112 protein-coding genes and 1 tRNA gene (2 of these 113 cut by a window edge) are annotated in these 114,185 nt (G+C 60.1%); 69 read left to right on the top strand and 44 right to left on the bottom strand.

Annotated features, from left to right (window positions below; genetic code table 11):
- Positions 1 to 303, top strand: partial view of a phosphoribosylglycinamide formyltransferase gene (gene purN / locus QD357_RS17765; RefSeq protein WP_107107655.1) — the 3' portion only. 375 nt of this gene lie to the left of the window's left edge; 303 of the gene's 678 nt are visible here — the last part of the coding sequence; the start codon falls outside the window, past its left edge; it ends in the stop codon at positions 301 to 303.
- A gap of 11 nt (positions 304 to 314) precedes the next feature.
- Here purN and QD357_RS17760 read toward each other — a convergent pair whose 3' ends face one another.
- From QD357_RS17760 to QD357_RS17750, 3 genes are all read right to left on the bottom strand, one after another.
- Positions 315 to 1,484: an alpha-D-ribose 1-methylphosphonate 5-triphosphate diphosphatase gene (locus QD357_RS17760; RefSeq protein ID WP_107107654.1), complete on the bottom strand. Its 1,170-nt coding sequence runs from the start codon at positions 1,482 to 1,484 to the stop codon at positions 315 to 317.
- 148 nt (positions 1,485 to 1,632) lie between these two features.
- A complete protein-coding gene (locus QD357_RS17755; RefSeq protein ID WP_107107653.1) occupies positions 1,633 to 2,226 on the bottom strand; it encodes an NUDIX domain-containing protein in 594 nt (197 codons plus the stop codon).
- The gene (locus tag QD357_RS17750) at positions 2,223 to 4,364 is read right to left on the bottom strand and encodes a molybdopterin-dependent oxidoreductase (protein ID WP_107107652.1); all 2,142 of its coding nucleotides are present in this window, start codon (positions 4,362 to 4,364) and stop codon (positions 2,223 to 2,225) included. The genes QD357_RS17755 and QD357_RS17750 overlap by 4 nt, the downstream gene beginning before the upstream one ends.
- A 63-nt stretch (positions 4,365 to 4,427) precedes the next feature.
- On the opposite strand from QD357_RS17750, the gene QD357_RS17745 reads away from it, so the two are divergent.
- Complete coding sequence (locus QD357_RS17745; protein WP_107107651.1) at positions 4,428 to 5,279, top strand: 23S rRNA (adenine(2030)-N(6))-methyltransferase RlmJ; 852 nt, start codon at positions 4,428 to 4,430, stop codon at positions 5,277 to 5,279.
- A gap of 31 nt (positions 5,280 to 5,310) precedes the next feature.
- Positions 5,311 to 5,910: a glutathione S-transferase gene (locus tag QD357_RS17740; RefSeq protein ID WP_107107650.1), complete on the top strand. Its 600-nt coding sequence runs from the start codon at positions 5,311 to 5,313 to the stop codon at positions 5,908 to 5,910.
- Positions 5,911 to 6,010: 100 nt separating this feature from the next.
- Here the strand turns inward: QD357_RS17740 and QD357_RS17735 are convergent, their stop codons facing one another.
- The gene (locus QD357_RS17735; protein ID WP_107107649.1) at positions 6,011 to 6,913 is read right to left on the bottom strand and encodes a LysR family transcriptional regulator; all 903 of its coding nucleotides are present in this window, start codon (positions 6,911 to 6,913) and stop codon (positions 6,011 to 6,013) included.
- Between the two features lie 123 nt (positions 6,914 to 7,036).
- On the opposite strand from QD357_RS17735, the gene QD357_RS17730 reads away from it, so the two are divergent.
- Positions 7,037 to 7,879 (top strand): SDR family NAD(P)-dependent oxidoreductase, encoded by an 843-nt coding sequence (locus QD357_RS17730; protein WP_414124644.1) that lies wholly within the window; start codon positions 7,037 to 7,039, stop codon positions 7,877 to 7,879.
- A gap of 72 nt (positions 7,880 to 7,951) precedes the next feature.
- Here QD357_RS17730 and QD357_RS17725 read toward each other — a convergent pair whose 3' ends face one another.
- On the bottom strand, positions 7,952 to 8,584 hold the full coding sequence (locus QD357_RS17725; protein ID WP_107107647.1) for an outer membrane protein: 633 nt from the start codon (positions 8,582 to 8,584) through the stop codon (positions 7,952 to 7,954).
- Positions 8,585 to 8,945: 361 nt separating this feature from the next.
- Between QD357_RS17725 and QD357_RS17720 the strand changes: the two genes are divergently transcribed.
- From QD357_RS17720 to QD357_RS17700, 5 genes are all read left to right on the top strand, one after another.
- Positions 8,946 to 9,713: an SDR family oxidoreductase gene (locus QD357_RS17720; RefSeq protein ID WP_107107646.1), complete on the top strand. Its 768-nt coding sequence runs from the start codon at positions 8,946 to 8,948 to the stop codon at positions 9,711 to 9,713.
- The gene (gene uvrC / locus QD357_RS17715; RefSeq protein WP_107107645.1) at positions 9,710 to 11,752 is read left to right on the top strand and encodes an excinuclease ABC subunit UvrC; all 2,043 of its coding nucleotides are present in this window, start codon (positions 9,710 to 9,712) and stop codon (positions 11,750 to 11,752) included. The genes QD357_RS17720 and uvrC overlap by 4 nt, the downstream gene beginning before the upstream one ends.
- 210 nt (positions 11,753 to 11,962) lie before the next feature.
- Entirely contained in the window at positions 11,963 to 12,550 is a 588-nt protein-coding gene (pgsA, locus tag QD357_RS17710; RefSeq protein WP_107107644.1) for a CDP-diacylglycerol--glycerol-3-phosphate 3-phosphatidyltransferase, read from the top strand.
- Positions 12,550 to 12,804: a molybdopterin converting factor subunit 1 gene (gene moaD / locus QD357_RS17705; protein ID WP_107108107.1), complete on the top strand. Its 255-nt coding sequence runs from the start codon at positions 12,550 to 12,552 to the stop codon at positions 12,802 to 12,804. The genes pgsA and moaD overlap by 1 nt, the downstream gene beginning before the upstream one ends.
- A 143-nt stretch (positions 12,805 to 12,947) precedes the next feature.
- Complete coding sequence (locus tag QD357_RS17700; RefSeq protein WP_107107643.1) at positions 12,948 to 13,415, top strand: molybdenum cofactor biosynthesis protein MoaE; 468 nt, start codon at positions 12,948 to 12,950, stop codon at positions 13,413 to 13,415.
- Between the two features lie 3 nt (positions 13,416 to 13,418).
- Here the strand turns inward: QD357_RS17700 and QD357_RS17695 are convergent, their stop codons facing one another.
- Positions 13,419 to 14,315, bottom strand: a complete 897-nt coding sequence (locus QD357_RS17695) for a branched-chain amino acid ABC transporter permease (protein ID WP_107107642.1) — start codon at positions 14,313 to 14,315, stop codon at positions 13,419 to 13,421.
- A gap of 64 nt (positions 14,316 to 14,379) precedes the next feature.
- On the opposite strand from QD357_RS17695, the gene QD357_RS17690 reads away from it, so the two are divergent.
- Both QD357_RS17690 and QD357_RS17685 read left to right on the top strand, forming a co-directional pair.
- A complete protein-coding gene (locus QD357_RS17690) occupies positions 14,380 to 14,931 on the top strand; it encodes a CGNR zinc finger domain-containing protein (RefSeq protein WP_414124643.1) in 552 nt (183 codons plus the stop codon).
- The gene (locus QD357_RS17685; RefSeq protein WP_107107640.1) at positions 14,928 to 15,437 is read left to right on the top strand and encodes a hypothetical protein; all 510 of its coding nucleotides are present in this window, start codon (positions 14,928 to 14,930) and stop codon (positions 15,435 to 15,437) included. Before QD357_RS17690 ends, QD357_RS17685 begins: the two co-directional genes overlap by 4 nt.
- Positions 15,438 to 15,511: 74 nt before the next feature.
- Here QD357_RS17685 and ndk read toward each other — a convergent pair whose 3' ends face one another.
- Positions 15,512 to 15,934 carry a nucleoside-diphosphate kinase gene (ndk, locus tag QD357_RS17680; RefSeq protein ID WP_107107639.1) on the bottom strand — a complete coding sequence of 141 codons (423 nt, stop codon included), beginning with the start codon at positions 15,932 to 15,934 and terminating at the stop codon, positions 15,512 to 15,514.
- A 229-nt stretch (positions 15,935 to 16,163) separates the two neighbouring features.
- Here ndk and QD357_RS17675 point away from each other — a divergent pair, with 229 nt between their 5' ends.
- From QD357_RS17675 to QD357_RS17650, 6 genes are all read left to right on the top strand, one after another.
- On the top strand, positions 16,164 to 16,676 hold the full coding sequence (locus tag QD357_RS17675) for a DinB family protein (protein ID WP_107107638.1): 513 nt from the start codon (positions 16,164 to 16,166) through the stop codon (positions 16,674 to 16,676).
- A gap of 163 nt (positions 16,677 to 16,839) precedes the next feature.
- Positions 16,840 to 17,346 carry a hypothetical protein gene (locus QD357_RS17670; protein ID WP_107107637.1) on the top strand — a complete coding sequence of 169 codons (507 nt, stop codon included), beginning with the start codon at positions 16,840 to 16,842 and terminating at the stop codon, positions 17,344 to 17,346.
- Positions 17,347 to 17,393: 47 nt separating this feature from the next.
- Positions 17,394 to 19,283: an ABC-F family ATP-binding cassette domain-containing protein gene (locus tag QD357_RS17665; protein ID WP_414124642.1), complete on the top strand. Its 1,890-nt coding sequence runs from the start codon at positions 17,394 to 17,396 to the stop codon at positions 19,281 to 19,283.
- 209 nt (positions 19,284 to 19,492) lie between these two features.
- Complete coding sequence (locus QD357_RS17660) at positions 19,493 to 20,383, top strand: polysaccharide deacetylase family protein (protein ID WP_107107635.1); 891 nt, start codon at positions 19,493 to 19,495, stop codon at positions 20,381 to 20,383.
- A gap of 122 nt (positions 20,384 to 20,505) precedes the next feature.
- A complete protein-coding gene (locus QD357_RS17655; protein WP_107107634.1) occupies positions 20,506 to 22,566 on the top strand; it encodes a prolyl oligopeptidase family serine peptidase in 2,061 nt (686 codons plus the stop codon).
- Positions 22,567 to 22,680: 114 nt separating this feature from the next.
- Positions 22,681 to 23,604, top strand: a complete 924-nt coding sequence (locus QD357_RS17650) for a Gfo/Idh/MocA family protein (protein WP_107107633.1) — start codon at positions 22,681 to 22,683, stop codon at positions 23,602 to 23,604.
- A gap of 166 nt (positions 23,605 to 23,770) precedes the next feature.
- On the opposite strand, the gene QD357_RS17645 is transcribed toward QD357_RS17650, so the two are convergent.
- Together QD357_RS17645 and QD357_RS17640 are read right to left on the bottom strand one after the other, a co-directional pair.
- Entirely contained in the window at positions 23,771 to 24,220 is a 450-nt protein-coding gene (locus QD357_RS17645) for a DNA polymerase III subunit chi (protein ID WP_107107632.1), read from the bottom strand.
- A 32-nt stretch (positions 24,221 to 24,252) separates the two neighbouring features.
- Positions 24,253 to 25,743, bottom strand: a complete 1,491-nt coding sequence (locus tag QD357_RS17640) for a leucyl aminopeptidase (RefSeq protein ID WP_107107631.1) — start codon at positions 25,741 to 25,743, stop codon at positions 24,253 to 24,255.
- A 209-nt stretch (positions 25,744 to 25,952) separates the two neighbouring features.
- Between QD357_RS17640 and QD357_RS17635 the strand changes: the two genes are divergently transcribed.
- The 7 genes from QD357_RS17635 (at position 25,953) to rsmA (ending at position 34,483) form a co-directional block, all read left to right on the top strand.
- Entirely contained in the window at positions 25,953 to 26,735 is a 783-nt protein-coding gene (locus QD357_RS17635; protein ID WP_107107630.1) for a phosphatase PAP2 family protein, read from the top strand.
- 103 nt (positions 26,736 to 26,838) lie between these two features.
- Positions 26,839 to 28,014 carry an LptF/LptG family permease gene (locus QD357_RS17630; RefSeq protein ID WP_107107629.1) on the top strand — a complete coding sequence of 392 codons (1,176 nt, stop codon included), beginning with the start codon at positions 26,839 to 26,841 and terminating at the stop codon, positions 28,012 to 28,014.
- Positions 28,011 to 29,096 (top strand): LPS export ABC transporter permease LptG, encoded by a 1,086-nt coding sequence (lptG, locus tag QD357_RS17625; protein WP_107107628.1) that lies wholly within the window; start codon positions 28,011 to 28,013, stop codon positions 29,094 to 29,096. The genes QD357_RS17630 and lptG overlap by 4 nt, the downstream gene beginning before the upstream one ends.
- Positions 29,097 to 31,472, top strand: coding sequence for an LPS-assembly protein LptD (locus QD357_RS17620; RefSeq protein ID WP_107107627.1), 2,376 nt, complete (start codon positions 29,097 to 29,099; stop codon positions 31,470 to 31,472).
- A 259-nt stretch (positions 31,473 to 31,731) separates the two neighbouring features.
- Positions 31,732 to 32,622, top strand: a complete 891-nt coding sequence (locus QD357_RS17615) for a peptidylprolyl isomerase (protein WP_245407463.1) — start codon at positions 31,732 to 31,734, stop codon at positions 32,620 to 32,622.
- An 8-nt stretch (positions 32,623 to 32,630) separates the two neighbouring features.
- Positions 32,631 to 33,656, top strand: a complete 1,026-nt coding sequence (gene pdxA, locus QD357_RS17610) for a 4-hydroxythreonine-4-phosphate dehydrogenase PdxA (protein ID WP_107107625.1) — start codon at positions 32,631 to 32,633, stop codon at positions 33,654 to 33,656.
- Positions 33,656 to 34,483: a 16S rRNA (adenine(1518)-N(6)/adenine(1519)-N(6))-dimethyltransferase RsmA gene (gene rsmA, locus QD357_RS17605; RefSeq protein WP_107107624.1), complete on the top strand. Its 828-nt coding sequence runs from the start codon at positions 33,656 to 33,658 to the stop codon at positions 34,481 to 34,483. Before pdxA ends, rsmA begins: the two co-directional genes overlap by 1 nt.
- A gap of 7 nt (positions 34,484 to 34,490) precedes the next feature.
- Here rsmA and gmk read toward each other — a convergent pair whose 3' ends face one another.
- The 7 genes from gmk to fabD form a co-directional block, all read right to left on the bottom strand.
- Positions 34,491 to 35,153 carry a guanylate kinase gene (gene gmk / locus QD357_RS17600; protein ID WP_107107623.1) on the bottom strand — a complete coding sequence of 221 codons (663 nt, stop codon included), beginning with the start codon at positions 35,151 to 35,153 and terminating at the stop codon, positions 34,491 to 34,493.
- Between the two features lie 3 nt (positions 35,154 to 35,156).
- Complete coding sequence (locus tag QD357_RS17595) at positions 35,157 to 36,044, bottom strand: YicC/YloC family endoribonuclease (RefSeq protein ID WP_107107622.1); 888 nt, start codon at positions 36,042 to 36,044, stop codon at positions 35,157 to 35,159.
- A 104-nt stretch (positions 36,045 to 36,148) separates the two neighbouring features.
- On the bottom strand, positions 36,149 to 37,372 hold the full coding sequence (mltG, locus tag QD357_RS17590; protein WP_107108106.1) for an endolytic transglycosylase MltG: 1,224 nt from the start codon (positions 37,370 to 37,372) through the stop codon (positions 36,149 to 36,151).
- Positions 37,373 to 37,589: 217 nt separating this feature from the next.
- Positions 37,590 to 38,852 (bottom strand): beta-ketoacyl-ACP synthase II, encoded by a 1,263-nt coding sequence (fabF, locus tag QD357_RS17585; RefSeq protein WP_107107621.1) that lies wholly within the window; start codon positions 38,850 to 38,852, stop codon positions 37,590 to 37,592.
- Between the two features lie 114 nt (positions 38,853 to 38,966).
- Positions 38,967 to 39,203, bottom strand: a complete 237-nt coding sequence (locus tag QD357_RS17580) for an acyl carrier protein (RefSeq protein WP_003547058.1) — start codon at positions 39,201 to 39,203, stop codon at positions 38,967 to 38,969.
- Between the two features lie 294 nt (positions 39,204 to 39,497).
- Entirely contained in the window at positions 39,498 to 40,235 is a 738-nt protein-coding gene (gene fabG / locus QD357_RS17575) for a 3-oxoacyl-[acyl-carrier-protein] reductase (RefSeq protein WP_107107620.1), read from the bottom strand.
- 29 nt (positions 40,236 to 40,264) lie between these two features.
- Positions 40,265 to 41,209 (bottom strand): ACP S-malonyltransferase, encoded by a 945-nt coding sequence (gene fabD / locus QD357_RS17570; protein ID WP_107107619.1) that lies wholly within the window; start codon positions 41,207 to 41,209, stop codon positions 40,265 to 40,267.
- A 196-nt stretch (positions 41,210 to 41,405) separates the two neighbouring features.
- Between fabD and QD357_RS17565 the strand changes: the two genes are divergently transcribed.
- From QD357_RS17565 to rplI, 9 genes are all read left to right on the top strand, one after another.
- Positions 41,406 to 42,449: an aldo/keto reductase gene (locus QD357_RS17565; RefSeq protein WP_107107618.1), complete on the top strand. Its 1,044-nt coding sequence runs from the start codon at positions 41,406 to 41,408 to the stop codon at positions 42,447 to 42,449.
- A gap of 223 nt (positions 42,450 to 42,672) precedes the next feature.
- The gene (locus QD357_RS17560; protein WP_107107617.1) at positions 42,673 to 43,062 is read left to right on the top strand and encodes a hypothetical protein; all 390 of its coding nucleotides are present in this window, start codon (positions 42,673 to 42,675) and stop codon (positions 43,060 to 43,062) included.
- Positions 43,063 to 43,146: 84 nt separating this feature from the next.
- Entirely contained in the window at positions 43,147 to 43,995 is an 849-nt protein-coding gene (locus QD357_RS17555; RefSeq protein ID WP_414124641.1) for a helix-turn-helix domain-containing protein, read from the top strand.
- A gap of 150 nt (positions 43,996 to 44,145) precedes the next feature.
- Positions 44,146 to 44,592, top strand: coding sequence for an SRPBCC family protein (locus QD357_RS17550; protein ID WP_107107615.1), 447 nt, complete (start codon positions 44,146 to 44,148; stop codon positions 44,590 to 44,592).
- A gap of 115 nt (positions 44,593 to 44,707) precedes the next feature.
- Positions 44,708 to 45,766, top strand: coding sequence for an adenylate/guanylate cyclase domain-containing protein (locus QD357_RS17545; protein ID WP_414124640.1), 1,059 nt, complete (start codon positions 44,708 to 44,710; stop codon positions 45,764 to 45,766).
- A gap of 308 nt (positions 45,767 to 46,074) precedes the next feature.
- Positions 46,075 to 46,521 carry a 30S ribosomal protein S6 gene (gene rpsF / locus QD357_RS17540; RefSeq protein ID WP_028753379.1) on the top strand — a complete coding sequence of 149 codons (447 nt, stop codon included), beginning with the start codon at positions 46,075 to 46,077 and terminating at the stop codon, positions 46,519 to 46,521.
- A 12-nt stretch (positions 46,522 to 46,533) separates the two neighbouring features.
- Positions 46,534 to 46,782 carry a 30S ribosomal protein S18 gene (rpsR, locus tag QD357_RS17535; protein ID WP_004122103.1) on the top strand — a complete coding sequence of 83 codons (249 nt, stop codon included), beginning with the start codon at positions 46,534 to 46,536 and terminating at the stop codon, positions 46,780 to 46,782.
- 164 nt (positions 46,783 to 46,946) lie between these two features.
- On the top strand, positions 46,947 to 47,927 hold the full coding sequence (locus tag QD357_RS17530; protein ID WP_107107613.1) for a DUF2232 domain-containing protein: 981 nt from the start codon (positions 46,947 to 46,949) through the stop codon (positions 47,925 to 47,927).
- Between the two features lie 20 nt (positions 47,928 to 47,947).
- Positions 47,948 to 48,526 (top strand): 50S ribosomal protein L9, encoded by a 579-nt coding sequence (gene rplI / locus QD357_RS17525; protein ID WP_107107612.1) that lies wholly within the window; start codon positions 47,948 to 47,950, stop codon positions 48,524 to 48,526.
- Positions 48,527 to 48,628: 102 nt separating this feature from the next.
- Here the strand turns inward: rplI and QD357_RS17520 are convergent, their stop codons facing one another.
- The 3 genes from QD357_RS17520 to QD357_RS17510 are packed head-to-tail and all read right to left on the bottom strand — an operon-like array spanning position 48,629 to position 51,809.
- Complete coding sequence (locus QD357_RS17520; RefSeq protein WP_107107611.1) at positions 48,629 to 49,693, bottom strand: HlyD family secretion protein; 1,065 nt, start codon at positions 49,691 to 49,693, stop codon at positions 48,629 to 48,631.
- 17 nt (positions 49,694 to 49,710) lie between these two features.
- Positions 49,711 to 51,357: an MFS transporter gene (locus QD357_RS17515; RefSeq protein WP_107107610.1), complete on the bottom strand. Its 1,647-nt coding sequence runs from the start codon at positions 51,355 to 51,357 to the stop codon at positions 49,711 to 49,713.
- 8 nt (positions 51,358 to 51,365) lie between these two features.
- A complete protein-coding gene (locus QD357_RS17510) occupies positions 51,366 to 51,809 on the bottom strand; it encodes a MarR family winged helix-turn-helix transcriptional regulator (protein WP_107107609.1) in 444 nt (147 codons plus the stop codon).
- A 345-nt stretch (positions 51,810 to 52,154) separates the two neighbouring features.
- Between QD357_RS17510 and QD357_RS17505 the strand changes: the two genes are divergently transcribed.
- Together QD357_RS17505 and alr are read left to right on the top strand one after the other, a co-directional pair.
- Entirely contained in the window at positions 52,155 to 53,651 is a 1,497-nt protein-coding gene (locus QD357_RS17505) for a replicative DNA helicase (protein ID WP_028753385.1), read from the top strand.
- 111 nt (positions 53,652 to 53,762) lie between these two features.
- Positions 53,763 to 54,926 carry an alanine racemase gene (gene alr, locus QD357_RS17500; protein WP_107107608.1) on the top strand — a complete coding sequence of 388 codons (1,164 nt, stop codon included), beginning with the start codon at positions 53,763 to 53,765 and terminating at the stop codon, positions 54,924 to 54,926.
- A gap of 4 nt (positions 54,927 to 54,930) precedes the next feature.
- Here the strand turns inward: alr and QD357_RS17495 are convergent, their stop codons facing one another.
- Positions 54,931 to 55,566, bottom strand: coding sequence for a LysE family translocator (locus QD357_RS17495; RefSeq protein ID WP_107107607.1), 636 nt, complete (start codon positions 55,564 to 55,566; stop codon positions 54,931 to 54,933).
- Between the two features lie 255 nt (positions 55,567 to 55,821).
- On the opposite strand from QD357_RS17495, the gene radA reads away from it, so the two are divergent.
- From radA to rarD, 11 genes are all read left to right on the top strand, one after another.
- Positions 55,822 to 57,225: a DNA repair protein RadA gene (gene radA, locus QD357_RS17490; RefSeq protein WP_414124639.1), complete on the top strand. Its 1,404-nt coding sequence runs from the start codon at positions 55,822 to 55,824 to the stop codon at positions 57,223 to 57,225.
- 94 nt (positions 57,226 to 57,319) lie between these two features.
- On the top strand, positions 57,320 to 57,931 hold the full coding sequence (locus QD357_RS17485) for a CvpA family protein (RefSeq protein ID WP_107107605.1): 612 nt from the start codon (positions 57,320 to 57,322) through the stop codon (positions 57,929 to 57,931).
- Positions 57,932 to 58,095: 164 nt separating this feature from the next.
- Positions 58,096 to 59,580 (top strand): amidophosphoribosyltransferase, encoded by a 1,485-nt coding sequence (gene purF / locus QD357_RS17480; protein ID WP_107107604.1) that lies wholly within the window; start codon positions 58,096 to 58,098, stop codon positions 59,578 to 59,580.
- 51 nt (positions 59,581 to 59,631) lie between these two features.
- Positions 59,632 to 60,372, top strand: coding sequence for an SDR family NAD(P)-dependent oxidoreductase (locus tag QD357_RS17475; protein WP_107107603.1), 741 nt, complete (start codon positions 59,632 to 59,634; stop codon positions 60,370 to 60,372).
- A 361-nt stretch (positions 60,373 to 60,733) separates the two neighbouring features.
- Positions 60,734 to 62,125, top strand: coding sequence for a cysteine--tRNA ligase (cysS, locus tag QD357_RS17470; RefSeq protein WP_107107602.1), 1,392 nt, complete (start codon positions 60,734 to 60,736; stop codon positions 62,123 to 62,125).
- Positions 62,122 to 62,601 (top strand): GFA family protein, encoded by a 480-nt coding sequence (locus QD357_RS17465; RefSeq protein WP_107107601.1) that lies wholly within the window; start codon positions 62,122 to 62,124, stop codon positions 62,599 to 62,601. Before cysS ends, QD357_RS17465 begins: the two co-directional genes overlap by 4 nt.
- Positions 62,598 to 63,089: a GFA family protein gene (locus QD357_RS17460; protein ID WP_107107600.1), complete on the top strand. Its 492-nt coding sequence runs from the start codon at positions 62,598 to 62,600 to the stop codon at positions 63,087 to 63,089. The genes QD357_RS17465 and QD357_RS17460 overlap by 4 nt, the downstream gene beginning before the upstream one ends.
- Positions 63,082 to 63,558, top strand: a complete 477-nt coding sequence (locus tag QD357_RS17455) for a GFA family protein (protein WP_107107599.1) — start codon at positions 63,082 to 63,084, stop codon at positions 63,556 to 63,558. The genes QD357_RS17460 and QD357_RS17455 overlap by 8 nt, the downstream gene beginning before the upstream one ends.
- Entirely contained in the window at positions 63,555 to 64,514 is a 960-nt protein-coding gene (gene pip, locus QD357_RS17450) for a prolyl aminopeptidase (RefSeq protein ID WP_107107598.1), read from the top strand. The genes QD357_RS17455 and pip overlap by 4 nt, the downstream gene beginning before the upstream one ends.
- Positions 64,515 to 64,605: 91 nt before the next feature.
- Positions 64,606 to 66,222, top strand: a complete 1,617-nt coding sequence (gene cimA / locus QD357_RS17445; protein ID WP_414124638.1) for a citramalate synthase — start codon at positions 64,606 to 64,608, stop codon at positions 66,220 to 66,222.
- 110 nt (positions 66,223 to 66,332) lie between these two features.
- Entirely contained in the window at positions 66,333 to 67,244 is a 912-nt protein-coding gene (rarD, locus tag QD357_RS17440) for an EamA family transporter RarD (RefSeq protein ID WP_107107596.1), read from the top strand.
- A gap of 28 nt (positions 67,245 to 67,272) precedes the next feature.
- On the opposite strand, the gene QD357_RS17435 is transcribed toward rarD, so the two are convergent.
- Positions 67,273 to 67,896: a TIGR00730 family Rossman fold protein gene (locus QD357_RS17435; RefSeq protein WP_414124637.1), complete on the bottom strand. Its 624-nt coding sequence runs from the start codon at positions 67,894 to 67,896 to the stop codon at positions 67,273 to 67,275.
- A 155-nt stretch (positions 67,897 to 68,051) separates the two neighbouring features.
- Between QD357_RS17435 and QD357_RS17430 the strand changes: the two genes are divergently transcribed.
- From QD357_RS17430 to QD357_RS17405, 6 genes are all read left to right on the top strand, one after another.
- On the top strand, positions 68,052 to 70,115 hold the full coding sequence (locus tag QD357_RS17430; protein ID WP_107107595.1) for a LysM peptidoglycan-binding domain-containing protein: 2,064 nt from the start codon (positions 68,052 to 68,054) through the stop codon (positions 70,113 to 70,115).
- A gap of 184 nt (positions 70,116 to 70,299) precedes the next feature.
- On the top strand, positions 70,300 to 72,186 hold the full coding sequence (locus tag QD357_RS17425) for an ABCB family ABC transporter ATP-binding protein/permease (protein WP_107107594.1): 1,887 nt from the start codon (positions 70,300 to 70,302) through the stop codon (positions 72,184 to 72,186).
- A 94-nt stretch (positions 72,187 to 72,280) separates the two neighbouring features.
- Positions 72,281 to 72,979, top strand: coding sequence for an acid phosphatase (locus QD357_RS17420; protein WP_107107593.1), 699 nt, complete (start codon positions 72,281 to 72,283; stop codon positions 72,977 to 72,979).
- 311 nt (positions 72,980 to 73,290) lie between these two features.
- Positions 73,291 to 73,989, top strand: coding sequence for a phosphatidylserine decarboxylase (locus QD357_RS17415; protein ID WP_414124636.1), 699 nt, complete (start codon positions 73,291 to 73,293; stop codon positions 73,987 to 73,989).
- A 20-nt stretch (positions 73,990 to 74,009) separates the two neighbouring features.
- Positions 74,010 to 74,870 carry a CDP-diacylglycerol--serine O-phosphatidyltransferase gene (gene pssA / locus QD357_RS17410; RefSeq protein ID WP_028753405.1) on the top strand — a complete coding sequence of 287 codons (861 nt, stop codon included), beginning with the start codon at positions 74,010 to 74,012 and terminating at the stop codon, positions 74,868 to 74,870.
- Between the two features lie 318 nt (positions 74,871 to 75,188).
- Positions 75,189 to 75,329 (top strand): hypothetical protein, encoded by a 141-nt coding sequence (locus tag QD357_RS17405; protein WP_172831040.1) that lies wholly within the window; start codon positions 75,189 to 75,191, stop codon positions 75,327 to 75,329.
- Positions 75,330 to 75,404: 75 nt separating this feature from the next.
- On the opposite strand, the gene QD357_RS17400 is transcribed toward QD357_RS17405, so the two are convergent.
- Positions 75,405 to 76,169 carry an SOS response-associated peptidase gene (locus tag QD357_RS17400; RefSeq protein ID WP_107107591.1) on the bottom strand — a complete coding sequence of 255 codons (765 nt, stop codon included), beginning with the start codon at positions 76,167 to 76,169 and terminating at the stop codon, positions 75,405 to 75,407.
- 43 nt (positions 76,170 to 76,212) lie between these two features.
- Positions 76,213 to 76,533, bottom strand: a complete 321-nt coding sequence (locus QD357_RS17395) for a YnfA family protein (protein ID WP_107107590.1) — start codon at positions 76,531 to 76,533, stop codon at positions 76,213 to 76,215.
- A 162-nt stretch (positions 76,534 to 76,695) separates the two neighbouring features.
- Here QD357_RS17395 and QD357_RS17390 point away from each other — a divergent pair, with 162 nt between their 5' ends.
- The 7 genes from QD357_RS17390 (at position 76,696) to QD357_RS17360 (ending at position 80,857) form a co-directional block, all read left to right on the top strand.
- Positions 76,696 to 77,118 (top strand): NUDIX hydrolase, encoded by a 423-nt coding sequence (locus QD357_RS17390; RefSeq protein WP_107107589.1) that lies wholly within the window; start codon positions 76,696 to 76,698, stop codon positions 77,116 to 77,118.
- 99 nt (positions 77,119 to 77,217) lie between these two features.
- On the top strand, positions 77,218 to 77,655 hold the full coding sequence (locus QD357_RS17385) for a TIGR02301 family protein (RefSeq protein ID WP_107107588.1): 438 nt from the start codon (positions 77,218 to 77,220) through the stop codon (positions 77,653 to 77,655).
- A gap of 104 nt (positions 77,656 to 77,759) precedes the next feature.
- Positions 77,760 to 78,017 carry a hypothetical protein gene (locus QD357_RS17380; protein WP_028753410.1) on the top strand — a complete coding sequence of 86 codons (258 nt, stop codon included), beginning with the start codon at positions 77,760 to 77,762 and terminating at the stop codon, positions 78,015 to 78,017.
- A gap of 15 nt (positions 78,018 to 78,032) precedes the next feature.
- The gene (locus tag QD357_RS17375; protein WP_107107587.1) at positions 78,033 to 78,800 is read left to right on the top strand and encodes a hypothetical protein; all 768 of its coding nucleotides are present in this window, start codon (positions 78,033 to 78,035) and stop codon (positions 78,798 to 78,800) included.
- Between the two features lie 73 nt (positions 78,801 to 78,873).
- Positions 78,874 to 79,713: a YgfZ/GcvT domain-containing protein gene (locus QD357_RS17370; protein WP_107107586.1), complete on the top strand. Its 840-nt coding sequence runs from the start codon at positions 78,874 to 78,876 to the stop codon at positions 79,711 to 79,713.
- Entirely contained in the window at positions 79,710 to 80,327 is a 618-nt protein-coding gene (locus QD357_RS17365; RefSeq protein WP_107107585.1) for a YfbR-like 5'-deoxynucleotidase, read from the top strand. The genes QD357_RS17370 and QD357_RS17365 overlap by 4 nt, the downstream gene beginning before the upstream one ends.
- Complete coding sequence (locus tag QD357_RS17360; protein WP_107107584.1) at positions 80,324 to 80,857, top strand: tyrosine phosphatase family protein; 534 nt, start codon at positions 80,324 to 80,326, stop codon at positions 80,855 to 80,857. Before QD357_RS17365 ends, QD357_RS17360 begins: the two co-directional genes overlap by 4 nt.
- Before the next feature lie 58 nt (positions 80,858 to 80,915).
- Here the strand turns inward: QD357_RS17360 and QD357_RS17355 are convergent, their stop codons facing one another.
- The 3 genes from QD357_RS17355 to QD357_RS17345 all read right to left on the bottom strand — a co-directional run bounded on the left by QD357_RS17355 (position 80,916) and on the right by QD357_RS17345 (position 82,576).
- Positions 80,916 to 81,365 (bottom strand): hypothetical protein, encoded by a 450-nt coding sequence (locus QD357_RS17355; protein ID WP_107107583.1) that lies wholly within the window; start codon positions 81,363 to 81,365, stop codon positions 80,916 to 80,918.
- Positions 81,366 to 81,595: 230 nt separating this feature from the next.
- Entirely contained in the window at positions 81,596 to 82,102 is a 507-nt protein-coding gene (locus tag QD357_RS17350) for a superoxide dismutase family protein (RefSeq protein ID WP_107107582.1), read from the bottom strand.
- A gap of 144 nt (positions 82,103 to 82,246) precedes the next feature.
- A complete protein-coding gene (locus QD357_RS17345; protein WP_107107581.1) occupies positions 82,247 to 82,576 on the bottom strand; it encodes a hypothetical protein in 330 nt (109 codons plus the stop codon).
- Between the two features lie 301 nt (positions 82,577 to 82,877).
- On the opposite strand from QD357_RS17345, the gene QD357_RS17340 reads away from it, so the two are divergent.
- The 5 genes from QD357_RS17340 to QD357_RS17320 all read left to right on the top strand — a co-directional run bounded on the left by QD357_RS17340 (position 82,878) and on the right by QD357_RS17320 (position 91,337).
- Complete coding sequence (locus QD357_RS17340; protein ID WP_414124635.1) at positions 82,878 to 85,631, top strand: DUF2339 domain-containing protein; 2,754 nt, start codon at positions 82,878 to 82,880, stop codon at positions 85,629 to 85,631.
- 73 nt (positions 85,632 to 85,704) lie between these two features.
- Positions 85,705 to 86,358 (top strand): HD domain-containing protein, encoded by a 654-nt coding sequence (locus QD357_RS17335; protein ID WP_181316027.1) that lies wholly within the window; start codon positions 85,705 to 85,707, stop codon positions 86,356 to 86,358.
- 9 nt (positions 86,359 to 86,367) lie between these two features.
- A complete protein-coding gene (locus QD357_RS17330) occupies positions 86,368 to 87,216 on the top strand; it encodes an MOSC domain-containing protein (RefSeq protein ID WP_107107579.1) in 849 nt (282 codons plus the stop codon).
- Between the two features lie 122 nt (positions 87,217 to 87,338).
- On the top strand, positions 87,339 to 90,584 hold the full coding sequence (locus QD357_RS17325) for an adenylate/guanylate cyclase domain-containing protein (protein ID WP_414124634.1): 3,246 nt from the start codon (positions 87,339 to 87,341) through the stop codon (positions 90,582 to 90,584).
- Between the two features lie 72 nt (positions 90,585 to 90,656).
- Positions 90,657 to 91,337 (top strand): peroxiredoxin-like family protein, encoded by a 681-nt coding sequence (locus QD357_RS17320; protein ID WP_107108103.1) that lies wholly within the window; start codon positions 90,657 to 90,659, stop codon positions 91,335 to 91,337.
- A 70-nt stretch (positions 91,338 to 91,407) separates the two neighbouring features.
- Here the strand turns inward: QD357_RS17320 and recO are convergent, their stop codons facing one another.
- From recO to rpoZ, 11 genes are all read right to left on the bottom strand, one after another.
- Positions 91,408 to 92,187 carry a DNA repair protein RecO gene (gene recO, locus QD357_RS17315; RefSeq protein ID WP_414124633.1) on the bottom strand — a complete coding sequence of 260 codons (780 nt, stop codon included), beginning with the start codon at positions 92,185 to 92,187 and terminating at the stop codon, positions 91,408 to 91,410.
- 128 nt (positions 92,188 to 92,315) lie between these two features.
- The gene (locus tag QD357_RS17310) at positions 92,316 to 92,831 is read right to left on the bottom strand and encodes a response regulator (RefSeq protein ID WP_245407443.1); all 516 of its coding nucleotides are present in this window, start codon (positions 92,829 to 92,831) and stop codon (positions 92,316 to 92,318) included.
- A 200-nt stretch (positions 92,832 to 93,031) separates the two neighbouring features.
- Positions 93,032 to 93,784, bottom strand: coding sequence for a Crp/Fnr family transcriptional regulator (locus tag QD357_RS17305; RefSeq protein ID WP_107107575.1), 753 nt, complete (start codon positions 93,782 to 93,784; stop codon positions 93,032 to 93,034).
- 82 nt (positions 93,785 to 93,866) lie between these two features.
- Complete coding sequence (era, locus tag QD357_RS17300) at positions 93,867 to 94,808, bottom strand: GTPase Era (protein WP_414124661.1); 942 nt, start codon at positions 94,806 to 94,808, stop codon at positions 93,867 to 93,869.
- Between the two features lie 28 nt (positions 94,809 to 94,836).
- A complete protein-coding gene (gene rnc / locus QD357_RS17295) occupies positions 94,837 to 95,556 on the bottom strand; it encodes a ribonuclease III (RefSeq protein ID WP_107107574.1) in 720 nt (239 codons plus the stop codon).
- Positions 95,553 to 96,299: a signal peptidase I gene (lepB, locus tag QD357_RS17290; protein WP_107107573.1), complete on the bottom strand. Its 747-nt coding sequence runs from the start codon at positions 96,297 to 96,299 to the stop codon at positions 95,553 to 95,555. The genes rnc and lepB overlap by 4 nt, the downstream gene beginning before the upstream one ends.
- Before the next feature lie 115 nt (positions 96,300 to 96,414).
- A complete protein-coding gene (acpS, locus tag QD357_RS17285) occupies positions 96,415 to 96,819 on the bottom strand; it encodes a holo-ACP synthase (protein WP_107107572.1) in 405 nt (134 codons plus the stop codon).
- A 40-nt stretch (positions 96,820 to 96,859) separates the two neighbouring features.
- Positions 96,860 to 97,444 carry a DUF2062 domain-containing protein gene (locus QD357_RS17280; protein ID WP_107107571.1) on the bottom strand — a complete coding sequence of 195 codons (585 nt, stop codon included), beginning with the start codon at positions 97,442 to 97,444 and terminating at the stop codon, positions 96,860 to 96,862.
- A gap of 231 nt (positions 97,445 to 97,675) precedes the next feature.
- Positions 97,676 to 97,825 (bottom strand): DUF3563 family protein, encoded by a 150-nt coding sequence (locus tag QD357_RS17275; protein ID WP_107107570.1) that lies wholly within the window; start codon positions 97,823 to 97,825, stop codon positions 97,676 to 97,678.
- 188 nt (positions 97,826 to 98,013) lie between these two features.
- Entirely contained in the window at positions 98,014 to 100,239 is a 2,226-nt protein-coding gene (locus tag QD357_RS17270) for a RelA/SpoT family protein (RefSeq protein WP_107107569.1), read from the bottom strand.
- A gap of 99 nt (positions 100,240 to 100,338) precedes the next feature.
- Positions 100,339 to 100,743: a DNA-directed RNA polymerase subunit omega gene (gene rpoZ / locus QD357_RS17265; protein ID WP_028753431.1), complete on the bottom strand. Its 405-nt coding sequence runs from the start codon at positions 100,741 to 100,743 to the stop codon at positions 100,339 to 100,341.
- A gap of 311 nt (positions 100,744 to 101,054) precedes the next feature.
- Here rpoZ and QD357_RS17260 point away from each other — a divergent pair, with 311 nt between their 5' ends.
- Positions 101,055 to 101,636: an NYN domain-containing protein gene (locus QD357_RS17260; protein ID WP_028753432.1), complete on the top strand. Its 582-nt coding sequence runs from the start codon at positions 101,055 to 101,057 to the stop codon at positions 101,634 to 101,636.
- 63 nt (positions 101,637 to 101,699) lie between these two features.
- Here QD357_RS17260 and smpB read toward each other — a convergent pair whose 3' ends face one another.
- Both smpB and dapA read right to left on the bottom strand, forming a co-directional pair.
- Positions 101,700 to 102,179: an SsrA-binding protein SmpB gene (gene smpB / locus QD357_RS17255; protein ID WP_107107568.1), complete on the bottom strand. Its 480-nt coding sequence runs from the start codon at positions 102,177 to 102,179 to the stop codon at positions 101,700 to 101,702.
- Positions 102,180 to 102,316: 137 nt separating this feature from the next.
- On the bottom strand, positions 102,317 to 103,201 hold the full coding sequence (dapA, locus tag QD357_RS17250) for a 4-hydroxy-tetrahydrodipicolinate synthase (protein WP_107107567.1): 885 nt from the start codon (positions 103,199 to 103,201) through the stop codon (positions 102,317 to 102,319).
- A gap of 218 nt (positions 103,202 to 103,419) precedes the next feature.
- Between dapA and QD357_RS17245 the strand changes: the two genes are divergently transcribed.
- Both QD357_RS17245 and QD357_RS17240 read left to right on the top strand, forming a co-directional pair.
- Complete coding sequence (locus tag QD357_RS17245; RefSeq protein WP_107107566.1) at positions 103,420 to 105,474, top strand: lytic transglycosylase domain-containing protein; 2,055 nt, start codon at positions 103,420 to 103,422, stop codon at positions 105,472 to 105,474.
- Between the two features lie 84 nt (positions 105,475 to 105,558).
- On the top strand, positions 105,559 to 106,449 hold the full coding sequence (locus QD357_RS17240; protein ID WP_107107565.1) for an alpha/beta fold hydrolase: 891 nt from the start codon (positions 105,559 to 105,561) through the stop codon (positions 106,447 to 106,449).
- A 131-nt stretch (positions 106,450 to 106,580) separates the two neighbouring features.
- Here QD357_RS17240 and QD357_RS17235 read toward each other — a convergent pair whose 3' ends face one another.
- The 5 genes from QD357_RS17235 to QD357_RS17215 form a co-directional block, all read right to left on the bottom strand.
- Positions 106,581 to 107,675 (bottom strand): porin, encoded by a 1,095-nt coding sequence (locus QD357_RS17235; protein ID WP_107107564.1) that lies wholly within the window; start codon positions 107,673 to 107,675, stop codon positions 106,581 to 106,583.
- A gap of 474 nt (positions 107,676 to 108,149) precedes the next feature.
- Positions 108,150 to 109,211 (bottom strand): porin, encoded by a 1,062-nt coding sequence (locus QD357_RS17230; RefSeq protein WP_107107563.1) that lies wholly within the window; start codon positions 109,209 to 109,211, stop codon positions 108,150 to 108,152.
- A gap of 917 nt (positions 109,212 to 110,128) precedes the next feature.
- Positions 110,129 to 110,219, bottom strand: a tRNA-Ser gene (locus QD357_RS17225).
- 128 nt (positions 110,220 to 110,347) lie between these two features.
- Positions 110,348 to 111,565, bottom strand: coding sequence for an NAD(P)/FAD-dependent oxidoreductase (locus QD357_RS17220; protein ID WP_183937663.1), 1,218 nt, complete (start codon positions 111,563 to 111,565; stop codon positions 110,348 to 110,350).
- Positions 111,566 to 111,712: 147 nt separating this feature from the next.
- A complete protein-coding gene (locus QD357_RS17215; protein ID WP_414124632.1) occupies positions 111,713 to 112,831 on the bottom strand; it encodes a Gfo/Idh/MocA family protein in 1,119 nt (372 codons plus the stop codon).
- A gap of 231 nt (positions 112,832 to 113,062) precedes the next feature.
- On the opposite strand from QD357_RS17215, the gene QD357_RS17210 reads away from it, so the two are divergent.
- Both QD357_RS17210 and QD357_RS17205 read left to right on the top strand, forming a co-directional pair.
- Positions 113,063 to 113,938 (top strand): MurR/RpiR family transcriptional regulator, encoded by an 876-nt coding sequence (locus tag QD357_RS17210; RefSeq protein ID WP_183937659.1) that lies wholly within the window; start codon positions 113,063 to 113,065, stop codon positions 113,936 to 113,938.
- 188 nt (positions 113,939 to 114,126) lie between these two features.
- Positions 114,127 to 114,185: the beginning of a bifunctional 5-dehydro-2-deoxygluconokinase/5-dehydro-2-deoxyphosphogluconate aldolase gene (locus QD357_RS17205; protein ID WP_183937657.1), read on the top strand. The gene runs 1,879 nt beyond the window's last position; the window shows 59 of its 1,938 coding nt (coding positions 1-59); its start codon is at positions 114,127 to 114,129; its stop codon lies off the right edge, out of view.

Raw genomic sequence — 114,185 nt, 5'->3', positions numbered from 1 at the left:
CACCAGCGTGCCATCGATGCAGGCCAGCGGATCGCCGGCTGCACCGTGCATTTCGTCACCGAAGGCATGGACGAAGGCCCAGCGATCGGCCAGGCTGCCGTGCCGGTGCTGACCGACGATACGGCCGAAACGCTTGCCGCCCGCGTGCTGACGATCGAGCATCAGCTCTATCCGCAGTCGCTCCGATTGCTGGCGCAAGGCAAGGTGCGCATGGAGGGTGGCAAGGCAATTGCTGCCGCCAAGACACCCGTCGCCCGCGGGGCCCAGATCATGTCACTACTCGGTGATATCAGCCAGATCTAACCGCGTTTCCTTTACGCAGCCATCGCCATCAAGGGATGAAGCGTGCCGTCGCTGTAGACGACGCGTCCGTTGCGGAAGGTTGCGCGGATGCGGTGAACGGCGCCATGCTCGACGGCCACCAGATCGGCCTTCTGGCCGACGGCGATCTCGCCGCGATCCGTGAGACCCGCAGCACGCGCGGCACCAGCGGTCGCCATGGCCACGGCTGCCGGGAGACCGCCACTGGCTACGTCAGCGATCTTGAAGATCGCCGGCACGAAGGCGGCCGGGTGATAATCGGCGGCGATGATGCCAAGCAGGCTGGCGCCGGCGGCTTCGAGCGCGCTCAAATTTCCGGACATGGACTGGCCGCGCAAGGCATTCGGCGCGCCCATCAGCGTCCAGAGGCCGCGACGGCGGGCCTCTTCGGCAGCCGGCAGCGTCACCGGGAACTCGCTGATCGTGACACCGAGATCGAACATTTCGGCTACTTTTTCCGCGCTGTCATCGTCATGAGAGGCGAGCGACAGCTTGTGCTTCAAGGACAGGCCGACGATATCGCGGAGCTTGTGTTCGATATCCGGGTCCTGCCGCATCGCGATGCGTCGCGCCAGCACTTCCTCGGCAGCTTCGCGGGTGATGCCGCGACGCTCGGACATGCTGAGGATATAACTTTCGATATCGTTGTATTGCCCCTGCCCCGGCGTATGGTCCGTCAGCGACACCATATCGACGAAACCATCTTCCAGCAGCCGCTCCAGCGTCGGTGCCGCGCCGATGTTGGTGATCTCGTAGCGCGCGTGAACGCGGTGGTCGATCAGCAGATGGTCGCGCAGGCTGTTGATGCCCTTGATCACCGCCGAGGTGGTTTCCAGCGAGCGCACGTGGCCATAGACACTTTCGGTGGCGAAGGAAACGGCGGCATAGGCGGTGGTGACACCGGCTGCGGCGAGCTTCTTGTCGAGTTCATGAATACCGAAATCGATCGGCATCGTCGCATTCGGCCGCGGCGCGATTTCGCGCTCGATCATGTCGCCGTGCAGATCGACGAAGCCCGGCATCATCAGCCGTCCGCCGCCATCGAATGTCGGAGCCTCCACCAACTCGGGCCGGATCTCGGCGATCACGCCATCCTCAATACGAACAGAGCCTTGATCGACGACTTCATCGGGAAGAACAAGCGTGAAATTGCTGAGCCACATCGGCTTTCTCCTCAAATAGCGTCAATCGTTTTGGAGGTATGGTAGTCCGGACCTATTCCGGCAAGCGCTCCTCGGTAGTCGCGATTCGTGACATCATAATGAAAGCTACGGCATTGATTTTGGCAGCGCTTGCGCGCTTCCGAACGGCCTATTTCAGGCTTGCCCTGTTCAAGATCGCCCACTGCAACAGCATGATCGTCTTGGCGTCGTAGATCTCGCCGGCTTCGATCATCGCCATGGTTTCGGTGAGCGGTACTTCGAGAACCTCGATATCCTCATGTTCATGGGCAAGCCCGCCGCCGTCACCGATGCGGTCCGCCGTATCGACCACAGCGGCAAAGAAATGGATGATCTCGGTGACAGCGCCCGGCGAGGTGAATGCCTTGAACAGAAAACGGACCTCACGAACACGGAAGCCGGTTTCCTCCATTGCCTCGCGGCGGATCGCCTCTTCCGGGTGATCGCCATCGAGCAAGCCGGCCGGTACTTCGATCATCCAGGCGGGAAAGCCGGTGAGATGGGCAGGCAGACGGAACTGCCGCACAAGGATGACCTTTTCGCGCTTGGGGTCGTAGAGCAGGATGCAGGCGGCCGGCGTGCGGTGATAGATTTCCCGCTTCACCCGATGCGTCTCGCCCGCCGAATCCGTGTAGTCGATGTCGAAGGTGCTGAGCCGCGTCCATTGGTCGGAAAGCGTCTTCTCGCTGACGATCTCGACCTTCGCCTTGTCGAACTTGTTCATGCTCTATCCCTGCGCAACCAAACCTTGTTATCGTGGACGGCAGCGCCGCCATAGGGGGCGACGGGATCGGCGCCGGTCAGAACATTGATCCCTTCGCCATCGACATGCGCCTTGTTCGGCCACAGACCTTCGGCGATCAGCACGCCGGGCTTCACTTCGGTCGTGATGCGCGCATGAATGCGGATATCGCCTCTGAGATTGCCGAGCTGAACGAGGTCGCCATGGGCGATGTCCAACGCCGCCGCATCCGCCGGATTGATCATCACTTCCGGGCGGCCTTCCTTCTGGCGGGAGGTCTTCGTTTCCGCAAAGCTCGAATTCAAGAAATTGCGCGAGGGCGATGTGGCAAGCCGGAACGGATGATCGGAATCGGCAACTTCGATGACGTCGACCTGATCCGGAAATTGCGGCAGCTCGACATGCGGCCCAAGCAGGCCGACGGCCTCCGGCGGCCGGTTCGGGGCCGGCTGGTTGCTCCAGTCGGGACGGAAGCGGAACTTGCCGTCGGGATGGGCAAAACCGTTGAGGAAATGCGCGTCCTCGAAAGCTGGCTGCCGATCGAACCATTTATACTCGAGAAAATGATCGTAATCCGGCAGGGCGCTTCGCTCCAGAATACGATCGATCATCTCGCGGGCCGAAAATCCGAAGCCGGGACGATCGGCGACGCCGAGGCGCTTGGCCAGTTCCTCGATGACGAAGAGATTGCTGCGGACCGTCGATGGCGGCTCGACCAGCTTGGGGCCAAGCAGGATGTGGTTCTGCCCGCCGGCGCGGTAGATGTCGTTATGCTCGACGAACATGGTGGCGGGGATGACGATATCGGCCATTTCAGCGGTATCGGTCATGAACTGTTCGTGCACGGCGACGAAGAGATCGTTACGGGCAAAGCCGCGCTTCACCAGCCGCTGTTCCGGCGCGATGTTTACCGGATTGGTGTTCTGGATCAGCATGGCCGTCACAGGCCCACGATGGCGCAAAGCGACGGCGTCGCCGGTCAGCGCCCGGCCGATCTGCGACTGGTCGATCATGCGGATATCAGCGTCCAGCATCGAGCGGCCTGTCAGCTCGCTCGAATCCATGCGGAAGATATCGCTGTTAGAATGGAAAGCGCCGCCGCCTTCATATTGCCAGGAGCCGAGCACGGTGGCGATGGAAGCTGCCGCGTGCATCGCCACCGCACCGTTGCGCTGACGGGTGAAGCCGTAGCCGAGACGGAAATAGGTCTTCTTTGTCGTCCCGACGAGTTTGGCGAAGGCTTCGATCTCATCGACGGACAGGCCGGTGATTACAGCCGCCCATTCCGGCGTCTTGGCCTTGAGATGCGCTTCAAGACCGGCCGGGTCATCGGCATATTTCGCCATATAGGCGCGATCGGCATAACCGTCGCGGAAGGCGATATGCATGACGGCGCAGGCGAGCGCGGCATCCGTACCCGGCTTGACGATCAGCGCCATATCGGCCTGCTTCATCGTCGGATTGTCGTAGATATCGATGACGACGATCTTGGCGCCGCGCTCTTTGCGCGACTTCACCGCATGGGTCATCACGTTGACCTGGGTCGCGACCGCGTTGGTGCCCCATATGACCACGCAATCGGTACGGCCCATCTCGCGCGGATCGGGACCGCGCAGCGTACCCGTCGCCATGGTGAAGCCCGTCCAGGCGGGGTTCGTGCAGATCGAGGAAAAGAAGCCGGAATAGCGCTTGGCATGGCGCAGGCGATTGATGGAATCGCGCTGAACCCAGCCCATGGTGCCGGCGTAGTAATAGGGCCAGACCGACTCGCTACCATCTTTTGCCTCAGCCTTGACGAAAGCATTGGCGATTTCATCCAGCGCGTCGTCCCAGGAGATTTCCTGCCAGCGGCCCTCTCCCTTGGCGCCGGCGCGGCGCAGCGGCTTCATCAGGCGATCCGGATGGTAAAGCCGCTCGGCGTAGCGGGCGACCTTGGCGCAGATGACGCCCGACGTGTAGGAATGGTCACCCGCGCCGCGCACGCGGCCGATCCGGCCATCCTCCGTCAGATCGATCTCCAGCGCGCAGGTGGAGGGACAGTCATGCGGACAGGCTGTGTGTCCGATCCGCGATTTGGCGTGAATAGGGGTCGCAATGTTCATAGCGTTTGTATATTTCATGCCTTGTCCGGCCAAAAGGCATAATCTGGCCCATCGCAACAATTCATGCGGACTTCACCGACAATGAACTATCGGCATATCTATCACGCGGGCAATTTCGCCGATGTGCTGAAGCACGCGGTGCTTGCCCGTCTCGTCCGCTATCTGCAGAACAAGGACAAGGCCTTCCGCGTCCTCGATACTCACGCCGGCATCGGCCTCTACGACCTCTCCTCGGAAGAAGCGCAGAAAACCGGCGAATGGCTAGACGGGATCGGCCGGCTGCTGGAGGCCGAGCTCGTGCCGCAAGTGGCCGATCTGCTGGAGCCCTATCTGACCGCGGTCCGAGAACTCAATCCCGAAGGCGGCATCCGGCTCTATCCCGGCTCGCCGAAGCTTGCCCGCATGCTCTTCCGTCCACAGGACCGGCTGTCGGCGATGGAGCTGCATCCGGAAGATTTCCAGCGGCTGCATCGTTTGTTCGAGGGCGATCACCACGCACGCATCACCGAACTCGACGGCTGGCTGGCGCTGGGTGCGCATCTGCCGCCGAAGGAGAAGCGCGGCATCGTGCTCGTCGATCCGCCTTTCGAAGAGGACGGCGAATATGAGCGGCTGGTGGATGGCCTTGCGAAGGCCTGGCGCCGCTTTCCCGGCGGCACCTATTGCCTCTGGTATCCGCTCAAGAAGGATGCGCCGATCAAGGCTTTTCACGAGGCGCTGCAGGCATTGGAGATCCCCAAGATGCTCTGCGCCGAACTGACGGTCAAAAGCGATCGCGGCTTCACCGGACTGACGGGCTCCGGTCTCATTATCGTCAACCCGCCATTTACGCTGAAGGACGAGCTGCATGCATTGCTGCCCGCTCTGAAGGATATGCTGGCGCAGGACCGCTTCGCCTCGCAACGTGCCTTCTGGCTGCGGGGCGAACATTGATCTTTCTTTCGCACATCGCACAGGTGATCCCATGAAGCTTCTCTGCTCGCCCCCTTCCCCCTTTTCCAGCAAGGTGCGGATGGCAGCCCGCTATCTCGGCATTGAACTCACCGAAATCCACGTCGACACCAATGCCGGCCCGGCAGTGCTGGTCGACAATAATCCGCTCGGTAAGATCCCGACGCTGCTGACGAAAGACGGCGTATCGATCTTCGACAGCCGCGCGATCATGCATCATTTCGATCGGCAGAAGGGCAAGAGGCTTTATCCCGCCAAGGATGGCAAGCGCACGGAGGCCGAGGTGCTGGAAGCGCTTTGCGACGGCACCAACGAATGCCTCTTGTCGATCGTTTACGAGCGGCGCCTGCGCGATCAGGACAAGCAGCACCAACCTTGGATCGACCGGCAGTGGACGAAGGCGAGCCGCACGCTCGCCCATCTCAACGCCGAACCGCCGAAGATCGGTAAGAAGCTGCATGGCGGGCATTTCGCACTCGCGTCCCTGCTCGGCTATCTGCAACTGCGCTTTGAGGGACAGTGGGAAGCGGACCACGCCGACCTGATCGATTGGGCGCGCAAATTCGAAAAGCATTTTCCGGCCTATCAGACGATGAAGCCTCGGCAGGCCTAAAGCGCATCGCAATCTCTAGGATTCGCTCCTTGCGCTTTAGGTCTTTGATTTTGCGCATGTCGTTATCGCAAAACCGCTGCGCACTTTTGCGCGACATGCTTTAGCTCTGACGGACAGCGTCGGTCTTCACGAAATCGACGAAAGCGCGGAGGGCCGTCGGCGACTGCCGGCGACTCGGATAATAGAGGAAGAAGCCGGGATAATACGGGCACCAGTCCTCCAGCACGCGGATCAGCCGGCCATCCTGCAAAGCCGGCAGCGCGTGATCTTCAAACAAGAACGCAAGTCCGGAGCCGTTGACGGCGGCGTCTAACATTATGTCGAGATCGCCGAGTGTCAGCGGTCCCTGCACCTCGATCTCCAGCTCGATGCCGCCACGTTCGAACTCCCAGCGATAATAGGTGCCGCTCGGGAAACGGTAGCGGATGCAGGGGTGATCTTTCAGATCATGCGGCGTGACCGGTTTGGGGAAACGCTGAAAATGTTCCGGCGAGCCGACGATCGCCGTTCGCTGGCGCGGGCCAATAGCGATGGCGATCATGTCGGCGGCAACGCTTTCGCCGAACCGTATGCCGGCGTCGAAACCGCCGGAGACCGTGTCCACGAGCGCATCGTCCACCACGATCTCCATTTCGACGGCCGGATAGGCCCTCAAGAATCGTGACACGATCGGCAACAGCACCATCTTGGCGGCGGGGCGCGGCGTGTTGATGCGCAGCTTGCCGTAGGGCTGCCCGCGGAATTTATCGAGATCCTCCAGTGCATCGTCGATATCGAGGAAAGCCGGGCGAATGCGGTCGAACAGGCGCTCGCCGGCCTCCGTCAACCCGACGCCGCGGGTGGTGCGATTGACCAGCCGCACATCCAGCCGCTCCTCGATCGACCGCAGCGAATGGCTGAGCGCGGAAGGCGTCACGCCGAGTTCCACCGCGGCTTTGCGAAAGCTGCGATGTTGGGCGATCGCCAGGAAGATTGCCAGATCGGTCGAACGGACACGTCGCATTGATGAGATTTTCTCAGCACTTCATGGAGGAGAAAGTAGATTATCTCAACGACGCCATCAAGCTACCTTTCTCCTGCAAGCCAATTCCACCCACGGAATTGCAAACCCACAAAGGAGAAAGTCATGCGCGTTTGGTTCATTACGGGCGCATCCCGCGGCTTCGGCGCCCTCATTGCTCAGGAAGCCCTMACCGCTGGCGACGCCGTCGTTGCCACGGCCCGCAACCCCGCCGGCCTGGCCGAGAAGTTCGGCAATCATCCGAACCTGCTGCCCGTCGCCCTCGACGTTTCGAATGAAGCCCAGGCCCATGAGGCTGCAGCGGAAGCCGTCAAGCGCTTCGGCAGGATCGACATCCTTCTCAACAATGCCGGCTACGGGCTGCTGGGTGCGGTGGAAGAGGCAACCGCCGAAGAGATCGAGAAGCTCTATGCCACGAACGTCTTCGGTCTCTTGAAGGTCACGCGCGCCGTGCTGCCGCATATGCGCCGGCAGCGTTCGGGTCAAGTGATCAACATGTCCTCGGTCGGCGGCTATCAGAGCTTTGCGGGTTGGGGTATCTATTGCTCGACGAAGTTCGCGGTCGAAGKGCTCTCCGAGGCAATGGCGGCGGAATTGCAGCCGCTCGGCATCAAGGTCACCGTCGTCGAACCCGGTTTCTTCCGGACCGACTTCCTCGACGAAAGCTCACTCGCCGTCAGCCCGAGCTCGATTGCCGACTATAAGGACACGCCAGTCGGCGCGATGCGCGATTTCGCAGCCGGTCACAATCACGGCCAGCCCGGCGATCCCGCACGGCTTGCAAAGTCGATGATCACGCTTGCACATTCGGCCAACCCGCCGCTGCGCATGCCATTCGGCACCGACACGATCGGCGCGATCGAGACGAAGAATGAGTATGTCGCCAAGGAACTGGCCGGCTGGCGTGAACTGGCCGCCTCGACGGACTTCCCGAAGGACGCTGCCTAAATATTCAGAACCATGAAACGGAAAAAGCCGGGGCGCGAACCCCGGCTTTCGTCAGATTATGCCATCAAATTATTAGAACTTGACGCCGATACCGACCTTAACGCTCTGCTCGTCGTAGCCGCGCGAGAAGCTGCCGGAGTCGAGGTTGAAGTCCTTCTTGCCGTAGTCGGTGTAACGGTATTCGAGACGAGCCGTGATGTTGTTGGTGATGAAGGTTTCAGCACCTGCACCGACCGTGTAGCCAACAGCCGTCTTGCTTTCAGACGAGGTAGCGTCTTCAAGCTTGTTCTGGCCGATTGCCAGACCGGCCGTGCCGTACAGCATGAACGGGTTGAAGTCGTAACCGATACGGCCGCGAACGGAGCCGTTTACGCCGTTTTTGGCAGTGAGACCATTGCGGGTCGAGTCGGAGTCGGCATAGCCKAGGTCACCTTCAACGCCGTATACGATCTGACCCTGCTGCCAGTTGTAGCCGGTGAAAGCGTCACCGCCAAAGGCGTAGGAGTTGCCGTTGTGGTTGAAGTGACCGGCATTCCAGTCGCCAGCGCCACCGATGTAGAAACCGGACCAGTTGTTGACAACCGGCGGAGCTTCCTGAGCGACGGGCGGCTGCGGAACCTGCTCCACAGCGTCGGCTGCATGAGCCGCCGTGAAGCCGCCGAGAGCAAAACCAGAGACCATGAGGGTCGTGATGAGAGTACGCATACTTTTCTCCTTTCAGTCCCGTGTTCTTCGTCTACTGATGACCTCGAAGCACCACGAGCAATTACAAGATGTCCCTCCCGGATCGGGACTGAAATTGGAATGCAATTGAGGAATTCGAAGAGCTAAAATATGATATCATTGTGGCACAGAGGTGGCTGAATTTCGATGTTGCTTCAGCGCAACAGAGGAATTGTTAACCATAATGAGTGGTTAAAGCATGTATACTTATTTTTATCGAAATATAACTGAAGCTTTACATAAGTCATTGCTACCGACTGTCGTGCAGGACACACCTTTTCATATGGTGTATCGGCGCCCTATATGAGTGCGAGTTGGGTAATGGCGACGAAAAGGCAACATCTTGAGCCAGGAAAAACTACGCACCGCGCTGATAACGGGTGCATCAAAAAGAATAGGCCGGGCGATCGCTGAGGATTTGTCGGCTAACGGCTTTGCAGTCGCGCTGCATGCCAATCAATCGCTGGACGAGGCAGCCGAAGTCGTGGCGAAATTGCGGCAACGGGGCAGAAAGGCGATTGCGATCAAGGCCGACCTGCAAAATTCGGCGGAGACATCGACGCTGATCGAAAGGGCTGTTGCAGAGCTTGGACCGCTGGATCTTCTCGTCAACAACGCCTCGGTTTTCCGGGGTGATTCTGCCGATCGTTTCGACGCCGAGGCTTTCGACGCGCATTTTGCCGTGCATGTCCGTGCGCCCTCGATCCTTGCTGCGGATTTCGCACGGCAGCTTCCGAAGGGTATCCCGGGGCTGGTCGTCAATATTATCGACCAGCGCGTCTGGGCGCTGAACCCGCGCTTCTATTCCTATACGCTGTCGAAGGCCGCCCTGTGGACGGCGACCCAGACGATGGCGCAGAGCTTTGCGCCTGATATCCGCGTCAATGCCATCGGCCCGGGTCCGACGGTGCGCAGCGTCCGCCAGACGGAAGAGGACTTCCAGGCGCAGATCGATGGTCTCATATTGAAGGCAGCGCCCGGGCTCGACGAATTCGGTCGCACCGTCCGCTTTCTTTTTGACACGCCTTCGATCACGGGCCAAATGATAGCGCTCGATGGCGGCCAGCATCTTGCCTGGGAAACGCCTGACGTGTCGGAGAGCATGGAATGAACGGACGAAAGCTGCCCGACGGCGGCATTCTCTATGACGAATCAGAGGACATTGAAGACGACGTCGAGGTGGAAGGCGATGCTGGCCCCTCCCCCGCTGTGCCGGTCGACTGGAACGAAGGCGGCAAGAACGAGACCGGCCTTCGGGGCGCGGAGCTGATTGCCGAATTCGTCAAGCGGCTGCCGAACAATCCCGGCGTCTATCGCATGTTCAATGAAAATGGCGACGTGCTCTATGTCGGCAAGGCGCGTAGCCTGAAGAAGCGTGTCGCCAATTATGCGATGGGCCGGGTGCATTCCAATCGCATCGCCCGCATGGTGCGCGAAACCGCCAATATGGAGTTCGTCACCACCCGCACCGAGACCGAAGCGCTGCTGCTGGAAGCGAATCTGATCAAGCGCTTACGGCCACGTTTCAATGTATTGCTGCGGGACGACAAGTCCTTTCCTTATATTCTCATCACCGGCGATCATCGGGCACCGGCGATCTTCAAGCATCGCGGCGCGCGTGCCCGCAAGGGAGAATATTTCGGCCCCTTCGCCTCGGCGGGCGCCGTTGGCCGCACTATCAATTCGCTGCAACGCGCCTTCCTGATCCGCACCTGCACCGATAGCGTTTTCGAGACACGCACGAGGCCCTGCCTGCTCTATCAGATCAAGCGCTGTTCTGGCCCCTGCACCTACGAGATCAGCGATCAAGGCTATGCGGAGCTGGTTCAGGAGGCGAAGGACTTCCTCTCCGGCAAGAGTCAGAACGTCAAGGCGCACATGGCGGAAGCGATGAATGCTGCTGCCGAAGACCTCGATTTCGAACGTGCCGCCGTCTATCGCGACCGGCTGGCGGCGCTGTCGCATGTGCAGAGCCATCAGGGTATCAATCCCGCCGGCGTCGAGGAGGCCGATGTCTTCGCCATCCATCACGAAGGCGGCATCTCCTGCATCCAGGTCTTCTTCTTCCGTACCGGCCAGAACTGGGGTAACCGCGCCTATTTCCCGAAAGCCGACCCATCGCTTTCCGGTGCCGAGGTGCTGAATGCGTTTCTGGCGCAATTCTACGACGACAAGCCCGTGCCGAGGCAGATCCTGTTGTCGGAGACGGTCGAGGAGATCGAGCTGCTGGCGGCCGCGCTTGGCGAAAAAGCAGGTCACAAGGTGACGATCCTTGTTCCGCAGCGTGGCGAGAAGCGCGATCTGGTCGATCATGTCGTCGCCAATGCCCGCGAGGCGCATGGCCGCAAGCTTGCCGAGACCGCCTCGCAATCGCGGCTGCTCGAAGGCTTCAGGGAAACATTCCAGCTTTCCTACGTGCCGCAACGCATCGAGATCTATGATAACTCGCACATCATGGGCACGAATGCAGTCGGCGGCATGGTCGTGGCCGGGCCGGAAGGGTTCGTTAAAGGCCAGTACCGGAAGTTCAACATCAAATCGACCGATATCACGCCTGGCGATGACTTCGGCATGATGCGCGAAGTCATGACCCGGCGTTTCTCTCGCCTACTGAAGGAAGAGGGCAAACCCGATCGCAGCCCCACTGCGGAAACCACGGCCGTCGATGCTGCGGATCAGCCCTTTCCCGCCTGGCCGGATGTGATCCTTATCGATGGCGGTCAGGGGCAAATGACGGCGGTGCGCGCCATTCTCGAAGAGCTCGGAATTACCGACAGCGTCATCGCCATCGGTGTCGCCAAGGGTGTCGACCGCGACGCCGGGCGCGAGCGCTTCTTTCCGCCCGCCCGCGAGAGCTTCACCCTGCCGCCGCGCGATCCCGTGCTCTACTTTATTCAGCGCATGCGCGACGAGGCGCATCGTTTCGCCATCGGCTCGCACCGGGCACGACGCAAGAAGGAGATGGTGAAAAACCCGCTGGACGAAATCGGCGGCATCGGCCCTTCGCGCAAGCGGGCGCTGCTACAGCATTTCGGCACCGCCAAGGCCGTGTCGCGCGCGGCGCTGTCCGACCTGATGGCCGTCGAAGGCATTTCCGAAGCCGTGGCGCGGCAGGTCTATAACCATTTTCACGAGGACGCCGCGAAATAGGAAAAGCTGGTCGCAAATTCCACGTAATGGCGGTGAAAAAACAGAAACAATATTGACGGCAAGCTCCTCAAACCGCCATCTAAGGCATGATCCCAAGAGGTGCGGGACGGTTTTTGGATAAGATCATGCTAAATCAAATAGCTGGAACGAGATGACGCCTTGGGGAAGGCCATTTTGGTCCAGCGAAACAACTGAAACGAAACGATTTCCATGGCTTCGCGCGCATATAGCATTCCCAATCTGCTCACCTATGGCCGCATTCTCTGCGTGCCATTGATCGTCCTGTGCTTCTTCATCGAAGGCAAACTGGAAGGGTCCGATTTCGCGCGCTGGGTCGCGCTCTGGATCTTCATCATCGCCTCGATCACCGACTTTCTGGATGGCTATCTCGCGCGCATCTGGAATCAGACCTCGAATATCGGCCGCATGCTGGACCCGATCGCCGACAAGCTGCTGGTCTCCGCGATCCTGCTGCTGGTCGCCGCCGACGGCACGATCGCCGGCTGGTCGCTCTGGGCGGCCATCATCATCCTTTGCCGCGAAATCCTCGTCTCGGGCCTGCGTGAGTATCTGGCGGCACTGAAGGTCAGCGTGCCGGTAACGCGCATCGCCAAATGGAAGACGACCGCGCAGCTCGTCGCCATCGCCTTCCTGCTGGCTGGGCCGGCAGGCGACAAGGTGTTACCCTATACAACGGAGATCGGCATCGTCCTGCTCTGGGTCGCAGCGCTGCTGACCATCTACACCGGCTACGACTATTTCCGCGCCGGTTTGAAGCATGTCGTGGATGAGGAATGATGACGAAGCTCGTTTATTTCGCCTGGGTACGCGAACGGATCGGCAAGGGTGAGGAAGAGATTTCGCTCCCCGCCGAAGTGATCACCGTCGGCGATCTCCTGAATCATTTGAAGAGCTTGGGCGAGGAATACGAGACGGCACTTCAGTTTCCGGAGACGATCCGCGTCGCCATCAATATGGAGCATGCCGACCATGACGAGCCGATCGCTGGAGCCCGCGAGATCGGGCTCTTTCCGCCGATGACGGGTGGGTGAGGAGCGGTCGGGCAAAGCCCGAGCAATCGATCCATCCAGTGAATCGATTGCAGCGACGAACGCTCCTTCGGCAGGCTCAGGACGCCCTAGCGAAGGGCTGGGAGTCTCGGCAAACTCTTTCAGAGGGCGATAGGAAATTGCCAATGATTGCACCATTCGTCAAAGTCCAGCGGGAGGATTTCGACCTTCAGGCCGAAATCGACCGCCTGACAGGAGGGCGTCATGATATCGGCGCGGTCGTCACCTTTTCCGGCCTCTGCCGCGACGAGGGCGGAGCGCTCGGTGCACTGGAACTCGAACATTATCCCGGCATGGCGGAAGCGGAGATCACCCGCATCGCGACGGTCGCCATCGAACGCTTCGAGCTTCGCGGCCTGACCGCCATTCATCGCTACGGCAAAATTGCGCCTGGAGAGAACATCGTTCTCGTCATCGCCGCCGCCTCGCATCGGCAAGCCGCCTTCGACGGCGCCAATTTCCTCATGGATTTCCTGAAGACTTCGGCGCCGTTCTGGAAGAAGGAACATGCGAAAGACGGCAAGGAAGGCGATTGGGTTTCGGCCAAGGATGCGGACGATGCCGCGTGGGCCAAATGGACCGACGAAAACTGATCCTTACGGAACCACGCGCTCTCGCCGGCTCAACACCAGCAGCAGGACGAGCAGCGAGAAGATCACGAAATCGCGCCACAGGAATGGCCCGTAGGCGCCCCACATGGTTTCGAACAGGCCGAGCAACGCCGCTCCGCCGGCTGATTTCAGCGGATCGGAATAGCCGCCGACAGCGGCAATCATCAGCACTTTCAGGCCGAACATCAGACCGGCACCGAAATCCATCGTGCCGTAATAGCAGGTCGCCAGCAGGCCGCAGGCCGTTGCKACCAATGCCGAGGCGACATAGGCCAGGAGGAAGACCCGATTGGCGCTTGTGCCGCAGAGCTCGGCAGCCAGTGCATCATCCGTCACCGCCCGCCAGATGCGGCCCCATCCGGTATATCTCAGCACATAGGTTCCTCCGAGGATGACCAGAACCATCAGCGCCGTATTGAGGAGTTGGATCTCGGTCAACGTGACGCGGAAATCGCCGCTATCCCAGAAGACGATCATGTCATTCAGGAAAGGCGGCAGCCAGATGCCGCGCGTATTGGAGGCCAGCCGCGCCGTCTCCATCAATATGATCATCATGCCAAGCGCTGCGACGATGATCGTATTGGGCGATTTGCGCGACAGCGGCAGCATGACCGAGCGGCCGATGAGAAGGCTCGTCCCCAACGTATAGACAAGCGCGACGGCACCACCGAAGGCGAGTGCGGCCGGCAGAATGAGAAACATCCTCGTGTAGCCGACGTCCGTGAACAGGACCAGCATCTGACCGGAGAAGGCGAAAAGCGCGCCATAGGTGATATCCGCCCGCTTCATCACACCGAAGGCAACGGCATAGCCGAAAGCCAGCGCCGCATAGAGTGCTGCGAGCGGAACGGCATTCGCCAATTGCTGCAGGAGATAGGCCATAGAACCTCCGGATGTCGATGAATAGTAACTAGTAAAATCCATTTTACCAGTTATAATTTTGAGCATGAGTTTTTCCTGGACCCCACATCGGTTTTCCGGCGGCGCACTGGCGCTGGACGTCGCCAACAGCGTTATAATGCGCCACGACGACGAGCGGCGCATCGATCGTTTCGAGGCGCTGGGGCAGATGGAAAGTTTTCCGAAAGCGGCGGTCAACTTCTGCGCCGAACGTACTTTGTTCGGCGATATCTTGCCGGTGCAGCAAGAGAATAAGTCCGGCTTCATCGATCTGCGTGAGGCGATCGACGGCTATTTTCGCGCCCGCGTTCTCGACCGTGATGCTGACGCGCTGCTCGCCGATCTATTGGAGGCGCAGTCGAAGGTGCTGCGGCGGGCCGCCTCGCCCGATGGGCTCGATGCCGCAACGGTGCATTCGACGCTGCGGCTCCTTGCCATGCCCGATCCGGACCGCATGAAAATCTGCCGCAACTGCGGCTGGCTGTTTATCGACCGCAGCAAGAACAAAAGCCGGGCCTKGTGCGACATGGCGGTCTGCGGCAACCGCGCCAAGGCAAACCGGCACTATCGCCGCAAGAAGGAGGAGAGTGCACCATGAGAACCCAGGCGATCGTTTTGATGGCCGCACTTGCGGGCCTTGCACTTGCCGGCTGCCAGCGGCAGGCGGAAAACGGTCCGACCGAACTCAGCGGCCGGCTCTTCGTCTTCAACTATCGCGTCGCGACTGCGAGCTACATGATCACGCTGAAGAAGATCGCGCCGATCCCGGAAGGCACGACGGCAGTCGCGGAGTTCGAAAATCCGATGGGTGGCGATCCCCTGGTGGTGCGGGAGAAGATCTACACGTTCTGGGACAAGATCACGCTCGAAAGCCCGGATCTGCACTGCGTGCGCAAGGACCGCCCCTATTCCGTCTCGATCAAGCTGGTCGATGCCAGCGACAAGACCATCCAGAGCATCAAGACCGAGGTGAAATCCGATCTCGACCAGACCGTGCTGCCGACGAGGCCGCTTGTGGTCGGCCCGAGTTACACGAAGAACCCGGATGTCTTCAAAGCCGACGGCAGCATCGACTATGGGCACGACGAAGCCTGTCCGGCATGAAAAAAGCCGAGGCACAAGACCCCGGCTTTCTTCTATCAATTCAATCTCTTCAGCGCGAAGGCTGGGTGATTGATTCAGCCGACGATTTCGGTTTCGGAGAACCAGTAGGCGATTTCAATCGCAGCGGTTTCCGGAGCGTCCGAGCCGTGAACGGAGTTTTCGCCGATCGACAGAGCGTGGATCTTGCGGATCGTGCCTTCGGCAGCGTTGGCCGGGTTGGTCGCCCCCATGATTTCGCGGTTCTTCAGGATGGCGCCTTCGCCTTCCAGAACCTGAACGACGGTCGGGCCGGAGATCATGCCTTCGACGAGTTCGCCGAAGAAGGGACGGTCCTTGTGAACAGCGTAGAAGCCTTCGGCTTCGCGCTTGCTCATCCAAACGCGCTTGGAAGCGATGACGCGCAGGCCATTGTCCTCAAAAATCTTGGTGATGGCGCCGGTCAGGTTACGCTTGGTTGCGTCCGGCTTGATCATCGAAAAAGTGCGTTCAATCGCCATGGGTCAATTCCTTGTCGTCAGAGAAAAGTGGGCGGTCTTTACCCGCCCCACAGCCTGAAAACAAGGGGGACGCGCCAATTTCACGCGGCTGTCACAGTCCGGATGCCCGATTCGGAGCGAGGCCGAAGGCCAGTTGGGCAATCCCATCAGCAAATTTTGTGGGCGCCATCAGCCCCATTTACGCCTTTCTATTCTAGGCTTGCTTCATTGTTCCTGGAGGAAGATGAGGATGCAGAGGCATTACAGAATGCTCGCCGACTACAACCGCTGGGCCAACGCCCTGCTTTACGATGCCGCCGCCCAACTCAGCGACGCCGAATATCGCGAGAACCGCGGCGCATTTTTCGGCTCGCTGCATGGCACGCTCAATCATATCCTGGTCGGCGATCGCGCTTGGATGCATCGTTTCACCGGCACAGGAGACATGCCGACGGCCTTGGACATCATATTGCACGACACTCTCGAGGATCTTCGTGCCGCTCGGGTGGTTGAAGACCAGCGCATCATCGATTGGGGAGATACGCTCGATAGTGACGTACTTGCTGCAGACATCATCTACACCCCTATCATCCAGCCGGGGACCACCATTACCCATCCGTTGGGGCCAGCCGTCGCGCACTTCTTCAACCACCAGACCCACCATCGTGGCCAATGCCATATGATACTGACAGTGATGGGCAAACCATCGCTGGGTCTCGATCTGATTTATTTCCTGCGCACGGATGGGACGCGTTGGATGTGAAGCGTGGCGCGAGCCGACCTTTCCCCAATACAGTTTGGCGTTGTTCGACTGTCTAATTTTGTTGCAAGATAACGTCGGTATGAACGGTCCGTTCATGTTGCCTTAACCTGCGCCCCTGCAAATTCAGCAAATATATCAGTTCGCGGGTGAGCAGAGAGTAGGCATGAAGAGTTCGCAGGCACGTGTTTCGGCATATCCCATCGGCAATGACGACAGCGAGGCGGCCACCGACCTCGAGATGATCGGTCGCCATATGGCCAAGCTGAAGGTGAAGGCGCTGCCGCGCAACTACCAGCTCTTCCATGAAGCGCTCCACGGCTCGGATCGCCGGATCGCCAACGAGATCGCAGCGCTCGGCCCCTCCCCTTCGCAAGCCAGTCTCGACGATATCGGCTTGAAACATCGCCTCGTCAGCCATTGCAGCCTGGTCGCCCGGAAATCCGAGGCCGATGCGGCCGAGATGCTGCGCGAAGTGGCCGAGCAACTGGCCGAGGGGCTGATGAGGAAACAGAGCTTTGCCCGCGAGATCGAAACGACGCCGCATGTCGCCGCCGCCATGGACAGCCTCAATGCGTCGCTGAGCAATCTGCTGCTCTACGAAACAGAACTGACGGAGAGGCTGAGGGACTGCGCGGGCCTGCCGCCGCAAGCGCGCGGCACCCGCGTCTAAGCTCTCCGGCTCTTGCCTTCGGCGCGGAGTTCGGCCAAAACCGCGCCATGATTTCGATTTCCGAACTTTCCGCCCGCATTGCCGGCCGCCTCCTCATCGACCATGCCAGCGTGACGCTTCCGGCGGGCACCAAAGCGGGGCTTGTTGGCAAGAACGGCGCCGGCAAGTCGACGCTATTCCGCGTGATCACCGGCGATCTCGCCGCCGAAAGCGGCTCGGTCTCCATTCCGCGCAATGCTCGCATCGGCCAGGTGGCGCAGGAAGCGCCAGGGACCGAGGAGCCGCTGATCGAGATCGTTCTGAAGGCCGATAAGGAACGCTCCGCTCTGCTTGCGGAAGCCGAAACGGCGACCGATCCACATCGCATCGCCGACATCCAGACGCGCCTTGCCGATATCGGCGCCCATTCGGCCGAAGCGCGCGCCGCCAGTATTCTCGCCGGCCTCGGTTTCGACCATGAAGCCCAGCATCGCCCCGCCTCCTCCTTTTCCGGCGGCTGGCGTATGCGCGTGGCGCTCGCGGCAGTGCTGTTCTCCGAGCCGKACCTGCTGCTGCTCGACGAGCCGACCAACTATCTCGACCTCGAAGGCACGCTCTGGCTGGAAGATTATATCCGCCGCTATCCGCACACGGTCATCATCATCTCGCATGACCGCGACCTGTTGAACACGGCTGTCAATTCGATCGTCCATCTCGACCAGAAGAAGCTCACCTTCTATCGCGGCTCCTACGACCAGTTCGAGCGGCAGAAGGCGGAGGCCAACGAGTTGCAGATGAAGGCGAAGGCGAAGAACGAGGCGGCGCGCAAGCACCTGCAGAGTTTCATCGACCGCTTCAAGGCCAAGGCGACGAAGGCCCGTCAGGCACAATCGCGCGTCAAGGCGCTGGAGCGCATGGGCACGGTTGCCGCCGTCATCGAAGATCATGTGATGGGCTTCAGCTTTCCCGAGCCGGAAAAGCAGGCGGCATCGCCGATCATCGCCGTCACCGGCGGCGCGGTCGGCTACGAGCCCAGCAAGCCGATCCTGAAGCGCCTCAATCTGCGCATCGACGCCGATGACCGCATCGCCCTGCTCGGCTCCAACGGCAACGGCAAATCCACCTTCGCGAAATTCGTCTCCGGCCGCCTCGATGCCGAAAGCGGCGATGTGAAGCTGGCGCCGAACCTGAAGATCGGCTTCTTTGCCCAGCATCAGCTCGACGACCTCGTGCCCAACCAGACCGCCGTCGAGCATGTGCGCCGCCGCATGCCCGACGCGCCGGAGGCAAAGGTACGCGCCCGTGTCGCCCAGATGGGCCTTGCGACCGAGAAGATGGACACGCAGGTGAAGGACCTCTCCGGTGGCGAAAAGGCGCGGCTGCTGATGGGGCTTGCCGCTTTCGATGCACCGAACCTTCTGATCCTCGACGAACCGACCAACCATCTCGACATCGACAGTCGCAATGCGCTGATCCAGGCGCTGAATGACTATTCCGGCGCGGTCATCCTGATCTCGCACGACCGCCATCTCATCGAGGCGACGGTCGACCGGCTGTGGCTGGTGCGCGACGGCACGGTTTCCACCTTCGACGGCGACCTGGAAGATTATCGCAGCCTCGTCGTCGCCAGCCCGAAGCCGAGGGACGACAAGGGCAAGATCAACGGCGCCGACGATTCCGTCTCCAAGGCGGATCAACGAAAACTCAATGCCGACCGCCGCGCCTCGCTCGCGCCGCTCAAGAAAAAGATCAACGAAATCGAATCCTTGACCGGCAAGCTGGAGAAACTGATTCAGGCGCTTGATGCGGAACTTGCAGATCCTGCCCTCTATGAGAAGGCACCCGCCAAGGCCGCCGAGAAAGCCAAACAGCGCTCCGACGCGGCGGAAAAGCTAGCCGTCGCCGAAGAGCAATGGCTGGAGCTTTCGTCTGAATATGAAACCGGGATGGCTGGTTAAAACATCCCGTTTTCGAGTGAAAGCACCCGAAAACGGATAATATGCCTATATTTCAAAGCGTTATAGAAATCCTTGCTCGTTCGAATGAACGCGTGGCGCTCTAAAAACGGTTAATTCCTGTGGCATCCGTGCGTCAAAACTAACCGATCATTAACCATAATCGGAAAAAATGCGCCCAACATTCATTAATGTATTGTTGAGCGATTCCGATGACCTTCCGTCTTCTCCTGGCCGGCTTTGCCGTGTCCTTATCTCTTGCCGGCTGCGCAACCAAACCGGGCGGCGACGCGTCGCTGAAGACGAGTTTTGCTGCGGAAGAGCCGCACCGTAAGCCGTTGAAGGCAAGCGACCCCGTCGACATGGAGCCAACGAAATGGGCTGGCGCCGAGCTTGAAACTCGAGAAACGGGCGATACCGGCGGCCCGCATCACCTGGTCGGGCGGACCTTGGAAGTGTCCTCGCTGCACGATCTCAAGCTGGATGACAGGGAAGTCATTCTTAGCTTCGACGACGGTCCGGCGCCGGGCAAGACGGAGCGCATCCTCTCCACGCTCGACAAATTCGGCGTCAAGGCGACGTTCATGATGGTTGGCGAGATGGCGGAAGCGCACCCGGCCACCGCCCGCAAGGTCTTAGCCGACGGAGACACGATCGGCAGCCATACCTTCCGCCATCCCGATCTCGACAAGATGAGCTTCGACATGGCGATGGCCGAGATCACCCGCGGCGAACATGCTGTCGCCAAGGTCATCGGTACGGATGTTTCCTTCTTCCGCTTCCCCTACCTCGCCGATTCCAAGCGCCTGCGTACCGCCGTCGCCATGCGTGATCTCGTCATCATGGATGTGGATATCGACAGCAAGGACTATTTCAACTCGTCGCCGTCAGCCGTTGTAACCCGCACCATGAACCAGTTGCACCAGCGCGGCCGCGGCATCATCCTGATGCACGACATCCATCAGCGCACGGCCACCATGCTGCCGACCCTTCTGACGCGCCTCGAAAGAGAGGGCTACAAGGTCGTGACGCTGAAGTACAAGGGCACCTCCGCGCCTGCAACTAACCTGATCGCCCAGGCCAGCGCCAGGGTTGTGCGCTGAGGCGGGATAAACGCCAGAAAACTGCATAATGGAACACATTCGGGGAAGCACTGTTGCTTCCCCGAATGTATTTTGATTTGATTATATTTGAGTCACATCATCAATCGCATATCAGGCCCCTTATGAACCTCCATCTCGAGCATGACGACGATCCACTGACACTGCAATTCGTCGCTGAAAGGGATGCACAGTCTGAACAGACTCTGATGACGCCTGAGTTCGAGGTGGATAGCGCGGCAATCAAGGCTCTGATCGAGCGGAAAGACCGGCTGATCCAGGTGGTGCGCCGCGGCAAGTGGCTGTTCGACTTCCACCGCAGCGCGGATCATCCCCTCGGCATGTGGTTCCGATTGCCCGCCAATGTCGCCCCTTCGCCCGACGCGCCCTGGGAGCCGATCTTCGATCTCGACGCTTTCTGCGCATCAGAAAACAAGCTTTGGCTTTGGCGCGGCGCAATCACCTGTCCTTGGGAACCGACGCGGGTCTTGCTTTGCCTCTCCGACGGCGGCTCCGATCTTGGACGCCTGCTAGAGTTCGATTGCGAAACCAAGAGCATCGTCGAAGGCGGCTTCGACACGCCGCCGACGCGTTGCCACGCCACCTGGCTCAGCCGCGACGAAATCGCCTATTTCGGCTCGATCGACCGCCTCTCCTCGACGCGCTCCGGCTGGCCTCGCGTCGGCCGTCGTCTGAAACGCGGCCAGCCACCAGCAAAGGCCCCCCTGCTCTACGCCACCGCTGACACCGACGTCTACGGCTCCTGCCTGGTCTTCGATCCCGTGCTCGCCGGCACAGCAAAGAAAGGTACGGCCAAGCCGATCCGCCTGTTCATCTCCGGCCACGAAATCGGCAACTCCAGCGTCTTCATCAAGGAGGAGGATTTTTCGCTGCGGCGGATCGATCTGCCGAGGGACATCGACGTCCAGCTCAGCTATTCCTATTGTCTCTGGCTCGCCAAGACCGACGAGCGCATACCCGCCGGCAGCCTTGCGCTGCAACCCTTGCCGCGGCAGGCCGGCGATCCCGGCGCCGAGGCGATGCGCATATTGTTTTCACCCGGCGAGCGGCAGTCGGTGTCGCAATTCCTGCTGATGCGCGAATGGTGCGTCTTCGTCGTCTCCGACAACTTGCAGCCCCGCCTTTTCGTCTTCGACTTGACCAGGGCGGATGCCGAGATCCAGGAAATCGCGCTGCCGGCAGATGTCCAGACGGTAACGGTCTGGCCGCTTTATTCCGATCTCCATCTCGGCGACGACACGCTGCAGGTCTATGGCGAAGGCTTCCTGCAGCCGCCCTCCTGCTACCGTCTGGAACTGGCTGACCGCAGAAAGCTGCTCGAACTTATTCACACGGCGAGCTCCCCGGCCTATTTCGATAGCGACGGCATGACCTCGGAATTGCTCGAGGCGACTTCCGAAGACGGCACGAAGGTGCCGTACCGTCTGGTATTGCCGAAGACATGGACCCAAGGCGAACTGCCGGTGCTGATGTACGGCTATGGCGGCTTCTATTTCTCGGTCCGTCCGCAATATTCCGGCGTCACCGGCCGCTGGCTGGAACAGGGCGGCGCCTATGTGCAAGCCTATATCCGCGGCGGCGGCGAACTCGGCCCCAACTGGCATCGTTCCGCCAAGGGCCATGGCCGCCACCGGGCTTTTGCCGATTTTGTTGCCGTCGCCCGCGATCTCGTCGCTCGCGGTTATACCAAGCCGTCGCGCATAGCTGCCAATGGCGGCAGCAATGGCGGGCTGCTGACCGGCGTGATGCTAACGCGCTATCCGCGAGACTTCGGCGCGATCTGGTGTCAGGTGCCGGTGCTCGACATGAGCCGCTTTCATGTCTTCCCGGCCGGCAAGGCCTGGATCGACGAATATGGCGATCCCGACGACCAGGCGGATCGGGACTATCTGCTTTCCTATTCGCCGCTGCACAATCTCAAGCCGGCTTCGGAGATCACCTATCCGCCCATCTATATCGAGAGCTCCAGCAATGACGACCGGGTTCATCCCTCGCATGCGCGGCGCTTTGCGGCACGCATGGAGGAACTCGGCCATCATCCGCTGTTCCACGAATTCCACTCGGGCGGCCATGGGGGCGACGGCGCGTCGACGCAGCTCGCGGCGCGCATCGCGCTGGGCTACAGTTTCCTTCGGGAGACGATCATGAAGCCGCGCGAGAATTGAGTTCAGCGCTTCAGGCATCCGGTGGATCGCTCGCATTTACGCTTGCCGGTCTTGCCCACCCGCTGCATTCTGATAAAAGATCACGCAATAATCATACTAATCGAGAGACACCCCATGTCCCCCATCAACCTCGCCATCGTCGGCGTCGGCAAAATTGTCCGCGATCAGCATCTTCCTTCCATCGCGAACAATTCAGATTTCAAACTGATCGCCACGGCGAGCCGTCACGGCACGGTGGACGGCATCCCGGCCTTCACCAGCATCGAGGCTATGCTGGATGCCGTTCCGGGGATCGATGCCGTCTCGCTCTGCATGCCGCCGCAATATCGCTACGAGGCAGCCTATAAGGCTCTCGAAGCCGGCAAGCATGTCTTCCTGGAAAAGCCGCCGGGCGCCACGCTGAGCGAAGTTGCCGATCTCGAAGCGCTCGCAAAGGCAAAGGGCGTTTCTCTCTTCGCAAGCTGGCATTCGCGTTATGCGCCGGCCGTCGAGGCTGCAAAGGCTTTCCTCGCCGGCACGACGATCAAGAGCGCCCATGTCATCTGGAAGGAAGACGTGCGCCATTGGCATCCGAATCAGGAATGGATCTGGCAGGCCGGCGGCCTCGGCGTCTTCGATCCCGGCATCAATGCGCTGTCGATCGTCACCCACATCCTGCCGCCGCTGTTCCTGACGGGCGCAGTGCTGGAATTCCCCGAAAACCGCGATTCACCAATTGCGGCCGACCTGCAGTTCAAGAGTGGCCAGGGACTTCCTGTCCATGCGGAATTCGACTGGCGCCAGACCGGTAAGCAGAGCTGGGATATCGTCGCAGAAACCGAAGCCGGCCAGATGGTGCTCTCCGAGGGCGGCTCGAAGCTTTCCGTGAACGGCGCTTTGACGTTCACCGCCCCCGAGGCTGAGTATCCTTCGCTCTATCGCCGCTTCGCCGAGATCGTCAAAGCCGGCACGTCGGATGTCGACCTGGCCCCGCTTCGCCACGTCGCCGACGCCTTCATGCTCGGCAAGCGCAAGTTCGTCGAGGCTTTCCACGATTGAGATAGGCAGGAGGCGCGCCTACCGTGAGCGCGCCTCTTCGCACAACTGGCTCCGTGGTCACCTCGCCCCGAGGTGCGGAGGTTGCAGGCGAGCCTCAAGGGGCAAGGGCGGATAGCGACAATCTCGCCCTAGACGATTCCGTCACTAGAGCCGTAATCAAACTCCATCACGCCTTCTTTTCCCAGCGTCCATCCTGCGTCTGCTGCCAATAGGTGAGGTTATGCCCCTCGCCCTTCAGCTTCTTCCACTGCGCGCGGGCACCTTCCAACTGCTCCTGGTCGTAGCCGTCGAACATGAAAACAACGCGCTGGTAATTCTCGATATCCGAGGCTTCGGCGCCATCGACGAAGAAGCGGACCGTGGCGTTGTTGGCGTTGTCAGGCGAGACAGTCAGCAGCACCGGCTGCTTATCCGGCATTTCTCCATCATCCGTGCCATGCGGCAGAAAACTGTCTTCGCGATAGGTCCAGAGATGTGCGTCGAGAGCATCCCGCCGCGCCGCTTCGCGCGCCTGGATGGCGACCTGCCACCCGCGCTCGACGCTTTTGTCGATCAGCGGCGGCAGGGCATCTTCCAGCTTCGATTCGGTCAGGTGATAGAAGAGAACGTCGGTCATGCCGTTCCTTCTATCTCAAACGCTTTCGAAGGTCACGATTCGTAGTTCTGGCGAACCAGCTCATCGAGCAGGCGTACGCCGAAACCCGAGCCCCAGGACTGATTGATCTCATCCTGGATCGAGCCCATGGCCGTGCCAGCAATGTCGAGATGTGCCCAGGGCGTTTCCTGAACGAAACGCTTGAGGAACTGCGCGGCAGTGATCGAGCCGGCATGGCGCCCGCCGGTGTTTTTCATGTCGGCGAACTTGCTGTCGATCATCTTGTCATAGTCCTTGCCAAGCGGCAGGCGCCACAGGCGCTCGTTGGTGGCAAGGCCGGCGGCGGTCAGTTCGTTTGCCAACTTTTCATCATTGCTGAACAGGCCTGCATGTAGATTGCCGAGCGCCACGAGAATGGCTCCGGTCAACGTCGCGAGGTTGATCATGAACTGCGGCTTGAAGCGGTCATTGGTGTACCAGAGCGCATCGCAGAGTACGAGCCGGCCTTCGGCATCCGTATTGATCACTTCGATCGTCTGACCGGACATGGAGGTGACGATATCGCCAGGACGCTGGGCATTGCCGTCGGGCATGTTTTCGACTAGGCCGATGACGCCGATGGCATTGACCTTGGCTTCGCGCGCGGCGAGCGCATGCATCAGGCCTGTCACGGCGGCAGCCCCGCCCATATCGCCCTTCATATCCTCCATGCCGGCAGCCGGCTTGATGGAAATGCCGCCAGTGTCGAACACCACGCCCTTGCCGATGAAGGCAACCGGCTTGTCCTTCGGTTTGCCGCCCTTCCACTGCATGATCACCAGGCGCGGCGGACGCACGGAACCCTGCGCTACGCCAAGCAGTGCACCCATGCCGAGCCGGCGCATTTCCCGCTCCGTCAGGATCTCCACTTCGACGCCGAGCTTTTCCAGCCCCTTGGCTTTGGCGGCAAACTCGACCGGGCCGAGAACATTCGGCGGCTCGTTGACGAGATCGCGAGCCAGAATCACGCCGTCGGCAATCGCTTCCGATGCGGCGAAGAGCTTCTTGGCGGCAACGGCATTCGAGGTGACGATGGTCACCTTGACGGACTTCGGCGTGCCGTTCTTGTCCTCGTCGTCGTTCTTCTTGGTCTTGTAGGTATCGAAGCTGTAGGCGCGCAATAGCATGCCGAGGGCGAAATCGGCGGCCGCCTTGGCCTCAGCGCCAGGCACATCGATGAAGATCGCAGCCTTGTCGACATTGCGAATTTTCGCAGCCGCGCCGCCGCCGAGCTTCAGCCAGTCATGCGCACTCAGTTCCTTCGCCTTACCGGTGCCGATAACGATGATCCGGTCGACCGGCGCGCCTTCGGGCGCGACGATATCGAGGCTGCTCAAGCCTTTGGCTGTGAACCGGGCGATCCGTGCGGCCTTGGCGAAAACATTCGCCGGATCGGCGCTTTCGGCCCCTGCCGGCAACTCGCTATCCGTGTCTTTCAGGAGAATGGCCAAACCGCCATTCAGCCGGACCGATTTAGCAAAGGAAATCTCGAATTTCACAGACATTTCTGCTCCGATAAACGCGTAGTGCAAAATAGAATTATACACTCCCGATCATTCAAGGTTTCCCTATCAAATACAAGCTTTTGGCGAAGCATTCCCCGAAGAAACACCTCTGAGGCCTTCAAATCCCTGTCATCGATCGCCGCTAGTTTGCCGACGCATGTATTGGGTATCGCCGCCTGCGCGGCGCGATCATCTATCGGAACATCGCCTTGATCATAGACTTCACCAGCTTCGATCGCCGGGATCGTTTCCCCGAAATCCTGCGACCGCGCACGGCAGGCGATGCTTTCGTCTTTCTCTTTTGCCTCTGGTGGATACTGCTTGGGCTGTTTTCAATTCTTCCGCAGATCGATCTTGCCGTCGCCAATGTGTTTTTCCTGCCGGAGCAATGCGTCCTTCCCATCAGGCCCGGCCAGGTCTGTGGTATTTTTCCTTATAATGACGATCCGCACATGCGCCTGCTCAGGGAGATTTTCTTTCAGGTTCCCTATGTCGTCGCGATTGCTCTCTGTTGGATGCTGGTCCTGTGCTGGCAGCAGCATGGCGCAACCTTCAAGACGCTGCGTGCCCGCAATCTGAAAATCGCGCTTGGCTCACTGCTTCTCGGCCCAGTGCTGATCGTCAATCTCTGGCTCAAGGCCTTTTCCGGCCGCCCTCGGCCACGACAGACCGACCTCTTCGGCGGCCTGCTCGATTTCGTTCACGCCGGTTCCTTTGCCGGAAAATGCGCCAGCAACTGCTCCTTCATTTCCGGCGAAGCGGCCGCTGCCGGCTGGCTGTTTTGCCTGATCTTCATCATACCGCAGCCTGCGCGGACGGCCCTTGCCCTGCCGATCGCAGCCATCTCGATTCTTATTCCGGCTTTAAGAGTGGCTTTCGGCGGTCACTACCTCTCGGATGCCGTTTTGGGCTGGCTTTCCTCGCTTGTCATATTCTCCGCTCTCATGGCGTTATCCCAAACGACACACAGCAGAAGAAATTCAGAAAATTAACGAATTTTTTGCGAGTGGGCTGTCGCCAAAAAAACGCAAACGGCGTAGAGGAGGATGAATCTCTGCCGGCTCACACCGCGGAGTGTTGCGTTTAAGGGCCGGCATGAAGTTATTCGAAACATATATCGTACGGCGTGTCGGCATGATGTTCCTGGTAGCGCTGCTGCCGGTGCTCGCCATCATCTGGACGACCCAGGTGTTGCAGCGCATCAATCTCGTGACCGATAGCGGCCAGTCGATTGGCTCATTTGCCAAGCTCGCGACGCTCATCCTGCCGACGATCATCCCCGTGGTCCTGCCTTTTGCTCTGGTGATCGGCATTACGCAGACGCTGACGGCGATGAACAGCGATTCGGAGCTGACCGTCATGGAGGCGGCAGGCGCACGACGCAGCATCATCATCCGCCCGATCATGATTCTCGCGATAGCTATCAGCGTTTTCTCATTCGTCGTCGACAATATGGTCGAGCCGAAGGCGCGCGTCGCCGCCCGCGAGATGGTCGCCGAAGCCTATGCCGACCTGCTCTCGACCGTTATCGAAGAGAAGAATTTCCGGCGTATCGAAGACGGGCTTTATGTGCAGATCACCCAGCGCATGTCGGGACGAATCCTGAAGGGCCTGTTCGTGGTGGATTCGCGCGATCCTGGCTTCGATCTCATCTATTACGCCAAGGAAGGCGCCGTCGATGCGAGCGGCACGTCGCTGCTGATGAAGGACGGTGAAGTTCACCGCAAGACGCCTGACGGCAACGTCTCCGTCATCAAATTCGACTCCTATTCCTTCGATCTTTCCGACATGACGCAGAGCCGCGGCCAAGCAACGCTGCGCGCCGGCGACCGTGGTCTCGGCTTCCTGCTCAATCCGGACCCGAACGATGCGGATTATAAAGCAAAACCAGGCGGCTATCGCTCGGAACTACACCGGCGTCTTACCGACTGGGCATTGCCCGCAATCTTTGCCCTGATATCCCTGGTMATCGCCGGCGATGCGCGATCCCATCGCGAGGCCCGGCTGCATCCGATGGTGTCGGCGCTTACGATTGCTTTTGCCTTGCGCTGGGCGGATTTCTATGCGGCAAACCAGATTGAGAATGCCCCCTATTTCATCGGCGTCCTCTACGCGGCCAACATCGGCGCGGCCCTGATTGCAATCGCCCTGCTGTTCAGGAACCGGAAGATGTCGATGCCGACGTCGATCCGCAACCGCTTCAGTAGCTGGCGGCAGAAGATTCAAGATCGCATGCCGGCGCCCGGCGGCTCCAATGGGGGCAGCGCATGATCTTCAATACGCTCGGCCGCTACTTCTTCATGCGTTACGTCGTGACGACCTTCTGGTTTTTCCTCGGCGTGATCTCGATCGTTTATCTCGTCGACTTCAGCGAGACCGCCGGAAGGCTTGCGGGCCTTCCCGGATACACGGTCAGGGTAGGTTTGCTGATGACGGCCGTCAGACTGCCGTTCATCCTGCAGCAGACAGTGCCGTTCATTGCCCTCTTCGTCGGCATGACGGTGCTGATCGCGCTCAACCGGCGTCGTGAACTCGTGATTGCGCGTGCCGCCGGCATCTCCGTTTGGCAATTCATGACGCCCTTCGTGGTCGGCGCCTTCTTTGTCGGCCTCCTGACCATGTTTGCCCTCAATCCGGTTGCGGCATGGGGACAAAAGCAGGCGGAAACGATGGAAGCCGACCTGCGCGGCGACCCGTCCTATCACAACACACTTTCCATCCCGTGGCTGCGCCAATCGAATGGCAAAGACGACATCATCATTGGCGCCAAGGCCGTTCTCGACAACGGCACGACGCTGATGAACGTTGTCTTTATCCACTTTGATTCACAGGGGAATATCGTTCTCAGGCAGGACGCCCAGTCGGCAAAGTTGGAAAATGGTTACTGGCTTCTTAACGGTGTTGTCGAGCGCAGCCCGGGCGAAATTCCCGTTCATAAAAACACGACACAGGTTCGTACGAATCTGAAACAGGATTTCGTTTCAGAGCGTTTGGCGCAGCCTGAAACCATTGCTTTTTATGATCTTTCTAATCGAATACAGATAGCAAAGTCTTTTGGCATCTCAACCAAAGCTCTTGAGACCCAATTTCACTCCCTGCTGTCGCAGCCATTCCTTTTGGTGGCGATGACTCTGATCGCAGCCACCGTCTCGTTAAAATTCAGTAGATTCAACCAATCGCGCTCCGTGATTCTGGGTGGAATCCTCTCAGGCTTCGTGCTTTATGTTGTCACCGTGCTGGTAAAGGCATTCGGGAGCAGCGGAGTGGTTCCTCCTTTCGTGGCGACATGGATACCCGTGATCGTCGCTTTGGCATTCGGAGCAACGATCCTGCTTCATCAGGAGGACGGCTAAGTGGCGGCAGGCAACCGCAAGAGTATCAGGGAATTTGTCGCTGCCCTCGTCATGGGCGCGGCTGCGTATGCATTTGTCATGAGCCCGGTCGTAGCTTACGCCCAGGACAACAATAATAACGGCGGCGCCGGCGCTGCGACCTCTCCCGTCAAGGTCAAAGTACCGGAAGGCTCCAAGCTGATCCTTTCGTCGAACGAATTGGTCTATAATAAGGATACGCAAATCGTTACCGCCAGCGGTGCGGTTCAGATCAACTATGGCGGCTACAAGATGGTCGCGCAAAAGGTTGAATATAATCAAAAAAGCGGGCGCATGACGGCGATCGGCAATGTCGAGCTGATCAGCCCGGACGGCAACCGTATGTACGGTGACAAAATGGATGTCACCGACAGTTTCTCCGACGGTTTCGTCAACGCTCTGCGCATCGAAATGCCTGACAATACCCGCATGGCCGCCGAAAAGGGCGAACGTGTCGGCGGTAATCAGTTGATCCTGACGAAGGGTGTCTACACCGCCTGTCTGCCGTGCTCCGAGCAGGGCCGCGCGCCGCTGTGGCAGGTCAAGGCTCAGCGCGTGGTGCAGAACGGCGTGACGCATACCGTCCGTCTCGAGCATGCCCGCTTCGAACTGTTCGGCCAGCCGATCGCCTACGTTCCGTGGATCGAAGTTCCAGACAATACGGTGAAGCGCAAGTCGGGCTTCCTGTTTCCGTCGATGAGCATCTCGGAGAACCTCGGCTTTGGCCTGAAGGTTCCTTACTACTACGTCATCTCGCCGAGCATGGACGCGACGATCAGCGCTACCGGCTATACAAGCCAAGGCCTGCTGCTCGAAGGCGAATTCCGGCAACGGTTTGAAAACGGTACGCATATTCTGCGCGTTGCCGGTATCAACCAGATGAGCCCCGATCAGTTCACCGCCAATACCAGTGATGCTGAGCACAAGACTCGCGGCGTGATCGCGTCGAAGGCTGATTTCAAAATCAATCCTCGCTGGACATTCGGCTGGGATGTCATGGCGCAAAGCGACAATAACTTTTCGCGCACCTACGGCTTGCAAGGCCTCAGCCAGAGCACGCACACGAACGACATCTATTTGACGGGTCTCGGCAAGCGCAATTATTTCGATATGCGCGCCTTCTACTATGACATTCAGGATGCCGATAACAACAGCACTGCTGAAAAGCAGCAAGCCGTGGTCTATCCGAGCCTCGATTATCACTATGTCGATCCGAACTCGGTGTATGGCGGCGAATTGTCCGCGACCATGAACTTCACGCATTTGTCGCGTGACAAGGCGTCAACGCTCGACAACGTCGCCAGTCTCGGCGACGCAAGCCTGAACGACCGTTTCCTTGGTCTTTCCGGAAGCTATACGCGTCTTACGACCGAGCTACAGTGGCAACGTACCTTCACGACCGATCAGGGTTTGGTCTTGACTCCGCTTGCCGCAGCTCGTGGCGACGTTTTTGGCCTAGATATGGATCCGCCTAACGGCGACTATTCCGGCAACTACGACACCAGCGACTATGCGACACGCGGTATGGTGACGGCTGGCCTCGAAGCCAAGTACCCGTTCCTCATCACCACGAGCAACAGCACGCATGTGTTCGAGCCGATCGCGCAAGTCTATGTGCGCCCTGATGAGCAACTTGCGGGGCGTCTGCCGAACGAAGATGCGCAGAGCTTTGTTTTCGATGCGACCAACCTGTTCGATCGCGACAAATTCTCCGGCTTCGACCGTGTAGAAGGCGGCACTCGTGCCAACGTGGGCTGGCGCTATACGGGCAGCTTCGACAGTGGCTATAAGTTGCAGCACATCTTCGGCCAATCTTACCAGCTTGCCGGACGAAACTCCTTCGCAACCGACGATCTGGTCGGTGCCGGTTCGGATTCGGGGCTTGAAACCACCCGCTCCGACTATGTGACGATGTTCGGCCTCACCACGCCGCAGGGCATCTCGCTTTCGCAGTCCTACCGCTTCGACGAAAAGGATTTTGCATTCCGTCGCGGCGATACCCAGGTCGGCTATGCGAACGACGCCTTCCAGACGTCGGTGACCTACACCCATATCGCCGCTCAGCCGCAATATGGCTTCACCTCGGATCAGGACGAAATCCAGACCCGCGCACAGATCAAGTTCAAGAACTATTGGTCCGTCTTCGGTACGGTCAGCTATGATCTCAATGACAGCGAGATCACCCGCCAGGGCATCGGTCTGTCCTATGAGGATGAATGCACGATCTTCAGCGTCTCCTTCCTGGATAAGAAGGATTCGACGAACCAATCGGGCAGCGACTGGTCTATCGGCGCCCGCATAACGTTCCGTACGCTCGGCGACGTCAATCTTGGCAACGTTCAGGACGCTACGTTCTGATCACTCAAATCCAAAAGGGCCGGCTCTGAAGCCGGCCCTTTTGCTTTGAATGGATCGCATTTCCCTCCGCGTCATTGTTTCGCCGCAAGGATTTTGCAATTCGTCGTGCTTGTTGTAGATATTGGCGCGAAATTGCCGTATTGCGCCAAGGGCGTCCCAATGTGACGCGATGCGGACAAAGACCTTTGGGAAGGGGTAATTGATGTTCTCTGGAAAGACACCGATGCGCGCTGCGCTATTCGGCGCCGTAGCGTTGGTTATGGCCTCTTTCGCAATACCAAGCAGCGATGTTGCCTTCGCKGCAAGTGAGGTGAAGGTCGTCGTCAACAACACGGTGATCACATCGGGCGATATCGCCAAGCGCGTCAACTTCCTGAAATTGCAGCACGCGAAAGGTGACCTCAACAAGCTGGCGCAGCAGCAGCTCGTCGATGAGACGCTCAAGCGCGCGGAAATCTCCCGCGTCCGCATGTCGGTATCGACGACAGATGTCGACAACGCCTTCGCCCGCTTTGCCGCCAGCAACAAAATGTCGCCGCAGCAGCTTGGACAGATCCTGGACAAGATGGGCGTCACCGTCGACCACTTCAAATCCTATATCGCCATTTCCATGAGCTGGCCGCGCGTCGTCAATGCCCGCTTCGGCTCGAGCGGCGGCCGCATGTCGAATGACGACCTCGTGACGCGCATGACGGAAAACAAGACGAAGCCGGTCACGACGGAATATTTCCTGAAGCAGATGGTCTTCGTCGTTCCGAGTGCAAAGCGCAACGCCATTCTCGGCAAACGCAAGGCCGAAGCGGAAGCCTCGCGAGCGAAGTTCCCCGGTTGCGACCAAGCCAAGGTCTTTGCCGCGACCATGCATGACGTCTCCGTTCAGGATCTCGGCCGCGTGCTCGCCCCCGACCTTCCGGAAGCTTGGAAGCCGCTGCTGGAGAAGGCAAAGGGTAACACGACCGATGCGATCGTGACCGATCGTGGCGTTGAATATGTTGCCATCTGCTCGCAGCGCCAGGTGAACGACGACATTGCCGCAGCAGCCGTTTTCCGCGCAGAAGATCTCGGCAAGTCGAATGCCCAGGGCGTTAGCGCCAACGACAAGAAGTACATCGACGAACTGCGCTCCAAGGCGCAGATCCTCTATCGCTGATCGTCCCGATGCCCTCGCGCCCTTCCCACCCCCTTGCACTCACGCAAGGGGATCCCGCAGGTATCGGACCCGACATCACGCTCGCCGCCTGGCTGCGCCGCGGCGAGTTTGGTTTGCCCCCCTTTCTGTTTCTCGGCGATCCCAACGTTCTTTCGGCACGAGCGCTTCAGTTGAATCTGACCGTGCCGCTTCGGGAAACTGATGCGTCGACTGCCCTCGATGCCTTTGCCGATGCCTTGCCGGTGCTGCCGATCGCCGCCGGCATGGATGTGGTTGCCGGTGAACCGCATGTCGCGACAGCTAAGGCGACGATTGCCGCCATTGAGATGGCGGTTTCGCTCAGCATGAAGGGAGAGACCGCCGCGGTCGTGACCAACCCAATCGCCAAGTCGGTCCTTTATGACGCCGGCTTCGGCTTTCCCGGCCATACCGAGTTCCTCGCCGATCTCGCGACACACGCGACCGGCAAACCGGTGATGCCGGTAATGCTGCTGGCCGGGCCCAAATTGCGGGCGATACCCGTCACCATCCACATTCCGCTGAAGGATGTCCCGCAGGCGCTGACCTCGGATCTCATCATCGAGACCTGCCGGATCACCAACCACGACCTCAAGACGCGTTTCGGCATCGCGAAGCCGCGGCTGGCCGTTGCCGGCCTCAACCCCCATGCTGGCGAGAGCGGCGCGATCGGCAAGGAAGATGAGGAGATCATCCGTCCGGCGATCGACGTGCTGCGCAATGAAGGCATCGATGCCTTTGGCCCCCTCCCCGCCGACACGATGTTCCACGACGATGCGCGCCGTCGCTACGATGTCGCCATCTGCATGTATCACGATCAGGCTTTGATTCCGGCCAAGGCGCTCGGCTTCGACGATTCCGTCAATGTCACGCTAGGCCTTCCCTTTGTCCGCACCTCGCCGGACCACGGCACGGCCTTCGGCATTGCCGGCAAGGGTATCGCCAAGGAAGACAGTCTCGTGGCAGCGCTCAAGCTCGCGAGCCAGATCAGCCGCGCGACGGGAAGCAGTCACTGATGGCCGCACTCGATGGTCTGCCGCCGCTTCGCGATGTAATCCAGCGCCATGGCCTCGACGCGCGCAAGGCGCTCGGCCAAAACTTTCTGCTCGATCTTAATCTGACACAAAAGGTTGCCCGCACCGCCGGATCACTGGAGGGCGTCACCGTCTTCGAAGTCGGCCCGGGACCTGGTGGGCTGACGCGTGCCATCCTTGCGCTCGGCGCCGCCAAGGTCATCGCCGTGGAGCGCGACGCGCGCTGCCTGCCGGCGCTCGCCGAGATCGCCGATCACTATCCCGGCCGGCTGGATGTCATCGAGGGCGATGCGCTGAAGACGGATTTTGCGGCGCTGGCGCCCGAAGGGCCGGTCAAGATCATTGCAAACCTGCCCTACAATGTCGGCACACAGTTGCTGGTGAACTGGCTACTCCCTGGCCATTGGCCACCCTTCTGGCAGTCCTTGACGCTGATGTTCCAGAAAGAGGTCGGCCAGCGGATCGTTGCCGACGAGGATGACGATCACTACGGCCGTCTCGGCGTTCTCTGCGGCTGGCGCACGAACGCACACATGGCTTTCGACGTACCGCCGCAGGCCTTCACGCCGCCGCCGAAAGTCACCTCGACGGTCGTCCATCTAACGCCCAAGGAAAACCCGATCCCCTGTTCCGTCGACAAGCTGGAAAAGATAACGCACGCCGCCTTCGGCCAACGGCGCAAGATGCTGCGCCAAAGCCTTAAGCCGCTCGGGGGCGAAGTACTGCTGCTGAAAGCCGATATCGACCCTCAGCGACGCGCTGAAACGCTCTCCGTCGAAGAGTTCTGCCGGCTGGCGAACTCTCTCTGATTGCCATTTACAGCTTCGGCGTTTCTTCCAACAGGCCGCGAACGAAGTCGAACATGCCGTGGCGGCGGTCGCGGCGCAGGCGCTCTGCCTTGACGATCGACTGAACCGCGTCGAAAGCGGCGTTCAGATCATCGTTGATGATGACATAGTCATACTCGCGCCAATGGGCGATCTCGGCCCTGGAATTGGCAAGCCGCGTGGCGATCACCTCTTCGGAATCCTCGGCGCGGCGGTGCAGACGCGATTGCAGCTCCGTCATGGTGGGCGGCAGCACGAAGATCGAGACGACATCGGCGGGCATCTTTTCCTGCAGTTGCTGCGCGCCCTGCCAGTCGATATCGAAGAGCATATCGCGGCCCTCGGACATCGCCGTTTCCACCGGCTCGCGCGGCGTGCCGTAGAAATTACCGTGCACCTCAGCCCATTCCAGCAGGGAGTCGGAATCGCGTAGCCGCTCGAATTCCCGCAGCGAGACAAAATGATAGTGCACGCCGGCAATCTCGCTCGGCCGCCGTTGCCGCGTCGTCACACTGACGGAAAGACCGATCTGCTTATCGGTTTCCAGCAGCGTGCGCGCGATCGTCGATTTCCCCGCGCCTGACGGCGAGGAAATGGCGAGCATCAGCCCCCGGCGGGCAATCGGAATGGATGTGGATGTCGCCGGCTTCATGGCCTACTCCAAATTCTGGACCTGTTCGCGGAACTGGTCAATGACCACCTTCAGTTCGATGCCGGCGGCGGTGACCGCTGCGGCATTCGACTTCGAACAGATAGTATTCGATTCCCGGTTAAATTCCTGTGCAAGGAAATCAAGCTTGCGTCCGATCGGTCCGCCCTTGGCGATAAGGTCGCGGGCGGCCGTTACATGCGCCTTTAGCCGGTCGATTTCTTCGCGCAGATCGGCTCTGGTGGCGATGAGAGCGGCCTCGGCATGCAGCCGATCGCGATCCAGACCGGAAGTGCCGTCCAGCAGCATGGCAACCTGTGCTGCCAGCCTGGCGGCGATTTCCTGCGGCGATCGCGATGGATCGCTCTCAACCGTCGCCGTCAGCGTCTCGATGACGCCGACATGACCGAGCAGGATTTGCCCAAGCGCCTGTCCTTCCCGACGGCGCATGTCGCTGAGATCGCCGAGCGCGGCTTCCAGACCCGCCATGACCTCTCCGTCGCGCGCGGCAAGCGCTTCTTCGCTCTCCTCGGCTTCCTTGAACTCGACTATGCCGCGGATGGCCAGCAGCGTGTCCAGCCGCAACGGCGCGGGATCGATGACGCCGGAGAGCTGACCGCGCAGTGCCAGCACCGTTGCCAGTGCGTCCTGATTGACCACCGCCTCGACGCGGCTTTCATCGACGGATAGAGAAAGACCGACCTGCAGATTGCCGCGCGAAAACCGGTCAGTGATGAGCTTGCGCACATCGGTTTCCAGACGCTCCAACCCCTGCGGCAGGCGCAGGCGGAAATCGAGGCCCTTGCCGTTGACCGATCGCAATTCCCATGCCCAGCGAGAGCGCCCACTCGTTCCCTCACGCCGGGCGAAACCGGTCATGGACTGCAATGCCATGCAAGCCTCCGATAGTTCTCGTCCACAATCGCTCAACGATCATGGACCATCAATGCAAATGAGACTACGCCGCGCGTCCCATAGGAAGCACGGCGCAGCAGAGATCAGTTCGTCTTCTTTTTCTGCTGTGTGCCGGAGGGGGGCGTACCGGCCGTGGTGCCGCTATCTTCCGGCTGACCGTCAACGGCGATCGCGCTGGGGTCCTCGCCCTTTTCCGCGACGAGCTTGCGCCAGCGTTTGACGTTGGCGTTGTGATCTTCCAGCGTCGCGGCGAAGACGTGGCCGCCCGAGCCATCAGCAACGAAATAGAGATCCTGTGTCTTCCAAGGATTGGCAACTGCATCGAGCGCATCCTTGCCCGGATTGGCGATCGGCGTCGGCGGCAGGCCCTTGATGATGTAGGTATTGTAGGCCGTTTCTTTTTTGAGGTCCGATTGGAAGATCGGGCGATCCGCCGGCTTGCCGTCGCCACCAAAGAGGCCATAGATGACCGTCGGATCGGATTGCAGGCGCATGCCCTTGCCGAGGCGGTTGAGGAAGACGGACGCCACATGAGCGCGCTCATCGGCAAGCCCGGTCTCCTTTTCAACGATCGACGCCAGGGTGATCAGTTCCTGCTTGTTCGTCAGCGGCAGCGACTGATCGCGCTTGTCCCAAATCTCATCGACCAGCTTTTCCTGCGCGGCCTTCATCTGATCGATGATTTCCGTACGCTTGGCGCCGCGCGTGAATTTATAGGTATTGGGTTCCAAGCTGCCCTCTGGCGGCAAGGCCGACGGCAGATCGCCTTCCAGCACCGGGTCCGCCTGCAGCTTGTTGAATATTTGCCGCACGGTCAGGCCTTCCGGCAAGGTAACCGAATAGAGGATCGATTTGCCGGATTTCAACAGCTCCATGATGTCCTTCATGGAGGCGCCGGCCTTGATCTCATATTCGCCGGATCGCAACGTCTCGCCATTGTGCAGATAGGTTGCCGTCAGATAGCGGAAGATACGGGCATCGGAGATAATGTTGCTGGCTTCCAGCCGGCTCGAAATCTCGGCCAGGCCCGCGCCGTTGCGCACGATGAAATTGGAGTTGGTCGCCAGCGGCCCGGGGCTCTGATAGGCGGAGATGGCGTAATAGGTGCCGACGAGCGCGAGAACGATCACGAAGACGACCAGCGTCATCAGAAAGTTCAGGAAAATCACCATCTGGCTGCGGGCTTTGCGGGAACGCTTCGGCGGATCCGGAACACGCTCCGGACGCAGAGCTTCATTGGCCGATTTCGGGATAATCGGCCCCTTCTGCCCGTTCGGAGTTCCATTGTTCTGGTTCGTATCGCTCACCGGCAGTCCCTTCATTTGTCATTGCCTGCTCTTTGACCAAGCAATGCGGCAAAAAACAGGTTCAGAAGATAAAGCGGAGCCTTGTGAAGATCCGCTTTCGACCGATCAGACATTGCTGCGGCGCATCCATGGGATACGCAAGACGCGCAGCAACATTCAAGGATGGCGCATAGTCTCGCCGGAAAGCACTCCCGCTTTCCGGAATTACGCGCTTTTATTATGCCTCATAGCGACGCAGGACAAGTGATGCGTTCGTACCGCCGAATCCAAAGGAGTTCGACAGTGCAACATTGATGTCCCGCTTGCGGGCCTTATGCGGAACGAGATCGATGGCTGTCTCGCGCTCCGGATTATCGAGGTTCAGCGTCGGCGGCGCGATATTGTCGCGAATGGCAAGCGTCGAGAAGATAGCCTCAATCGCGCCAGCCGCCCCCAGGAGATGGCCGGTCGCCGACTTGGTCGACGACATCGAAATCTTGGAAGCGGCATTGCCAACCAGCCGCTCGACAGCGCCAAGCTCGATCGTATCGGCCATGGTCGAGGTGCCATGCGCATTGATGTAGTCCACATCCGCCGGCGTCAAACCGGCACGCTTCAGGGCCGAAGTCATGCAGCGGAACGCGCCCTCGCCATCCTCGGACGGGGCAGTAATGTGATGGGCGTCGCCGGAAAGGCCGTACCCGACCACTTCGGCGTAAATCTTGGCGCCGCGTGCCTTGGCATGTTCCAGCTCTTCGAGAACGACGATGCCGGCGCCCTCGCCCATGACGAAGCCGTCACGGTCACGATCGTAGGGGCGCGAAGCCTTCTGCGGGTTGTCGTTGTAATCGGTCGACAGCGCCTTGCAGGCGGCAAAGCCGGCGAGCGAGATACGGCAGACCGGAGCCTCGGCGCCGCCGGCGACCATGACGTCGGCATCGCCGAGCATGATCAAACGGGCAGCATCGCCGATCGCATGTGCGCCGGTCGAGCAGGCCGTGACGACGGCGTGGTTCGGACCGCGCAGCTTGTGGCGGATCGAGACCTGGCCGGAAACGAGATTGATGAGGCGTCCGGGAATGAAGAAAGGCGAGATGCGGCGCGGACCCTTATCACGCAGCGTATAACCGGCTTCAACGATGCCTTCGAGGCCGCCGATGCCGGAGCCGATCATGACGCCGGTTGCGATCTGGTCTTCATCGGAGGTCGGATGCCAACCGGCATCCTTCAGCGCCATATCGGCTGCTGCCATGCCGTAGATGATGAAAGGATCGACCTTTCGCTGTTCCTTCGGCTCCATCCAGTCGTCGGCATTGAACGTGCCGTCGCTGCCATCGCCGACCGGAACGCGGCACGCGATTTTCGCGGCGAGATCCTCGACTTCGAATTCCGTCACAAGACGAGCGCCGTTGTGCCCGGCGATCAAGCGCGACCAGGACACCTCAGTGCCACAGCCCAAAGGTGATACCATGCCGGTACCCGTGATAACGACACGTCTCATCGCCCGCAGACCCCCGTCTTTTTATAATGCCATGCGTATGAATATGATCCGTCCGACCCGGCCGGACGAAATAGGGCGGACTCAGAGAGCCCGCCCGTCACAAAGTGCAAAGGATTAGGCCTGAGCCTTCTCAATGAACTTTACCGCATCGCCGACCGTCAGGATCGAGTCGGCAGCGTCGTCAGGAATTTCAACGCCGAATTCTTCTTCGAAGGCCATGACCAGTTCGACGGTGTCGAGCGAGTCCGCGCCCAGGTCGTCGATGAAGCTTGCGCTTTCAACAACCTTGTCGGCGTCGACGCCAAGATGATCAATAACAATTTTCTTTACGCGTTCTGCGATATCGCTCATGTCGGTTTCCTCGACCTTATTTATGTCCTGATCAGAATGCCGTGTGACATCCCTACCCTGTTCAAGCCTGCAACGCCTGCATGGCGCGGCTGGCAAACCCGTTCAACCCGGCCTTCACATCTGGTCCGGCCGCCATACACGCGGCCCGGTCCGTCTGCATTTTCGGGACGACTGATCACAGTCATGGCCCGCTTAACACGGTTTAAGTCTGTCGCAAAGCCAGAAAATCGCCGCTTCCAGGTTGCTCAACATGCTATTGGAGGGGAAAGTTCCCCCCAATAGACTTTTCCTTTTTTAGATCATTGCCATGCCACCGTTGACGTGGATCGTCTGGCCGGTGACGTAGCTTGCTTCGGAGGAGGCGAGATAGGCGACGGCGGATGCAACTTCGGCACCGTTGCCCATGCGCTTCATGGGAATAGCGCCCATGATCGCCTCTTTCTGCTTGTCGTTCAGCTTGCCGGTCATGGCGCTCTCGATGAAGCCGGGAGCGACGCAGTTGACAGTCACGTTGCGGGTCGCGATCTCTTGCGCCAGCGACTTGGTGAAGCCGATCATGCCGGCCTTGGAGGCGCAGTAATTGGCCTGGCCGGGATTGCCGGTGATGCCGACGACGGAGGTGATGTTGATGATGCGGCCATAGCGGCGGCGCATCATCGGATGGGTCAACTCGCGCGTCAGGCGGAAGACCGCCGTCAGATTGACTTCCAGAACCGCATCCCAGTCCTCGTCGCTCATGCGCACAAACAGACCGTCCTTGGTGATGCCGGCATTGTTGACGAGGATGTCGACGCCGCCGAGTTCTTCTTCGGCCTTGGCACCGAGCGCCTTGACCTCATCGCGATCGGACAGGTTAGCCGGAAAGATCTTGACGCGGTCGCCAAGTTCGGCGGCCAGAGCCTCGAGCTTCTCAACGCGCGTGCCGTGCAGGCCGACGATGGCGCCCTGCTTATGCAGCAGTCTTGCGATCTCTTCGCCGATACCACCGGAAGAGCCGGTTACCAGGGCCTTGCGGCCAGTCAAATCGAGCATTTGATGTCCCTCGTTCCTTAATTTCTGTATCAGCCAAGCAGGCCGGCGAGAGTGGTGTCGATATCGGCCGCCGTGTTGACGGCGATACCGTTCACCGATTTGTCGATGCGCCGGGCAAGGCCTGTCAGCACCTTGCCAGCGCCGATTTCATACAATGTTGTCACATTGTTGGCGGCAAACCATTCCACGGTCTCGCGCCAACGGACCTGGCCCGTCACCTGCGCAACCAGCAGATCGGCGATCTCACCGGCGTCCTTCACCGGCGCCGCGCGGACATTGGCGACGACAGGCACGACGGGATCGGATTTTGCAACCTCTGCCAGAGCCGCGCGCATCGCCTCGGCGGCGGGCGCCATCAGCGACGAATGGAAGGGTGCGGAAACAGGCAGGAGGATGGCGCGCTTGGCACCCTTGGCGGTCGCAAGCTCGGCAGCCTTTTCGACCGGGGCCTTTTCACCGGAAATGACGATCTGACCGCCGCCATTGTCATTGGCGATCTGACATGCGCCGATCGCCGAAGCCTCGGTGCAAACCGCGACGACGTCGGCATGTTCCAGGCCGATGATGGCCGCCATGGCGCCAACGCCCACCGGAACCGCCGCCTGCATGGCATTGCCGCGAATGCGCAGCAGCCGCGCCGTATCGGCGAGCGAGAAAGTGCCCGCAGCGCAAAGCGCCGAATATTCGCCGAGCGAATGACCGGCGACATAGGCAACCTTGCTCTTCAGATCGAGGCCGCGCGCTTGGAGAACGCGCATGACGGCGATCGACACGGCCATCAACGCCGGCTGCGCATTCGCCGTCAGCGTCAGCCTATCGTCCGGGCCGTTGAAGATGATGTCGGAAAGCTTTTCACCGAGCGCTTCGTCGACTTCCTCGAAGACGGCGCGCGCTTCGGCGAAGTTGTCGGCCAGATCCTTGCCCATGCCGACGGCCTGGCTACCCTGACCGGGAAATGTGAAAGCAACAGTCATTATATCAAGCTTCCTTCGGGGGTCGTTTCGCTTCCCAATGACATTGTTTGCGGTGGAGTCAATAGCGCAGCCCCTGCAGTCCCTGCCTTTTGCGTGTGCGAAACATCTCGATTTTCTTCTTGCGCTTGCTCATTTCCGACCTAGATTTGGAGCATCCTTCCCCCACCACCTTTTCCGCAAGCATCAAGGTTTTCCCATGCAGTATAAGAATTTAGGCCGCACCGATATTTCCGTTTCACAGATTTGCCTGGGGACGATGACCTGGGGCACACAGAACAGCGAAGCCGAGGCGCACGAGCAGATGGATTATGCGCTTCACAAGGGCGTCAATTTCTTCGACACGGCTGAAATGTATCCGACGACGCCGGTCGGCCCGGAGACTCAGGGCCGCACCGAGGAATGTATCGGCACCTGGTTCGAAAAGACCGGCAAGCGCGGGGACGTCGTGCTTGCCACCAAGGTCGCCGGGCCTGGTCGTGACTATCTGCGCGGCGGCCAGGGCGCGGATGCCGCCAATATCCGCGCGGCAATCGACAGCAGCCTGAAGCGGCTGAAAACCGACTATATCGATCTTTATCAGGTGCATTGGCCGAACCGCGGTCATTTCCACTTCCGTCAGAACTGGCGCTACAACCCCTTCACCCAGGATCGCGAGAAAACGGTCGCCAATATCGCCGAAATCCTGGAGACGATGGGTGAGCTGGTGAAGGCCGGCAAGATCCGCGCCATCGGCCTCTCCAACGAGACGACCTGGGGCATCCAGAAATACCTGACGATCGCCGAACAGAAGGGCCTGCCGCGCGTCGTCTCGACGCAGAACGAATATAATCTGCTCTACCGCCACTTCGATCTCGATCTCGCCGAACTGTCGCACCACGAAGATGTTGGCCTGCTCGCCTATTCGCCGCTCGCCGGTGGTATTCTCAGCGGCAAATATGTCGGCGGCGCACGCCCTGCCGGCTCGCGTGGCTCGATCAATCCCGACATCGGCGGCCGTCTGCAGCCGCTGCAGGAGCCGCCGGTCAAGGCCTATCTGGAGATCGCCGCCAAATATAATCTCGACCCTGCCAAGCTGGCGCTCGCCTATTGCCTGACCAAGCCCTTCATGACCTCCGTCATCATCGGCGCGACATCGATGGCCCAGCTCGAAACCGACATCGCTTCCGCCTATGTCACGCTGCCGGAAGAGGCAATTGCCGAGATTGAAAAGGTACACCGGCTGTATCCGATGCCGATGTAATGCCTCGTGAAAGCGCCTTGCCTCGGTGGCAGGGCGCGACGACCGGCGAAATATGACCTCTGATGTAATTGAGACACGTCCGACCGGCGCGTAACTTTGGGGCATCTCCACGAGAGATAGGCACCGAACCGGTGCCGCAGAGGAATAGACATCAAGCGCCTTCGGTTTGACCCCGGGGCGCTGCAGCCTCTTATTGCCCTAAGCACACGTCCGGAGACAGACGATGAATGAGATGATTTTCAGCAAACGTGAAACCCCAGGCTGGCTGCTGGCCTTCTGGAAGGAGATTGACGACAAGACCTTCGGCAGTGGCTTCGACTGCTTTACGGAAGACGCCACCGCAAATTTGGGCGTCGCCGAATGGAAGGGCCGCGAGACTATCCGCGAAAGCCTGCGCGCGTTCATCGACACCGGATTTACCGCCCTCCATGATGTGACGGAATATTGGGACGGCGGGCTCCTCAAGATCTTCCGTGGCTTCGTTACCATGACACCGAACGATCCTAACCACCCCGTCGTCAAGCCCGTCATGACGCACTTCTTCTACATGGACGAGGCTGATCACACCAAGGTGCGTCATTGGTTCGGTTCGGTGGGGCCAGTGCAATTCTAACCTTCGCATGCCAGACATAAGATGCCGTGCGCGGCCGCCTTTTTAGAGGAAGTCGCCACGGCACAGTTCACACGGAGACCCTCCATGACGAACAGCAACACAGCCCTATCGGTCTCGAAACAGCTCAGCCCGTTGCTGCGCCACTGGCGGGAGGTGCGCGGCAAAAGCCAGCTCGACCTTTCAATGGATACGGGTGTTTCGCAACGTCACATCAGCTTCGTTGAAAGCGGCCGCAGCGTTCCCAGCCGCCAGAGGCTGCTGACCGTTGCGGAAGCGCTCGATGTGCCGTTCCGCGAGCGCAACACTCTGTTGCTCGCCGCTGGCTACGCCCCGATCTATTCGGAGGATTCCTGGGACGCGCCGGAAATGCAGCCCGTCGCGGATGCTCTGCGGCGCATGCTGCGTCAGCACGAACCTTTCCCCGCAATCGTCATGGATCGCTATTGGAACGTTCTGATGTCCAATACGGCCACGCTCCGTTTCTTCAATTGCTTCGTCGATATGGCGGCGCGCAAATCGCCACGCAACCTGCTGCATTTGATGTTCGATCCCGCTGGGATGCGCCCCTTCATTGATAACTGGGCGGAKACATCGAGAAGCTTGCTGGCGCGCGTTCATCGTGAGTCCATCGGCCGGGTCGTCGATGACAAAACTCGGGAACTGCTGAAAACGCTGCTCGCTTATCCCGACGTCGATTTCGACCGGAAAGCGCTCACCGCACCCGGCAGCACACCCGTCGTTCCATTGACCTTTGTGAAGGATGGCCAGAGCCTCAACTTCTTTTCATTGGTAACGACAGTCGGCACCCCGATGACCATCGCGTCGCAGGAGCTCAGGCTCGAATGCATGTTCCCGACGGATCAGCAGACCGAACATCTCTATGCCGACATGATGAAGGGTGCGCCGATGCCGATATTTCCCAAGGATCACTAGCAAATCCATTCGTCTTCAAGCGTCTGCACCGCCCTTGTTGTGAGCGAGCCTGCCCCCTACATGCTGTTGCATGAGGACGTTCCGCGATAGGATGCGCCTGCTCAATCTCCGCCTCCGGTGAGGCAGGCCATGCAACCAAAGGAGAGACCGATGCAAGAGCCCCTCGTCGTCCGCCAGGAAAGGCGCATCCCGGCACCGCCCGCAGCCGTGTTCGCCCTCCTGACCGATCCGGAAAAGATTCTGCGCTGGATGGGTACGGAGGCACAGATCGAGCCTCAGCCCGAAGGACTCTATCTCGTCAACGTCACTGGCGCTCGCTTCGCCCGCGGTTCGTTCCGCGAGGTGGTGCCGGTACACCGCCTGGCCTACAGCTTCGGCTGGGATGGCAGCGAGGTGGTCCCCCCGGGATCGAGCCTGGTCGAGATAGACCTCATCGAGCAGCCGGACGGAACGCTGCTACGTCTGACCCACACCGGCCTGCCCAATGCCGAACAATGCGCTGGCCATTCTGAAGGCTGGGCTCACTACCTCGGCCGGCTGTCCGAAGCCGCAGCCGGGCGTGATCCGGGTCCCGACCCTATGGCTGGCAGAATGTGACAGCCTTCCGTTCCTGAATGCGTCGGTCCTGAGCACTGCCGGGGACTGTCATCACACGCAGAAGCACCATCGCAACGGCGGATGACAGCCTGCKGCTGCCATGGCATGATCAGACATGGATTTGCCCCTCCCCCTTGCCTGGCTGGTTGATKAGGCCGATGCCTCTCCTGGCCCTGAACGGTTCCTGGCCGAGCTCGGCCGCCGGCTGCTGGCCGACGGCCTGCCACTTGCCGGAGGAGCCCTGTCGCTCGCGGTGCCGCATCCGATCATCGCCCGGCGCATCTGGCTGTGGCGGGCGGAAACCGGGGCAGTGATCGAKGCGCTGGGTTTCGTCGGCGGCCCACCCAGTCAAGCCGGCCACGATTGGCTGGCCGGGCTTGGCCCCATGCATGAAGACACGGTGGGTTCGGCCGCGGACAGCCCGGTGCTGGGTTGGGCGGGGCTCCGGCCATTCGACCCTAGCGAGGCCGGTCGGCTGCGGGAGACGGCGCGCTTCGCCGCAGCCCCCTTGAGCGCMCTGGCTTCGCGGGCGGCGTTGGCAGCGCTACTCGAGGCCTATCTCGGCCGGCGCAGTGCGGCGCGGGTCCAAGCCGGCGCGCTGCGCCGCGGCACGGGGGAAACCATCCGAGCCGCATTGCTCTGCGCCGATCTGCGCGATTTCACCGCTTTGTCCGAGGCGACGGAGCCGGCGGCGATGATCGCTTCCCTCGACGCCTGGTTCGACCGCGTTGCCGGAGCGGTGCACGCTTTCGGAGGCGAGGTGCTGAAATTCATCGGCGACGGCGCGTTGGCGATTTTCCCGGTCACAAGCACACCGGGCGAAGCCTGTGAGGCGGCGCTGCGCGCGGTCGCCGCCGCCCGCGCCGGCATGGTTCATCTCGATACGGTGCGGCAAGCGCAGGGGCTGCCGCCGCTGCCCTTTGGCGCGGCATTGCATTTCGGCGAGATGTTGTGGGGCAATATCGGCGCGGCCGACCGGCTGGACTTTACCGCGATCGGCCCGGCGGTCAATCTGGTGAGCCGGCTCGAAGGCCTGTGCAAGCCGCTTGGCCGCAGCGTGCTCATCTCCGGCGCCGTTGCGGCGCAGACGACAACCCCCTTGATCCCCTTGGGCGAGCATCCGTTGCGCGGCATCGCCGACCCCTGCGCGGTCTTCACCTTGCCGGAGAATTGAGGCCGCCTGCCTTGGTCCAGGCAGGAGTGTCCGCTGTCGGACTGCGCAATTCGCCCCTTGCCTTTCGCGCAAAAATCCGTATAAGCCGCCCTGTTCGCAACCCGGTCTTCTGGCTGGTGGCTGAACGGAGGGCCGGTTTTCTTCTCAGAAAATCGTTCGGAACGGAAGCGTTCCAGCCTCCCGTGTCTCCGCTCTCGACCGTCTCGGAAACGCTTTTCTTGCTTAGGGTCACCCCTCTCAGGAGCAGTCGTTGAGGCTTAGCCGCCGAATATCGGGTTCAGACCAACGCAAGAAAGGCAAAGCTATCCATGGCTCTTTACGAACATGTATTCCTTGCCCGACAGGATATTTCCGCTCAGCAGGTCGACGCCCTCGTAGAACAGTACAAGGGTGTTATCGAAGCTAACGGCGGTAAAGTCGGGCGTATCGAAAACTGGGGCCTCAAGTCCCTCACCTACCGCATCAAGAAGAACCGCAAGGCTCATTACGCCCTGATGGACATTGATGCACCGGCCGCTGCGATCCAGGAAATGGAACGCCAGATGCGCATCAGCGAAGACGTCCTGCGTTACATGACGATCGCTGTTGAAAAGCACGAAGAAGGCCCGTCTGCCATGATGCAGAAGCGCGACCGTGACGACCGTCCGCGCCGTGATGGCGACCGTCCGGAGCGCAGCTTCGGCGATCGTGGTCCGCGCCCGGATCGTGGTGACCGCGAAGATCGTCCGCGCCGTCCGCGCGAAGACCGCGTATAAGGAGATTTGAGAATGTCTGAAGTTTCCTCCGCACCGGTCCGCCGTCCGTTCCATCGCCGCCGCAAGACCTGCCCGTTCTCGGGCGCCAATGCGCCGCGCATCGACTACAAGGACGTCCGTCTCCTGCAGCGTTACATTTCCGAGCGCGGCAAGATCGTTCCGTCCCGCATCACGGCCGTTTCCCAGAAGAAGCAGCGCGAGCTCGCTCAGGCGATCAAGCGCGCCCGTTTCCTCGGCCTGCTGCCCTACGTCGTCGCTTAATAGCGGCCGACGCAGAATGAATTAGAGGGAAGGCAGCAATGCCTTCCCTTCTCCCTTTCGCGATGGGCGCGGATCGGAACCTTGAAACCCCATGTTGGGGACGGCTTTCAGGCCCGAGTGGCGAAGGCATCCTCTAACTGCTCGATACGAAGCAGGACAGCGACGTGAAAAAGTTGAACGCAAAAGAGCTTGGCATCGGCGCGCTCGCCGGTCTAACCGCCGCCCTACTCGTGTATGGCGCGACGGTGCAGCCATGGCTGTTCATCCTGTTCGGCGCGCTTTCCGCTCTTCCGATCCTCATCGTCGGCCTCGGCTGGGGCAATATCGCTGTTGTCACCGCCGTCGTGACGGCTGGCCTTGTCGGCGCCGTCGGCTATTCGTTGCCATTCGGGCTTTTTGTCGTGCTGCTGGCGCTGATTCCGGCCTGGCTCAGCCATCTTGCCAATCTGGCGCGCCCAGCCTCCGAACTCGGCGGTCCCGACCATCTGATGGCCTGGTATCCGCTGTCTGATATCATGCTGCATCTCTGCGGCCTGGCGGCCGTCGTCATCGTCGTCGCCGGCGCGGTCATGGGATATGGCTCGGACCTGATCGGCCAAGTCGTCGATCTCTATGTCACCGTCATGCAGGATCAGCAGCCTACGATGCCGCTCGATCCAGTAGCGATCGCCAAGACGAAATCCTTCATGCTCTACGCCGTGCCGGTCGTCTGGGGTATCGTCTGGGTTCTGATGCTGCTGGCCGCCTACTATATCGCCACCCGCATCGTTGCGGCATCGAGCCGCAATCTGCGTCCGCGCGAAGATATTCCGTCGGCGCTGCGCATGAACCGGAACGCAATCTTCGTCTTTCTCGCCGCCATCGTCGCCCTCTTTTTCGGGGGCACCCCGGCATTGATCGGCGCGGCGGCCGTTGGCGCGTTCGGCGCAGGCTTTCTCGTCTCCGGCTTTGCGGCGCTCCACTACCGCACCCGTGGCAAGGACTGGCGGGTGCCCGTTCTGGTCCTCTGCTACCTGACGTCGCTCATACTGACGTTGCCCGCCTTCATCGTCCTCATTCTCGGTCTTGCCGATACACGCAAAGCGATCGCCCTGACCCCGAACAAGAATACCGATAATTCCAAACAACCAGACACGAAAATCTGACATCAGAAAGGAACAACAAAATGGAAGTCATTCTCCTCGAGCGCATCTCCAAGCTCGGCCAGATGGGCGAAGTGGTTAAGGTTCGCGACGGCTTTGCCCGTAACTACCTGCTGCCGCTCGGCAAGGCACTGCGCGCCAACCCCGCTAACAAGGCTCGCTTCGAAGCCGAACGTGCAACGCTGGAAGCCCGTAACCTCGAGCGCCGCAGCGAAGCTCAGAAGGTTGCCGACGTTCTCGGTGGCAAGTCCTTCATCGTCGTTCGCTCGGCTGGCGAAACCGGCCAGTTGTACGGTTCGGTCGCCGCTCGCGACGTCGTTGAAATCCTCGCAGCGGAAGGCTTCAACATCGGCCGCAACCAGGTTCACCTGAACACGCCGATCAAGGCGATTGGCCTGCACAACGTTGTAATCGCGCTTCACGCCGAAGTCGAAATCCACGTCGAGCTGAACGTTGCCCGTTCCGCTGAAGAAGCCGAGCGTCAGGCCAAGGGCGAAACGCTCACCTCCGCTGACGCCATCTACGGCGTTGACGAAGACGCCCTGCGTCCGGAAGACTTCTTCGATCCGGAAGCTGACGGCAACGCCGAAGACGAAGCTTGATTCAAGCCTTCGCATCGGCTGCGAACATGAGAAAGCCTGGGTCTCGCGACCCAGGCTTTTTGTTTGACTGCAAGGGTTTACCGACGCTTGCCCGTCCGCGTCTCAATTCTCCGCCGTATCCTGCACCGGCGCCGAATTCTTGTCGACGGAGACGACCACCGACATGCCGGGCGCCAGATCTTGCGCCTCGGGCTGATTTTCGTCGATCTTAACGCGGACGCCGACGCGCTGCGCCACTTTGGTGAAATTGCCCGTTGCGTTGTCGGGTCTGATAACGGCGAATTCCGAGCCCGCCGCCGGCGAAAAGCGCTGGATATGGCCCTTGAGCTCGCGATGACCGAGCGCATCGACCGAGATTGTTACGGGTTGGCCGACCTTCATGCCGTCGAGCTGGGTTTCCTTGAAATTGGCGATGACCCAGACATCTTTCGGAACCAGTCCCATAAGCTGCGTGCCCGGCGTCACGTATTGGCCGAGGCGTACGCCGACTTCGCCGACGCGGCCGTCGCGTGGCGCGACGATCGTCGCATTCTGAAGATCGATCTCCGCGAGCTGCACGGCGGCCTCCGCGCCACTGACGCCGGCCTCCAGCGAGGCACGGTTGACGATGATCGTCGTCAGATTCTGCTGCGATACGTCAAGGCCGGCCTTCGCCTGATTGACGGCCGCCTTAGCCTGTTCCAGCGTCGCCTGTGCCTGCTCCGAATCGCTGGTCGTCGACACGCCCTTGGCCACCAGCGTCGCCACGCGATCCCAGGCAAGCTGGGCGCGCTTCATGGCCGCGTTGGCACTATCGACCTGAGCCTGGCTGGAGGCGATGCCGGCGCGTGCCGCCTGCTCCTGCTGCTGCGAATTGGCAAGCGCCGCCTTCTGGCCGTCCAGCGTCGCGCGCGCCTGCGCCACCTTCTGCCGATAGATGCGATCGTCGATCTTCGTCAGCACGTCGCCCTGTTTGACGAGCTTGTAATCCCTGATCGGAACATCCGTAATATAACCGCTAACCTGCGGGCTGATCGTCGTGACGTAGCCTCTGACATAGGCATCATCGGTCGTCTCGACGGAACTTTGGAAAGGTGGCAGGTGCCAGGCATAGAGCACCAGCATGACGCCGCCGACACCGGCGAGGACGGCGATAACTTCGATGGGGGAGCGAACGAGCCTCGACATGGAGCTATTTCATATCCTCACGGGTTGGAAGCCGCGGTCTGCGGCCGATCGTCGGCGAGCCGCGCTTTGATGAAACGGTAGAATACATGCAGCGAAAGAGCAGCAAGCGACACGACCGCGATGACACCGGCAACAAAGAAGGCATCGCTATAGGCGAGCGTATTGGCCTCGCGGGTGACCTGCACGCCGAGTAGCGCCAACCCCTCGCCCTTCAGCAAAGCGCTGTCGCCGATCACCTTGCCATAAGACGCAGAAAGCTGGCTGACGCGCTGGGCGACGACAGGGTGAGTCAGCAACACATGTTCGGTCAGCACGGCGGAATGGAATTTTTCGCGGATGGTGATCAGCGTGCCGTAGAAGGCAGAGCCGATCAGGCCGCCGATGCTTTGCGTGAAGGTGAAGACCACGAAGAAGGTCACCAGATACGGTGCACCTCTCGCAAAGGCCGCCTTGAAGCCCGCGGACATGGACGGCGGCAGGAAAAGGGCTGCGCCGGCCGCCACCAGTGCCTGGCTAAGATACATCTGTTCGGGCCGGGTCAGCGTCGTAACCTGGGCATCCATGAAGGAGCCAGCCGCCATCATGACGAGAGCGACGAACTGGATCTGCCAACTCAAGCCGTAGCTCATCAGCACCGTGCAGATCAGACCGCCGATGATGGAGAAAGCAAGGATGATCCAGTAGAGCATCGCGAGCTGATCGTAGAGCAGACCAACGGCATTCTGATAGAAGGTCATGATGACCGAGGTCTGCTCGCCGGCAATCATGCGGAAGACCAGGAGAATGCCCGTCAGGTGCAATATCTCGGAGCTGAGCAGCCAGCGGACATCGATCAGTGGCGTCGGCCGCCGCAGTTCGATGACGGCGGCAAGCGTCAAAGTGGCGATGCTGACGGCCAGCAGCACGCCGAGCCATGGCACTTCCAGCCACCAATACAGTCGCCCGACGGAAAGAACGATTGCAAGACAGCCGAAACCGACGGCGACCAGCAGGTAGCTGATGATATCTCCGAAGACGATCACCTTCACTCTCGGCGGCGGCGTCAGAGGCAGCAGATAGATGATCGGCATCACCAGCAGCGCCAGTGCCATTTCCAAGGTATAGAGCCCGCGCCACTCGCCGTAATCGAGAAGCGATGGCGAGACGAGGCGAGTGATGGGCGCGGCCAGTAGCGTATTCATCATCGCCAGGCTGACGCCGATCGTCAGCTTCTTGGCCGGTTCGAAAGCTTCCAGCATGTAGAGGAAACCAAGCGTCGACAGCGGTGCCGCCGCGATGCCGCTCAAAAAGCGGACGACGATGGCCGAATGCAGGTCGGAGACGAAGAGATTGAGCAGCGAGGCGACGACGAAGCCGAGAATGCTGACTTCGGCAAAATTGCGCACGCCGTATTGCAGGCGGATCTTCACCAGCGCAATGGCGAGGCTGACATTCGGCGCCATATAGGCTGCCGACAGCCACACGGATTCGGTGGTCGTGGCGGCGATGCTTCCCTGGATCTGCGTGAGATTGGCGAAGGCGAGATTAAGACCAAGGCCCTGTGTCAAGAAGAACATGACGGAGGCGCCGATATAAAGCGGGACCTTCCATCGCGGCACGGGCGGCGGGGCGGCAGGCGCGGCGACATTGGCTTCCGCATTGATCGGGGCCGGCTCGCCGCTCATACGCTACCTCATGACTTGCCCACGTTCTGTAGATTGGCGGTCATGGCGCGGATGACCTTGAGGGCCATGCCGACATCCTCGTCCGAAATCCCCTGCAGGATATCCGCACGCACGCCGGTGGCAAGAGCCTCAACTTCGGCCGCCACCACTTTTCCGGATTCGGTCATGAATATCTGCTTGGCGCGCCGGTCCGACAGCACCGCGCGGCGCTCGATGAAGCTCTGTGCTTCCATGGCGTCGAGGATACGCACCAGGGTCGGAGTCTCAAGCTCCAGCTCGTCGGCGAGTTCGCGCTGATTGATGCCATCGCGCTTGGAAAGCTTATGGAAAACCCGGGCTCTGGCCAATGTCATACCGTGCTCACGCACCAGACCGTCGAACGCCGCCCTCAGCTTCCGATTAAAAGCGGAAAGCTCGTCGAACAGTTCTCGGCGTGATGGCGCACCAGACATTATTGCTGCTTTATACTATTAGTATCCTACCCTATTTCAAGGAGATAGCGGGGTTCTCACATCTTTTCAAGCGCGATTGCCGCCCCGCCGGGTTTCAACCGGGACAGATCGGGCTAAAATCATCCATAGAGGTTTTTGTATGTGATTCGCGTGTCGGACATTGCGTTGCAAAGTGGCGACAAAGGCTTTTTTTCCTTCGGAGCGTTTGTCCCTGTGGACGAGTGGAACAACGTGAATAGCTCGAACGAACCAGCGCCCTGCGGCACGCCACGACCCTTCGGCAATTGACCGTGACACGGGATCGTCGCAAACCAATCGGCACTCAAGAATACGAAGAGACGGAAAATGAACGAAGCTGCGCGAAAGATCGCCGCCATTGCTCCCGCCGACGCGCACTACCGCGAAGCGCCCAATAATATCGAGGCCGAACAGGCCCTGCTCGGCGCTATCCTCGTCAACAATGACGCCTACTACCGTGTCTCCGATTTTCTGAAACCCATTCATCTCTACGAGCCGCTGCACCGGAAAATCTTCGAGGTGGCGGGCGATATCATTCGCATGGGCAAGACAGCCAATCCGGTGACGATCAAGACTTTCCTGCCGGCCGAAGAGAAAGTCGGCGACATGACGGTGGCGCAATATCTCGCCCGTCTCGCGACCGAAGCCGTTTCGATCATCAACGCCGAAGACTACGGCCGCGCCATCTACGATCTGGCGCTGCGCCGCGCGCTGATCACCATCGGCGAGGACATGGTCAACATCGCCTTTGACGCACCGCTCGACATGCCGCCGCAGACGCAGATCGAGGATACGGAGCGCCGGCTGTTCGAACTTGCGGAAAACGGCCGCTACGACGGCGGCTTCCAGGCCTTCAACGACGCCGTGGCGCTGGCGATCGACATGGCGGCCGTCGCAAAGGAGCGCGACGGCGGTCTATCCGGCATTTCCACCGGCATTCACTCGCTCGACAGCAAGATGGGCGGCCTGCAGCGCTCGGACTTGATCATCCTCGCCGGCCGTCCCGGCATGGGCAAGACCTCGCTCGCCACCAATATCGCCTATAATATCGCCGCCGCCTATGAAGGCGAAGTGCAGTCGGACGGCTCCACAAAGGCGAAGAACGGCGGCGTCGTCGGCTTCTATTCGCTGGAAATGTCGTCCGAACAGCTCGCCACCCGTATCATTTCCGAGCAGACGGAAGTCTCCTCATCGAAGATCCGCCGCGGCGACATCAACGATGCCGATTTCGAAAAGCTGGTTGCCTGCTCGATGATGATGCAGAAGGTGCCGCTCTATATCGACCAGACCGGCGGCATCTCCATTGCTCAGCTTTCCGCGCGTGCGCGGCGCCTGAAGCGCCAGCGCGGCCTCGACGTTCTGGTGGTGGACTACGTTCAGCTCATGACCGGCTCCGGCAAATCGAACGAGAACCGCGTCCAGGAAATCACCCAGATCACCACCGGCCTGAAGGCGCTCGGCAAGGAGCTGAATGTTCCGATCATCGCGCTCTCCCAGCTCTCGCGTGCCGTCGAAAGCCGCGACGACAAGCGGCCGCAGCTCTCGGACCTGCGTGAATCCGGCTCCATCGAGCAGGACGCCGACGTGGTGCTCTTCGTGTTCCGTGAGGAATATTACGTCAAGAACTCCGAACCGCGCGATCCAGCCGATCCGAAATATGCGGAATGGGAAGCCCTGTTCGACAAGGTGAAAGGCACGGCCGACGTCATCATCGCCAAGCAGCGTCACGGACCGACAGGCACGGTGAAGCTCGCCTTCCAGTCGGAATTCACGCGCTTCGCCGATCTCGCCGACTCGTCCTTCCTGCAATATGAAGAGCACTGATGGAGGTATCTGCTGCGCATATGTGCAGTGCAGCACTTTCTCTTTCCATCGATGATCAGTATTCTGGCCGGAGCAGCATCCCCTCCGGCCATTTTTTGTTCAGGCGGTTCCATGACAGATAGTTTCGAAGACAATGACGCTTTCGCTTCTGCCGGCCTTCGGCTGACGGTCGATTTGGGAGCAGTGGTCGAGAACTGGCTCGATATGGCCCGCCGCTCCGGCAGGGCCCGCACCGGAGCCGCGGTGAAAGCCGACGCTTACGGCCTGGGGATCGAAGATGTCGGCGAGGCGCTTTATATCGCCGGCGCCCGCGATTTCTTCGTCGCCACCGCTGAAGAGGGCGTGACGCTTCGGCTCTACGCCCCGGATGCCCGCATCTTCGTACTCTGCGGCATCTGGCCTGGGACAGAGCGACTGTTTTTCGAAAACGATCTTGTGCCCGTCATCGCTTCCGAAGAGCAATTGACCTTCTGGATGTCGGTGCTAGCGGATTATGGCGACTACCCTTGCGCGCTGCAGGTCGATACCGGCTTCAACCGGCTGGGACTTCAGGCAGAGGACGCCATTGCGCTCGCCAATGATGTCTCGCGCCCCGCGAGTTTTGCGCCCGTCCTAGTGATGAGCCACCTTGCCTGCGGCGACGACCCCGCCAATGCGATGAACAGGCAACAGCTCGAGGCGTTCCGCAACGTCAGCGCCGCCTTCGAAGGCATCGAGGCGAGCTTTGCCAACTCGGCCGGCATCTTCCTCGGCCCCGAATATCATTTCGATCTCACTCGCCCAGGCATCGCCCTTTATGGCGGCCAGGCGGTGAACGGAACGGCGAACCCGATGCGGCCGGTCGCAACGGCCGAGGCCCGCATCATTCAGACCCGCACGGTCAAGGCCGGCGAGAGGGTCAGTTACGGCGGGGCGCTGGAGCTCACCCGCGACAGTCGGCTCGCCGTCGTCTCGGCCGGTTATGCCGACGGCTATATGCGCAGCCAATCGAGCGGCGGCGTGCCGCTGCGCCAGACGGGCATTGCCGGCGGCCAGGGCTTCGTCGCCGGGCACAAGGTGCCAGTTGCCGGCCGCATCACCATGGACCTGACGATCTTCGACGTGACCGACGTCCCCGAAAAACTGGTCCGCGCCGGCGACTATATCGAGCTCTTCGGCAAGAATATCCTCGTTGACGACGCTGCCCGCGCCGCCGGGACGATCGGCTACGAGATGCTGACCGGCCTGGGGCTGAGACATGAGCGCCGGTATGTTTTTGAAGAGACTGACGAGTAGCGGCTCAACGCACGCTGACCGCCAAGCGGACGCCCAGCGCTACGAACAATGTTCCAAGCCCCCGGTCCAGCCACAGGCCCGCGTTTCGGTTGCGCCGTAGCGCCTCGGCAAGGCGACCTCCGAGAAGAATGAGCGGTGGCTCGATGAAGGCGGCAACCACGATGATGAGGCTGCCGTGGAGCAAGAGCTGCGCCCAGACCGGGCCAGCCCCTTCAACGACGAATTGCGGCAGGAACGCGAGAAAGAAGATGGCCACTTTCGGGTTGAGCAGCGAAACCAGGATACCTTGCCGGTAGATGCGGCTCCAGGGCAATGCTTTGCCGGCTTCCGTGATCCAGGCGCCTTCACCCTTCGAGCGCAGTGCCTGTATTCCAAGCCAGATGAGATAGGCGGCGCCGGCCCATTTGACCGTCGAGAACGCGATGGCCGAGGCCGCCAATATTGCCGATAGCCCGGCTGCGGCCATCAGCACATGCAGGCAGGCGCCGCTCCATATGCCGAACAATGCGGCAAAGCCGGAGCGTCTGCCGCTTCTGATCGTGTGGCCGAGAATGAAGGCGATGTCCGGCCCCGGCGACAGATTGAGCAGGACGGCGGCCGAAAGAAACGCGATCCAATGCGCAAGCGTATAGTCGAACATCCGTCACCATCGATCGAAAACCCGGCATAAAGGCTGACACAATCGCCGCTGATACGGAAATCATTAGTTTTGATCTGTTGGGAAAGACATTATCTGACAGCCAGCCGCGATTCGCGGCGAACAGCGAGGCACTAGAGCAATTCCAGGAAAAGTGCGAAGCGGTTTTCCGTCCGGAATGCGTAAAAACAAAGAGATGGAGCGGGGAAAGCGATTCCTGAAACGCTAAACCGCTCTATAAATTGAGAACAGCATCCGATGGCAAAAGCCCGTACACAATTCGTCTGCCAGAACTGCGGCACGGTCCATAACCGCTGGGCGGGCAAATGCGATGGTTGCGGTGCATGGAACACCATCGTCGAAGAAGACCCGATGGGTGGCATCGGCGGCGGCCCCGCCAAGGTGCCGAAGAAGGGCCGGCCGGTGACACTGACGGCGCTGTCGGGCGAGATCGAGGAAGCGCCACGCATCCACACCGGCATCTCCGAACTCGATCGGGCGACCGGCGGCGGCTTCGTGCGGGGCTCGGCGGTGCTGGTCGGCGGCGATCCCGGCATCGGCAAGTCGACGCTATTGATGCAGGCAGCCGCCGCCCTTTCCCGACGCGGGCACAAGATCGTCTACGTCTCCGGCGAAGAGGCGGTGGCGCAGGTTCGGCTTCGCGCCCAGCGGCTGAACGCCGCCAACACGGATGTGCTGCTCGCGGCCGAAACCAATGTCGAGGATATCCTGGCGACGCTCGCCGAAGGCAAGCGGCCGGACCTCGTCATCATCGATTCCATCCAGACGCTGTGGAGCGAGCTTGCCGAATCGGCACCCGGGACGGTGACGCAGGTGCGCACCGGCGTACAGGCGATGATCCGCTTCGCCAAGCAGACGGGCGCCGCGATGGTATTGGTCGGCCACGTCACCAAGGACGGCCAGATCGCCGGTCCGCGCGTCGTCGAACATATGGTCGACGCCGTTCTCTATTTCGAAGGCGATCGCGGCCATCATTACCGCATCCTGCGCACGGTGAAGAATCGCTTCGGCCCGACCGACGAAATCGGCGTCTTCGAAATGTCCKACAAAGGCCTGCGGGAAGTGGCCAATCCATCCGAACTTTTCCTCGGCGAGCGCAATTCCAAATCGCCAGGCGCGGCCGTCTTTGCCGGCATGGAGGGCACCCGGCCGGTGCTGGTCGAGGTGCAGGCGCTGGTTGCTCCGACATCGCTCGGCACGCCGCGCCGTGCTGTCGTCGGCTGGGATTCGGCGAGGCTATCGATGATTCTCGCGGTTCTCGAAGCGCATTGCGGCGTTCGGCTCGGCCAGCACGATGTTTACCTCAATATTGCCGGCGGCTATCGTATTTCTGAGCCGGCTGCGGACCTCGCGGTCGCCTCTGCACTGGTTTCATCCCTGGCCGGTCTTGCCCTTCCCGCAGATTGCGTCTATTTCGGCGAAGTCAGCCTGTCGGGCGCCGTCCGGCCGGTTGCGCACACCGCTCAGCGCCTCAAGGAAGCCGAGAAGCTGGGATTTTCTGCAGCGCTTCTCCCCACCGCCTCCTCCGACCTGCCGAAAGGCAATGGCGGACGCTGGAGCGAGATCGATGGCCTGCCGGATCTGGTGGCGCGCATAGCCGGATCGAAGGGCGCGCTCAAGCGCGCGGAAGACGAAGACTGAGCCTTACTTGAACCGTTCTTGACGGGGCGAAAGGCGCATATTTGAGGCCGATGGCAGCCATGCTTGGCATGGCAAGTCTTGGAGTGGATTATACATGCCCATTACGATTTTCGACGGTATTGTTATCGGCGTTATTTTGTTCTCCGCCGTTCTGGCCATGGTCCGCGGCTTTTCCCGCGAAATTCTCTCGATCGTCAGTTGGGGCGGCTCGGCCGTCGCTGCCTACTATCTTTATTCGCTGCTCGTGCCTTATGCGATGCACTACACAGCGGACGTTCGCATCGCGACGATCGCGTCGGCCGCTGTCATCTTCCTGATCGCGCTGATCATCATTTCCTTCATTACGATCAGGATCGCGGATTTCATCATCGACAGCCGCATCGGCGCGCTCGATCGTACGCTCGGCTTTCTCTTCGGGGCCGCCCGCGGCTTGCTGCTGATGGTCGTCGTCGTTGCCTTCTGGAACTGGCTGGTCGCGCCGGCCGCTCGCCCGGATTGGGTCAACAACGCCAAGTCCAAGCCTTTCCTCGATTCGATGGTCGAAAAGCTCAAATCCGCGCTTCCGGAAAACATTCAGGCGATGCTTCCGGCCGAGATCATCAACAAGATCGCGCCGAACCAGCAGCAGCAATCGCAGCCGCAGGATGGCACGACGAACGACGCGGCACCGTCCGATGACGCGCCCGCGCCGCAGACGAACAATTAACAGTGCGTTTACAGGCTTGACCCGCGGGGCGATAATCGCCATGTGAACGGCACGAAATCCGAAGATCCGGCCCGATATTCTTTCCGGCCGGATTTTCAGTTATTTTTGCATTCAGTCGCGATGCCGCCTGACCGGTCCCATGTTGAGAGCAAAGGCCTGCAGCCATGAACCATTCCCCTTCCATCGAGAATGATATCGACGGCGACACGCTGCATGAGGAATGCGGTGTATTCGGCATTCTCGGCCACCCCGACGCGGCAACGCTGACGGCGCTCGGCCTGCACGCTTTGCAGCATCGCGGTCAGGAAGCGGCCGGCATCGTCTCCTTCGATGGCCAGCGCTTTCATTCGGAGCGCCGCATGGGCCTTGTCGGCGATCACTATACCGACCCTGCCACCCTGGCCCGGCTGCCCGGCGACCGTTCGATCGGCCATGTACGTTATTCGACCACGGGCGAGACGATCCTGCGTAACGTCCAGCCGCTGTTTGCCGAGCTGGAAGTTGGTGGCATCGCCATCGCCCACAACGGCAATTTCACCAACGGCCTGACCATGCGCCGGCAATTGATCGCCGACGGCGCCATCTGTCAGTCGACGTCGGACACGGAAGTCGTTCTCCATCTCATCGCCCGCTCCAAGCATCCCTCTTCCTCCGACCGCTTCATCGACGCGATCCGCCAGATGGAAGGCGGCTATTCGATGCTGGCCATGACGCGCACCAAGCTGATCGCAGCCCGCGATCCGATCGGCATCCGGCCGCTGGTGATGGGCGAACTCGACGGCAAGCCGATTTTCTGCTCGGAGACCTGTGCTCTCGACATCATTGGTGCGAAATACGTCCGCGACGTTGAAAACGGCGAAGTCGTCATCTGCGAGATCCAGCCCGACGGCTCGATCACCATCGATGCCCGCAAGCCCGAGGTTTCCCGCCCCGAGCGTCTCTGCCTGTTCGAATATGTCTATTTCGCCCGCCCCGATTCCGTCGTCGGCGGCCGCAACGTCTATGTCGCCCGCAAGAACATGGGCATCAACCTTGCCAAGGAAGCGCCTGTCGCGGCTGACGTCGTCGTACCGGTGCCGGATGGCGGCACGCCGGCGGCCATCGGCTATGCCCAGGCAAGCGGCATTCCCTTCGAGCTCGGCATCATCCGAAACCACTATGTCGGCCGCACCTTCATCGAGCCGACACAGCAGATCCGCGCTTTCGGCGTGAAGCTGAAGCACTCCGCCAACCGCGCCATCATTGCCGGCAAGCGCGTTGTCCTTGTCGACGATTCCATCGTACGCGGCACCACGTCGGTGAAGATCGTGCAGATGATCCGCGAGGCCGGCGCCAGCGAAGTGCACATCCGTGTCGCCAGCCCAATGATCTATCATCCGGACTTCTACGGCATCGATACGCCGGATGCCGACAAGCTACTCGCCAATCAGTACAACAGCCTGAAAGCCATGTGCGATTACATCGGCGCGGATTCGCTCGAATTCCTGTCGATCGACGGTCTTTACCAGGCTGTCGGCGGCGAGAGCCGGGACAATGCGCAGCCGCAGTTCACCGACCACTATTTCACCGGCGATTATCCGACGCGCCTGCTCGACAAGGAAAGCACCAGCAATGTGCGCAAGCTTTCCGTGCTCGCCAGCAACGGCTGACACGGGGCTTTTCGCCGCTCACCTTTTCCAGCGCATTCGGACCAAGACAGCATGAGCATAGACCTCACGAACAAAATCGCCCTGGTTACCGGCGCGTCGCGCGGTATTGGTTATTTCACCGCGCTGGAGCTCGCCAAGGCAGGCGCGCATGTGATTGCCTGCGCCCGCACGGTGGGTGGCCTTGAAGAGCTCGACGACGCCATCAAGGCTGTCGGCGGATCGGCAACGCTGGTGCCCTTCGATCTTGCCGATATGGCCGCGATCGATGCACTTGGCGGGTCTATCTTCGAGCGCTGGGGCAAGCTCGATATCCTCGTCGCCAATGCCGGCGTCCTCGGCGTCATCTCGCCGATCGGCCATGTCGAAGCCAAGGTCTTCGAAAAGGTGATGACCATCAACGTCACCGCCACCTGGCGGCTGATCCGTTCGGTCGAGCCGCTGCTGATGCGCGCTGACGCAGGCCGCGCCATCATCCTGTCATCGGCCGCAGCCCATCGCTGCCGGCCGTTCTGGGGTCCCTATTCGGCATCCAAGGCGGCCGTCGAGGCGCTTGCCCGCACTTGGGCCGGTGAAACCCAGAGCACGGCGCTGCGGATCACCAGCGTCGACCCAGGCGCCACTCGCACCGCAATGCGCGCCCAGGCAATGCCCGGCGAAGATCCGGACACGCTGCCGCATCCCAGTGATGTAGCACAAGCCATCCTGCCGCTCGCCGGTCCCGATGTCACTGAAACCGGCAAACTCTTTGTCATTAGCGAGAACAAGCTCGTCGACTACCGGATGCCGGAATAACATTACCTTCTCCCGGGGGGAGAAGGATGCGTGCAGTGCGGGTCGAGGGGGCGTTGCACCCGTAAGGGGATTGCCTTTCGCTTGCCGCTCAACGCCCTGTCTCGCCGCGCTCGACAGCCCCCTCATCCGCCCTTCAGGCACCTTCTCCCCGACGGGGAGAAGGGGACACTCCCCCCTTGACCAATCACCGTAGTCGCGCGATAAAGCCCGCCATGAAAACGGTTATCTGCATTATCTGCCGGAAGATTATTCGCTAGCGTTCCGCTGGCCTGGCCGTTTTCGTCTCCCAAAATCCAAGATGACAAACGTCCGGCCTGCCGGTGACGATATTTTTTCGGATTTATGCCTTTGGGAGAGTGAAATGGGCACCGAGCCGCACCTGAAATTTTACAACACGCTGACGCGCGAAAAGGTCGACTTCAAGCCGATCGACCGCGAGAACGTCCGCCTGTATGTCTGCGGCCCGACGGTCTATGATTTCGCCCATATCGGCAATGCCCGCCCGGCCATCGTCTTCGACGTGCTCTTCCGGCTGCTGCGGCAGATCTATGGCGAAAGCCACGTCACCTACGTGCGCAACATCACCGACGTTGACGACAAGATCAACGCGCGGGCCTTGCGTGATCATCCCGGTTTGCCGCTCAACGAAGCGATCCGCCTGGTCACCGAGAAGACCGAAACGCAATATCGCCAAGACGCGATCGCGCTCGGCTCCCTTGAGCCGACAGTGCAGCCGCGGGCGACGGAAAACATCGCGCAGATGATCGAGATCATCGAAAAGCTGATCGCCAAGGGCCATGCCTATCAGGCGGCTGGAGAAGTGCTGTTCGATACCAAATCCATGGTGGATTACGGCCAGCTCTCCAAGCGCAACCTCGATGAGCAGCAAGCCGGCGCCCGCGTCGCCGTCGAAGAACACAAGAAGAGCCCGGGCGACTTCGTGCTCTGGAAGCTGTCTGACGAGAACGAGCCTGGCTGGGAGAGCCCCTGGGGTCGTGGCCGTCCGGGCTGGCATATCGAATGCTCCGCCATGAGCGGGCGCTATCTCGGCGATGTCTTCGACATTCATGGCGGCGGTTTGGACCTGATCTTTCCGCACCATGAAAACGAGATCGCCCAATCGCGTTGCGCCCATGGCACGGATGTCATGGCGAATATCTGGATGCATAACGGCTTCCTGCAGGTCGAAGGCCGCAAGATGTCGAAGTCGGAAGGCAATTTCGTCACCATCTACGAGCTGCTGCACACCGAAAAACTCGGCGGCCGCGTCTGGCCGGGCGCGGTATTGCGGCTTGCCATGCTGATGACGCATTACCGCGAGCCGATCGACTTTTCCGTGAAGCGTCTGGAAGAGGCTGAGCGGCTTCTGGCCAAATGGCCGGCGGCTGACATCGGCGATGCAACGCCGGATGCCGCCATCGTGGCGGCACTCGCCGACGATCTCAACACCGTCGCCGCCATCCAGGCACTGCATGCCCTGGCGCAGGCCGCCAATGCCGATCCCAGCGTCCTGCCCACTTTCGCCGCAAGCGCAGCACTTCTCGGCCTGTTGCCCGAGAAAGTGGAGGTGGATGACGCAGTCGTCGCGGAAATCAACAGGCGCGTTCAGGCGCGGCTGGAATTGCTGAAGGCGAAGAACTTTGCCGAAGCAGACAAAATCCGCGAGGTGCTTTTGGCTGAGGGCATTCAGTTGAAGGACGGCAAGGACCCGGCGACCGGTGAGCGGACAACGACGTGGGAGGTCAAGCGGTGAGTGAAACCTACACCGGTGGCTGTCAATGCGGTGCGGTTCGTTTCCGGGTGCGGGGCGAGCTCAAAGACGCATCGATCTGTCATTGCCGCATGTGCCAGAAGGCCTTCGGTGCCTATTATGCGCCGCTGGTTTCGACCCGCGGCGCTGAGCTTGTCTGGACGCGGGGAGAGCGCAAGAAATTCCGGTCGTCGAATTTCGTCGAGCGCGGCTTTTGTGGCGATTGCGGTACGCCGTTGACCTATGAGGCGCCCGATGGCGTGGCGGTCGCGGCGGGTGCTTTCGATGATCCGTCGCTGTTGCCGCCGGTGGTGCAGTTCGGCATGGAAGGCAAGATAGATTTCGTCGACAGGCTGCATCTGCTGCCAGGGCATCGGACGGAAGAGGATGCGGAACAGGCGCCCTTCGTGCTGGAGATCGTGTCCCACCAGCATCCGGATCACGAGACGGCAATATGGCCACCGGAAACAGGCAAATGACAATCGCGGAGGGATATAGCGGCGGATGCCAGTGCGGCGCGGTCCGTTACCGCGCGGCCGGTCCAATCGGCTACCCTCATCTCTGCCATTGCCGCATGTGCCAGAAGGCTTCGGGCAATTACGCCCTGCCGCTCGGCAGCGTCCAACGCGCTGATTTCGAGCTGACGCGCGGCGAACCCTCGTGGTTTCACTCGTCCGACCTCGTGCGCCGCGGCTTTTGCAACGCTTGCGGTACGCCGTTATTCTACGACATTCCGGGCACGGATTTCATTAATCTGACGCTCGGCTCCCTCGACAAACCGATGGCGGTGCAGCCTGTTGCCCAATCGAACCCCGCGGGAAAAATGTCATGGTTCCATACGCTCGATGGGCTGCCGATGGAACCAGATAGTGATGGTTCCGACCGTGCCTTGACGATCCGGTCATCCAACCATCAGCATCCCGATCACGATACCCAAACCTGGCCACAGGAGAAGAGCCATGACTGAAGCCATCCGAAGCGGAGGATGCCAATGCGGCGCGGTGCGGTTCCGCATTCGCGGTCAGCTCGGCCGCCCATCGATCTGCCATTGCCGTATGTGCCAGAAGCAGTTCGGCAACTTCTTCTCAGCCCTGGTCACGGCGCCGGATGACGGCCTGGAATGGACGCGGGGGGAGCCGACCTATTTCCAGTCTTCCGTCAACATCGATCGCGGCTTCTGCAAGAATTGCGGCACGCCGCTGACCTACCGCCATCCCGGCGGACTGGAGATCGCCATCGGCGCCTTCGACGAGCGCGACGATTTGGCGCCGCAGATCCAGGTCAATTACGCCTCGCGCCTGCCTTGGGTCGACACCATATTCGAGCAGCCGGTCCATCAGGATCCGGATTTCTATGCACGGCAGGAGCAGATCATCTCCTTCCAGCATCCCGATCACGATACGGACGTCTGGCCTGCCGAGGGGCTGAAAATATGACGGAAATATTGCGTACGCTTTATCCGGAAATCCAACCCTATGCCTCCGGTCATCTCGATGTCGGTGACGGCCATGTCGTCTATTGGGAACGCGTTGGCACGCCCGGGGCGAAGCCTGCCGTTTTCCTGCATGGTGGCCCAGGCGGCGGCATCTCGCCGACGCATCGCCGCCTGTTCGATCCGGCGCTTTACGACATAACCCTGTTGGATCAACGCGGCTGCGGCAAGTCGACGCCGCATGCCGGCCTCGAAGCCAACACCACCTGGCATCTGGTCGCCGACATCGAGCGGCTGCGCGAGATGGCCGGCGTGGACAAGTGGCTGGTATTCGGCGGCTCCTGGGGGTCGACGCTGGCGCTTGCCTATTCCGGAAAGCATCCGGAGCGGGTTTCCGAACTGGTTGTGCGCGGCATCTACACGCTGACCAAGGCCGAGCTTGACTGGTATTATCAGTTCGGTGTCTCGGAAATGTTCCCGGACAAATGGGAGCGCTTCATCGCGCAGATCCCGCCGGAAGAGCGTCACGAAATGATGTTTGCCTATCACCGCCGGCTGACACACGAGGACAAGGCCGTGCGCCTCGAGGCCGCAAAGGCCTGGGCAATCTGGGAGGGCGAGACGATTACCCTGTTGCCGGACCCGGCGACCAGTGGGCCGTTCGAAGACGCGGAATATGCGCATGCCTTTGCGCGCATCGAAAACCACTTCTTCGTCAATGCCGGCTGGATGGAGGAAGGCCAGCTCCTCGGAGATGCCCACAAGCTGAAGGACATCCCTGGCGTCATCGTCCACGGCCGCTACGACATGCCCTGCCCGGCGAAATACGCCTGGGCTCTGCACAAGGCTTGGCCGAAAGCGGAGTTCCACCTGATCGAAGGGGCCGGCCACGCCTTTTCCGAACCGGGGATACTGGACCAGTTGATCCGCGCGACGGATAAGTTTGCCGGGAAAATTTGATCCCGGCAGGCCCCTCACCCAAGCCCTCTCCTTGTTAACGCGGAGAGGGAGCGACTGAGCAAGAAGAAACCGGCTCGCCGGAGGAAACAGAATGACACGCGAAAAAATCTATCTCTTCGACACGACCTTGCGCGATGGGCAGCAGACGCCCGGCATCGACTTTTCGGTCGAGGACAAGATTTCCATCGCCACCATGCTGGACGAATTCGGCCTCGACTATGTCGAAGGCGGTTATCCCGGCGCCAATCCGACCGATACCGCTTTCTTCAATGAAAAGCGGACGCAGACCGCCTCCTTCGTCGCCTTCGGCATGACCAAGCGCGCCGGCGTTTCAGCCTCCAACGATCCCGGTCTTGCCAGCCTTCTGCAGGCAAAGGCCGACGCCATCTGTTTCGTCGCCAAGAGTTGGGATTATCACGTCAAGGTCGCTCTCGGCTGCACCAACGAGGAAAATCTCGAATGCATCGCCGAAAGCGTCAAAGCCGCGATCGCAGCCGGCAAGGAAGCGCTGGTCGACTGCGAGCATTTCTTCGACGGCTACAAGGCCAATCCGAGCTATGCGCTGGCCTGTGCCAAGACGGCCTATGAGGCCGGTGCGCGCTGGGTCGTGCTCTGCGACACCAATGGCGGCACGCAGCCGCCGGAAGTGCGCGCCATCGTCGAAGCCGTGATCGCCGAGGGCGTACCCGGCGACTGTCTTGGCATCCATGCCCACAACGACACCGGTCAGGCGGTGGCCAATTCACTCGCCGCCGTCGAGGCCGGCGTGCGGCAGATCCAGGGCACGCTGAACGGCGTCGGCGAGCGCTGCGGCAATGCCAATCTGATCACGCTGATCCCGACGTTGGCGCTGAAAAGGGCCTATGGCGAGCGCTTCGAAACGGCGATCGATGGCGAACGGCTACTTGGCCTGACCAGCCTGTCGCACGCCTTCGACGAGCTGCTGAACCGCTCGCCGGACCATCAGGCTCCCTATGTCGGTGCCTCGGCCTTTGCGACAAAGGCCGGTATCCATGCCTCGGCATTGCTGAAGGACCCGCGCACCTACGAGCATGTGCCGCCGGAAAGCGTCGGCAATTTCCGCAAGGTCATGGTGTCAGACCAAGGCGGCAAGTCGAATTTCATCAATGCGCTCAAGCGACGCGGCATCGAGGTCGGCAAGGACGATCCGAAGCTCGATCGGCTGATCCAGATCGTCAAGGAGCGCGAAGCATCCGGTTACGCTTACGAAGGCGCCGATGCCAGCTTCGAGCTCCTGGCCCGCCGCACCCTCGGCACAATCCCAGAATTCTTCGCGATCGACGGCTTCCGCGTCATGGTCKAGCGTCGCTTCGACTCCCACGGCCGGGTGAAGATCGTCTCGGAAGCGGTGGTCAAGCTCATCATCGACGGCCAGACCATCATGTCCGTCGCCGAAGGCGATGGCCCGGTCAACGCGCTCGACCTAGCCCTGCGCAAGGACTTCGGCAAATACCAGCATGAAATCGACGACCTTGTGCTCGCCGACTTCAAGGTGCGTATCCTCAATGGCGGCACGGAAGCCATAACCCGCGTTCTGATCGAATCCACCGACAGCAGCGGGGTACGCTGGTGGACGGTCGGCGTTTCGGAAAACATCATCGACGCCTCCTTCCAGGCGTTGATGGATTCCGTCATCTACAAGCTGATGAAGAACCGGCACATGGCCGGCAAGATCGCGGCGGAGTGATCCGCCGCCCATCAAAAACCTTGACGATGCCGTCAAGGAAATGAATTGGCACCACAACCCGCATTGGAGTAAGCCCGTCGTAAAAGAAAATAGAACGGCGGGAAATACCAATGGCTACCGATACGGTCGCACCTGAGATCAAGAACGAGGACAGCGCACGCGGATTCGGTTTCGTGCTGACGGCCTATCTGCTCTGGGGCGTCCTGCCGCTCTACATGAAGGCCATGGCGCATATCCCGGCCATGGAGGTCATTGCCCACCGCATCCTGTGGTCGGTTCCGGTCGCCGGCGCCGTGCTGCTGGCACTCGGCCGCATGGGCGACGTGAAGGCAGCGCTCGGCAACCCGCGCACGCTCGCCATGGCGTCGGTGACGGCGATGCTGATTACCATCAATTGGGGCACTTATGTCTGGGCGATCGGCGCAGGACATTCGCTCGATGCGGCCCTCGGCTACTTCATCAATCCACTATTCAGCATCGCGCTCGGCGCTTTGCTGCTGAAGGAGAGGCTTGCGCCGGTGCAGATCGTCGCGATCGGCCTTGCGGGCGCAGCGGTCGTCATCCTGACCGTCGAAGCCGGCACCCTGCCCTGGGTGGCGCTGTCGCTGACGTTCTCCTGGGGTTTCTACGGCTTTTTCCGCAAGACGCTACCGGTCGGGCCGAATCAGGGCTTCTTCCTCGAGGTACTGCTGCTCTGCATCCCCGCGCTGCTTTACATCATCTATCTGGAGACGCGCGGCGAAGGCCATCTCTATCGCACCGGCGTCTCGGATATGGCGCTGCTGCTCGGTTGCGGTTTCGTAACCGCCCTGCCGCTGATGATCTTCGCCAATGGAGCGAAGCTTCTCAGGCTCTCCACCATCGGCATCATGCAGTATATCGTGCCGACCATGGTTTTCCTCATCGCCGTCTTCCTGTTCAGGGAGCCTTTCGGCACGACGCAGATGATTGCCTTCTCCCTGATCTGGGCGGGGCTGGCGCTTTATAGCTGGTCGATGCTGCGTCAGAGCCGGGCGCGCTAACCACAAGACACGGTTAGCAAATCTCTAGTCAGAGCTTTGCGATGACGGCCTCTTCGCCGCCGCGTGATCCCACGGTTTCGGCGGCATGCTTGCGGATCGCCGGGATGATGTCGGCGACCTGGTCGATGACCAGCGGCTGCACGCGATGGGCGGTGTGGACGAAGCCTTCCTCCGTCATATGACGAATTAGCTCCATCATCGGATTCCAGAAACCGTTGATATTGGCGAAGACCATCGGCTTTTMGTGGCGGCCGAGCTGGCCCCAGGTCATGATCTCGACGATTTCTTCCAGCGTACCGATGCCGCCCGGCAGCGCCACGAAAGCGTCGGCGCGCTCGAACATGGTGTGTTTGCGCGTATGCATGTCCGGAGTTATGATTAGCTCGTCCAATTGGCCGAGCGAATGGCGCGTCGCTTCCATGTCAACGAGGAACTCCGGAATGATGCCGGTGACCTGACCACCATGCGACAGGACGCCGCTCGCGACAGCGCCCATGATGCCTTTCGTGCCGCCGCCATAGACCAGGCGCAACCCGCTCTCGGCGATGTTCTTGCCCAGCTCACGGCCCGCAGCCATGTGAGAAGGATCGCGACCCGGCCTGGAGCCGCAATAGACGCAGATGGATCGAATTGGCACAGAATCGTCAGTCATGAATGCAAACAACTATGCTGCAAGTGCTCAGTCAAGAATTTTCAAAAGAAAACTTGTGCCAGAGCACGCTGAAATGACTGAGAAAGCTTGTAAAAGCAGGCGAAATCGTTAGCAATTTCAAGAGTGGAGATGACTCCGCCGCTTGGAGATAAATGATGATGAAGAACCGTGCCGGCTTGCTGGCTCTGTTGGTACTGGTAGTTGCGACTATCCTGATGGTCTTCTTTGTGATGCCGCGCATCAACGGCGATAAGAAGTCGATCGGTGATGCCATCAATCAGGCGAGCGACGCGGTGAAGAACACCATCACTGAGAATGGCCAAAAGGCTGATGACGCCGCGAAAAAGGCCGGTGAAGCAACGCAGGGTGCCGCGGCGACAGCAACCAACGCTGCCGATGTCACGAAGAAGCTTACCGATCTCGGCACCACGGCCGTCGCCTCTCTTTCCGATCTCAAGGCGCTCTTCAAGGACGGCAAGGGGCCGACGGAGGATGTCTTCACCTCGGCCAAGACGAAGGTGATCACTGCGCTGCAGGCGATCGTTGGTTTTGCCGCTCCCCAAGGCACGGATGCTGCAACGACCGCCGTGGTCGACAAGGCACATGACGGCGCCGGCAAGGCACTGGCCATCATCCAATCGCTTCCGGAGAACATTGCCGATGCCACCGCGGCAATCGACAAGGCGCGGGCAGCGCTGACCGGCCAGAGTGCTCCGCAGACGCAAGCCGCGGGACCGGTCACTCCCTCCTTCGACGTGCTGCGTGTCGAGCCGGATGGCTCCACCGTTATTGCAGGTTCGGCGGAGCCCAATTCCAAGCTGGAGATCGTCGACGGCGACAAGGTGGTGACGACAACCGAAGTCGGCCCAAGCGGCGACTTCGCCGCCGTGCTCGACAATCCGCTTCCGCCAGGCGATCACGAACTGGTGCTGCGCGCAACCGGCAAGGACGGCAAGGCCGTCACTTCGGAGGAAGTTGCTACCGTCTCGGTCCCGAAGGACGACAAGAGCCAGCTTCTCGCCATGGTTTCCAAGCCTGGCACGGCAAGCCGCATCATCACCGCGCCGTCGGCCAAACAAGGGCGCGTCGCGTCGGATGAGCAGACACCAGCGGCCAATACGCCCGCAAACGGCACAGGCGGCGCGACCGCCACCGATGGCACCGGCGCCAAACCGCAGGACAACACTGCCGTCGCCTCCGCCAATACGGCTAGCGACGCTGGGACCGCGCCTGCAACGACGACGGGTAGCCAGCCCGAAGTCATGGTCAATGCAGTCGAAATCGAAAACAATCATATCTTCGTTGCCGGCACGACAAAGCCGAATGTCAAGGTTCGCGCCTATGCCGACGACAAGCTGATCGGCGAGATCGTAGCGGGAGCCGACGGCCATTTCGTCGTCGACGGCACGATGCCGCTGACGGTCGGCGACCACAAGATCCGCGTTGACGTCCTCGACGGCGCCGGCAAGGTCACAGTGCGCACCAGCGTCAATTTCACCCGCCCAGAAGGCAATCAGGTGACGGTCGCGGCGCAAACCCCGGCGGCTGCCGGCGGCAGCGGCAACGCCTCGGCCCCCACCATGGTTCCGCTCGATGAAGGTGAGCTTGGCAAGCTGCGGGAGAACACAGCCAAGGCTTTCGCCCTGCTGAAGGACCTTTTTGCCAATGGCAAGCAGCCGAGTGCAGAACAACTCGCCGCCGCCCGCTCGGGGACTGAAATTGCTCTGAAATCACTTTCGGAATTCCGTCCGGCGATCGATGCCAGCCCGGCGCTGAAACAGGCTGCAGCCGACGCGGCAAGTGCGGCTGGCCGGGCGCTGGCAGCGCTGCAGGCTCTGCCGAAGGATTCGAAGTCGGTCGGTGATGGACTGCCTAATCTCGAACAGATGATCGCCGCCGTCACCAAGCCCCAGAATGCCACCCCGGCACCGGCGAGCGCCGAAGCCTCCTCCAGCGGTAGCGGCCCCAAGACTCTGCAGCAGGCACCGCTTTCGCAAGATACAAATGCGGTCATCATTCGCCGCGGCGATACGCTCTGGCAGATCTCCCGCCGCACCTATGGCGCTGGCGTGCGCTACACGACGATCTATCTCGCCAATGAGGACAAGATCAACAATCCGGACCGCATCCTGCCCGGCCAGGTCTTCGGCCTGCCGAAGGACGCGCTGCCGAATGCGGAAGAACTGCACCGCAAGCGGCTTTCAGGCAGCCATCTTTAAAGGTTCACCTCTCACATCAGGAGGCCAGGCGCAATCAACGCCTGGCCTCTGCTTTTACCCGACATAAAAATAGTATAAGCCTCCCGCCGACCCCCATTGCCCCGCTCATCACCTGACGGGGCCTCCCAGCCAGGCTGTGCGTGCGCCTTTGCCCGGCTGGCTCAGATATTCGCCGGAGACGGACATGGCAGACCGCAAGAAGACAATATCGGCGGATTCCAGCAATCCGTTGAATACGATCGTCAATCTCTGGCCCTACATGTGGCCGGCGGGACGCATGGACCTGAAGATGCGGGTTGTCTGGGCAACCGTCTATCTGTTGATCTCGAAATTCGTCCTGCTGCTGGTTCCCTATTTCTTCAAGTGGTCCGTCGATGCCCTGAACGGCAAGCTCGACATGCAGGGGATCCTGCCGGCCTTCATGGTGGGCGCCATCGCGCTGATCGTTGCCACCAACGTCACGCGCCTCATCCAGCTCGGCCTCAACCAATTGCGCGACTCGCTCTTTGCCAGCGTCGGCCAATATGCCGTGCGCCAGCTCGCCTACCGGACTTTCGTGCACATGCACGAGTTATCGTTGCGCTTCCATCTCGAGCGTAAGACCGGCGGACTGTCGCGCATCATCGAACGCGGCACCAAGGGCATCGAGACGATCGTCCGCTTCACCATTCTCAACACGGTCCCGACTTTCGTCGAATTCCTGCTGACCGCGGTTATCTTCTGGCGCGGCTACGGTTTTTCCTATCTCGCCATCACGGCGGTCACGGTCTGGCTCTACATCTGGTTCACCGTCCGGGCGAGCGACTGGCGCATCTCCATCCGCCGTTCGATGAACGAGAGCGACACCGATGCCAACACCAAGGCGATTGATTCGCTTCTGAACTTCGAAACGGTCAAATATTTCGGCAACGAGGAAATGGAAGCCCGGCGCTTCGATCAATCGATGTCGCGCTATGAGAAGGCCGCCACCGATGTCTGGACTTCGCTCGGCTGGTTGAACTTTGGTCAAGGCTTGATCTTCGGTCTCGGCACCACGGTCATGCTCGTCTTTTCCGGCTGGGCTGTGCTCAACGGGCATCAGACGGTCGGCGACTTCGTCTTCATCAACTCGATGCTGCTGCAGCTTTCGGTGCCGCTGAACTTCATCGGCTTCGTCTATCGCGAAATCCGCCAAGGTCTGACCGATATCGAAGAGATGTTCGATCTGCTGGAAGTCAAGCCCGAGGTGACGGACGCTCCCGGCGCCAGGGACCTGGCCATCGGCAACGGCGCCATCTCCTTCAAGGACGTGCATTTCGCCTATGATGCTGCCCGTCCGATCCTGAAGGGCATTTCCTTCGAGGTGCCGGCCGGCAAGACGGTCGCCGTTGTCGGCCCTTCGGGCGCCGGAAAATCGACCCTGTCTCGGCTTCTCTACCGCTTTTACGACGTACAGAACGGCACGATCACCATCGACGGCCAGGATCTGCGCACGGTGACGCAGAAGAGCCTACGCAAGGTGATCGGCATGGTGCCGCAGGACACGGTGCTCTTCAACGACACCATCGCCTACAATATCCGCTACGGCCGTCCGGCTGCGAGCGAGGACGAGGTGACGACCGCGGCGGAGATCGCCCAGATCGGCGACTTCATCCGCCATCTGCCCGAGGGCTTCGAGACCAAGGTCGGCGAGCGCGGCCTGAAACTCTCCGGCGGCGAGAAGCAGCGCGTCGCCATTGCCCGTACCATCCTCAAGGCGCCGCCCGTGCTTATCCTCGATGAGGCGACCTCAGCCCTGGACACGACGACCGAACGGGAAATCCAGGCGGCACTGGATGTCGTCTCCAAGAACCGCACGACACTGGTCATCGCCCACCGGCTCTCCACCGTCATCGGCGCCGACGAGATCATCGTGTTGAAAAGCGGCGAGATCGCCGAGCGCGGCACGCATGCCGCCCTTCTGGAGCAGAACGGCCTCTATGCCTCAATGTGGAACCGCCAGCGCGAGGCGACACAGGCGGAAGAACATCTGAAGCAGGTGCGCGAGAGCGACGAACTCGGCGTAGTCAACCGGCTGGCGCCCGCGAACTGAAGAATGGCGGCGTAGCGACGTTGCGGACTTCGCTTGTCACGCAGTTGAGATGACAGCTTGATAGGTACGGGTTCTCACATCAAGGGAGCCCCAAATGCGTAATTTCGCCAAAGCTTTAACGCTGTTGCTCGTCGTTGGCGTCGCCTCGCCGGTTTTTGCCGGTGATGCCAAGCCGTTTGCCGATGCCAAGGAGATCAACCTCCTCAACCTGCTGCCGCCGCCGCCGGCCAATGATTCGGCGCAGATGAAGGCCGAACTCGGCGAAATCCTGACAATCCAGGTTACCCGCACGCCGGAAATGGCGGCTCGTGCCGTTGCCGATGCGGAAGAGAACGTCTGGCGCTTCTCCGACGTCATCGACAATCCGAAATTCACCAAGGAAAACCTGCCGAAGTTCTCGGCATTCTTCGATCGCGTCGTCGAGACCGAAGGCGCCGTCGTCGATCCGGCCAAGGATGTCTGGAAACGTCCGCGTCCGCATCTCTACAGCGATCTCGTAAAGCCAATCGTACCCTTGTCCAAGTCCGGCTCCTATCCATCCGGCCACGCCACGGTCGGCACGCTGATGGGCATTGTGCTCGCAAATATGGTGCCGGAGAAGCGCGCCACCATCATGGCCCGCGCCTGGGAATACGGTCACAACCGCGTTGTCGGCGGCATCCATTACGCCTCCGACATCGAAGCCGCTCACATCGCAGGCACCGTCATCGCCGAAACCATCATGACGCATGACGACTACAAGAGCGAATATGAAGGCGCCAAGGCCGAGCTGCGCGCCACTCTCGGCCTCTAAATTCCGCCCTATGATCGAAGGTCATGAAAGGCCGCCGCTTCCCGTCGGCGGCCTTTTCTTTGCGCCCGGTGCGAGTTTCCACAGGCAACGCTTTTCAACGCTACGGATCGTTGGCATCTTGGCCCCGCGCGGATTGCGCTGGGGGCGAGCGTGCGAAAGCATTGCCCATGACAGAGTTTGCCTGTAGTCACGCTCAACGAGTATTCAGAGCAAGACCGCTTATCTTGCTTTCATTCTTTGGACTGGCATGATCTCGTCCGACAACCGGATCGCGGTTTTTGGTGAGGGTGCCCTAACGGAGTAGGCCGTAGATGAGCTTGTTGAACAGTGTACGCAACGTCATCGTCCCAGTGCACAAGGAAGGCTATCCCTTTGTCGCGGGTTTCTTTGTTGCGTCGCTGGTTCTCGGCTGGATCTTCAAGCCGCTTTTTTGGATCGGTTTGATCTTCACGCTCTGGTGCGCCTATTTCTTCCGCGATCCAGAGCGCATGACGCCGCAGGACGACGATCTCGTCGTATCGCCCGCCGATGGCAAGGTCTCCGGCGTGCAGATGGTGACGCCGCCGGCTGAGCTCAATCTCGGCCACGAGCCGATGCTGCGCGTTTCGATTTTCATGAACGTCTTCGATTGCCATGTGAACCGCTCGCCGATGCGCGGCCGCATCACCACTGTCGCCTATCGCCAGGGCAGCTTCCTCAATGCGGAGCTGGACAAGGCAAGCGAACAGAACGAGCGCAATGGCCTCGTCATCGAGACAAAGCATGGCGAGATCGGTGTGGTGCAGATTGCCGGCCTCGTCGCCCGCCGCATCCTCTGCTTCGTCAACGAKAACGAGCCGCTCGACGCCGGCGAGCGTATCGGCCTGATCCGATTCGGTTCACGCCTCGATGTGTTCCTGCCGGCTGAAGCGGCAGCGCGCGTTGCAGTCGGCCAAAGGGCAATCGCCGGCGAAACCGTCATTGCCGAATTCGGCTCGCTGAAGGGCCCCATTATTAGCCGCCGTAGCTGAGCCCGGAGAAAACGAGCGAGATGAAGACGCCTTTTCCGCCCTTCGAGCCGCATGGTCCCAATGACGAGGCGCGCGGGCCGCGCCTGCGGGAAATCCCGCTGCGGCTGATGGTGCCGAACATGATCACGGTGCTGGCGATCTGCGCCGGCCTGACCGGCATCCGCCTCGCCTTCGAAAATCGGTACGAGCTCGCCGTTGTGGCCGTGCTGGTTGCCGCTTTCCTCGACGGCATCGACGGACGTGTGGCGCGGCTGATGAAGGCCACATCCAAGTTCGGCGCGCAGATGGATTCGCTTGCCGACATCGTCAACTTCGGTGTCGCGCCGGCGCTCGTGGTTTACGTCTTCCTGCTGGATCAGGCACGCTCGCTCGGCTGGATCGCGGCGTTGATTTACACCATTGCGGCCGGTCTGCGGCTCGCACGCTTCAACGTCATGGCGGAGCGGGAGAACAAGGCGTCCTGGCAGTCTGAATATTTTGTCGGCGTGCCGGCGCCGGCCGGGGCGATGCTGGTGTTGCTGCCTGTCTATCTCGGCTTCCTGGGCCTAACGCCCACCAAGACATTCGCCTATTGGGGTGCGGCCTACACCGTGCTGATCGGCTTCCTGCTGGTCAGCCGCCTGCCCGTCTGGTCCGGAAAAACGGAAAGCAGCCGCATCCGCCGCGACCTGGTGCTGCCGATCATGCTTGCCCTCGTCGTCTATGTGGCGCTGCTGATGAGCTATACCTGGCATGTCATGGTGGTCACCGTCGTTGCCTATCTCCTGTCGTTGCCGTTGGGTGCCCGTTCCTGGACGCGCAAATACGGCACCTTCACCATCAACGGCCCGGCCGATCCTGACGTCGACGATTCAAACGACGACATCGGCCGGCATATCTAACCCAAATCAGGGACGATCTGGCGGCGACGGTCATGGATTGCCGCCAAGAATCGAAGACGGCTGCTGCGACAAAAGGTCATGCGGCCCCTATCGCCTCTGCGATGAGATTCGGCCACGCCGAACGCAACTAATTAACGAAAAATAAACAACTAAATTAGATATAGTTTGCGTTAAATTTCGCGTAAGCCTCGCGAAATATGGTCGGTGTTTACAAAAGCTGATCGGCAAATGCCTTTGATTTGTCATGTTTTATGACAAAACAACGAGGCGGGGCCGTGAATCAAAAGACACCCTAGGGAACACGTTGAGGAGTAACACATGACCAAGAAAAAAGACGAAACTGTACAACCGCAAGCAAAGATCGACCCGACCTTGCTTTATCGTCCGCTTGGCCTCAAAGCCGTCCTGGCAGCACATCTGATGCTGAAAACCAAGCCGCTGAAGAAGAAGATCGCCTAAGCTTGCAGCATCTGCCAATGACCCCGCTGGTTGAACACCGGGGTTCATGGCAGCGCCGATTCGAATGAATGCCGTTCAGAGGAGGCTCAACTGGCCGTCGCCGGGATCCGGCTTCTTCGACGGCTTGGCCAGAGGTTCGATTGTTACCGCCACCTGCAGCTCCGGCCCCATATTGGCGACCTTGTTGACGCGGTCCGAAACCGGAATCGCCTCAAAAAAATCTTCCTGAACCGGCACCATCAGATCCAGGACCTCACGCGGCTCCTGCGTCTTGCAATCGAGCCAGCGCGTAAAATCTTCCGGCTTGATGACAACGGGCATTCGGTCATGAATGGGACGCATTGTTCGGTTCGCCGACGTCGTCAGGATCGCGCCGGTATCGACTTCGGAACCATCAGCCGATGACCAGGTCTCCATCAAGCCGGCAAAGGCGATGACGCCGCCATGGCGCGGACGGATCCAATAGGCCTGCGATTTCTCGCCGCTTTCCTTCGACGGGCGATGCCATTCATAAAATCCCGACGCCGGAATCAGGATGCGCCGATGACGCATAGCCGCCCGGAACGAGGCCTTGCCAATCGCGGTTTCCGCCCGGGCATTGATCAGCAGCGGAAACTCCTTGGGATCCTTCACCCAGGCCGGCGTAAAACCCCAGCGGACGAGCAGCGCGCGGCGATCCGGCAAATTGCTGCCCCGCTCCTGCCGATCGCCTGAAACGACGACCAGGATCGGCTGCGTCGGGGCAATGTTGAAGCGCGCGGGAAAGTCTTCGTGCTCGAGATAACCGAGCAATTCCCGTACCTTCTTCTCCGTTTCCGTCAATGCAAATCGTCCGCACATGCAGCTTGTGTTGCACCCGTAAGGCGCCGGGTCAAGGTGAAGGTCAGTTGCGAGGGCCGAAGAGAATGATGGTTGCGCCTGCAAGGCAAACGGCCGCGCCGGAAAGATCCCAACGGTCCGGCGGCCGTCCTTCGACCAGCCACAGCCAGAGAATGGAGGCGACGATATAGACGCCGCCATAGGCGGCAAAGGTGCGACCCGCCGCATCGCTCGGCACCAGCGTCAGCAGCCAGGCAAAAAGTGCCAGCGACACTAGGCCTGGAGCAAGCCACCAGATCGGCTTTGCCAGCCGCAGCCATGCCCAGAAGGCGAAACAGCCGGCGATTTCGGCCAGCGCGGCGAGCGCGTAAAGTCCATAGGTCATCATGATTTCGGCGGCCTGGTTGGCGGACCCGAATCGCCGCCATTCTCATTTGCGAGTAAAAGGGCTTCCCTCTCGGACGACAAGGGCCCTATCTTATGGAGTTGAAAGCCCCCGCACGCCTATTCGTCGCCCGATATCCTCATCTGAACCAAACCTGGCCCAATGATCTCTATTCCTCGCCCMGCCTCTTCCGCCATCCTCGAACGTGACGGCCGGTTCCTGCTGGTGCTGCGGCGCAATCCGCCATCCGCCGATATGTATGCCTTTCCCGGCGGGCGCGCCGAAGATGGCGAGATGCCGGCGGAAACAGCATTGCGGGAGTTCTGGGAAGAGACCGGAATCACCGCCCGAAACCCCCGCCTGTTCGAGACCTACGACCTCAGGAGCCATGCAGCAGATGGGAGGCTCGTCAGTCATTTCGTTCTGTCGGTTTTTCTGGTCGATGCCGACGCGGATGTGGTTGTCGAGGCTGCCGATGATGCCGCCGCGATCGGCTGGTATTCTCTCGAAGATATCCGCGCCCTGCCCGTTCCGGCGAGCGTGCTCGAATGCGCCGAACGGCTGACGATGGCTCGAACCCGATGAGGCTTCCGGGGCTCCCGCGTTAACGATGCAAAGCAATAACGGCGTGGAAAGTGGCATTTTCGCCTTGTTACCGTCACTCTTGCCATATCAACTAGGCGTATGAATCATTGCCGCCTCATCAACCTGCTTCCGATCTGCGCCGCGCTTGCGGCCGCATTTCCGGCCTTTGCGCAGCCGACGGCGGCTGTTCCGGCGGTGCAGGCGCCCAGCGACACCGGCGATGCCGAGCGGCCGACGCCCTATGACGATCAACTGTCGCGGCTCGCCGAAATTCTTGGCTCGATCCACTATCTGCGCAATCTCTGCAACACCGGAAAAGAGGATTCCTGGCGCGCCGACATGCAGCGTCTGCTCGACACGGAGACGAAAGACGAGCCGAAACGCAGGGAAAAACTGACCGCCTCGTTCAACCGAGGATATAGATCCTTCGCATCGGTTTACACGGATTGCACGCCGCAGGCCATCGTGGCAGAGGAGCGATACCGTAACGAAGGTGCAACACTTGCCGCAGAAATAACCGCTCGCTTTGGAAATTGACGATTTATTAACCCCTTTTCGTGCCGAGCCGTGTCGTTTTAGGAAAAGGCTGATAAAGTCGTTAATCAAGCGGTAAGGACATGGACGTCTCGAGGAACGAAACAATGGAACCAAGCCTGAACGACATCGACGACATGATTGTCCACGAAAAAAGGCAGGCGGCGCTGGAATACCAGAACGAGGCCTGGGCCGATGGCATGGCTGATGGTATCGAGCCGGAAATCATCGCCGACGCTGCAATTGCCCATGCCATTCGCGAGACTATTCGCATTCAAGGAGAACAGGGCGCGGAAGCCTTGCTCGAATCACTTAGGGACCGCATGCTTGCTGGTGAATTCTCTCCGAACCGCACCCTGCAATAACAGCCAGAGATCCCTATGCACACCGTACCGGGCAATGAGTTTCGACGTTCCATTGCCTCGCTTGCCGTAGCGACCATGTTTTTCGGCAGCCTCGCCCTCCCTTTGCCGGCTCTTGCCTTCTCCCAGCTCAATCCGTCGGCTAACCAGCCGGGCGTCGCCGGGAAATCTGCGCAGCAGCGCAATGACAAGCCGGTCGAAGAGGCGCTGGAGGCGCCCTCGAAAACAATTCCCATGCCCGATCCGCTGGTCAACAACCAGGCTGGACAGAGCGGCGGCACCGCATCCGGAAATGCCTCGAATGGCGGCAAACAGGCGGAAATTCTCTTCGATATCAGCAAGGCGCCCGAGCCGGTACGCAAGCTGCGCGAAGCGATCGTCGAGGCGGCCGCCTCCGGTGATCTCGAGCGTCTGCGTCCACTGATGAATGTCGGTGGCGGCCTCAAGCAGACGCAGGTGACGGCGGATGATCCGACCGAAGACCCGATCAAGACGCTGCATGACCTTTCCGGCGACCCCGACGGCATCGAGATCCTCTCCATTCTGCTCGACATCATGTCGACCGGTTTTGCCCATACCGGCCAGGGCACACCGGATGAAATGTATGTCTGGCCCTATTTCGCCGAAAAAGACATCAAGTCCCTGACCGCGCCTGAGAAGGTCGATCTGATGCGCATCGTCACCGCCGGCGATTACTCCGACATGCTGGAATTCGGCGGCTATAATTTCTACCGCGTCGGCATCACGCCCGATGGTAGATGGAAATTCTTTACTTCGGGCGAATGATCCGGACGCAGAACTTGCGGTTCCCGACCAGAGGCCTTACCTCTGAGCGACAGGGCAAATTAGCGGGTCCACAATGCCAGCCGTATTCCTCAGAGATCGCTCCTTTCTCCGCGTCACCGGCGCGGATGCCGAGTCTTTTCTGCACAATCTCATCACTACCGATCTCGCCTCGCTCGGCACGGACGAGGCTCGTCCCGGCGCACTGCTGACGCCGCAAGGCAAGATCCTGTTCGACTTCATGATCTGGCGGGATGGTCCGGGCTTTCTGCTGGAGACCGACGCGGAACAGCGAGACGGCCTTTTGAAGCGGCTCACCATGTACCGGCTGCGCGCACCGGTCGATTTCGCTGCGATCGACACCGAAGGCGTCACCGTCGCCTGGGACGAGAATACGGCCGAAAGCCATAGGGATAGCCGTTTCGCCAAGGCAGGGATCACGCTGACGCGCACTCCCGGCCAGCACGGCGACGACGCCGAGACGCTCCATAGGACGCTGCGCATTGCCAATGGCATCGCCGTTTCCGGCCCGGATTTCGCCCTGCAGGACGCTTTTCCGCATGATGTGATGATGGATATCAACGGCGGCCTCGGCTTCCGCAAGGGCTGCTATGTCGGGCAGGAAGTGGTTTCCCGCATGCAACATCGCGGCACCGCAAGGCGGCGGGTCGTCATCGTGTCCGGTGGTGCCGATCTGCCAGCCACTGGTACCGAATTGACCGCCAGCGGCAAGCCGATCGGCACACTTGGTTCCATTGATGGCGCCAAGGGCCTCGCCATCGTCCGCATCGACCGCGCCGGTGAAGCTATGGCGGCCGGCACGCCGATCCTGGCGGCGGATCGCGAAGTTTCGCTCACGTTACCGCCGTGGTCCGGCCTCTCCTTCCCCACGCAGACCGATGAGGCTTCGGCATGACAGCCGGCAATACCGCGCGCGCCTGGCAGCGCATGCTGTCCGGCCGCAGGCTGGATCTGCTCGACCCCTCGCCGCTCGACGTCGAGATCAGCGATATCGCCCATGGGCTTGCCCGCGTGGCACGCTGGAACGGGCAGACCTCCGGGGATCATGCCTTTTCGGTGGCGCAACACAGTCTCGTGGTGGAGACGATCTTCCGCCATCTCAATCGAGCGACGCCGGACGAGATGTTGGCGGCGCTGCTGCACGATGCCCCCGAATATGTCATCGGCGACATGATCTCGCCGTTCAAATCCGTGGTCGGCGGGGACTATAAGGTGGTGGAGAAGCGCCTGGAGGCCGCCATCTACAGGCGTTTTGCTCTGCCGCCGCATTGCAGCCCGGAGCTGAAGGATAAGATCAAGAAGGCCGATACGGTTTCCGCTTATTTCGAAGCGACATTGCTTGCCGGTTTCACCCCGCAGGAAGCGCGCAAATTCTTCGGCCAACCGCGCAGCATCACGCGTGAGATGTTGCCGATCGAGCCGATGCCGGCGGTCGAAGCGCAGCGGCTTTTCCTGGCGCGCTTCGAGGCGATCGAGGCCGAACGCACCGCCGTGAGAGCCGACGCATGACCACGATCGTCGTATCGCCGCTGGCACGCATCGCAGAAATGGCCGTTCGTCACGGCGCATCCGAAATGATCAGCCTGATGGCAAAGGAACAAACGTTTCACCGGCCGGCCGTGATCAAGGCGGAACGGCATCTGCTGCTTGGCATGAACGACATCAGCTTTGCCGGCACCGGCGATCTCGTCGCTCCGCAGGAGACGCATGTCCACGACATCATCGATTTCGCCAGAAGCTGGGACCGCACCGCGCCGCTGCTGATTCATTGCTGGATGGGCGTGTCACGATCCCCGGCGGCGGCGCTGATCGCTGCGCTTGCCGTCCATCCCGAAACGGACGATCTGGCGCTTGTCCATCTCCTGCGCACCGCCTCGCCCTATGCGACGCCGAATACACGGCTGATTATGATCGGCGACCAGATGCTTGACCGCAAAGGCCGGCTCGTCGACGCCGTCAAGGCGATCGGCCGTGGTGCGGATGCGGACGGCAATGCGCCCTTCGTCCTGTCGCTGTCGCCGGACATCGGCGTCAGATGAAAACGGAGACTGCGCTCGCGCAATCTCCGTCCATTTGCAGTCCTTGCGAAACGGCCGATCAAGCGGCAACGCTGTCGGACGAATCAGGAGCGTATTGACCGTAGGTATTCTGGTAGGCATTCATCGAGGCCTCCATCTCGCGGATGAAGACTTCCAACGCGTTCTCATTGGAATTGCTGCCGGTGGTAGTGCTGTCGCTCGTGCCGCTGGAAGTTTGTCCCGTAGACGATGTGCCGGCGGTGGACGAATTCGTAGCGGTCTGACCACCGCTACCGTTGCTCTGCTGCATCTGCAGCAGCATGGACGCCAGATTGCCCGAGAAGGCATCCGTAGCGCTCGAATCGCTGCTGTCGTCACTGCTTTCGTCGGCAAGAACGCTTGCAGACAGAAGACCGGATTGCGCTGCTTCCTGCAGTTCCTGAGCGTCCACAACGCCGTCATGATTTTTATCAAGGGGACTGTACGAGGCAGCGCTCATGCTGCTTCCAACTGAAGAAATACCACTCATCCAAATCTCCTGGAGTAAACGCCGTCGGGCGTTTTCGGTGAGACGCAGTACGCTCGTTGAAATGGCAATTGGGATAGCCGATTTTCGAAGACGGTCAAAGATAGTTGTCAATTGACTATTAACCCCAATTGACAGGCCGCGAATCATATTGGCGATGAGCCTCTGCGAACGAGGGACAACCGCTGCTTGGCAAAGTTCCCGACGAATGGGCGAATCACCTCTGTGCAAGGTTATTCGATGACCGCGCAAGCCAGCCGTTTACCAGCACCGCCAACGGGTTGGCTGCGGTAATCATCCGACTCCGCATGGATCATCAGCGTTCGGCCGCGAATGCCGCTTTTGCCGTCCAGCAACACCATGCCATTGAAGACTTGCGCCCTGAGCTTGCCGTCCTGGTCGACATATTGGTTGGGCATATCGCCGGCATGCGGGCCATTAGCCGCAAGCAAGCCGTGCTCGGCATTGGTAGGATTGAAATGACCGCCGGCCGATTCGAACCCGTGCGTATGGTCGCAATGATTGTTCTCATGGATATGGAAGGCAACCCAGCGATTGGCCGGCAGACCGGAAACGTCGAGTTCGATCATAACGCCCGCCTTCCCCTCAGTCAGGACCGCCCGTCCCGCCTGCTTGCCGTCGAGGCCGACAAAATTGGCAATTGCCGTCTGCTTGTCCTGCGCGGTCGCAGGCAGAGCCGCCACCAAGGTCAGAGCCGCAGCAATAAGGATAGATCTCATGGAGCATTCCTCCCGTTTGAGTCGTGAATGCAACGCATCACAGGGTCGGGTGTTCCCGCGAAGAGAGAAATGAGCAGGCCCAAACCGCAAAACAACCCGCCATTGTCCAGCGGGCCGTTGCGATAATTTGGGAAAGACGGCCGCTCAGGCGGCCATGCTATCCGTGTCGTATTGGCCGTAAGTGCTGTTATAGGCATCCATCGGCGTCAGCGTACCGAGGTCGAAAGCACTGCTGGCCTGAGACATTTCGCCCGTCATCACGCCACCGGTGGGCATTTGCATGAGCTTTGCCATCAGGCTGCCCATTGCGCCATTCGCGCTACCGCTATCGACTGCATCGGTTTCGAGAATACCCGGGCGCTCGTCGGCTTCGCGCTCTTCCTGGCTCAAAACACCGTCGCCATTCGCATCGAGCCGCGAAAGCGTACCGCGATAAGGATAGGTACTGTTGGATATGGAAGATACATGGGACATACAAACCTCCTAGGGTCAGGAGCCGCCTCATGCGACGTCGTTTGTACGCAATACGTTCTGGTTAACTATTGGCGTTGATAGGCTGATTTGCCGCGCGGGTAAAGACGAATTGTTAATGGGTATTAACAATAGTTTGCGAGTTATGAATCCTAATTTTCTAATAGAATGATGAAGGTGGGCGGTGCAGCGCGTGCCACTTCTCCTCGGGTAATCGCCTGGAATCATAGAGGAAATCGACCGCCTTACCCTTCCTGTCCTGCTCATTTCGTATAATGTGGCGACAGAAGCCCATGGAGGGGACATGACGGAACTGCTGCTGATCGTGATTGTGGTCGTGGGCATTTTGATCCTGCGCAGCTACAACCAAAGGCTACAACGGCTGGAAAGCCGCGTTCTGGAGCTGCAAAACGCGCTTGCCGGCCAAGTGCTGGCGGTTGGTGTGCGCGAATCAGCAACAGCGGCAGAGCCTACTGAAGAAGCCATTCAGCCCTCCGAAAGCGCAACGGAATCATCCGTTGAAACAGTCGCAGAACCTGCGGTGGAAGAGGAAGATACTGCTCTCGCTGCACGCGGCAGCCTGGAAGCAACCGAGGATGTAGTCGCCCCAGCCCTTGCCCGGGAGGATGAAAGCCTGGAGAGCACCATCGGCGCCCGTTGGGCTGTCTGGGTGGGCGGCATTGCTCTGGCGCTCGGCGGCATCTTCCTGGTCAAGTATTCGATCGAAAGCGGTCTGCTCAGCCCTGCCGTGCGGCTGGTGCTTGCCGCGATCTTCGGCTTGGTGCTCGTCGCTGCCGGCGAAATTATCCGGCGCCGCTCCGAACCTGTGCTGGCCAACACCTTCCAGAACGCGATGATCCCTGGCGTGCTGACGGCGGCGGGCGTCGTCGCGCTGTTCGGCTCAACCTATGCCGCCCACGGCATTTACGGCTTCATCGGACCGGCCACCGCCTTCGTCCTCCTGGGGCTGATTTCGCTCGCCACGCTTGGCCTGTCGCTGCTGCATGGGCAAGCGCTTGCAGGTCTCGGGCTCCTGGCTTCCATGATCACGCCGGTGCTCGTCGCGCCAGCGGCGCCGAATCCCTGGACGTTCTTCGGCTATCTCGTCTTCACCTGGCTCGCCACCATCGCCGCCTCGCGGCTGCGCCGCTGGCACACCGTACCCTCCTTTGCCAATGCCCTACTCAGCATCTGGCCGCTGCTTTACATCTTCAACAGCGAAGTGGTCGACTTGGCGCCGGTTACCCTGACCATGCTGGCAATGATGGCCGGCACGATTTTCATTTGGCCGGGACGCTATGAAGTCACCGCAACGAGTGAGGAAAGCACTGTCCGGTCGGACGAGATCGAAGAACGCCCGGCCTTATCACCGGCCAGCCATTGGGCAACATTCCTGGCGCGCGCGCCGCTTGGAATGACGCTGACGGCATCCGTAGGCAGCGCCGTGGTGGCTCTGTCTCTCCTGGCTTACAGCCTTTTGTACGCCTACCCGCTGCCGGACGCGTCCTTCCACTTTGCGGCAATTGTTGCAACTATTGCCGCCTTCGGGGCCAGCCGTGTGCATGCGGCCTGGGCTGCAATTCTGTCGGCCCTCGCCGCCGGCTTTGGCATGTTCCTCGCTCTGATGCAGCCGGAGATCGGTGCGGAGCTGAATGTAGCGCAGATCGTTCCGGCCTTGTCCCACCTTGTCGTCTATGACGGTCTCGGCCTCGGCGCGGTTTTCGTCATCGTCGGCTTCTTCTTTCTCAAGCGTTTTGGCGAAAGCGAGAAGCCCTTTGCGGCTCTGTGGAGCGTCATCATGGTTGCCACGCCGCTGACGATCGCCGTGATCAGCTATGTCACCTTCGGCAACTGGACGCGTGACTCGCTGCATGGGCTCTATGGCATCGTGCTTGCTATCGCCCTGATAACACTCGCCGAATTGCAGTATCGCCGATCCGCGGAAAACATGGCCTTGCCGACCAATGTTTTGGCGGCAGGTTCCTTCGCGGCCTTGGTCTTCGCCCTGCATACGCTTGCTCATGACGCTATTCCAACGATGCTGCTGCCCGTGCTTGGCATGGCCTTTCTGCTCGCCGGGCGCGCCCGCTCCTGGCCAGTCCTGCCATGGACGATGGTCGCGGCGCTGATCATCACCCTCGGGCGCATTGCCTGGCAACCGACCATCGTCGATCCGGGCGAGCTCGGCACGACACCGATATTCAATATGCTGCTTGCCGGTTACGGTATCCCGGCGGTGCTCGCCGTCTGGGCTGCCTTCGAGGTTCGCCATTCGCCAGACCTCAGGCTGCGCAATGCTCTGCAGGCGCTTGCGAGCTTCCTGGTGTTGCTGACCATCGCCATCCTGGTGCGCCATGCGATGAACGGCGGCGTCTTGAATGCAAACGTTMCGACGCTCGGCGAACAATCGATCTACACATTGCTGGCAATTGGCGCCTCCGCGACGCTGATGGCGCTTGATCTCAGCGCATCGAGCCTCGTCTTCCGTTATGGCGGAATGGCGCTCGGCGTCCTCTCTGTTACTTTGATCCTGACGCTGCATCTGATCGGGCTCAATCCGTTCATGACAGGTGAAAGCACGGGTCGGATTCCTTTCTTCAATCTGCTGCTGCTCGGCTATCTTCTGCCGGCGATCGCCTATGGCGGCTTGGCGGCTTATGCCCGAGGCAAGCGGCCCCTGCCCTATGTGACGATGTTGGCCGTCGCCGGCGCGGTTATGGCCTTTGCCTGGGCGACGCTGTCGGTGCGCCGCTTCTGGCAGGGCGAATACATCCCGTTCTGGAACGGTTTCATCCAGGGGGAAGTCTATTCCTATTCCGTCGTCTGGCTGCTGATCGGCATCGCCCTTCTTTGGCTAGGAGCGCGTCTCGAAGCTCGCAGCCTGCGTATCGCTTCGGCCGCGCTGGTGTTCGTCGCTGTCGTGAAGGTCTTTCTGATCGACATGTCAAACCTCGAAGGCTTCCTGCGGGCGCTATCCTTCATCGGCCTCGGCGCGGTGCTGATCGGCATCGGCCTGTTCTACCAAAAGGTCCTGACCGGCAAGAAAGCGACGGAATGATTGCGGCGAATCTCTGTGCTCGGTAGGAACGCACGAGATCATTCCGACAGATCATTCCGACATGGGGCCGAAGATGGATATCAACAGTATGGCGCGGGCGTTCGCCCCGTTCGAAACGCTGGCTGCGCAGCTCATTCCACATGCGGCTGATGGCGACGACGGCTCGCACGACGTCGCCCACATCCTGCGGGTCTTCAAGAATGCCATGTCCATCCAGGCTGAAGAAGGCGGCGATGCCCGCATCCTCGCCGCCGCGGTATTGCTGCATGACTGCGTCGCGGTGGAGAAGAATTCGCCGCATCGCGCCCAGGCATCGAGGCTGGCGGCCGAAAAGGCTTCCGGCATCCTGAGGGAGCTTGGATGGGCTGGCGAAGATATCGCCGCCGTAGCGCACGCCATCATCACGCACAGCTTCTCCGCCAATATTCCGCCGGAAACGCTGGAGGCGAAAATGCTGCAGGATGCCGACCGGCTGGATGCGATCGGCATGGTCGGCGCTGCCCGTTGTTTCTATATTGCGGGCCGCCTGGGCTCCGGCCTCTACGATCCATTCGACCCGCTTGCCACCGAGCGGCCGCTCGACGACAAGCGCTTCGCCATTGACCATTTCGAGACAAAGCTGTTCAAACTGGCGGACGGGTTCCAGACCGAAACCGGCCGGAAATTTGCCGGCGAGCGGCATGATCGGTTGAAGACGATCCTGGCAATGTTCATCGACGAAATCTGAGGGCTATTCATGCAGGTCAGCGATCTCTTCATCTATCCGCTCAAGAGCGCGCGCGGCATTGCCATTCCATCCGCCACGATCGACGCCTTCGGCCTGATCGGCGATCGTCGCGCCATGCTGGTCGAACCATCAGGCCATTTCATCACGCAACGCGAAATGCAGGATCTTGCCCGCATCGACATCCAGCCCGGTCCTTCCTATCTGCGCCTGAAAATGGAGGGCAAGGCCGACATCATCGTGCCACCGCCGCACCCGGACCACCGCATGGATGTCGTCGTCTGGAAATCGACGGTCAACGCTTCCGTCGCCGATGAGGAGACAAACAACGCGCTGTCCGCCTCGCTCGGTCGCGACGTCAAGATGGTCTTCTTTGACAGGCTTGCGAAGCGCGTCGCCAATCCGGAATGGGCCGGCAGTGACACGCCGGTCACCTTTACCGACGGATACCAGATCCTGATCACCACCACCGGCTCGCTGAAGGCGCTCAATGCCGATCTTGCCGCCCATGGCGAAGGTTCGGTCGGCATGGAGCGCTTTCGCCCCAACATCGTTATCGACTGCGATGAAGAATGGCCGGAGGACCGCTGGGCGGCGATCGAGATCGGCGGCATTCGCCTCGATCTCGTCAAGCCATGCGCCCGTTGCATCATGACGACGCAGGACCAGAAGACCGGTTCGCGCGAGGTACCGAACCCCATGCCTGCCATGGGCCGCGTCCGCATGTCCGCCGACCGCCGCGTCCCCGGCCCGCTCTTCGGCTGGAACGCCGTGCCGCGCGGCGAAGGCTCGGTAAAGATCGGCGATACGGTGACTGTGATCGAGGAGCGGCCGGAGGGCTGGGCATTCAAGCGGCGATAGTCGTTCCACCGTTTGTTTAGCTTGCGGACCCAAGGTAGCAGGCGCATGCTGATCGCTCATTTTGAACCCGTCGGTTGCGGCTGAACCGGCCGTGGCGCACGGGGTTTGACGAGGTGCGTCCGATGGAGTGCGCCGGCTGCGGTTTCGATATTCAAAGCGGCTTTGCGTTCTGTCCGCGATGCGGCGCAAAGCAGCCTATCTCCTGCGCTGCCTGCGGCTATCCCTGCCAGCCTGATTTTGCCTTCTGCCCCAGATGCGGCGGCGCGATTTCCGACAAAGCCCCACCCGCAGCCAAGCCGACCATCGAGGCTGCACCGGCAAAATCCGAGGACGATGCCGACCGGCGGCCGGTGACCGTGCTTTTTGCGGATCTCTGCGGCTTCACGACGCTGAGCGAGCAGATCKACCCCGAAGTCATGCGGGTGCTGCAGAACGAATTGTTCGAAGAGATGACCCAGGCAGTTGAGGCCTATGGCGGCTTCGTGGACAAATTCGTCGGCGATGCGCTGCTGGCGCTGTTCGGTGCGCCGGTCGCTCATGAAGACGATCCGGTGCGGGCGCTCAATGCCGCGCTCAACATGATCGATCGGGCAACGCAGGTCGGCGAGCGCTGGCAAGCGCGCGCCGGCGTGCCGTTGCGCCTGCATATCGGCATCAATAGCGGCCCCGTCGTCACCGGCGGGTTCGGCGCCGTCAGCACCAAATCCTATTCCGTGACAGGCGACACGGTGAATACCGCCCAACGTCTGCAATCCATGGCGGGCGAAAACGATATCCTCGTCGGGCCGCTAACCTACCGCCTCACCCGCCATGCCTTCGCCTTCGACAGCCTCGGCGCCCAAGCCTTGCGCGGCAAAAGCGGCAATGTGCTTGTCCATCGGCTGACGGGACCACTGGAAGCGCCGCATACGGCGCGCGGGCTCGAGAGTTTTGGCCTTCAGGCGCCGATGATCGGACGGGATACGGAATTGTCGCGGCTGCTGACCTGCCTCGACCTTGCCTGTGGCGGTGCGGCACAGCTTGTCCGCCTTATCGGCGAGGCGGGTATCGGCAAGTCGCGGCTTGTCAATGAATTCATCGGCATAGCCGGCAATGCAGCTCGCTACCAGGGCCTCGCCATTCGCAAGGCGACTTGCTCCCCCCTCGGCGAACAGTCCTACGGCACGCTTGCCGCGGTCGTGCGCAGCGCCTACGGCATCGGCGAGCGGGACGATCTCGACAGGACACGACAATTGCTGGCGACGGGATTTCGCGCACTCGATCTCACGCAGGAGGATATTGACGGGCTTTTGCCGCTCTTTCTGCACGTCCTCGGCCTCGGCGACCTCAGCGGAGCGCTGCGGCATATCGAGCCGGAACAGTTGCGGCGGCAGATCTTCTATGCGGTCCGCACCGTCTTCGAGCGGCGGCTGGCGCAGGGTCCCCTGCTGCTTGTGATCGAGGATCTACATTGGGCCGACGCCGCCTCGCTGGAAGTGCTTCGCTTCATGATGGATCGGCTGGAACGCAGCCGGCTGATGCTGCTTGCGATCTACCGGCCGACATCGCAGATCGACCCGCTCGATTCCAATCGCGTCAGCGTCACCGTACAACGTCTTGGCCCGCTCAACGCAGCCGACGGGCAGAAGCTGCTCGCCGCTTTCTTCGGGGAAAGTCATGCCAAGCTGCCGGTCGCGATGCGCAAGCGCATCCTTGAGCGCGCCGGCGGCAATCCGCTCTTCATCGAAGAGATTCTTCGCGGATTGATCGATATGGGCAGGCTGCACAATGACGGTCAGCGCTGGCAAGTGGCGGCGGAAGATACGGATGTCGATATTCCGGTCAATCTGCAGGCCCTCTTGCTTGCCCGCGTCGATCGCCTGCCGCAGGAAATCAGACGGTTGGCGCAGGAGGCGGCGGTGGTCGGCCCGAAGTTCGACACCGCCCTGCTCCGCACCGTCGCCAGCGATCCGGCTGCCATCGATGCCGGGTTGGATTATCTCTGCGATGCCAACATCATCGAGGAATTGCGCGGGCCTGATGCCGGTGCTTCTCCCACCTATCGTTTCAGCCAGTCCCTGCTGCACGACGTCATCTACCATAATCTCCTGCAGCAACGGCGCATGGAGCTTCATCGCCGGATCGGCGGGGTTCTGGAACGCCAATATGGCGCAGCACCCGACCGGCCCGAGCATCTGGCCCAGCTCGGCCATCACTTCAGCCTCACCACAGAGAAGGCGAAGGGGGCCAGCTATCTGATGGCCGCCGGCKATCTGGCACGCAAGACCTACGCCAATGATGACGCGATGCGCCTCTACCGCCAGGCGCTTGCCGCCTTCGCGAACGAGCCTGGGGTGGCGCCGGAGCAATTGGCGCTCCTGGAGCGTCTTGCCGATCTCTGCGGCCCGGCCGGTCACCGCGACGCCGCCTTGAATCATTATCAGCGAGCGCTGGCGATGCATCGCACCGGAGACGATCGGATCGCGGCGGCGAGGATATTGCGCAAGATCGGCCGACTGCACCACGAAGCGGGGCGCCGCGATCAGGCCGAGGCGCATTGTGCTGAAGCCGAAGCCATGATCGCGACGATCGATGCGCCGGTCGAGCATGCACATCTCCTGCAGGAGCGCGGCCATCTGGCCTTCCGCATGGGCGACCAGGCCGCCGCCGCAGAATGGGCGACGCAGGCCCTGCAACGGCTGCAAACGCTGCCCATCGACGGAACGACCGAGGCCGGACGAGAGGCAGCGCGCGCGATGGCGGAGGCGCTGAACACTAAAGGCGCAGCACTTGCGCGGCTCGGCCGCCGTCGCGATGCCGTGCAGGAAGTGGAGCGCAGCCTCACTGTTGCCGAAAAGGCCGATCTGCAAAGTGCCGCCTGTCGCGCCTACTCCAATCTCGGTGTGCTTTACACGATTGTCGATCCGGCCAACGCCATCAAGGTCTGCCGGCGCGGGCTGGAAGTGGCGACCCGCATCGGCGATCTCGGCTTCCAGGCGCGCCTTCTTGCCAACCTCGCCGTTTCCTGCTGCACCTTTACCGACCGCTGCGCCGCCGAGGGTGTGCCGGCAGCGGAGAAGGCGGTGGAAATCGACCGCGCGCTCGATCAGCGCGACCATCTCTCCGTGCCCTTGATCGTCCTCGCGCAGATTCATCAATGCCACGGGCAGCCGAAGCTAGCCCGTAAGTATTACGAGGAAGCCCTTGAGGTAGCTAAGGAAATTGACGAGCCGCAACTGCTCTTTCCGTGCTATGATGGCTTGGCGACGCTGAGCCTTGAACATGATGACATGGATGAGGCGGAACGGTATTTCACGCTGGCACAGGATGTGTGCACACGCCACAACCTCGATCCGGGCACACTCGTCGTATTGCCGTTTCTCGACTGACCGTCCCTATCGTGACGATCGCCGGAAAACCAGTGGGAGAATCTATTCAAGCATATAGAGGGAGGAATGAAGATGCAGGAGAACCACGCCGAAAGACCATTGCAGCCTGGAGATCGCGCACCGAATGTCGTGCTGGATGCGATCACCCGCCAGGGCAAGATCGCCATCGACGACTTTCGCGGCCAGAGACCGGTGTTTGTCGGGCTGTTCCGCGGACTGCATTGCCCCTTCTGTCGCCGGCAGATCGCCGCCATGGCCGAACTCACCGATGCGTTGCAGGAAAAGGGCATCGACAGCCTGACCGTCGTTAATACGCCGATCGACCGCGCCCGCCTCTACTTCCGATATCATCCGCTTCCCAATCTGCTGGCCGCCTCCGATCCGGAGCGGGTATCGCACAAGGCCTTCGGCCTGCCGAATATTCAGTTCACCGAAGCCGAGAATAACTGGCCGCACAAGGTCAGCATGGATGCGGTGATGTCGATGCGCATCGATATGCCGGGCGAGCTCCCAGAACCTATGAATCCGATCGCCGCGATGGAATACCTCGACAAGGCGGACGGCTATGAAGTCACCGAGGATGACAAGCGGATGATCGCCACCGGTGAAGGCCAGCTTGTCGGCGAATTCCTGCTTGATCGGGATGGCGTCATCCGCTGGTGCTTCACGGAAGTCGAAGAGGCCGGCCGTCATATGTTCGGCGTCCCCGCCCCAAGAGAGGTGATGTCGGCAGCATCGAACATGGCTATTTGAAGCGATCGCTCTTTCAGCTCCGAATCATATTTTGAGCATGATCCCATCCGCGCGCGGTCGGGATCATGCTCTATCTTTTTGCGGCTATGGTCGGCCGCTCCTGCGGCGCTTCCAAGGTGGCCGCATTCAGCGCTTTCAACGCGGCCTGGATGAAACCGTCGCGCGCGGCTGCGATCTCTATGCCGCGCGGTTCGTAGACATGGCGATGCAGGAAAAAGCCGGTCAAGCGGAAGGCAGCAGCGAGGCTTTCCCCATCCGCCGCCTCGACGGCGCCGGCGGCAAGGAACGGCGGCAGCGCCAGCATCTTGTCGGCCCAGGGCAGACCGGCGGCACGGCAAAYGGCACGCCCGGTTTTCGGCGACACAAAGGCGAGATCGTCGCGCACGCCCGTCGCCGCACACTCGGTCAGATCAAGGCCGAAACCGAGATCGTTGAGCACCGCCAACTCGAAGCGGACGAAAAGTTCACCGGCGTCCATGGGGTTCTGCAGGTTTTCGAGAATGACGTTCAGCGCATCATAGAGATGTGGATGCGGGTCGCGCTCAGGCAGCAGGCGGAGCACTGCGCCCATGGCCTGCACGCCATAGACGGCGGTCGCCGTCTCCATCAGCCGCGCCGCCCGCAACCGTACCGGCTCCATGCGGAACTCGCCGAGATGCTCGTGCAGCCGCGCCCGCCAGGTCACTTCGACCAGATTGCCCGCCTGTAGCACCGGCTGCATGGCGCGTGACCGGCCGGAGCGCACCAATCCCATATGCCGGCCACGATCACGCGTCATCACCTCGGCAATGACACTGGTCTCGCCGAGGCGTTTGACGCCCAAGATGATCGCCTGATCCTGCCACTGCATCGGCCGGTTCGTCCCACAGAATGTCGTGATTCGAGTTTAGGACAAACGGCAGGCGCTGTCACATGTCAGACGATCAGCGAGAGCGCGCCGCGATCGCAAAATCGCTACACACTTTGGCGCGACAGACTTTAGGGCTGGCTGCTTGATGGGTCGTCCACCGATGCCAGCCTGTCGACGAATGCCCACATAGCGGCCTCGTCGAAAGGCTTGTTGAGCAACGGCACATGCCGCATGTCCGGCGGGAAATCGAGCGTATCAGGATAGCCGCTGACGAAACCGAAGGCGATGCCGCGCTCTACCAGCAACCGGGCAAAGCCGAAACTCATCGACTCCCCCAGATTGACGTCCAGCATCGCAAAATCATAACGCTCCGTATGAATTGCGTTCACCGCCTGCTCGAGGTTCGAGGCGATTTCCACCTCCTTGACCCCGATGAGACGCAGGATTTCCTCCGCCTCCATGGCAATGATCAGATTGTCTTCCAAAATGAGAACGCGCTGAACCGTCATATCAGCGCCATCCCCGCATGCCTGCGCCAAGCGGCGCCGTGCCCCGTAAACATTCCCACATCTATCCCTCCGGCGCCGATCATCGGCCCGTGTTGAATGAATGGTATTCCCCCATCCGTGTTGGCTAGATCTCATGTGACATGACCTTGCCCTGACCCGCTTCGCACTTTTTGTCTCGCGGGACTATGGGCTCGTCAACGTGCTCCAATCGCTTTTGCCGCCGCGGTTAGTAAAAGGTGAAACTGGTCGAAAAGTGACGAAAATGTAGTCTATGCTGATACACCGGCCATGAACATTTAAAAATGACATGTGGCAGCCACATCAATGCCGCCGTCTCAGATGAACGGCCGCCTGCCCGAATCCAAGCCGTCCCATTTGGCGAGAGCGGCGAGTCCTTTACCGTTCAGCACGTCGCAGCCGCGCTCCTGCCAGCGGATCATTCCGCGTTCCGACAGTTTTTTCAATGTTTTGTTCGTATGAACGATGGAGAGGCCAAGCGTGTCGGCAATGTGCTGCTGCGTGATCGGAATGCCCTTGCTGCCATCGAAGAGATGCAGGGCACCGGCCCGTTGATGCAGATAGGCGAGCAGATAAGCGGCTCTTTCCAGCGCGGACCGGCGACCGATGCTTAAGAGATGTTCGTCCAAAATACGTTCTTCCCGCGCAGCGATCCAGGTGAGATCGAAGGCGAGCGACGGATGCTTGTTATAGAGCGCCATCAATTCCGCACGCTCGAAAACACAGAGCGAGACCGGCGACAAAGCCTCGGTCGAATGCTGCATCTCGCCCATGATCGAGCCCTGCAGGCCGATGAGGTCGCCGGGCATCACATAGTTGAGAATCTGCCGGCGCCCGTCCTCGAGGGTTTTATAGCGAAAGCCCCAGCCGGACAGAATCGTGAAGAGATGAGCACTGTGGGCGCCCTCCAGGAAGATCGTCGCACCGGGATCGACGACGAGTTCACCCTTCTTGAAATCCGCGACGAAACCCAGTTCCTCACGACTGAATTCGCGGAAATGCGGCAAACGCCGCAGCGGACAGAGCTGGCACGGCGTTTTCTCTTTGTGCGTCGTCGTGGTCTTGACCATTCACGCCCCTTGGATCGCGCCGGTTGAGGCGATCTTTCCGATGGCTGTCGTGAGGTAAGCCACTCAACGGGAAATCGTTCCGTCAGCGCGGAAACTCAAGTCCCATTTCGCGGAAGCGTTCGGGATCGTCGCCCCAATTCTCACGCACTTTGACGAAGAGGAAGAGGTGCACCGGCTGTTCGAGAATTTCGGACAGCTCCTTGCGTGAGGCCGTCGAAATCGCCTTGATCGTCTCGCCTGATTTGCCGAGGGCGATCTTCTTCTGGCTTTCGCGCTCGACATAGATCACTTGCTCGATGCGAACGGACCCGTCCTTGCGCTCTTCCCATTTTTCCGTCTCGACATGCGAGGAATAGGGAAGCTCCTGATGCAGGCGCAGGAACAGCTTTTCGCGGGTTATTTCGGCGGCGAGCTGACGCATCGGCAGGTCCGAAATCTGGTCTTCGGGATAATACCACGGACCTTCCGGCAGGGTCTTTGCCAGATAGTTCATGACATCGTCGCAGCCCGAACCGTTTTCGGCCGAAATCATGAAGGTCTGGTCGAAGGTGATCTTCTCGTTGGCGGCGGCGGCAAGCGCCAGCAGGTCCTCGCGGCGAACACGGTMGATCTTGTTCAAAACAAGGATTTTCGGCTGGGAAACTTCCTTCAGCCCTTCGAGAATGGCTTCGGCATCGCCGCGTATTCCCCGCTCGCTGTCGATCAGCAGCATGATGAGATCCGCATCCTTGGCGCCGCCCCAGGCTGACGTCACCATGGCGCGATCAAGGCGCCGGCGCGGCTTGAAGATGCCGGGCGTATCCATGAAGACGATCTGCGCATTGTCATGGATGGCGATGCCGCGCACGATGGCGCGCGTCGTCTGCACCTTGTGGCTGACGATCGACACTTTGGCGCCGACGAGCCGGTTGACAAGCGTCGACTTGCCCGCATTGGTCGGGCCTATGAGGGCCACGAAACCCGAATGGGTTGGGCCGATATTTTCAGCCGCACCTTCGCCGGCCAGATCTTCCTGATTGGTCATTTCTTCCGTCATTTCTAGGCTGTCATTTTCATTTCTGAATAGACTGGGACTGCCATACACCTTCGCGCTCCAAAATCCGTGTCGCGGCCACCTGTTCGGCGGCGCGCTTGGAGCGCTCTATACCGGTCTCGGGCGCGGTTCCCGCCACCTCCACCGTTACCGTGAAGCGGGGATCATGATCCGGTCCGCTGCGGTCATCAACCCTGTAAACGGGTGTGACGCCGAATTTCGCATGCGCCCATTCCTGCAATTCCGTCTTGGCGTCGCGTCTGGCGCCGTCCGGACGAATAGCGCGGCGTTCCCAATAGCGCAGAATGAATTTGCGCGCCACTTCGAGGCCGCCATCGAGATAGAGCGCTGCAATAAGGCTTTCCACGACATCGGCACGCACGTTCAGCATACGCTTGCCGGTCAACTTCTTCACATCGGCGCCCGTGCGGATGAAGAGATGCAGTTGCATTTCGTCGGCGACTTCGGCGCAGGTCTCGGCGCTGACAAGCTGGTTGAGGCGCACCGAGAGCTCGCCCTCGGTCGCTGTGCCAAAGGTCTGAAAAAGGAGCTCGGCGATGCACAGGCCGAGAACCCGGTCGCCGAGAAATTCCAGCCGCTCGTAATTGCCGGCCTTGTGCGTTCGGGCGCTGGCATGCGTCAGCGCCCAGTCGAGGCGCCCCTTCTCGGCGAATTCGTGGCCTATGACGGCTTCAAGCCTGACACGATCCGCCTGCGGGAGCGTCTGCGTCTTCGTCATTCGACAACCTTGAAGAGGCGGTCCCAACGCATGTTGGTCGGCCATTTCCAGATTTCGCGGAACGAGGTGTCGTGGCCGAGCGAGAAGAAGATAACGCTGGCACGGCCGATCAGGTTCTCAGCCGGCACATAACCGACATCGAAACGGCTGTCGTCGGAATTGTCGCGGTTGTCGCCCATCATGAAATAGTTGCCTGGCGGCACGACATATTCCTGCGTGTTGTCACCACGCGACGTCTGCGACAGGTCCAGCGTGTCGTAGACCTTGCCGGTATCCGGCAGGCGCTCGCTGTAAACGGGGATATCGTCGCCCGGCTCCTGGCTGTAATCCGAAGCGAAGGTTCCGTGCGGCTGACGCGGGACGGCCTGGCCGTTGATGTAGAGGATATCGTTCTTCATCTGGATACGGTCACCCGGCAGACCGATGACGCGCTTGATATAGTCGACATCCGGATTCGGCGGGAAGCGGAAGACCACCACATCGCCGCGCTTCGGTTCGCTGCCGAAGATACGGCCACTGAACAGATCCGGCGAGAAAGGCAGAGAATATTTCGAATAGCCGTAAGCGAACTTATTGACGAAGATGTAGTCGCCAACAAGAAGCGTAGGCATCATCGAGCCGGACGGAATGGTGAAGGGTTGAAATAGCACCGTGCGGATGATCATGGCCAGGACCAGAGCCTGTACGATGACCTTTATATTTTCCCACAGGACATTCTGCTGTTTTTCGGCTTTCTCGGACACGCAGTCTTATTCCTTTTTCGCACCCCACCGGCGCACTTCACTTTCAGGCACTCTCTATCCGCTTCATACCACGGCGGCAATGGCGCAGGTATTAAAAGCGACACACGGTCGTCATTCAGCCCGCAATCGGCAGTGCTTCGATGATCACGAAGGCCTGAGCGAGAGGAAAATCATCGGTTATCGTCAAATGAATGGCGGCGCGATGATTTTCCGGCAGCATCGCGGCCAATCTTTTGGCGGCACCGCCCGTCAAATGCATGGTTGGCTTGCCGCTCGGCAGGTTGACGACACCCATGTCGCGCCAGAATACGCCCTGCGCCAGACCTGTGCCAAGCGCCTTCGAGCAGGCTTCCTTGGCGGCGAAGCGCTTGGCGTATGACGCAGCCTTGTTCTTGCGCCCTTCGGATTTGGCGCGCTCGATGTCGGTGAAACAGCGCTCGGTGAACCGAGTGCCGAAACGTTCGATCGACTTTTCGACGCGGCGGATATCGATCAGGTCACTGCCGATGCCGATGATCATGAAAAGGCCCTCCAGCCGGCCGCCGCGACGTCGCGTTCCGTCAGACGCTCGATGCGTTCTCGGCAAGGGCCAGGCGTTCGCGCGCCCGCTCCATCAGCCGGGCCTTGCGGCGGGTCTTGAAGCTCTTCACGCCATAATAGGTCAGTGCATAGACGACGACGCCGGAGACGATTGCCGGCGGAATGCCGCCAATCAGCATCGGCTTCAGGATCGGGTCCCAAAGCTGCAGGAGATCGCCCTTATGCCACAGCGCCGGCAAATCGATGCCGCCACTCTGGCCGCTGTCGCGCGCCAGGATCAGATGACCGATTTCCCAGGTGAGGCCCCAGATGAAAGGATAGGTGATGGGATTGCCGGCCGCCAGACAACCAAGCGCGGCCGCAATCACGTTGCCGCCTATGACATAGGCGATGATGATCGCCATGATGACGTGCACGCCGATGAAGGGTGTCCAGGACACGACGATGCCCGCGGCAAAGCCAGCGGCCACCGAATGCGGCGAAGCGGCAAGGCGCACCAAGCGCTTTCCAAAATATTGGAACGAACGAACGAAACCTTTGCGGGGCCAAAGGTGCTCCCGCAATTTTTCACTCAAGGTCAGTGGTTTTCGGCGGCGAAATAACATGCGGCTTATCTAGTGCAGGGAGGGCCGTCATGACAAGGGCGGCGAAGCATATCATGCGTCGATTATCCGACCGCAGCGCCTATATACTCTCCAGAGTGCCACACGTTCAACGAATAGAAACAGGCCGCTCTGGCTTTATTTGACGCGAATCATCCTGCCTGTTTTCGGCGGGACGCTCCAAGGGCGTGGCAACAGGCACGCCCCTTCCCACTTTGGAAGTATTGTCAGCGATTAACGCTGGCGAAAGATGCCCTGATCGACCTGACGCTGACGATATTCAAGATCAAAACGGTCGTGCGAGCCATTCAGGTAGGCCATTTCACGTTCTTGAGCACTCGGAACGCGCAGGGCGCGGGCGATTTTCTTGATCGGACCAAACATTGTCTTCTCTCTTCTCTGTTTCGTTTCTTCGATAACCAGAAGATAGGCATGACAAAAGTTAATTACCACAGCTCATAAATAGAGGCAGCCATGCAAATGGCGCATGCCTTCGCCAGAATCCACGCGAAGTTGACCATAAAATGATCACAAACTATGCAATTTGCCGCAATCGAAGCCGGGAAGGCTAATTATTCGTAAAGCCGCTTCACGGTGGCGATGCAATCGAGCTCCTTAAGCTGCACCAGGAGCTGATTGAGCTGGCGCAAATCCCAGACTTCGACATCCAGCGCCATCTCGGTAAAGTCGGCGGCAACGCGCACCGTGTTGAGAAGGCGGATGTTGACGTCGATATCGGCGACCGTCTGCGCGACCTTGGCAAGCGTGCCCGGCTCGTTCAACGCATTGATCAGAATGCGCGCGGTGAAGCGGGACTTGTTGGCCTCATCCAGATCCCAGCGCACGTCGATCCAGCGTTCGGGCTGGTCGTCGAAACGCTGCAGGACCGGCGACTGGATAGGATAGATGGTGATGCCCTTGCCCTTTTCCATGATGCCCACGATACGGTCGCCGGGAACGGCGCCGGTCGGGGCGAAATGCACCTCGACATCCGCCGCGAGACCGCGGATCGGCAAGGCATCGACGCCCTCGACGCTGGCGGCGAGATCGGCCTTGGTCTTGCCGGGGATCTTGAAGATCATGCCCGCTGCGCTGCGGACGTTGAACCAGCCTTCGTCGCCGGCGGGCTTGATCGTAACGCGCTCATCCTGATGGTCGGGATAGACGGCACGCAACACATCGAGAGAGGACATCTCCCCTCGCCCGACGGCGGCAATCGCGTCCTCGACATCCTTCTGGCCGAGGCGGTGCAGCGCCGGCTTCAGCGCTTCCCGCGAAAAGACCTTGCCGGCGCGCTCGAAGGTGCGCTCCAGAATGCGATGGCCGAGGCCGGCATATTGCTTGCGGATGGCAAGCCGGGTTGCGCGGCGGATGGCGGCGCGCGCCTTGCCGGTCACGACAATCTCTTCCCAGGCGGCCGGCGGCACCTGCACGCCGGAGCGGATGATCTCGACTTCGTCACCATTGGTCAGACGCGTCACCAGCGGCATGATGCGACCGTTGATCTTGGCGCCAACAGTGGTGTCGCCGATATTGGTATGCACGGCATAGGCAAAATCGATCGGCGTTGCGCCGCGCGGCAGGGCGATCAGCTTACCCTTCGGCGTGAAGCAGAAGACCTGATCCTGAAAAAGTTCCAGCTTGGTGTGTTCGAGGAATTCTTCGGGGCTGTCGCCTTCGGCCAGCGCCTCGATGGTATGGCGCAGCCAGGAATAGGCATTGCTTTCGCGCGACAGCAGCTCACCGTCGCCGTTATTGTTGGTGCCGTCCTTATAGAGCGTATGGGCAGCGATGCCGAATTCGGCGATCTCATGCATGCGCTTGGTGCGGATCTGCAGCTCGATGCGCTGGCTGGACGGACCAACGATGGTGGTGTGCAGCGAACGGTAGTCGTTCTGCTTCGGCGTGGAAATATAATCCTTGAACCGGCCAGGCACGACGCGCCAGCGCGTATGTACGATGCCGAGTGCGCGATAGCAGGAAGGAACATCGTCGACAAGCAGGCGGAAACCATAGACGTCGGAGAGCTGTTCGAAGGAAAGCGACTTCGACTGCATTTTGCGGAAGACCGAATAGGGCTTCTTCTGCCTGCCCTTGACCATGGCATTGGCGAGGCCGTTGGCGACCAGCAGGTCGCGCAGTTCCGTCTCGATCTTCTTCACCAGGCCTTCGTTGCGCCGCGACAGTTCTTCGAGGCGCTTGGTGACCGTGTCATGCGCCTCCGGATTGATGTGGCGGAAGGAAAGCTCCTCCAGCTCTTCACGCATATCCTGCATACCCATGCGGCCGGCAAGCGGCGCATAAATATCCATCGTCTCTTCGGAAATGCGGGCGCGCTTTTCCGGCGACATATGGTCGAGCGTGCGCATATTGTGCAGGCGGTCGGCCAGTTTGACTAGGAGAACGCGGACGTCGTCGGAAATGGCGAGCAGCAGCTTACGGAGATTTTCAGCCTGCTTCGCCTTCTTGGTGACGAGGTCGAGCTTCTTGATCTTGGTCAGACCTTCGACTAGCCGGCCGATATCCTCGCCGAACAGTTCGTCGATTTCAGCCCGCGTCGCGGTCGTGTCTTCAATCGTATCGTGGAGGAGAGCGACAGCGATCGTCGATTCATCCAGACGCATGTCAGTCAGGATGGCGGCAACTTCGAGAGGATGGGAAATATAGGGATCGCCGCTGGCGCGCTTCTGCTGCCCATGCTTCTGCATCGCATAAACATAGGCCTTGTTGAGAAGCGCTTCATTGGCATCGGGCTTGTATTTCTGCACACGCTCGACAAGCTCGTACTGCCGCATCATTCCCAAGCTACTCCCGCAAAATAAAAGCGCGCCAGTCATACGACCGGCGCACGCATTATTTCATCATATCGCTCTTGGTTAGAGCATCAAGCGTGACGATCAGTAATCGTCGCTTTTTTCTGGCGGAACAAGGCCTTCGATACCGGCAAGAAGCTCTTCTTCCGACATCTGGTCGAAAGTAACGGCTTCCGGCTGATCTTCTTCCTCGTCGCCCGAAGCCGAAGCAGTGCCGCCAGCGGCCAGCAGGCTTGCCGGATCGGGCTCGGGCTCATCGACTTCGACGTGCTTCTGCAGCGAGTGGATCAGATCTTCCTTCAGATCATCGGGAGACAGGGTCTCGTCGGCGATTTCGCGCAGCGCGACGACAGGGTTCTTGTCGTTGTCGCGGTCGATGGTGATCGAGGAACCCTGCGAAATCAGGCGAGCACGATGGCTGGCAAGCAGCACGAGCTCGAACCGGTTCTCTACTTTATCAATGCAATCTTCTACTGTGACACGGGCCATTGCCTGTCCTTTGCGGTCGTGATGTCGTCATCATGTCTCGGAGTAGCACGCCCGATACAAGCAAACGATGGCAAATTCAAGTTTTTCCTGCTTCAGGGCTGCCAATCCCTCCACAATGGGCTAAAATTCATTAGACAAATTACGTATTCAACCTACAGTTGCTTGGAATATCATAAATCGTGCCCTAAATCTCGGATATATGAATAATTCATAAAGTAATACGAATTATTCTTGGGCGTCATACAAGTCATTGTTTTGACTGCATTTTGGGTAAAAGTAATTGCGTTTTGGTAACAATGGATATGTAAGCGATGTTCGACCCACGCGAAAAAATTGCACTTTTTATAGACGGCGCCAATCTTTACGCTGCATCGAAAAGTCTTGGTTTTGATATCGATTATCGCAAGCTGCTGAAGGCCTTCCAGAAGCGCGGATATCTGCTTCGGGCTTATTACTACACCGCACTTATCGAAGACCAGGAATATTCCTCGATCCGGCCGCTCATCGATTGGCTTGACTACAACGGCTACAAGGTCATTACCAAGCCGGCGAAGGAATTCACCGACTCCATGGGCCGCCGCAAGATCAAAGGCAACATGGACATCGAGCTGGCAATCGACGCCATGGAACAGTCGGAAACCGTCGATCATCTGGTCATCTTTTCCGGAGACGGCGATTTCACCACCCTGGTGGAAGCATTGCAGCGCCGCGGCCGCAAAGTGTCCGTCATCTCTACGATGGCCACACAACCGCCGATGATCGCCGACGACCTACGTCGTCAGGCCGATCACTTCATCGATCTGGTATCGCTGAAGGCGGAAATCGGCCGCGACCCCTCCGAGCGCCCGCAGCGCCCGGTCGAACCGGCGCCTGCCGTCGAGGTCGACGAGTAATCGAAGAAATGCGGAGCTTCATCTCGCCGGTAAGGCCGAGATGAAGCTCCGCATTTGCTTATTTCACCCATTATCCTTGAGCAGCCGGCTCTTCTGCCGGTTCCAGTCGCGTTCCTTCTCGGATTCGCGCTTGTCGTGGATCTTCTTGCCCTTGGCGAGAGCCAACTCCAGCTTGGCGCGGCCGCTATCGTTGAAATAGATCTTCAGCGGGATCAGCGTCATGCCTTCGCGATTGACGGCTGAACGCAGCCGGCCGATCTCCCGGCCGGAGAGCAAAAGCTTGCGGCGGCGGCGCGGCTCATGATTGAAGCGGTTTGCCTGCAGATATTCCGGCAGATAGGAATTGATCAGCCAGATCTCGCCATCCTCATCGGAGGCATAGGATTCAGCGATATTAGCCTTGCCTTCGCGCAGCGATTTGACCTCCGTGCCTTTCAGCACGAGCCCTGCCTCGTAGGTATCGATGATCTCGTAGTTGAAGCGTGCCTTGCGGTTTTCCGCGACAATCTTCTTCACCACACGTTGGCTGCCTTTGGGTGCCATGGTTCTTCTTCTTTTTCGTACATCAATTCCGGCAGCGGCCACCGGCGATAAGGTTTCAAACCTTAAATAAGCGAGACCGCCCTCCTTGTGAAGAGAGCGGTCTCGATAGAGGATTTCATGAGCGCGTTGGCGTGCCGTCAGTTCAACAGGCCGGCATGGCGCATGGCGGCGTCGATGGCCGCCTCCGTGCCGGGCTCCAGTGTCGAGAGTAGCGGCGAGCGCACATTGCGGCTCATCCGGCCAAGCCGGGAAAGGCCGTATTTCGCACCGCAGAGGCCCGGTTCCATGAAGATCGCCTTATGCAGCGGCATCAGGCGATCCTGATAGTCCAGCGCCTTGGCATAGTCGCCGGCAAGCGTCGCCGCCTGGAATTCGGCACAGAGGCGCGGCGCGACATTGGCGGTCACCGAGATACAGCCGACGCCGCCATGGGCATTGAAGCCAAGCGCCGTCGCATCCTCGCCGGAAAGCTGGCGGAAGTCGTTGCCGCAGGTGATGCGCTGTTCGGAAACGCGTTCGATCTTGCCCGTTGCATCCTTGACACCGACGATATTGGAATGCGCCTTGGCAAGCGCGCCCATCGTCTCAGGCGTCATGTCGACGACCGAACGGCCGGGAATATTGTAGATATAGATCGGTAGCTTCACCGCTTCGGCTATGGCCGAAAAATGTGCGTAAAGCCCCTTCTGCGTCGGCTTATTATAATAGGGTGTGACGACCAGAACCGCGTTGGCGCCGACCTTCTCGGCATGCAGGGCAAGCTCGATCGCTTCGCGGGTATTGTTGGAGCCGGCGCCGGCCATGACCGGCACGCGCTTGCCAGCCACCTCGATGCAAAGTTCGACGACGCGCTTATGCTCATCATGCGACAGGGTCGGCGATTCACCCGTCGTGCCGACGGGAACGAGCCCGCTGCTGCCCTCTTTGATCTGCCAATCGACATGGGAAGCGAAGGATGCTTCATCCACCTTGCCGGCGTCAGTGAAGGGCGTAACGAGTGCGGGAATGGACCCCTGGAACATGCAAGTCTCCTCGCGGCGCCGCTTTCATGCTTCAGCCGCAATCCATGGTTATGAATCCGCGCACCATAGAGCGCCCACTTGACGGCGACAAGCGCGCTTTCGATGGTAAAGGGCAGTTTCCGATATCATAATTGATTGAAATTCGGGCCAACGCTAAGGTTTCGTTAATATAAACTTCGGCAAATGGAGGGGGCCTGTTTTTTGTTGTGAGTAGCCGGATGAAAAGACCTGTCGTGATCTTGACCGCTATGGGCATGGCGGTCGCGTGGAGCGCTTTTGCCTCACAGCTTCCTGGCGAACAGACAGCAACCCAAGAAACGACCGATGTGGCGATGACCGTGCCGGATCCGTTGAATACCGGATCTATCCCGCGCGGCTCTGCGATTGCTCCCGTCAGCGGCGACCTGAAAGCCGGTCTCGACGCCCTCACCGGCAAGAACCCGATGCAGGCGCTCGCCATCCGCAACAGCATGAGCCAGGGCACGCTCGATCGCCACATTCTGACCTGGGCAATCGCCACGTCCGGCCAGCCCGGTGTTCCCTCCGGCGAAATCGCCGCAGCGGCGCGTGAACTTGCCGGTTGGCCGGGCCTCGCCAGCCTGCGCGGCAATTCCGAACGCGCGCTTTACACTGAAAATCCGCCGGCCGATCAAGTGCTTGCCGCCTTTGGCAATACGCAGCCGGAAACTCCGGAAGGCGCGGTTATCCTGTCGCGCGCGCTGGTTTCGCGCGGTTCATCGGCGCAAGCCGCCAAGCTTATCCGCAGGATCTGGCGCAATGAGGGGCTAGACAAGCCCTTCGAAGACAAGATCCTTGCCGAATTCTCCAGCCTTCTGACGCCTGCCGATCACAAGGCGCGCATGGACTATCTGCTTTATCGCGGCCGCACCGCCCAGGCGAAGCGTTTCGGCGATCTCGGCAAGGCGCAATCACTCTATAAGACCTGGGCGGCGATCAACAATCGCTCCGCCAATGCCGGGACTTTGCTGGCCACCATCGATCCGCAATGGCGCAAGGACCCTGCCTATCTCTTCATGCAGGTCGAGAACCTGCGTCGCCAGGACAAATATGACGATGCCGCCAATCTTCTGATGCAGATGCCGCGCGACCGCAGCGTACTCGTCAATGCCAGCCAATGGTGGGATGAACAGCGCATCGTCAGCCGCGGCCTGGTGGATCAAGGCGAATTCAAAGCAGCGTATCGCGTCGTCGACGCCAATGTTGCAGAGAGCCCGCAGGATGTCGGCGAGGCGGAATTCCACGCCGGCTGGTATGCGCTGCGCGGAATGCAGGACGGAGCGACAGCCGCAACGCATTTCCGCAAGATTCTACAGGTGTCGAACGGCCCGATCTCGATGTCGCGCGCCTGGTATTGGCTTGGCCGCTCCACCGAAGCGGGCGGGCCTGGCAGGGCGGCGGATTTTTATGCCAAGGCAGCCTCCTACCCGAGCACATTCTATGGTCAGCTCGCGGCCGAAAAATTGGGCCGGCGGACGCTGAACGTCACCTACCCCTCGCCAACGACAGAAGACCGGCAGCGCTTCCAAGCGCGCGAAGCCGTCCGGGCCATCGCGCATCTCGAAGTGGCAGGTCATGGCTGGCGGGCTGACGCCCTTTATCGAGCGCTGGCCAAACAATTGCAGAGCCCCGGTGAAATCGCCATGCTGGCGGCACAGGCCGAGCGCTCCGGCAATCATCAGCTTTCCTTGCAGGTCGGCAAGATCGCCTATGGCCGCGGCGTCGATGTCGCAGCCCTTGCCTTCCCCATCGGCGTCATTCCCGACAGTGCCAATATTTCCGGCTCCGGCAAGGCGCTCGCCTACGCCATCGCCCGGCAGGAAAGCGCCTTCAACCCGGCAGCAGTCTCCTCCGCCAATGCGCGCGGTCTGCTGCAGCTTCTGCCGAAGACAGCCAAGGCCGTCGCCGGCCGTCACGGCATCGCCTATTCCGCTGACAAGCTGACGCAGGATGCCGGCTACAACGCCACGCTTGGAGCGCATTATCTTGGCGAGCAGATCGATGCCTTCGGCGGCTCCTACATTCTGACCTTCATTGCTTACAATGCCGGCCCGAACAAGGTTCCGGAGTGGGTCAACCGCTACGGCGATCCGCGCGGCAAATCGATCGACGATGTCGTCGACTGGATCGAGCGCATCCCCTTCCCTGAAACGCGCAACTATGTCCAGCGCGTCATGGAGAATTATCAGGTCTACAAGGCCCGACTTGGGCAGAAGACTGATATCGAGCACGATCTGATCGACGGACGCGGCTGAGTTCCGCACCGGCACAGGCGCGATTGTTCAAAACGATGAAATCGCGTTACATCCCTCGTGAAACGCCATTCACGAGGGCTATCCATGCGCAATGACGATGAAAGCGGCTTTGTCAGCAGAACAATTTCGGCGCCGGACGGGCTAAGGCTCTACGCACGCGATTACGGTGGCGATTCGTCGAGCTCAAGCCTGCCGCCGATCGTTTGTCTGCCGGGTCTGACCCGCAACTCTCGGGACTTTCACGATCTGGCGCTGCTTCTATCGCGTGATCCGGTGGCACCGCGCAGGGTGATTACGCTCGATTTCCGTGGGCGCGGATTGTCGGCCTGGGACGACGACAAAAGCCACTACAATCTCGCCGTCGAGGCCCAGGATGTGCTCGCAACGTGCGTCGCCCTCGACATACCGAAAGCCGTCTTCATCGGCACGTCACGCGGCGGTCTCGTCCTGCATCTGCTGGCCGCAAGCCATCCCGATATCCTGAAGGCCGTCATTCTCAACGACATCGGTCCCGTTTTGGAAAAAGAAGGGCTCGGCAATATCCGCGACTATCTGAACCGAGACAGGAAGCCGACCGATTGGAACGAGGCTGTCGCAATCCTCAAGGAAAATCACGGCTGTGCTTTCACAGCGCTGACGGAAGACGATTGGCATGACATGGCGCGGGCGATCTATACGGTCAGCGATGGAAAAGTCCTTGCCGATTTCGATCCCGCTATTGCCGCGCAAATGAAGTCGCTCGACCTTGAAGCGCCGCTGCCGGATCTCTGGCCGCAGTTCGAAGCGTTTCAGACGATTCCCTTGATGGTGATTCGCGGCGAGAATTCGAAACTGCTGGCGGCAGCGACCGTCCAGGAGATGGCAAGGCGGCATCCGGGCTTGGCGACACGGATCGCCGTCGGGCAAGGACATGCCCCCATCCTGCATCTCGCAGATATTCCGGCGGCAATCCGGCATTTTCTCGCAACCATCTAAGCCCTCGCATAGCACCACCGACATGCCCGGCGGAAAAAGAAAAGGCCCGGTTGGGAAAACCGGGCCAATCCCTTCTGATCGGAGGTCGGATCAGAGTGTAGGCTATGTCAAATTCGGTTTTGAAAACCGAATTAGAAGCTGCGCTGGAAGCGGAGGATACCGGCCCACTGATCCTGGTTCACAGAATCGAAGTTGGTGTAGGTAACTTCCGGCTCGATGAGCAGGTTCTTAACCGGGTTGAACTTGAGGTTCGTCGTGGCTTCGAAGATCTTCGAGTCGGTGTAAGCGAGCTGGAGGTTCCACTTCAGCTTGTCGTTGATCGGAACGCCAACGCCACCCCAAACAGCCCAGTCACCCCAGCCGCAGAGATCGCCACGGCCAACCGGGCAAGCAGATGCGTTCAGGTTCGAACCAGCGTACTGGTTCAGCTTGTCGCCGTCGGTGTTCCAGCCGCCCATCAAGAAGGCAGTGAAGGCGCCGAAGTCGGCGTCGACGCGAGCCTTGATGGCGCCTTCTTCGACGATCGAGTCGTAACCGCCGACAACCTTGAAGCCGAAGCCGCCGACCTTGTAGCCAACACCGGCAACAACGTTCGGTGCATAGTGGTCAGCCTTGGACTGAACCCAAGCACCGCCGTAGGAAGACGAATCCGAACCGGAGTTGGAGTCTTCGAGCGAGACGACAGCCTTGAAGCCGTTGCCTGCGTCATAGTTGTAGGTGATCTGGTTGAGTTCGTACGGGCCGTCATAGACCACGTCGTCGTTGATGACGTCGCCGGCATAACCTGCGAACAGGTTGTACTGCGAGTCCTGCTTACCAACCAGGAAACCGCCGAGGCTGATGTTAGCCCAGAGCAGCTTGGTGGTCGTAGCGTTGCCGTCGTTCCAGTCGAAACGGTAGACGGTGTTGGTCTTCAGCGGACCGTATTCGGTGTCCGTTGCGGTGTCGACGCTGAGCTGAGCGCGGGTGTGCCAGTAGGTGCCGCGGTCGCCGCCCGGGCCTGGATTGTAGGCGTTGTACCAGCCGCCTTCGGTACGGACCATGCCGCCGATCTTGAGGCAGGTTTCGGTGCCCGGAATGAAGAAGTAGCCAGCGCCATAAGCGTCGCAGATGCGAACGTATTCAAGCGGCTCCGGCTCGGCAGCAACGACGGCATCGGCTGCATGAGCACCGGAAACTGCTGCCAGCGCAGCAGCGGAGCCGAGAAGAAGGCTCTTGATGTTCATAATAACTCCAGTTCTAAATATCGATTAGGTATGAGAATTCGCGCCGAGAAATCGACGGGCCCTACCCCACCCTGTGTTCAAAGTTGACCCCTGATCTGGGAGAACCAAGACGATAAGTCTCGCTTCCGATTTGCGAACCTACAGATCGAATTTTTCAGAGCAATATCAGAGACAAACTATAATCATATGTGACGTTCGTTTCGAATTTCGCGTTGCACAAAAATCACGTCGCAAAACTGTCACATAGTTTCCAAGTTTTAAAATCGGACTCTACTTGGCATTACTCTCAAAAAACACTCAAGTTGCAAATCTATACTTAATTAGCATATTCTAAAGTTGGAAAATAATATTCAGCGTCTCTCCGGTATTCGAAACAACCGCGATCGACGGGCACAGAATGCAAAAAGCCCGGCTCGAAAGCCGGGCTTTTCGTCACAAATGTGACAATCAGATTTTGACCGAGGTCAAATCAGATTAGAAAGTGCGCTCGAAGCGGAGGATACCAGCCCACTGGTCTTCGTTGATCGAATCCCAGTTGGTGTAGGATACTTCCGGCTCGATGAGCAGGTTCTTAACCGGGTTCCACTTGATGTTCGTCGTAGCGGCGAAGATCTTGGAGTCGGTGTAAGCGAGCTGCAGGTTCCACTTCAGCTTGTCGTTGATCGGAACGCCAACGCCGCCCCAAACTGCCCAGTCGCCCCAGCCGATGTCAGCAGCGTCGCCGCCACCGTTCGAGCCAGCGTACTTGTTCAGCTTGTCGCCGTCCGTGTTCCAGCCGCCCATCAAGAAGGCAGAGAAGACGCCGAAGTCAGCATCGACGCGAGCCTTGATAGCGCCTTCTTCGACGATGGAGTCATAACCACCGACGACCTTGAAGGACCATGCACCAGCCTTGTAGCCAGCACCGGCAACGACGTCCGGAGCGTAGTGATCCGAGCTGTCTTCGCCGTTAGAGCCATGTGCGCCAACGCCAGAGTTGCTGTCTTCCAACGAGATCACAGCCGTGAAGCCGTTGCCGGCGTCGTAGTTGTAGGTGATCTGGTTGAGTTCGTACGGGCCGTCATAGACCACGTCGTCGTTGATGACGTCGCCAGCGTAACCAGTGAACTGGTTGAACCAGGAGTCCGTCTTACCAACGGTGAAGCCGCCGAGGCTGATGTATGCCCAGAGAAGGTTCGTGCTCGTGGAGCCGCCTTCCTGCCAATCCCAACGCAGGATGGTGTTGGTCTTCAGCGGACCATATTCGGTGTCGGTCGCCGTGTTGATGTTGAGCTCAGCACGGGTATGCCAAAGCGTGCCACGAACGTTGTTCGGGTTGTAAGCGTCGTACCATTCACCTTCCGTACGAACCTTACCGCCGATCTTGAGGCAGGTTTCGGTGCCCGGAATGAAGAAGTAGCCTGCACCGTATGCGTCGCAGATGCGAACGTATTCGAGCGGCTCCGGCTCAGCGGCAACAACAGCGTCAGCCGCGTGAGCACCGGAAACTGCTGCGAGGGCAGCAGCGGAGCCGAGAAGAAGGCTCTTGATGTTCATTATTGACCTCCAGTCAAAGTTTCAATCGAGAATGAGAACTACCCGAAGGCATTCCCTGCCCCATCCTCGTGTTTCAAGAAGTGGACGATCAATCGCCCTCGCTTCCGAGATTGAAAATACAAGACGCGAACTGTCACGCAATCTACATCTTACCGGAAAGGGGGATTTGCGTGAGCCTTCCCTAATTCCTGTTGCCGAAAGGACACAAGTCCACGATGCGGATGCTCCATTTCTTTATATTCTGTTAAGAAATCCCTTACGGTACCGGCACTTACAGGCCAATTCTCAATGAGGACGCGGCGACAGGCCCGGCCGTCACAATGGCCGATTCAGGGCAAATCCATGGCTGCCGCGACGTGATGTTCGCCATTTCGGCATTTGCCGGGATAGCTATCAACAGTGCGGAACAAGCGAATCCACCTTCGCCATCTCAACATGGCATCGCGAGTCGATGATTCCGCCGTCGCCGATTCGATCGAGAATCGGCAGCGCCGATTATTTGCCAGCAAGATTGCAGCGGAATGACAAAAGAGAATCGAATGCGGACGAGATTGAGAGACGTCCTGCTTCATACCGCAAATTTGGACGGACTTGTTCTGCGCTGCGCGTGCGGGCGGAATTGCCCGACCTGAGAGATACGGAACGTTCTGTACCGTTGCTGGATGGCGAAGGAATGAGCGACGATTGCCGGGGGGGGGGCAGCATCCTCGCGCAAGGCCGGCGGCAAGATCGTCAATCATTACAAGAACGAGAGGCCGGAGGCGCGGACGAATCGGCCAGTGCGTTCATGCCCATATGAGCTGGGCCATATCGATTTAGAGAAGAGGACCAAACCATCTGTTCGGCGCTCGGCTGTCTTGCCCAAGTCCTGGGGGACGAACCGTTACCTATATCTTCAGTATGGGTATGAAGCAGGATGGCGGAGAAGATGGGATTCGAACCCACGATACGCTTTTGACGTATACTCCCTTAGCAGGGGAGCGCCTTCGACCACTCGGCCACCTCTCCGGTGCGGCCCTGATACGGCCAATCATTTATGGACGCAAGCGCTTTTTCGTCTCCATGCACGTTCTCCCTGCATTCGGCGTTATGCGCATCCTGCAGGGGGAACCCGATAGCCGGCGTAGGGTTCCTTCTTAACCCAGCAACTGCTTAAGGTCCGCGGTCGAGTCGGCCAGAACAACCTTTGCCGGGTTGATGCCGGTTTCCAGCAGCTTCTTGCCAGTTACATAGGCCTTTGCGTCGTTGATGGCGTCGACGGCAATGAAGCGGCCCTCTTTGAAATACCAGACCGAAGCCGATCCTTCGCGGGCGCCGGCGCGCAGCAGTGTTTCGTCGTAGCCGAGATTGAAGCCGGCGATCTGCAATTTCACGTCATATTGATCCGACCAGAACCATGGCTTCGGATCATAAGGCTCGTTGCCGCCTGCGATTATTCCCGCTGCCGCTTCTGCCTGGTCGACGGCGTTCTGTACCGATTCGAGACGGATGCGGCCGCCGTTCCAAGGCAGTTCGGCGCAATCGCCCACGGCGAAGATCGAGGGATCGGAGGTGCGGGCAAACGAATCGACGATGATGCCGTTGCCGACTTCCAGCCCCGCTTCCTTGGCCAACCTGTCATTCGGGGCAACGCCGATGCCGACGATCACGAAATCGACGTCTATGGTGGAGCCATCGGACAGCTCGGCGGCGACGACATGGCCGTTCTTGCCTATCAGTTGCTTGAGGCCGGTCTTTTCACGGATGACGACATCATGTTTGCGGTGAATCGCCCGCATGATGTCGGCCGTTTCCTTCGCGGCGACGCGCTGCAGGATTCTGTCGGCCATTTCGATAAGCGTGACTTCAAGGCCGCGATGACGGGCGACCGCCGCTGCTTCGAGGCCGATATAACCGCCACCGATGATGAGAACACGGCGGCCGGCGCGCATTTCGCTGGCGAGCTGATCGGCATCGCGTTTGTCACGGGCGAGATAGACGCCTTCGAGCGCGCCCCCGACGGAGGGCGGCAATTGGCGCGGCGTGGCGCCGGTCGCCAGCGCCAGCGTTTCATAGCCCAGCACCGAACCGTCCTGCATGATCACCTGTTTTACGGCACGGTCGATCTGCTCGACCCAGGTGGACAGGCGAATCTCGACATTGTTGTCGGCATACCAATGCTCAGGGCGGAACAGCAGCCGGTCGAAGGCCATCTCGCCAAGAAGATATTTCTTGGTCAGCGGCGGCCGTTGATAGGGAAGGCTTTCCTCCGCGCCAATAATGGTGATCGGCCTCGAATCTCCAAGCGTCCGCAATTTGGCGGCAAGCGCGAAACCGGCCTGCCCGGCCCCGACAATGACCAATCTGCCCGTCACGATCCTTACTCCATTATATAGTTATAGCGGCTCGTTATCCTGATATAGGGCGACGCTCTCACGGATTTCAGGGGTAACCCCTCCCCTTGCAAGCGTCAATCATAGCTGACCTTGCGCCCGAGATCGGGAGAAAATTAGGGCAGAGCCTCAGGCCGATATCTCGACCCAGCGGCGCTCATGGAACGATTGCGCCATGGCGTGCACCGATTTTTCGATGCGCAAACCGTCCACGAAGCTAACGACGGATGCCTTATCGCCGGAAATGGCGCGGATCAGCTCCCGGCATTCGATGATCTTCAGATCGTTGAAGCCGAGTCCGTGGCCAGGCGCGGGGATGAACCGGTCATAGGGCTGGTGAGCCGGCGCGGCAAGAATCCTGCGGAAGCCCTGCTCGGTTTGCCTGCCATCCGCCTGATAAAGCTCGAATTCGTTCATCCGCTCCTGATCGTAGACGATCGAGCCCTTCGAGCCGAAGATMTGTAGCGCGATACGGCCCTTGCGTCCCCAAGCCGAGCGATTCGCCATCAGCACCGCGGAAATGCCGCCACCGAGCCGCATCAGCACATTGGCCAGATCGTGATTCTCGACCGCGCGCCGCCTGCCGTCCTTCAACGGCCGTTCGGCATAGGGTTTTGTCATATCGGTGATAACGGCTTCGACATGACCGAACAGAAACCAGAGCAGCGACAGCGGATGCACCGCGAAGTCGTCGAGCGCGCCATAACCGCTGGCAAGCTCGCTCTTCCAATAGAAGAGGCCTTCCGGATCGGCCATGAAATCTTCATCCATTTCGACACGGACGTGATTGACCTCGCCGATCGCCCCCTCGCCGATCAGCGCCTTGATGTGCCGCATCACCGGGTTCTGGATATAATTGTAGCCGAGGATGGCGACTTTGCCCGAAGCCTTGGCGGCGCTCAGCATGCGTTCGGCATCGGCATAAGCCGGCGCCATCGGCTTTTCGCACCAGACATGCTTGCCGGCTTCCAGTGCCGCGATCGCCATTTCCGGATGGAATTGATTCGGCGTGGTGACGGAAACAATGTCGACTTCGGGATCGGCGATCAATTCGCGCCAGTCGGCGGTCGCCTTTTCGAAACCGAATTCGTCGCCGCGTGCTTTTGCGAGGTCCGCATTGGCCTCGGCAAGATGCACGAGGCGCGGCCGTTCGACATCGCCGAAGACGGTCTTGACCGCGTTCCACGCCAGCGCATGGCATTTGCCCATATAGCCGGTTCCGATCAATCCGACGCCAAGCGACTTCATATCTATCTCCTCCATCAGCTTCCTCTGAAGCATGCGCAATTTTTGGAATATTTGGACCGTTTTGACAAGCCGGTGCATCAAGTGATTGCGGCATGCCATCAATGAAATGAAATTTATGGAAGTAAATTCATACGCTTAAAAATAATCGTGTCGAATTATTCAAAATCCGTTATCTTGCAAAATATGGAATATTTGTTTCATTGACGGGTAAGACGTCGAGAAGGGCGGGGCATGGACAACGAAATCGAAACGCGAACCAAAGTGCCGCGGGATTTTGAAAGCCTTCGCAGCATCATCATCGAGCGTAAGAATTCCATGCCGAAACGCCTGGCGCAGGTTGCGGCTTTCGCGCTTGGCAATCCGGATGAAATCGCCTTCGGCACCACGGCAAGCATCGCCACAGCCGCCGATGTCCAGCCTTCGACGCTGGTGCGCCTTGCCCATCATCTCGGCTACGGGGGCTTCTCCGACCTGCAGAGCATTTTCCGTGAGAGGCTGCGCGACCGGACGCTGAGCTACGAGGAGCGGCTGATCACGCTCGAACAATCCGGCATCGAGGATGAAGAGGCCGGCATTCTCTCGGGCTTTCTCTCTGCCGCCAGTCAATCGATCAACAAGCTTGCCGCGACCATCGAGACGGATACTTTTGCCAAGGCAGTGGATGTGCTCGCCGCGGCCGAGACGATCTATCTTATCGCCAAGCGCCGTTCCTATCCGTTGACGGCGCACATGACTTACGCCTTTTCCAAGCTKAACATCCGCCATCAGATCGTCGCTTCGCCGAACGGCATCGATGGCGAGCTTGCCCGCTTTGCCACGGAAAGGGATGCAGCGATTGCCGCGAGCTTCTCTCCCTACGCCGCCGACAGCCTCGCCCAGGCGCAGGACCTTGCCGGACGCAACGTGCCGGTCATCGCCATCACCGATTCGGCCTTTTCCCCGCTTACCGGATGCGCCACCCACTGGTTCGAGGTGGCGGAGGCCGATTTTGCCGGTTTCCGCTCGCTGTCGGCATCCATGGCGCTGATCATGGCCTTCCCCGTCGCCATCGCTGAACGGCGGAGGAAAGAAGCGGTTGCAAAATTCCACAAAACCAAAATGGAATAAACATTCCGAATTGACAAAATTACGGAACCAATGTTTCATTACATGCATGAACGCGGCTGCGGGAGATAGCCGCGAAATCGATCAGAGCCCGGGCGAAAACGAAGACGGACGGACCGGCACTTTCAATAACGCGTGACCCTATCGAAAACCAAAGAGTTATGGGGATCATGCCTGGACGGGAGGACATTATGGCACACGACAATCCTGGCGCCCAGCCGGAGGCGACACTCGACGTGATCACCATCGG

This window comes from Rhizobium sp. BR 317 (assembly GCF_047445835.1).
GTDB classification, from domain to species: Bacteria; Pseudomonadota; Alphaproteobacteria; order Rhizobiales; family Rhizobiaceae; genus Rhizobium; species Rhizobium paranaense.
This window is presented reverse-complemented; position numbering and strand designations above follow the sequence as displayed.

What these genes read in the sequence shown, in the direction of transcription:
- QD357_RS17240 (WP_107107565.1), top strand. Translation starts at nt 105,559, where the DNA reads ATGCGCAATGACGATGAAAGCGGCTTTGTCAGCAGAACAATTTCGGCG.
- QD357_RS17550 (WP_107107615.1), top strand. Translation starts at nt 44,146, where the DNA reads ATGCAAGAGCCCCTCGTCGTCCGCCAGGAAAGGCGCATCCCGGCACCG.
- gmk (WP_107107623.1), bottom strand. Translation starts at nt 35,153, where the DNA reads ATGAAGCCGGCGACATCCACATCCATTCCGATTGCCCGCCGGGGGCTG.
- dapA (WP_107107567.1), bottom strand. Translation starts at nt 103,201, where the DNA reads ATGTTCCAGGGGTCCATTCCCGCACTCGTTACGCCCTTCACTGACGCC.
- QD357_RS17405 (WP_172831040.1), top strand. Translation starts at nt 75,189, where the DNA reads ATGACCAAGAAAAAAGACGAAACTGTACAACCGCAAGCAAAGATCGAC.
- rnc (WP_107107574.1), bottom strand. Translation starts at nt 95,556, where the DNA reads ATGACGAAGACGCAGACGCTCCCGCAGGCGGATCGTGTCAGGCTTGAA.
- QD357_RS17580 (WP_003547058.1), bottom strand. Translation starts at nt 39,203, where the DNA reads ATGAGCGATATCGCAGAACGCGTAAAGAAAATTGTTATTGATCATCTT.
- QD357_RS17485 (WP_107107605.1), top strand. Translation starts at nt 57,320, where the DNA reads ATGCCCATTACGATTTTCGACGGTATTGTTATCGGCGTTATTTTGTTC.
- QD357_RS17375 (WP_107107587.1), top strand. Translation starts at nt 78,033, where the DNA reads ATGCACACCGTACCGGGCAATGAGTTTCGACGTTCCATTGCCTCGCTT.
- QD357_RS17350 (WP_107107582.1), bottom strand. Translation starts at nt 82,102, where the DNA reads ATGAGATCTATCCTTATTGCTGCGGCTCTGACCTTGGTGGCGGCTCTG.
- QD357_RS17510 (WP_107107609.1), bottom strand. Translation starts at nt 51,809, where the DNA reads ATGTCTGGTGCGCCATCACGCCGAGAACTGTTCGACGAGCTTTCCGCT.
- QD357_RS17380 (WP_028753410.1), top strand. Translation starts at nt 77,760, where the DNA reads ATGGAACCAAGCCTGAACGACATCGACGACATGATTGTCCACGAAAAA.
- QD357_RS17385 (WP_107107588.1), top strand. Translation starts at nt 77,218, where the DNA reads ATGAATCATTGCCGCCTCATCAACCTGCTTCCGATCTGCGCCGCGCTT.
- ndk (WP_107107639.1), bottom strand. Translation starts at nt 15,934, where the DNA reads ATGGCGATTGAACGCACTTTTTCGATGATCAAGCCGGACGCAACCAAG.
- rpsF (WP_028753379.1), top strand. Translation starts at nt 46,075, where the DNA reads ATGGCTCTTTACGAACATGTATTCCTTGCCCGACAGGATATTTCCGCT.
- moaD (WP_107108107.1), top strand. Translation starts at nt 12,550, where the DNA reads ATGACGAAGCTCGTTTATTTCGCCTGGGTACGCGAACGGATCGGCAAG.
- pssA (WP_028753405.1), top strand. Translation starts at nt 74,010, where the DNA reads ATGAAGACGCCTTTTCCGCCCTTCGAGCCGCATGGTCCCAATGACGAG.
- QD357_RS17305 (WP_107107575.1), bottom strand. Translation starts at nt 93,784, where the DNA reads ATGGTCAAGACCACGACGACGCACAAAGAGAAAACGCCGTGCCAGCTC.
- QD357_RS17455 (WP_107107599.1), top strand. Translation starts at nt 63,082, where the DNA reads ATGACTGAAGCCATCCGAAGCGGAGGATGCCAATGCGGCGCGGTGCGG.
- pgsA (WP_107107644.1), top strand. Translation starts at nt 11,963, where the DNA reads ATGGCTTCGCGCGCATATAGCATTCCCAATCTGCTCACCTATGGCCGC.
- fabG (WP_107107620.1), bottom strand. Translation starts at nt 40,235, where the DNA reads ATGCTCGATTTGACTGGCCGCAAGGCCCTGGTAACCGGCTCTTCCGGT.
- QD357_RS17595 (WP_107107622.1), bottom strand. Translation starts at nt 36,044, where the DNA reads ATGGCATTGCAGTCCATGACCGGTTTCGCCCGGCGTGAGGGAACGAGT.
- QD357_RS17660 (WP_107107635.1), top strand. Translation starts at nt 19,493, where the DNA reads ATGACCTTCCGTCTTCTCCTGGCCGGCTTTGCCGTGTCCTTATCTCTT.
- rplI (WP_107107612.1), top strand. Translation starts at nt 47,948, where the DNA reads ATGGAAGTCATTCTCCTCGAGCGCATCTCCAAGCTCGGCCAGATGGGC.
- QD357_RS17245 (WP_107107566.1), top strand. Translation starts at nt 103,420, where the DNA reads ATGAAAAGACCTGTCGTGATCTTGACCGCTATGGGCATGGCGGTCGCG.
- smpB (WP_107107568.1), bottom strand. Translation starts at nt 102,179, where the DNA reads ATGGCACCCAAAGGCAGCCAACGTGTGGTGAAGAAGATTGTCGCGGAA.
- QD357_RS17460 (WP_107107600.1), top strand. Translation starts at nt 62,598, where the DNA reads ATGACAATCGCGGAGGGATATAGCGGCGGATGCCAGTGCGGCGCGGTC.
- QD357_RS17430 (WP_107107595.1), top strand. Translation starts at nt 68,052, where the DNA reads ATGATGAAGAACCGTGCCGGCTTGCTGGCTCTGTTGGTACTGGTAGTT.
- QD357_RS17640 (WP_107107631.1), bottom strand. Translation starts at nt 25,743, where the DNA reads ATGTCTGTGAAATTCGAGATTTCCTTTGCTAAATCGGTCCGGCTGAAT.
- QD357_RS17755 (WP_107107653.1), bottom strand. Translation starts at nt 2,226, where the DNA reads ATGAACAAGTTCGACAAGGCGAAGGTCGAGATCGTCAGCGAGAAGACG.
- QD357_RS17685 (WP_107107640.1), top strand. Translation starts at nt 14,928, where the DNA reads ATGAGAACCCAGGCGATCGTTTTGATGGCCGCACTTGCGGGCCTTGCA.
- QD357_RS17520 (WP_107107611.1), bottom strand. Translation starts at nt 49,693, where the DNA reads ATGTCGAGGCTCGTTCGCTCCCCCATCGAAGTTATCGCCGTCCTCGCC.
- QD357_RS17280 (WP_107107571.1), bottom strand. Translation starts at nt 97,444, where the DNA reads ATGTTATTTCGCCGCCGAAAACCACTGACCTTGAGTGAAAAATTGCGG.
- QD357_RS17420 (WP_107107593.1), top strand. Translation starts at nt 72,281, where the DNA reads ATGCGTAATTTCGCCAAAGCTTTAACGCTGTTGCTCGTCGTTGGCGTC.
- QD357_RS17230 (WP_107107563.1), bottom strand. Translation starts at nt 109,211, where the DNA reads ATGAACATCAAGAGCCTTCTTCTCGGCTCCGCTGCTGCCCTCGCAGCA.
- cysS (WP_107107602.1), top strand. Translation starts at nt 60,734, where the DNA reads ATGGGCACCGAGCCGCACCTGAAATTTTACAACACGCTGACGCGCGAA.
- QD357_RS17365 (WP_107107585.1), top strand. Translation starts at nt 79,710, where the DNA reads ATGACAGCCGGCAATACCGCGCGCGCCTGGCAGCGCATGCTGTCCGGC.
- QD357_RS17370 (WP_107107586.1), top strand. Translation starts at nt 78,874, where the DNA reads ATGCCAGCCGTATTCCTCAGAGATCGCTCCTTTCTCCGCGTCACCGGC.
- QD357_RS17475 (WP_107107603.1), top strand. Translation starts at nt 59,632, where the DNA reads ATGAGCATAGACCTCACGAACAAAATCGCCCTGGTTACCGGCGCGTCG.
- QD357_RS17760 (WP_107107654.1), bottom strand. Translation starts at nt 1,484, where the DNA reads ATGTGGCTCAGCAATTTCACGCTTGTTCTTCCCGATGAAGTCGTCGAT.
- QD357_RS17745 (WP_107107651.1), top strand. Translation starts at nt 4,428, where the DNA reads ATGAACTATCGGCATATCTATCACGCGGGCAATTTCGCCGATGTGCTG.
- QD357_RS17235 (WP_107107564.1), bottom strand. Translation starts at nt 107,675, where the DNA reads ATGAACATCAAGAGCCTTCTTCTCGGCTCCGCTGCTGCGCTGGCAGCA.
- QD357_RS17505 (WP_028753385.1), top strand. Translation starts at nt 52,155, where the DNA reads ATGAACGAAGCTGCGCGAAAGATCGCCGCCATTGCTCCCGCCGACGCG.
- QD357_RS17565 (WP_107107618.1), top strand. Translation starts at nt 41,406, where the DNA reads ATGCAGTATAAGAATTTAGGCCGCACCGATATTTCCGTTTCACAGATT.
- purF (WP_107107604.1), top strand. Translation starts at nt 58,096, where the DNA reads ATGAACCATTCCCCTTCCATCGAGAATGATATCGACGGCGACACGCTG.
- QD357_RS17670 (WP_107107637.1), top strand. Translation starts at nt 16,840, where the DNA reads ATGAAGAGTTCGCAGGCACGTGTTTCGGCATATCCCATCGGCAATGAC.
- QD357_RS17310 (WP_245407443.1), bottom strand. Translation starts at nt 92,831, where the DNA reads ATGAGATCTAGCCAACACGGATGGGGGAATACCATTCATTCAACACGG.
- QD357_RS17275 (WP_107107570.1), bottom strand. Translation starts at nt 97,825, where the DNA reads ATGTTTGGTCCGATCAAGAAAATCGCCCGCGCCCTGCGCGTTCCGAGT.
- QD357_RS17355 (WP_107107583.1), bottom strand. Translation starts at nt 81,365, where the DNA reads ATGAGTGGTATTTCTTCAGTTGGAAGCAGCATGAGCGCTGCCTCGTAC.
- QD357_RS17700 (WP_107107643.1), top strand. Translation starts at nt 12,948, where the DNA reads ATGATTGCACCATTCGTCAAAGTCCAGCGGGAGGATTTCGACCTTCAG.
- QD357_RS17675 (WP_107107638.1), top strand. Translation starts at nt 16,164, where the DNA reads ATGCAGAGGCATTACAGAATGCTCGCCGACTACAACCGCTGGGCCAAC.
- lptG (WP_107107628.1), top strand. Translation starts at nt 28,011, where the DNA reads ATGATCTTCAATACGCTCGGCCGCTACTTCTTCATGCGTTACGTCGTG.
- pdxA (WP_107107625.1), top strand. Translation starts at nt 32,631, where the DNA reads ATGCCCTCGCGCCCTTCCCACCCCCTTGCACTCACGCAAGGGGATCCC.
- QD357_RS17740 (WP_107107650.1), top strand. Translation starts at nt 5,311, where the DNA reads ATGAAGCTTCTCTGCTCGCCCCCTTCCCCCTTTTCCAGCAAGGTGCGG.
- rsmA (WP_107107624.1), top strand. Translation starts at nt 33,656, where the DNA reads ATGGCCGCACTCGATGGTCTGCCGCCGCTTCGCGATGTAATCCAGCGC.
- alr (WP_107107608.1), top strand. Translation starts at nt 53,763, where the DNA reads ATGACAGATAGTTTCGAAGACAATGACGCTTTCGCTTCTGCCGGCCTT.
- QD357_RS17395 (WP_107107590.1), bottom strand. Translation starts at nt 76,533, where the DNA reads ATGACCTATGGACTTTACGCGCTCGCCGCGCTGGCCGAAATCGCCGGC.
- QD357_RS17735 (WP_107107649.1), bottom strand. Translation starts at nt 6,913, where the DNA reads ATGCGACGTGTCCGTTCGACCGATCTGGCAATCTTCCTGGCGATCGCC.
- QD357_RS17360 (WP_107107584.1), top strand. Translation starts at nt 80,324, where the DNA reads ATGACCACGATCGTCGTATCGCCGCTGGCACGCATCGCAGAAATGGCC.
- pip (WP_107107598.1), top strand. Translation starts at nt 63,555, where the DNA reads ATGACGGAAATATTGCGTACGCTTTATCCGGAAATCCAACCCTATGCC.
- acpS (WP_107107572.1), bottom strand. Translation starts at nt 96,819, where the DNA reads ATGATCATCGGCATCGGCAGTGACCTGATCGATATCCGCCGCGTCGAA.
- QD357_RS17400 (WP_107107591.1), bottom strand. Translation starts at nt 76,169, where the DNA reads ATGTGCGGACGATTTGCATTGACGGAAACGGAGAAGAAGGTACGGGAA.
- fabD (WP_107107619.1), bottom strand. Translation starts at nt 41,209, where the DNA reads ATGACTGTTGCTTTCACATTTCCCGGTCAGGGTAGCCAGGCCGTCGGC.
- QD357_RS17335 (WP_181316027.1), top strand. Translation starts at nt 85,705, where the DNA reads ATGGATATCAACAGTATGGCGCGGGCGTTCGCCCCGTTCGAAACGCTG.
- QD357_RS17320 (WP_107108103.1), top strand. Translation starts at nt 90,657, where the DNA reads ATGCAGGAGAACCACGCCGAAAGACCATTGCAGCCTGGAGATCGCGCA.
- QD357_RS17495 (WP_107107607.1), bottom strand. Translation starts at nt 55,566, where the DNA reads ATGTTCGACTATACGCTTGCGCATTGGATCGCGTTTCTTTCGGCCGCC.
- QD357_RS17270 (WP_107107569.1), bottom strand. Translation starts at nt 100,239, where the DNA reads ATGATGCGGCAGTACGAGCTTGTCGAGCGTGTGCAGAAATACAAGCCC.
- QD357_RS17515 (WP_107107610.1), bottom strand. Translation starts at nt 51,357, where the DNA reads ATGAGCGGCGAGCCGGCCCCGATCAATGCGGAAGCCAATGTCGCCGCG.
- QD357_RS17425 (WP_107107594.1), top strand. Translation starts at nt 70,300, where the DNA reads ATGGCAGACCGCAAGAAGACAATATCGGCGGATTCCAGCAATCCGTTG.
- QD357_RS17560 (WP_107107617.1), top strand. Translation starts at nt 42,673, where the DNA reads ATGAATGAGATGATTTTCAGCAAACGTGAAACCCCAGGCTGGCTGCTG.
- rarD (WP_107107596.1), top strand. Translation starts at nt 66,333, where the DNA reads ATGGCTACCGATACGGTCGCACCTGAGATCAAGAACGAGGACAGCGCA.
- QD357_RS17650 (WP_107107633.1), top strand. Translation starts at nt 22,681, where the DNA reads ATGTCCCCCATCAACCTCGCCATCGTCGGCGTCGGCAAAATTGTCCGC.
- rpoZ (WP_028753431.1), bottom strand. Translation starts at nt 100,743, where the DNA reads ATGGCCCGTGTCACAGTAGAAGATTGCATTGATAAAGTAGAGAACCGG.
- QD357_RS17645 (WP_107107632.1), bottom strand. Translation starts at nt 24,220, where the DNA reads ATGACCGACGTTCTCTTCTATCACCTGACCGAATCGAAGCTGGAAGAT.
- QD357_RS17345 (WP_107107581.1), bottom strand. Translation starts at nt 82,576, where the DNA reads ATGTCCCATGTATCTTCCATATCCAACAGTACCTATCCTTATCGCGGT.
- fabF (WP_107107621.1), bottom strand. Translation starts at nt 38,852, where the DNA reads ATGAGACGTGTCGTTATCACGGGTACCGGCATGGTATCACCTTTGGGC.
- QD357_RS17330 (WP_107107579.1), top strand. Translation starts at nt 86,368, where the DNA reads ATGCAGGTCAGCGATCTCTTCATCTATCCGCTCAAGAGCGCGCGCGGC.
- QD357_RS17655 (WP_107107634.1), top strand. Translation starts at nt 20,506, where the DNA reads ATGAACCTCCATCTCGAGCATGACGACGATCCACTGACACTGCAATTC.
- uvrC (WP_107107645.1), top strand. Translation starts at nt 9,710, where the DNA reads ATGAACGGACGAAAGCTGCCCGACGGCGGCATTCTCTATGACGAATCA.
- QD357_RS17750 (WP_107107652.1), bottom strand. Translation starts at nt 4,364, where the DNA reads ATGAAATATACAAACGCTATGAACATTGCGACCCCTATTCACGCCAAA.
- rpsR (WP_004122103.1), top strand. Translation starts at nt 46,534, where the DNA reads ATGTCTGAAGTTTCCTCCGCACCGGTCCGCCGTCCGTTCCATCGCCGC.
- QD357_RS17260 (WP_028753432.1), top strand. Translation starts at nt 101,055, where the DNA reads ATGTTCGACCCACGCGAAAAAATTGCACTTTTTATAGACGGCGCCAAT.